We start from the raw sequence: 106,879 nt of genomic DNA, 5'->3' as shown, positions 1-106,879 counted from the left end.
GTTCCAGCCGGTAGGCGAGGCGTTTGGCTTCGGCCCGCAGCGCCCTGTTCCCGAGCCCGTGCAGCCGCTCCCGGTTCCCGGCCAGTTCCCGGTCCACCCGGGCGCGGTGCTGCGGGCTCAGGCAAACGGTTTCCTGGGCCAGGATCTCGGCCCGGTACTCGTTCAGGTGCCCCGCGGCCAGGGCGGCCAGGGTGTGCGGCATCTGCCCGACCAGGGTCCGGGACAGGTTCAGCAGGACCGCGGCCCGGTGCGGGGACTCGCGGCGGGCCAACCCGATCTGGGCGGAAACCCCGGCGCCCTGCCGGTCTTTGGGGATCCCGGCGGCGGCACGGCGGGCACGCACGGACTTCTCCAGCGCGACCTGTACCTTGGCCTGCGCGGCCGCGGCGGCAGCCTTCAGGCCCTCCAGCGCCGTGAGCTCTTCGACCAGTTCCGGGTCCGGCGCGTCCAGATCGATGCCCTCCAAGGCAACGGCGGCGGCATGAACGGCGGCAGACCCGACCGGACCCGCGGCCGGCCCGGCGTCCCGCCTCGAACTGCTGCCGGCAGCCGGTGCTGCGACAGCCGGTCCTGTGGCGGGCGACGCGGGCAGTAGCGGGGCAGACGATGATGCGGCAGGCGGCGCCGGGATAACCGCTGCCACCGCGGGAGGTGTGGATACTGCCGGATCAAACATCACAGCGTCTCTATCTTCAGCATGCGTACTGCATGGCCTCGAATACGAGCGGTCACGAACCCTGAAAGGATCCGCGGACGCCACCGGGAAACCCACACCCGGCGGCCAACGTTGGTGCTGAGCTGCTACTGAAAACAGACTATGCGCCGCCACTGACAGTTTCGGAGGATGCAGCTTTCGGTGCCGGTGCCAGCAGCACGGAAACCGCGGGGTTGCCCTGACCGTAAGCGGTCACGTCAAGGTGGACGTCCACCCTCAGCAGCTCCACCAGCTTGCAAAGCCGCCGTGGGAGCAACGCGGATCTAGCAGGTCTGTCCGTCCTGTCGGCGAGCTCCTGGCACTACTGCAAGGCAAATTCCTAGCCTTACTGAAAGGCATGGAACATTCGGCTCCGAGGACGTGGGAAGAAGAAATGAGTCGAGCGGCCGGGCGGGCGCTTCAGGAACGTGCTCAACCATCCTCCCGGCCAGCAGCCACCTACTACCGGCCACCAACTACCGGGACCGGCTCCGCCGTCGTTCCAACACTTCCTCGGCGGCGGCGACCAGTTGCTTGGCCGACTCGTTCCAGTCGTATGCCGCGGCTCGGCGGGTGCTGGCCTCCGACGCCGCGCGGAAGGCACCGGGCTGGTCCAGCGCTGCCACGGCCGCCGCGAAGTCGGCGGGTTCATCCGGGTCCACCAGCGTGACGGCGCCGCCACCGACCTCACGGAAGATAGGAATGTCGCTGGCGATCACCGGCGTGCCGGCGGCCATGGCCTCGATCAGCGGCAGGCCGAAGCCCTCGTCGCGGGAGAGGGTGACCAGCGCTGTGGCCCGTTGCAGCAGTTGCTGATATCCGGCGTCGGAAATCCCGTTGTGGAAGACCAGCCGGCGAGGGTCGACGGCCCGGGCCCCGAGTTCGGCCTGCCGGTCCGGACGCACCGGGCTGAGCAGATGGAGCTCGTAGTCGGGCAGCAGTGCCATGGCGTCAATGATGGTTTCCACGTTCTTGTACGGCATGTACGAGCCCATGTAGAGCAGGGTCTTGTCGCGGCCGCCGGCCGGATTGCGCGGCGCTCCGTGCTGTTGGGCGGCGTTGGAAACGATCCGGATCGGCCTGCGGGTGAGCCGGTGCCGCTCCATCAGCGCCTGCGTGGTGTGGCTGATGGTGGCCACCGTGTCCGCACGGTTTAGCAGGAGACGCTGCGGCCAGTAGGCCTTGTGGTAGAGCCGCCAGAGCCACTGCACCGGCTTGGGCAGGAAGCCCGGCGGCTTGGGGTGCGAGTAGTAGATCAGGTCATGCAGGGTCAGGATGAGCCCGTACGTGCGGCCGAAGCTGCCCATGGTCTGCATCGGGCAGACGACGACGTCGGCGCCCAGCTTGTTCACGCGGCGCGCCACGAAGAGTTCGGCGGGGGAGAGCGGACTGTTGATCTTGACCCAGGGCACGTCGGGCAGGAACTGCAGCTGCCGCTCGTCGCTGATCAGCATGCTCACGTCCGCCAGCCGGGAAGTGGCTTCGATGAGGCTGGCGCCGTAGCGGCTGATTCCGTCCAGCTGGTCGGTGCGGGTGAACCGGGCGTCAATCAGGAGTTTCATGCACTCATTCCGTCGATGAAGTCCCGGATGAAGGCGGCGGCCGCTGCCGGGGTTTCGTAATGGATCAAATGCCCAACGGCGGGGATCACTTCCAGCCGGGAGTCCGGGATCATCGCCGCGAGCCTGCGCTGGCTGGCCACGGAACCGATGTCGTCCCGTTCGCCGGCGATCAGGAGGACCGGCAGGTCAAGCAGGCCGGCGACCTGGGCGACATCGGCGGAGATGGACGCCCGGAAGGCCTCCAGCACCACCCGCCGGTTCGCGAAGGCGCTGAAGTAGGCGTCGTGCTGCCCGTGGATGTAGGCGCGCAGCTGCGGGTCGCGGGTCTTCGCCATCATGATGCTCATGCCCCGGACGATCAAGGGGTTGCGCAGTAGCCAGAGGCCCAACCGCTCGGGCAGCTTTGCCCCGGCGAAGTAGTAGAACCCGGCGAGCCGGGAGGGGATCGCTTTGGGTCCCTGCAGCGCGGGTTCGCTGATCGGGTTGACCAGGATGGCCGCCCGGAAACTGCCCGGATGCGCCGCCAAATAGTGGCTGACCACGATGGACCCGAAGGAGTGTCCCAAGACGCAGGTGTCCGGGCCCAGCTCCAGTGCGCCGGCCAGGCCATGCAAAAACCGGGTGTAGCCCTCGATTCCGTGCGTGCCGGCGGCCAGCGGCTCCGATTCGCCGAAGCCGGGCAGGTCAGGGGCGATCACCCGGTAACCGGGCAGCTGTCCCACCACCAGTTCCAACCCGTGGTGATCCCCGCGGAACCCGTGGATGACCAGCAGGGTGGGCGCACCGTCGTCGTCGGCGGGATATTCCCAGTAGCGCACGCGGGCGCCGTCGAGCAGAATTTCGCGGCGCACCGCGCGGTCGGCAACGGCGGTCACGCCAGGCTCCCTCCTGATTTCATGCCTTCGACTCTACCGACCCGCGGGCGCGTTGCCGCGCAGCGCGGCCCATGTTGCCCAGGCAGGGTCCAGCACCGGGTGCCGGCACCGGGGGACCGAACCGCGGGCCAGCACCGGGTGCCCGCACCGAGGTCCGGCACCGGGGCGGGCCACACGGCAGGTCGCCGGCAGCGGCCGCTCGATTGACGCTGCACTGTGCCGCCGGTTAGGTTCAACAGCAGCCGGGCACTGAAGCCCGGACCGGAGCGTGGAGGGCTGAGATGGCGGAGTTCGTGCTGGCGATCGATCAGGGGACCACCTCCACGCGCGCGATCATTTTCGACCACAAAGGCACACCCGTCTCTACCGGCCAGCGCGAGCACCGGCAGATTTTCCCGCGGCCGGGCTGGGTGGAACACGACCCGCTGGAAATCTGGGACAACACCCGCGAGGTGGTGGGCGCGGCACTGTCCCGGGCCAGCCTGACCCGGCACGACATCGCCGCCGTCGGCATCACCAACCAGCGCGAGACGACGGTGGTGTGGGAGAAGAGCACGGGCCGGCCGGTGTACAACGCGATCGTCTGGCAGGACGTGCGCACGCAGCAGATCTGCGACGAACTGGCGGCCGACGGCGGCGTGGACCGCTTCCGCGAACAGACCGGCCTGCCGCTGGCGCCCTACTTCGCCGGGACCAAGCTGGCCTGGATCCTGCGCAACGTGGACGGGGCGCGGGAACGGGCCGAGGCCGGCGAACTGCTGTTCGGCACCACCGACAGCTGGGTGCTGTGGAACCTGACCGGCGGGCCTGACGGCGGCACGCACGCCACCGACGTCACCAACGCCTCCCGCACCCTGTTCATGGACCTGCGCACGCTGCAGTGGGACCAGGAGATCCTGGACGCCTTCGGCGTGCCGGCCGCGATGCTGCCGGAGATCCGCTCATCGTCCGAGCCCTACGCGACCGTGCACGGCTCCCAACTGCTGCGGCACGTCCCGGTGGCGGGCATCCTCGGCGACCAGCAGGCGGCCGCGTTCGGGCAGGCGGCATTCAACCCCGGCGAGGCCAAGAACACGTACGGCACAGGGTGCTTCGTGCTGGTCAACACGGGCGAGGAGATCGTCCGGTCATCGCACGGACTGCTGACCTCCGTGGGCTACCAGCTGGGCAAAGCGGCGCCGCACTACGTGCTGGAGGGGTCGATCGCCGTCGCGGGGTCGCTGATCCAGTGGCTGCGCGACAACCTGGGCCTGGTGTCGTCCGCGCAGGAGGCCGAGCAACTGGCGGGCACGGTCGAGGACACCGGCGGCTGCTACTTCGTGCCCGCGTTCTCGGGCCTGTTCGCCCCGTACTGGCGGCAGGATGCCCGCGGCGCCCTGGTGGGCCTGACCCGGTTTGTGACCAAGGCGCACATCGCCCGCGCCGCGCTGGAGGCCACGGCCTTCCAGACCCGGGAAGTCCTGGACGCGGTCAACGCGGACGCCGCCGTGCCGCTGACCGGTTTAAAGGTCGACGGCGGGATGGTCGCCAATGATGCGCTGATGCAGTTCCAGGCGGACATCCTGGGCGTGCCCGTGATGCGCCCGCGGGTCACCGAGACCACGGCCCTGGGCGCGGCGTATGCGGCGGGCCTCGCCGTCGGATTCTGGGAGGGCACGGACCAGTTGGCCCGGAACTGGGTGCAGGAGGCGTGTTGGGAGCCGCAGATGCCGGCGGAAGAGCGGGAACGCAGGCTGCGATTGTGGAAGAAGGCTGTCACCCGGACCTTCGACTGGGTCGACGACGATGTCCTGTGAACGTGCGGTAAAGTGGTCCCATGTTCGCACTGCTCCTTAGCTAGCCGCTGCCGCGGGGCCCAGGCCCTGCTTCAGCGGCCCGCCCCTCCGATGCCGAGGGGCTTTTGTGTGTCTAGGGGAGTCAGGCCAGTGCGCAGTACAGACAAGAGGACGAGGCAAGCACAGTGAGTACGCAGCCGGGTACGGAACAGCACGAGTACAGTTTCTCCGCCATGGAGGCCAAATGGCCGGCCGTGTGGGAGGAACTTGATGTCTTCGCTCCCGCCGATGACGGTTCCCGCGAACGCCGTTACGTGCTGGACATGTTTCCCTACCCCTCCGGCGACCTGCACATGGGCCACGCCGAAGCGTTCGCCATGGGCGACGTGGTGGCGCGCTACTGGCGGCTGAAGGGCTACGACGTCCTGCACCCGATCGGCTGGGACTCCTTCGGCCTGCCGGCCGAGAACGCCGCGATCCAGCGCAACGCCCACCCCAGCGAGTGGACCTACGCCAACATCGACACCCAGGCCGCGTCCTTTAAGCGCTACGCGATCAGCGCCGACTGGTCGCGCCGGCTGCACACCTCCGACCCGGGGTACTACCGCTGGACCCAGTGGCTGTTCCTGCGGTTCTACGAGCGCGGCCTGGCCTACCGGAAGAACTCCCCGGTCAACTGGTGCCCGAAGGACCTGACCGTGCTGGCCAACGAACAGGTCGTCAACGGGGCGTGTGAACGCTGCGGCACCCCCGTGACCAAGAAGAGCCTGAACCAGTGGTACTTCAAGATCACCGATTACGCCGACCGCCTGCTGGACGACATGGACGAGCTCAGGGGCCACTGGCCGGAGCGGGTGCTGGCAATGCAGCGCAACTGGATCGGCCGCTCAGAGGGCGCGCACGTCCGCTTCACGGTGGAGGAAGCCGGCGGACGCCCGGCGCAGGACGTCACGGTCTTCACCACTCGCCCGGACACCCTGAACGGCGCGACCTTCTTCGTGGTCGCCGCCGACACGCACCTGGCGCTGGACCTGGTGGCCCCGGAACACCACGATGCGCTGATGGCCTACCGCGAGCAGATCAAGGCGCTCTCCGACATCGAACGCCAGTCCACCGAACGCGAGAAGACCGGCGTGTTCCTGGGCCGCTACGCGATCAACCCGCTCAACGGCGAAAAGCTGCCGGTCTGGGCCGCCGACTATGTGCTGGCCGACTACGGGACCGGCGCCATCATGGCCGTCCCGGCGCACGACCAGCGCGACCTTGACTTCGCGAAGGCATTCGACCTGCCCGTGCGCGCCGTCGTCGACACCGGGGAAGAAGACCCGGCCGAAACCGGGATCGCCACCAGCGGCGAAGGTACCCTGATCAATTCCGGCGAGCTCGACGGCCTGTCCAAGACCGAAGCCATCGCCCGCGCCATCGAATTGGTGGAGGCGGCCGGCACCGGCGAGAAGACCGTCAACTTCCGGCTGCGCGACTGGCTGCTCTCCCGCCAGCGCTTCTGGGGCGCACCGATCCCGATCGTCCACTGCGAGGAATGCGGCGAGGTCCCGGTTCCCGACGACCAGCTGCCCGTGCGGCTGCCCGACGACCTGCGCGGGGAAGCCTTGGCGCCCAAGGGCACCTCGCCGCTGGCCTCCGCCGCGGACTGGGTCAACACCGACTGCCCGAACTGCGGCAAGGCCGCCCGGCGCGACACCGACACCATGGACACCTTTGTGGATTCGTCCTGGTACTACCTGCGCTTCGCCTCCCCGGACTACACCGAGGGCCCGTTCGAGAAGGAGGCCGCGGCCCGCTGGCTGCCGGTGGACCAGTACGTGGGCGGCGTCGAGCACGCCATCCTGCACCTGCTCTACAGCCGGTTCTTCACCAAGGTGCTCAAGGACATGGGCCTGATCGATTTCGACGAGCCGTTCCGTGCGCTGCTGAACCAGGGCCAGGTGCTCAACGGCGGCAAGGCGATGAGCAAGTCGCTGGGCAACGGCGTGGATCTGGGCGAGCAGCTGGACAAGTTCGGCGTGGACGCCGTCCGCCTGACCATGATCTTTGCCTCGCCGCCCGAAGACGACGTGGACTGGGCCGACGTTTCGCCCTCCGGCTCCGCCAAGTTCCTGGCCCGCGCCTGGCGGCTGGGACAGGACGTCGCGTCCGCTCCGGGCACGGACTACGACGACGGCGACCGCGCCCTGCGCTCGGTCACCCACCGGACAGTCGCCGACGCGGCGGAACTGCTCGATGCCGGCAAGTTCAACGTGGTCATCGCCCGGCTGATGGAGCTGGTTAACGCCACCCGCAAGGCCATCGACGCCGGTCCGGGTGCCGCCGACCCGGCCGTCCGCGAGGCCACCGAGGCAGTGGCCGTCATCCTGAGCCTGTTTGCCCCCTACACCGCGGAGGACCTCTGGGCCCAGCTGGGCCACGAACCATCCGTGGTCAAGGCTTCCTGGCCGGCTGTGGACCAGTCCCTGCTGGTGCAGGACACCGTGACCGCGGTGGTGCAGGTAGCCGGCAAGGTGCGCGACCGGCTGGAGGTGGCGGCCGATGTCGACGAGGACGAGCTGGAGAAGCTCGCCTTGGCCTCGCCACAGGTCATCCGGACGCTTGACGGCCGCGGAGTGCGCAAGGTGATTGTGCGCGCCCCGAAGCTGGTCAACATCGTGCCGGCCTGACCGGCGGCCTGGCCCCGATGAATTGGCTCGAGCACCTCGTACAGCGGTCCAAGCAGCTGCTGCACCAGCAGGCGCCTGCCCGGCCGGGGCAGCCGCCGCGGCACCGGGTCGCCGTCGTCACGGATTCGGCCGCTTCGCTGCCCGTGGACTGGGTTAACCAGCCGGACACCGCGGACTGGCTGCGGGTGGTGCCGATGCCGGTCATGATCTCCGGACAGATATACGGGGAAGGCGTCGACGACGTCGCTTCCGCCCTGGCGGTCGGTCTCGCCGAGGGTCGCGACATCAAGACGTCGCGCCCGTCGCCGGGGCTTCTGGAGCGGACCTACCGGGAGCTCGAGGATCTGGGCTTCGATGCGATCGTCTCCATCCACCTCTCGGCCGAGCTCTCCGGCACGATCGAAGCGGCAGGCCTGGCGGCCGACGGCGTCGGCATCCCGGTGGAAGTGGTGGACACGCGCAGCGCCGCGCTGGGTGAAGGATTCGCCGTCATGGACGCCGTCATCGCAGCGCAAAGCGGGCTCGACCGGCAGGCCGTGACGGAGCGCGCCAAGGCGGCCGCCGTGTGTTCGGACGTCTTCTTCTACGTGCCCAGCCTGGACCAGCTGCGCCGCGGCGGCCGGATTTCCGCCGCCTCCGGACTGCTCGGCTCCCTGCTGGCGATCAAGCCGTTGCTGGCCATCCGCGACGGTGCCATCCTGCCGCTGGAGAAGGTGCGGACCGCCGCGCGTGCCCAGGCCCGGCTGCAGCAGCTGGTGGTGCGGCGGATCGAGGAACTCGACTACGAACCCCGGGTTGCGGTGCACTACTTCGGCAACGAATCCGAGAGCCGGGCAATCGCGGAAACCCTGCAGCAGTACCTGAGCGACGACGTGCTGCTGACCCCGGTGCCCTCGGTCCTGGCCGCCCACACGGGCCTGGGCGTCGTCGCGGTGGTCGTCGGCCCGCCGACGCCACCTCTGGGCTGAGCGTTCCTCTCCCGCACAGACCGCGCCGCGCGGGAGGTCTAAGGTTTCACCCCTTACTGGGTTCCGAGATTCTCAGCGAGGGCTTCAAGTGGCCTTCGATGGATCCTGACCCCGCTGTCCGCCGGGTAAGCCCATGAACCTTATCGTCGGAACATCGACGAAAGTGAAGCCTTCCTGCGGTATTCCTTTGCTCTCCTTGTGCATACGGGACCAAGCAGTGGCCGCACCATTGACATCCCTAAAGATGCAGAGACCAAAGAGGAAGATTGAGAGTCCGACGCCCCCGACGACCAGCAGCACCAACCATCCCGGACTCTTTTGCACCCCAACAACAAAGGAGAGAAGGAAGGGCCCCAGAGAGCACAGGAAGAAAGCCTTTGCAGGCTGGGGCATCTCTACGACTTGGCGCTTGATGAGACGGATGGTCCTGATGGCTCATCCTTCAGTTCAGGAAACCGGGACCAGAGCAACTTGCCCTCCCGAGTCTCACAAGTTTATCCATCCGGCAATATTCATACAGGACGGCGGCCCTTCATGCTCAACCTGTCTTGAGAACCTGTTGCTCAGCGACAACAGCTTCATGAGTGCCTTGGCTCGGGCCTGACTGCGACCGAGTGTCGACCGGCCCACCCTGCCATCAACAGCCCTGCCAGCACCGCCGCGCCTGCGAAGCCCTGCGGCGAAGCCCATCCGAACTCCGGCAGCGTCAGCGCCACGGCAACGACCGCGCAGGACAGCAGGAACTCGGCGGCGGCTCGCAGGGGCCGCTGCCTGTAAACAGGCGATGCGATGAAGTGTGCCAGCGGTACTCCCGGCACCATGGCGAGTAGAGCGGGACCGAGAATCGGGTAGAACCCGTAAACGACGAAGAACAGCGACGATGCGGCCAAAAGCACCACGAACAGTGCCAGCTTTGCCACGCGCTGCGTCCTGCTGTAACTGTCCCAGCGCAGGCAGATAATGGCCCAGGCCGGCAGGCCCAGCAGCCAGAGCCCACCCCAGTAGCCGGTGCCCAGCACCCACAGTGCCACCATCAACAAACCGGGCAGAACGAATGCCAGGATTCGGCCCCAGGTGGCATCCCTGATCCCAGGACCGTAGATGAACAACCCAACCGCCGCGTAAACGATCGCATACCCGGGCAACAGTTCAGCATCGGGCCGGGTCCCCAGCCCAAGGAGGAGCAACAGGATGCCGATTGCTGCGACAGCCACGGCGGCCACGGCCCAGGGGCGGCCTGGAGCCGCCACATCGTCAAGCCAATCGCGCCGATCCCTCAGGGTCTCCATGCCTGCAGTATTGCAGAGCAGGCGGTAGATGCCCGCCCGCACCTGCCCCTCATGCCTGCCCGACGATCACGGCAGAGTATAGGCATTCGCACCGGTTGATCACACGTAAGTGGGGGTGCCTTCGGATGCGTCAGGTACGTCGGTAGAAGTCTCGGACGTGGAAGACAGACTTGAGGTTCAACTGGCGCCGGGGCTGGCTTTCTTTGAGGTTGTCGATAAGGACCGATGCTCCAACCCACGTAGCGCCGATTTCGTGGATGAGACTTTGGAGCGCCAAGAGCTGACCGCCTGTATCGATTAAATCGTCCACGGCAAGGACGCGGTCTCCGGATCTGATGAGGCCTTTGGGAAGCCCAAGCTCAAGGTGGCGGTCCTTATAGTCGGGCGGGCTCGTGACTGTGACCCAGGGATCGCTGTCGAAGGTCGGGGCGGCGTCTTTTGGCACTGGACAGAACCCGACGCCCAGATTCGACGCAGTCAGCGCCCCTGTCAGGTACCCGCTGGCGGACGGGCCAATGACAACGGTGGGAGCGGCCGCGCGGAAAGGTTCGGCGAGCAGTTCGCCGATGCCGGCTAAAACCTCTGGCTCCCGCCACCAACTAAAAAGGTTGAAGTAGTTTTGGTTGATTGAGCGGGTCGTTTTCCACTCGAATATCTCCGCCATACGCTGTCGGAGTTCTCTAGGTTTCGCGGCCATGGGCTGAATCCTAATCTCCAAAACCTTTTTGCATGCATCCCTGAGCCCTAACCGGGACCATGCCGCCAGTTGGGACTAAGAAAGCGTTGAGCATAACCCGGCTGCTTGGCCTGCCTCTGCGGTCCCTTGGCGTCTCCGGAACAAATTCCTGGGTGTTATCCTCGTTCATCTCCCGCCTCCCGATTTTCGGTCCGTGCGGGGCGCAAATTAGCGCCGTAAACCCCTGAGCGGCGTAGGCGAGGCGGCTCGCTCTTCATAGTGCTCCCGGAGATCTTGCAGAAGCTTTTCGTATTCGGTCCGCTCAAAGGTAAAGGATTGGCCCGGGAAGATCCAAGGCTCATCGTCAGCGGCCTGCCAGCCGAAACTCTGCCACGTGATTGTCTGTGGCGTCTGCGACAGTTCCATGCTTACCGCGCCGCACCATAGATCGCCGCAGACCGGACAGAGCAGGAGCGCAATACGCCCGTCGTCGAAGTCACCGGGAATTTGTCCCAGCAGTCGGTCCAAGTACTCCATTGCGGCCTTCGGTGACCAATCGTCGCGCAGTGCCGTGGTTTCCTGTTCCGGCCGCGCCGCGTCTTCTGGAACTCTCAACAAGTCCTTCAGGGGCCGACCATCAACCAGAAAGCCCAGGAACTCCAGCGGGTTCTCTCTTCCCGAGGGAAAATCCGTGGAGTGGGAGGTAGCAGCTTCGACACTCAGGCGGCGGCGGTCATGTCCCATGCACTCAGTATCGCCGAAGGCAATTATCTGTCCATGCGGATTCCTGATCTCTGCCGACCAGACAAAAAGCGTCACGAGGTACGTCCCTGTCTCGTCGGTCAAACAAGAGGGAAGCAAAGACTGGCGGGCGGCGGTGTCAGGACATGCGTTGTCGTGGTGGTCGTCGGGCCGCCGAAGCCACCCTCGAGCTGAGCGTTCCTCTCCTCCACAGACGGCGCCGCCGGAGCCGCTGTCCACGAGTGCTTGCCGGCCGGCCGGGCAGCAGCGCCGCCGACCTAATCTTGCCGCATGGGCCGACACCGCTGGCTTCCGGCAACCGCCCGCGGCGGTATTGCGTCGCGGCCGAGGCGAACTCCGCGCTTCCGCATAGCCCTCGGGGCAGCGTTCGTGGTGGCGGGGCTGTGCCTGGGCTACGGACTTGTTTCGCTGGCCACGGCTGATGTGAGTCGCTCGGCTGCTCCCATCCTGGAGAGCATTCCGCTGGCATCCCGGGCTGTCGACCGGGCTCTCGACGAGGGAACCGAGGGGAAGCCCACAGCGGCTCCGTCTACTGCCGGCGGGGACGGTACGGAGACCGGGGATGATTCGGCAGGCGGCGGCCCCGGCATCATTGTCCATGTGGCCGGGGCTGTTGCCTCGCCGGGAATCGTGCGGCTGGCCGATGGCGCAAGGGTGTTCGAGGCCATTGACGCGGCCGGGGGTGCCACGAAGAAGGCGCAGCTCGAGGCGCTGAACCTGGCGGCGCCGTTGACCGATGGACAGCAGGTCTACGTGCCCACACCGGATGCGCCGGGTCCGCAACCGGAGGCCGCTTCGGAAGGCGGCGGTGGAGCCGGCGGAGGCTCTAGCGACGGCCCTCCCAGCGGCGGCGCGGAAGCCGGCGCGGGCGGGGCCACGGGCGGTCCGGCCGACAAAATCAACATCAATACGGCGACGGCCGAGGAGCTCCTCGAGTTGCCCCGTGTTGGACCCGTGCTTGCCGCCCGGATTGTCGAGTTCCGTGAGCAGCATGGCCCGTACGGGCAGCCGTCGGATCTCGATGCGGTGCCCGGCATCGGGCCGGTCATGCTGGAGGCGCTGGTGGAGCTGGTGTCGGTATGAGCCGGCCGCCGCGCTGGCAGCGGTACGCGGAAGCGGCCCGACGTCCAATTGACGCGACGCCGGACCAGGATGAGGGGCGGCAGCCGCCCAGACTGCGCAGCGATCTGGGCCGGCGGTTACTGCGCCACATCAAACCCGATCCCGCGGCGGCTGAGGCCGCTGCGGCAGAGGCCGAGAGCCGGCGCCTGGATCTTCGGTTGGGGCTGGCGGCGGCCGCGTGCTGGGCGTGTGCCCTCGTGTTCCCGCACGCGCCGCCGGGGGTGGCCCTGCTGTCCGCGGGCCTGCTGTTGGGAACCGCCGCTGCAGCGGCCGCCCGTTTGCTGTTGCCGGCGCGGCAGGTCCGGCTGCTGCCTCGGCCAAAGGGGTTGCCGGCACGCCTCCACCGGGCCCGGCCCCGGGGAAACCCGCCTCAGCCATGTGCCCCACGGCAGGGAAGCCGGCATCGTGCGTGGGCCCGGCAGCAGGGGATCCCGACCCAACCTCGCGCCCGGCCGCGGCGCGGCGCCCGCGGTGCGGGAGGCATCGCCGTCGTCGTTGTGCTGTGCAGTTGCACGGGGCTGCTGGCACTGACGGTGGGCCTGCAACAGGCGGAGCGGGTGGCGGGCCCGATCGGGCCGGCCATCACGGGTGAGCAGACCATCACGGCCCGCCTGGTGGTGACCGGTGACGCAGCGGAAGTCAAGGCACCGCGGCAGTTTGGCAGCGGCCCGCGTTTCCACCTGACGGCCACCATCATCGAGGCCACCGCCGACCGCGTGCGGTTCGAGGCCGACACCCCGGTGCTGGTCCTCGGCGGGCCGGAGTGGTCCCACGTGCGGTTCGGCGAGCGGCTGCGGACCTCCGGCAAGCTCGTCCGGGCGGACCCGGGCCAGGCCGTCGATGCCCTGCTGATAGCATCCGCCGCCCCGTCGGAGCGCTCGGCGCCACCCCTGGATGCGTGGATCTCGGGCCTGCGCGGCCAGTTCGTGGCGGCGTTGGCCGGATTGCCCCCCGACGCCCGCGGGCTCCTCCCCGGAATGGTGCTGGGGGACAAGGAACACCAGGGCGCGGACCTCGAGGAGGCCATGCGGCGTACCGGGCTGACGCACCTTCTCACGGTCAGCGGCGCCAATGTCTCGTACGTGCTGGCCTTCATCTACCTGCTCGGATCGGCGGTCCGGCTGCCCCGGTGGGCGAAAGCGGTGGCGGGCCTGACCGGTCTGGCCGGATTCGTGCTCCTGGTCCGGCCGGAGCCCAGCGTGCTGCGCGCGGCGGTGATGGGCTCGCTGGGGGTGGTCGCGGTGCTCAGCGGACGGCGCAGGGCTTCGCTGGCCTTCCTGGCCTTGGCGGTGCTGGTGCTGCTGATCGTGGATCCGTGGCTGGCGGCCAGCTACAGCTTCGTGCTGTCGGTGCTGGCGACCCTCTCCCTCGTACTGCTGGGGACCGTGTGTTCCCGATGGCTGCAGCGTTTCCTGCCGGTCCCGCTGGCCCATGCGGTGGCCATGCCGCTGGCCGCGCAGGTCTTCTGCGCCCCGGTTATTGTCCAGCTTCAGCCCGAACTGGCCCTGTACTCGATCCCCGCCAATGTGGCTGCGGGACCGCTGGTCCCGTTCATCACGGTCGCCGGCATGATCGGGACGGGACTGCTGCCGCTGTTCCCCGAACCGGGCGCGGCGGTGCTGCATGCCGCGGGCTGGATGACCTTGTGGATCGCAGGGGTCGCCCGTTGGTTTTCCGCACTGCCCATGGCCGCGCTGCCGTGGGCAGGTGGCCCGCTCGGCGCCGCTGGAGCGGCCGGCGCCGGCGTGGCGCTCCTCTGGGGACTGCGGGCCGCGGACAGGCGACGGGCTTCGCAGGAGCAGCGCCCTGGGTCCGACGACGACGGCGCGGCGGCGCTGCGGGGTGGCGGCTTCGATTCCGGCACGCGCGCGGCGTTCCTCAAGCTGGCCTGCTGGACGGTCCTGCCCGGGCTCGCGGGAGGAGCGCTGGCCGGGGTGCTGCTGCAGCGGGCGCCGGCGGGGGAGTGGGACGTGGCGGCCTGCGATGTCGGGCAGGGTGATGGCGTGGTGGTGCGGACAGGCGAGGGCAGCGCGATTGTGATGGATACCGGACCCGACCCGGAGGCGATGGACCGGTGCCTTGACGGACTCGGCGTGGAACGGATCGACCTGCTGGTGCTGACCCACATGCACCTGGACCACTATGGCGGACTCGACGGAGCCGTGGCGGGACGGGAGACGGCGCGGGTGCTGTACTCGAGCGCCGGGGCAGCACCGCCTGCTTCCGTGCGGGCCTCGCTTGAGGACCGGGGGCTGCAGGCAGAGCGCGCCTTTGCGGGCCTGTCCGGCTCGTCGGGAGCAGTTGGCTGGGCGGTGCACTGGCCGGTGGAGGGCAGCGGTGGCCTGTCCGAAAACGACGCGAGCCTCGTCGTCGACATCACCCTGCCCTCCCCGGCCGGGGGATCGTCGCGGATGCTGCTCACCGGCGACCTGGAGGAGGAGCAATTGCCGGCCCTGATGCGCCGGTTGGGCCCGGACTTCGCGGTCGACGTGCTCAAGGTCAGCCATCACGGCGCGCGGAACGGGGGAACCGCACTCATCACCGGGCTGCGGCCGGCGGCGGCCCTGATCTCCGTGGGCGCCGGCAATGAATATGGCCATCCGGCGGACGAAATCCTGGCGGCGCTCCAAGCGGCCGGCGTGCACGTCCTCAGAACGGACGAGCTGGGAACGGTCCTCGTGGACGTCGGCGACCGGGAATTGTCCGTCCGCACCAACAGCTAGCCGGGTAGTCGTGACCTGAGCCAGCCGGGTAGCAGGGGGCCTGAGCCAGGCGGCAGCGGGCAACTGCTTTGGGCAAAAGGGCCGGATCGTGAAACTCTTGACCTGAACTAGGAGGAACCTGCCGTGAACCCGCCACCCGGATCCCGCTCTTCGGCCGTGAAGAAGAGCGCCGTCACCGTCTCCTGGCGAGACGTCGAGCCGGCCGCCGTCGTGCTCGTCAGCGGTCCGGAAGAGTACTTGGCCCACCGGGCCAAGGAACGCATCCGGGGCCTCCTGCGTGGCCGGCAACCCGACCTCGAGCTGGTCCAGCTCGATGCCTCCGCCTACACCACCGGCGAGCTCACGATGCTGGCCAGTCCCAGCCTCTTTGGAGAAGCCAAACTCATTGAGGCGTCGTCCCTGGCGCAGATGACCGACGAGTTCCTCACGGACATGCTGGCCTATGTGGCGGCACCGGCCGAGGACGTCTGGCTCGTCCTGCACCACGGGGGCGGTACCCGCGGCAAGAAACTGCTAGACGCGGTCAAGGCTTCCGGGGCACCCGTGGTCGACTGCCAGGCCATGAAAAAGGACTCCGAAAAACTGGACTTCGTCAGGCAGGAGTTTAAGTCGGCCCGCCGGGCCATCGAACCCGCCGCGGCCCAGGCCCTGGTTGCCGCCGTCGGCTCGTCGCTCCCGGACCTGGCCGCCGCCTGCTCCCAGTTGATTTCCGACGCCGACAGCGCAGTCACCGAAGAGACGGTCGAGAAGTACTACGGCGGCCGGGTCGAGGCCACCGGGTTCAAAGTCGCGGATGCGGCCGTTTCCGGCCGCGGCGCCGTCGCGCTGTCGTCCCTCAGGCACGCCCTGGCCACGGGCGTGGATCCCGTGCCGATCGTTGCCGTGCTGGCCATGAAGCTGCGCCAGATTGCCAAGGTCAAGAGCGCGTCCGCGAATGCACGCGACCTGGGCATGGCGCCGTGGCAGTTCGACCAGGCCCGCAGGGACGCGCGGCTGTGGGAATCAGATGCCCTGGCCCGCTGCATCCAGGTCTTGGCCGAGACCGACGCCCAAGTCAAAGGCGAGGGCCGGGACCCGGAATACGCCGTGGAGCGGGCCGTCACCTTGATCGCCACCAGCGCGCACCGCTGAACGCCGGCGCCGACGGCGGGAACTCTCCGCCCTGCATTCGACGGCCGGACCCGCAGGGTTCCCGGCCTCAGGCGCCGCTGGCTCTTCCGCCGCGACCCCGGACCCGGCTGCCCATGTAGCCGCCGAGGAAACCCCCGGTAATCGCAACCGCTGAGCCGGCCCGGGCCAGGCCGATCCCCAGCCCATGGCGGCCCCTCCGGCGGGCCAGCCACGAGCCGGCGAACACCAGCGTGGCTGCCGTGGTCGCGGATGAATGCAAGACGCCGATGCGCCGCGTGGCCGGGTCCGCCGTGGTCCACTCGGCCAGGCCGGCCACTGCGGTGGGTACGGCGGCCAGCACGCCCAAACCGACCAAGCGGCGGGCAGCCCCGCGTTCTCCGCCGTCGTCGTCAAACAAGTCGAGGAACACGGCCATGAACCAGGCACCGAACGGCGCGTCGGTCAGGATCGCATGCGGCGGGATGGCTGTGTCCACCCCAGTGAAGAACCGCCTGAGAGCGGGCTTCCCGACCAGGGGAGCGCCCAGCCCGCCCAGCACCTTGACGGCTCCGTCCAAGGCCGGTGAACGCCCCATCCGGTCGACTAAACGCAAGTATGCATTCGCGCCGTTCATTTCCCCCGCCCCATCCCGCCCCAAGCTACCGGCCCGCTGGCCCCCAGCGACCCGCGGGACACAACCACCCCAGCGGGACACAACCACCCCAGCGGGACACAACCAAAGGTACCCTCCGGGCAGGCCGCAGTCTGCAGCAGACACAAAAAAGCCGGAGGCCGCCTCCCCGAACGGGTGGCGGCCTCCGGCCTTGGCTTGGTTCGGCCTGCCGGCCGGAACGCGCTGCCTAGAGCGCGTTAACCTTCTTGGCCAGCGAAGACTTGTGGTTCGCGGCGTTGTTCTTGTGGATGACACCCTTGCTGACGGCCTTGTCCAGCTTCCGGCTCGCGGCAACCAGGGCGGTGGCGGCGGCGTCCTGGTCAGCGGACTGGACGGCACCGGTCACGGCGCGGATGGCGGTCTTCAGCTCGGATCGAACCGAGATGTTGCGCTGGCGTGCCTTCTCGTTGGTGAGGATGCGCTTCTTCTGGGACTTGATATTGGCCACGAAATAACTCTCTTTGTTGAGGAACTTGGTCTTTTGAGGGCAGTCGGTCCGGTCATTGACTGAGCGGCGTGGGGTACCGTAATGGCAACCGGCCCGAGGTGCCCGTCGACCTGCGCGGACACACAGCTATAAATGTTAGCAGATCCGTGCTCCGGACGGCGGATCTGCGTGGCGCCGACACGCCGCTCCCTGGCCGCGGCTCAGGTCGCAGCGGCCCGCGACCCTCCGATCAGCTCCAGCCGCGGCGCCGCATGGCCCGGGCAACCTCGTCGAACGAGGCCCGCGGCAGCACCGCTCCTTCGCGCCGGACCCGATCCGGCTCCAGTTGCAGCACACGGTCGAGCTTGACTTCGCTCGGGCGGCCCCGGACGTCCCAGGCACCCGAGCCCAGGTCCAGGTAGGCGCCGTCGCGCCGGCCGTCGTTGTTCCGGTCCCGCGTGGTCAACATGAGCGCCAGCAAACGGCCGCGGTGGTAGCCGATGACCAGGACAGGCCGGTCCTTGCCCCGCTTGTAGTCCTCTTCGTAGGGCACCCACGTCCAGACGATCTCGCCCGGATCCGGCGCGCCGTCGGCTTCGGGGGAGTAGCTGATGGTCCCGGTGCCTCGGTAGTCGCCCGGATACGGCGAGCCCGCACCGGCTTCCGTGCCCCGGCGGCCGGCGGCACCTCCGGGAGCTTGCCCCTGCCTGCCGGCCACCGGGCCGCGCCGCCGCGTGGAACCTTCGGAGCGTCCGGAACCGGACAGGCCCTGGAACGCCCGGACGGCGGAGCGAAGGAGACGGTTGAGACCCCGCTGGGAAAAAGCCATGGACCTAGGCTACTGAACGGCGGCACGTGCGCGATCTTGGCTGTCTGTCGATTCGGCACGTGCGCGATATCGGCAGGTTCGCGATTCTCGGCGCGTGCGAACTCGGCAGGTACGGGTGCGGTGCGGGTGCGCGGATCCCGGGCCGGCGTGGGACACTATAGTTGAGCAAAATCAGCGTGCTGGTCGTACCGGCCGCATTGCCGTATCCCGCTTGTCTGAGAGTAAGGAACCATCTGTGTCACCGATGGCCCGCACCGCGCCGGTGCCTGCCGCCACCGATCCGGCGATCATCAGGAACTTTTGCATCATCGCCCACATCGACCACGGCAAGTCCACTCTTGCCGACCGGATGCTCCAGCTCACCGGCGTGGTCCAGCCGCGCGATATGAAGGCCCAGTACCTGGACCGGATGGACATCGAGCGGGAACGCGGCATCACCATCAAGTCCCAGGCCGTGCGCATGCCCTGGGAGCTGGACGACGTCAGCTACGCCCTGAACATGATCGACACCCCCGGCCACGTGGACTTCACCTATGAAGTTTCGCGGTCCCTGGCAGCCTGCGAAGGCGCGGTCCTGCTGGTGGACGCGGCCCAGGGCATCGAGGCCCAGACGCTGGCCAACCTCTACCTGGCGATGGAGAACGACCTCACCATCATCCCTGTGCTGAACAAGATCGACCTGCCGGCCGCGCAGCCGGAAAAGTATGCCGCCGAGCTGGCCAACCTGATCGGCGGCGATCCCGAAGACGTGCTCAAGGTCTCCGGCAAGACCGGCGTCGGCGTCGAAGCGCTGCTGGACAAGATCGTGCGCGACCTGCCGGCCCCCACGGGCGACGCGGACGCACCCGCCCGCGCCATGATCTTCGACTCGGTCTACGACACCTACCGCGGTGTGGTCACCTATGTCCGGGTGGTCGACGGAAAGCTCTCGCCGCGCGAACGCATCCAGATGATGTCCACCCGGGCCAGCCACGAACTGCTCGAAATCGGAGTCAGCTCGCCCGAGCCCACCCCGTCCAACGGCCTGGGCGTCGGGGAGGTCGGCTACCTGATCACCGGCGTCAAGGACGTCCGCCAATCCAAGGTGGGCGACACCGTCACCAACCTGGCCAAGCCGGCGGCCGAGTCCCTGGGCGGCTACGCAGACCCCAAGCCCATGGTCTTTTCCGGGCTCTACCCGATCGACGGCACGGACTACCCGGTACTGCGCGACGCGCTGGACAAGCTCAAGCTCAACGACGCGGCACTGATCTACGAGCCGGAGACCTCCGCTGCCCTCGGCTTCGGCTTCCGCGTCGGCTTCCTCGGCCTGCTGCACCTGGAAATCACCCGCGAACGGCTCGAGGCCGAGTTCGGGCTGGACCTGATCTCCACGGCGCCGAACGTGGTCTACGAAGTCACGCTGGAGGACAAGAGCGTCGCGACGGTAACCAACCCGAGCGAATACCCGGACGGAAAGGTCTCCGAGGTCCGCGAGCCGATGGTTTCGGCGACCATCCTCGCGCCCAACGAGTTCGTCGGCACCATCATGGAGCTCTGCCAGTCCCGCCGCGGGGAGATGAAGGGGATGGACTACCTCTCCGAGGACCGCGTGGAGCTGCGCTACCGGCTGCCGCTGGCCGAGATCGTTTTCGATTTCTTCGACAACCTCAAGTCGCGCACCCGCGGCTATGCCTCGCTGGACTGGAAGGCCGACGGCGAGCAGGTGGCCGACCTGGTCAAGGTGGACATCTTGCTGCAGGGCGAACAGGTTGACGCGTTCAGCGCCATCACGCACCGCGAGAAGGCCTACAGCTACGGCGTGATGATGACCTCCAAGCTGCGCGAACTCATCCCGCGCCAGCAGTTCGAAGTTCCCATCCAGGCCGCCATCGGATCCCGCATCATCGCGCGCGAAAACATCCGCGCCATCCGCAAGGACGTGCTCGCCAAGTGCTACGGCGGCGATATCTCCCGCAAGCGCAAGCTGCTGGAGAAGCAGAAGGAAGGCAAGAAGAGGATGAAGATGGTCGGCCGCGTGGAGGTCCCGCAGGAGGCCTTCATCGCCGCGCTGTCGTCGGATGACTCCAAGGACAAGGCAAAGAAGTAGTTCGGCAGTGCGTGTGACAACAACGACGGCGGAGGCCCGCCTCAGTGCCTAGCGTCCTGCCCCTTGGGGACCCGGCGCCGGCCGACGGTCTGCTGCCCGCCCAGGCGGCGGAAGGTGCGGAAGACCGCGCGTTCTGCCTGTATGTGCACATTCCGTTCTGCCGGGTGCGCTGCGGCTACTGCGATTTCAACACCTATACCGCCAAGGAGCTGGGTTCGGGGGCGTCGCAGGATGAGTACTCGGGCACGCTGAACACGGAGTTGGATCTGGCCGCGCGGGTACTGCGCGGTTCCGGTGTGCCGGACCGGCCGCTGTCCACTGTCTTCTTTGGGGGCGGCACGCCCACCCTGCTGCCGGCGGCGGACCTGGCGTCGATGCTGCGCCAGGCGGCGGGCCTGTGGGGTCTGGAGCCGGGCGCCGAAGTCACCACCGAAGCCAACCCGGACTCGGTCACCCCGCAGTCGCTGCAGATCCTGGCCGACGCCGGTTTCACCCGGGTGTCCTTCGGCATGCAGTCGGCCGTGCCGCACGTGCTGCAGGTGCTCGACCGGACGCACGACCCGGAACGGGTGCCGCAGGCCGTGCAGTGGGCACGCGACGCAGGGCTGAATGTCAGCCTTGACCTGATCTACGGCACGCCGGGCGAATCCATCGCGGACTGGGAAGCCAGCCTCGACTCCGCGATCAGCTGCACGCCGGACCATATCTCCGCGTACGCCCTGATCGTCGAGGAAGGCACCAAACTCGCCGCCCAGATCCGCCGCGGCGAAGTGCCCGGCATCGACGACGATGACCACGCCGCGAAGTATGAGATCGCCGACGCGCGCCTCGGCGCCGCAGGTTTCGAATGGTACGAGGTCAGCAATTGGGCCCGCACTCCCGGGGACCGCTGCCGGCACAACCTGGCCTACTGGCGCGGGGACGACTGGTGGGGAGCCGGTCCCGGCGCACATTCGCACATGGGTGGCGTCCGGTGGTGGAACGTGAAGCACCCCGCGGCGTACGCCCAGCGTTTGGCCACGGGGGTCTCTCCGGCAGCCGGCCGCGAGACGCTGGACACCGGCACCCGTCAGCTGGAACACGTAATGCTGCAGACCCGCATCATCGACGGGCTGCACACCCGGGATTTGGGGCCAAACGGGCGGAAGGCCGTGGCCGGACTGATCGCCGATGCCCTGGTCGACCCCGCCGCGGCCTTCGCCGGCACCATCCGGCTCACCCTCAAGGGCCGGCTGCTGGCCGACGCCGTGGTGCGGCGGTTGCTCGAGGACTGACCGCCCCGGCCTCCAGCGACCGGCCCACCCGGTGGAGGGCCGCCTCGTAGGCTGAGTCCCAGCTCCACCCCGCCGCGGGCGCGCCCGCCAGCTCCAGCGAGACGAGCCCGTGGACCTGGCCCCACACAACGCCGACCATGGACGCGACGTCGTCGTCCGATGCCCCGGGAAGGGCGGCGGCGACGGCGGCAAACAGCGGCGCGATCGCCGGTTCCGCGGCGCCGGGCGTTGGCCGGCACGGCACTTGGCTCGCCAATGAACCGCCGAACATGAGGCCGTACAGGACGGGATGCTCCAGGGCCCACGCCCGGTAGGCCCTGCCCAGCGCTTCCAGCCCACCGGGAGCGGCCCGCTGCTGGGCGGCCGCAAAGGAGGCAAAGCCGTCGTCGAGGACGGCGGTCAGCAATTCTGCCTTCCCGCCGAAGAGCGAGTACACCGCCATCGTCGACGTCCCGGTCGCCGCCGCGATCGCCCGGAGCGACACGGCGGCTGCGCCGTCGCGGGCTATCAGGGTGGCGGCGGTGTCGAGGAGCTTGCGGCGCACCGAATCATCGTGGACTATGGGTCTTGCCATGCCCCAAGTATTCCATAACAATGTTCTATAACAACGTTACGAGAGGAATCGGCTCATGTTCGAACACGTACACACAGGACGGTTCACGGCCGATCCGGGCAGCGAACGGGTCACCGTCTTCCTCATCGGGATGCGCGCCAACCGATGGTGGAAGGTCGGCAAGGTGGCACGCACCGCGTCGGCGATGCCTGCGATGCTGGCGCACCTGGCAGCGGCGCCGGACGCCGGCCTGCTCGGCTACCACCAGTGGCTCGGGCGCACCACGATCCTGGTCAGCTACTGGAAGAGCCCGGAACATTTGCAGCGGTTCGCGTCCGACCGCGCGGCGCCGCACCTGGAACCCTGGCGCCGTTTCATGCGGGAATCGGCCGGCAGCGGGGACGTCGGCGTGTGGCACGAAACCTACGAGACGGTGCCGGGAGGCCGCGAGAGTGTATACAGCGACATGCCGCGCTTCGGTTTGGCAGCCGCGACCGGCCACGTGCCGATCGCGGCGGGGATGAACACCGCGCGCCAGCGGTTGTCGCGGCAGGCAGGGTAGGAGGGCGGTGCCGCTACCCGAACAGGCGCAGGTTGTAGGCGTACCGGTACGGAACGCCGCGGTTGCACTTGACGCCGGCAATGACGGAATTGACCGTCAGGAAGACCCAGATGGCGGCCGCGATGACGGCGAAGAGTCCGCTGACCGCCGGAATGACGATCAGCAGGTTCGCAATGATGGCCACCACGGTGGGCGGCACGGTGAAGTTCAGGGCCTCTTTGGACTCCTGGGCGGTAAACGGTCCCCGGTCCTTGAAGATCAGGTAGATCGCCAGGGACGGGAAGCAGCCCAGAATGCCGCCGAAGTGCGCCATGGTGGCCCATTGCCGGTCCTCCGAAGGGGTCAGGGGCAAGGCGGACGCCGACGCGCTCTGGTACTGCTGGCGCGGAGCGGACTTGCGCTCCGGCTGCTGCTTACGAGCAGAGTTATCGGACACTGGACCTACCTTCGGAAAAATCTGCTGATGGCTCACTTCTGTTCCTAGCCTAGCCGTTCCACCCCGCTATCCGGTGCATTCCGCGGGCGCCGGCGCCGGCCCCAACCGGCTCAAACCGTCAGGAAATCGATGACTTCTTCCACCCGGCCCAGCAGGCTGGGCTCCAGATCGGCGTAGGTGTTGACGCTGCCCAGCAGCCTCTTCCAGCCGTCGGCGATGTCGATCTGCGTCCGGTGCGGCCAGCCGAGACCGGCGAGGATACCGGTCTTCCAATCGGTGCCGCGCGGCACCACCGGCCACTGGGCCCGTCCGATGACGGAGGGTTTGATGGCCTGCCACACATCGACATAGGGGTGGCCCACAATCAGTACGTTGCCCGAGGCGGCGGGCACGGCCATGGCGGCCTCGGCAATCCGCCACTCCTTGGAATTGGGGACCAGGTGGTCCACCAGGATGCCGAGCCTGCGCTGCGGCCCGGGGGAGAAGTCCGCCACTGCCGCCGCCAAATCGTCCACGCCGTGAAGGGGTTCCACCACGATCCCCTCCACCCGGAGGTCGTCTCCCCAGACCTTTTCGACGAGCTCCGCGTCATGCTTGCCTTCGACCCAGATCCGGCTGGCCCGCGCCACCCTGGCCCGCTGTCCCTCGACCTTGACCGAACCGGATGCCGTCCGTTGCCGGACGGGAGCCTTCGCGGCGGGCGCCGCCGGCACCACCTTCACCGGCTCGCCCTCGAACAGGAAGCCGAAGCCCAGCGGGAACGAGCGGACCTTGCCCCGCCGGTCTTCCAGCGAAACCAGATGCACACCCCCGGACTTCTCCACCCGAACCACGGCGCCGACCCAGCCGCTCTGTGCGTCCTCCAGCACCAGGCCCGGTTCGGCGCCGATTTCGCGCAGTGCCCGGACCTTGGGGGCGGTCAGATCCTGGGGGCCCCAGCCGTAGCTGCTCATAAGCTTTAAGTCCTCTGCTGGTTGTCGTCCTCACGGCACGGCCGCCCGACAATGCTAACAACGGCGGCGACGTATTAGACTTAGCACTTGGACGTGTTGAGTGCTAACAGTCTGTCCGCAGACGAGTTGGAGACAGGAGGAGTGCAGTGAGCGAGGTCCGGAGGCTGGAAGTGCTCCGCGCCATTGTCGAAGACTATGTGCACTCGCGCGAGCCGGTGGGCTCCAAGGCACTGGTCGACCGGCACAGCCTGGGCGTGTCGTCAGCCACCATCCGCAACGACATGGCGGCGCTGGAAGAAGACGGGTTGATCGTTGCCCCGCATACCAGTGCCGGCCGGATTCCCACGGACAAGGGCTACCGCCTGTTCGTGGACCGGATTTCGGACGTCAAGCCGCTCTCTGCCCCCGAGCGCCGCGCCATCCAGAAACTGCTGGACGGCGCCGACGACCTCGACGATGTCATGGAACGCACCGTGCGTTTGCTGTCCCAGCTGACCAACCAGGTGGCCGTGATCCAGTATCCGCAGCTGGGTGCCGCCAGGGTGCGGCACATCGAGTTCATCTTGCTGGGTCCGCGCAGGGTTTTAGTGGTGCTGATCGCAGACAACGGCAAGGTGGAACAGCATGTCGCCGCGCTGCCCGCGGACGTTACCGAGGATGCCCTGGCCACGCTGCGCGCCGCGTTCCTGTCCGCTCTGTCCGGAAAAGCGCTGGCGGCAGTGCCGGGCCTGCTGAAGACCTTCCCGGTGCCGGCGGAGGCCGCGCCCGCGGGCACGGCCGAGGCCCTGGCATCGCAGCTTGCACAGCTCGCCGCGGCCACGAACGAGGAGCGGATCCTGATGGCCGGCACGGCCAACCTGGCCCGTTCCACGGTCGACTTCCAGCTGAGCATCGGCCCCATCCTCGAGGCCCTCGAAGAACAGGTGGTGCTGCTGCAGTTGCTCTCCGAGCTGCACCAGGACGCCCGGGGCATGTCGGTGAGCATCGGCAGCGAAAACCCCTACGGTTCGCTGGCCGAAACCTCGGTGGTGGCCACCGGGTACGGCCCGGGCGCGACGGCCAAGGTCGGCATCCTCGGCCCCACCCGGATGGACTATCCCACCACCATGGCCGCAGTGCGCGCCGTCGCACGTTATTTGTCACGGATCCTCGCCGGCTAGCCACACGCCGCGCAGTGTCCCCACCGGCCGTCGTCGCCGGTGAACCGATCCCCAGGAAGTGAAGTACTACTAAGGTGAGTAACCACTACGACGCCCTCGGTGTCAGCCAGGATGCCTCGACCGAGGAAATCAAGAAGGCCTACCGCAAGCTGGCCCGCAAACTGCACCCGGACGTGAACCCCGGCCCGGAGGCGGCCGAACAGTTCAAGCAGGTCAGCCACGCCTACGAGGTGCTGTCGGACCCGCAGAAGCGGCGCATCTACGACACCACCGGCAACGAGAACGGCAACGACAACGGCTTTGGCGGCGGTTTCGGCGGCGGCTTCGCCTTCCAGGACATCTTCGAAAGCTTCTTCGGCGGCGCCGGAGCAGGCGGCGCGGGCCCGGCCTCCCGGACCCGCCGGGGCCAGGACGCCCTGATCAACGTGCGGATCGACCTCAAGGACGCGGTCTTCGGGGTCAACAAGAAGATCGAGGTGGACACCGCGGTCGTCTGCCCCACCTGCGACGGCAGCTGCTGTCGCCCCGGTACCAGCCCGCGCACATGCGACATCTGTGGCGGCTCCGGCCAGGTCCAGCGTGCGGTGCGGTCCATCCTCGGCCAGGTCATGACCACCGCCGCGTGCGGCAGCTGCCAGGGCTTCGGCACGATCATTCCCGACCCCTGCAACGAGTGCAACGGCGAGGGCCGCATCCGCAGCCGCCGTTCGCTGACCATCAAGCTCCCGGCGGGTGTCGGGACCGGGACGCGGATCCAGCTGGCAGGACAGGGCGAAGCCGGACCGGCGGGCGGACCGCAGGGTGACCTGTATGTGGAAATCCGGGTGAATCCGGACAAGAATTTCCTCCGCGAGGGCGACGACCTGCACGTCACTCTCTCGGTGCCGATGACCGCTGCCGCGCTGGGCACCGACCTCACCCTGGACACCTTCGACGGTGAACAGGAAATCAGCATCAAGCCCGGCACGCAGGCGGGCGAGACTCTCACCCTGCGCGGCCTGGGCGTGACCCACCTGCGCGGCTACGGTCGCGGCGACCTGCAGGTGCACGTGCATGTGGAGACCCCCAGCAAGCTGGATGCGGAGCAGGAGGACCTGCTGCGCCGGCTGGCCCGGGCCCGCGGCGAGGAATACACCGAGGGCAAGCTGGCGTCCTCCGGCACGGGCGTCTTCGCCCGCCTGCGGGACCGGCTCGGTAACCTTTAGGCGTGACCAGCCACCTGTTCTTCACCGCTCCCGGCGAGCTCGACGCCGTCGCCCCGGGCGACAGCTTCACCCTCGGCGGCGACGAGGCCCGGCATGCCGTCACGGTCAAGCGGATTGAACCCGGCGAAGCGGTCGATCTCGCCGACGGGCGGGGCCGCCGGCTGGTCGGCGAGGCTGTCGCCGGCACCTCCGGCCAGCTCACCGTCCGGGCGCTGCACGTCCTGCACGAGCCCAGGCCCGACCCGGAGTTGGTGCTGGTGCAGGCCCTTGCCAAGGGAAACCGCGACGAACTTGCCATCGAGGCAGCCACCGAACTGGGCGTCGATGCCGTGGTGCCGTGGCAGGCCGAACGCAGCATCGTGCGCTGGAAGGCGGACAAGGCGGCCAAGGGCGCGGCGAAATGGCAGCTGGCGGTCCGGGCGGCCGCCAAGCAGTCGCGGCGTGCGCGTGTTCCGGAAGTGGAGCCGCTGGTGGAACGGGCCGGACTCTGTGCCCTGATCCGGAACAGCCGGCTGTCGCTGCTGCTGCATGAGGACGCCGAGGGCAGCGTGGCCGACGCCCTGGACGGCGCCGGGTTGCGTGCGGGCCCATCCCCCGGGGAGCGCGGCGGAAACGACGACGGCGGTGCCTCACCCGAAGGGCGTACCGGCGGCGCTACGCGCGTGCTGATGATTGTGGGTCCGGAAGGCGGGATGAGCCGGGCCGAAGTGGACGCGATGCTCGACGCCGGGGCGGTGGCCGTTCGGCTGGGTCCGCACGTCCTGCGTTCCTCCACGGCCGGACCCGCCGCCTTGACCTTGCTCAGCGAGCTGCTGGGCCGGTGGCGCTGACCGGGCGGGCAGAACTGCCCTAGGTGATGGTGAAGACCTTGCTGTCCACATTCTGCCGTTCTTCGATCGGTCCGCCCTGGTCCTTTTGGAACACGTACAGCCGGTAGGTGCCCGGATCCAGCTTTTGGCTGAACCTGAACTCGCCGATCTGGCCGGCGTCTGCATCAACGCGGGCCGTGCCGTCCTTGACCAGCTCGCCTTCGGATGTGTCCGCGGAGTTGGCAATGCGGTAGATCTGCCAGCTCAGCTCCGATTCGAACGCGACACCGCGGCCGAACACCTCCACGCGTCCGGCGGAGGTGGCACCTTCGGTCGGATCGATGATCCACACCGGGGCCGCCAGGCTGCTGTTCCGGGCCATGGGCTGGCCCAGCGGCACATGGCCGAAGGCTTTATACCCGTGGTGCCCGTCCACGAGGATGACCACTTCCAGGGGATTGTCCGACGTGCTCAGCCCGGCGTTCGCCGCCGCGGCCGTGGCGGTGTAGACCAGTTGCTGCACGGCACGTTCGGCGATGCCGGCGTCCACGCGGCGGCTGAAGGCGTCCGAGGAGATGTCCAGCGTGATGACCGAACCGTTGGTGATGGAAGCGCCCACCTTGCTTGCCGGGCTGAGCGGATTGAAGTAGTCCGGATCAAGGGGCTGCAGCCGCGTCAGCGCGGCCACCGCCGTCGTAATGGGGTCACCCAGGTTTTCCGCCTGGCGGTACTCGCGGTACAGGAACACGTTCTCGGCGTTGGTGCCCAGCCAATAGATGGGGGAGAGCTCCGAGGAGCGCAGGGTCTCGACCGGCACGCTGGAGACCAGGGGGCTGCTGGCCGAAGCGGGATCGGTGGGATTGGGCATGGAGGTCTGTCCGCCGCCGCCACCGCCGGCGGCCTGCGGCGAGCATCCGAGCAGCACCAGCGACGAGGCAGTGACCAGGGCCAACCACGCACCGAAGCGGCGTGTTGGGACCGAGCCTGCAGGCTGCCGGAGCTGGTTGCTGGTGATACTTTCGATCCCTTCTGGCGTGCGGAATGACTGGGTGGAGGTGGGGCGGGAACGGGCGGCTGCCGCCCTTCCTGCCCCACTAGCTTGGCACACGGTAGGGGGGCTGATGGCTGCTTTAACCAGCGCTCAACCGGACTGATGCACGATTGATGCCGGATCGATACCAAGGCGTTTTTCGCCCCCGCAGAGGACTGCGCGGCGGCTCGTGCCGTAGCATGGACTTGTATCGTCAGCACCGGAACCCTTTCCGGCTTACCGCTAGCAAGCGCCCACCGAAGGAGCGATGAAAGGCCACCTCGGCCGGACTATGTCCCAATCACGCCTGGATGTCGATCCGCTGGGATCAAGCAGCCGTTCCGTCCATTTCGATTCGTCGGAACACATGGTCAGGGCACTCGGTGCCCACGACGAGGTGCTGCGGGTCATCGAGTCGGAGTTCAGCGATGTGGACCTGCATGTACGCGGCAACGAACTTTCCATCTCCGGCCCCGCCGACGCGGTGCAGCTAACGCTCAACGTGGTGGAAGAGATCCGCGCCCTGGCGGCGAAGGATACGAGGATCACCGCGCAGGTGGTCGCCCAGCTGCTGCGCATGCTCGGCGAACAGTCGGCGCAGCGGCCGGCCGAGGTCCTGACACTGAACATCCTCTCCTCGCGCGGCCGCAACATCAGGCCGAAGACCCTGAACCAGAAGAACTACGTCGAAGCCATCGACAACCACACCGTGGTGTTCGGCATCGGCCCGGCGGGTACCGGCAAGACCTACCTGGCGATGGCCAAGGCGGTGCAGGCCCTGCAGCACAAAGAGGTCAACCGCATCATCCTGACCCGTCCCGCCGTCGAGGCGGGGGAGCGGCTGGGCTTCCTGCCGGGCACGCTCAGCGACAAGATCGACCCGTACCTGCGCCCGCTCTACGACGCCCTGCACGACATGATGGACCCGGAGTCCATTCCGCGCCTGATGGCCGCGGGCACCATTGAGGTGGCGCCGCTGGCCTACATGCGCGGGCGCACGCTCAACGATGCGTTCATCATTTTGGACGAGGCGCAGAACACCACCCCGGAACAGATGAAGATGTTCCTCACCCGGCTCGGCTTCGGCTCCAAGATGGTGGTGACCGGCGACGTGACGCAGATCGATCTGCCCGGCGGCACCAGCTCGGGCCTGAAGATCGTCAGCGAAATACTCGACGGCGTCGACGATGTCCGCTTCTCCCGGCTGGACGCCACTGACGTGGTCCGCCACCGGCTGGTCAGCGACATTGTGACGGCGTACAGCCGCTGGGACGAGTCCCGCCGGGGCGATGGCGGCCGTGGTGACGCCGGCCGCGGCGACGCCAAACGTGGGCCGCACCGCGCGTCCGCGGCCAGGCGGAAGACGGAAGCGGAAGCCGGCCCGGAGGGTGGAGCATGAGCATCGAGGTCAACAACGAATCAGCCGTCCCCGCCAACGAGGAAGAGTTGGTGCGGCTGGCACGGTTCGTGCTGGATTCGCTTTACGTCCATCCGGAAGCGGAACTGTCCATCATCATGGTGGACACCGAAGCGATGGAACGGCTGCACATTGAGTGGATGGACGAGCCGGGCGCTACCGACGTGCTGTCCTTCCCGATGGACGAGCTGCGTCCCGGTACCGCGATGAAGCCGGGCCCGCCCGGCGTGCTGGGCGACATCGTGATCTGCCCGCAGGTAGCGCAGGAGCAGGCGCAGAACGCCGGGCACGGCCTGTTGGACGAAATGCTGCTGCTGACCACGCACGGCATCCTGCATCTGCTCGGCTTCGACCACGCCGAGCCGGCCGAGAAGGAAGAAATGTTCGGCCTGCAGCGCCAGCTGCTGTCGTCCTTCACGGGCAAGGCAGCGCCCACCGAAACCACCCTGTAGAGACCGGCGATGCTCTGGATACTGGCCGGCATGACGCTGGCTTTCACGCTCTTCGCCGGGGTGCTGACCGCCGCCGAGGCCGCCTTCACCTACCTGCCGCGGCACGACGCCGAACACCTGCTGCGTTCCGGGCGGAGCCGCAGCCTGCGCCTCATCCTGGCCTCGCCGGCGGCACACATGCACGGGCTGCGGTTCTGGCGCGTCTGGTTCGAGATGGCCGCCGCCGTCGCCATTGCGCTGCTGTTCCACGATCTGCTGGGCAACATCTGGCTGGCCGGCCTGCTGGCCACCGTCACGATGGCCGCCGTCGGGTTCGTGCTGGTCGGGGTGTCTCCGCGGCAACTGGGCCGGATGCACGCCAGCGCCGTCGTGCTTTCCACCGCACTGCCGGTCCGGCTGCTGTGCTCGGTGCTCGGTCCGGTGCCCCAATGGCTGGTCCGGTTGGGCAGCGCGGTGGCCCCGAACGCGCCGCGCGCCGACGCCGCCTTCTTCACCGAGGAGGAGTTCCGCGAGCTGGTGGACCGGGCCAACGAATCCGACATGATCGAGGACACCGAGGCGGAACTGATCCACTCGGTCTTCGAGCTGGGCGATACCAAGGTCCGGTCGGTGATGGTGCCGCGCACGGACATGCTCAGCATCGACTCCGGCTCCACGCTGCAGGAGGCCATGACGCTGTTCCTGCAGTCCGGCTATTCGCGGATCCCGGTGATCATGGACACCGCGGACCAGATCCGCGGCATCGTCTACCTGAAGGACGTGGCCGCCCGGATCCACGGCCGGGCCGACCACGGCGCCGGCATGCTGGTGGACCAGATCTGCCGCGAGGTCCGCTACGTTCCCGAGTCCAAGTCGGTCGGCGAGCTGCTGCAGGAGATGCAGCGCGAGTCCACGCACGTGGCCATCGTGATCGACGAATACGGCGGCACCGCCGGCCTGGTCACGCTGGAGGACCTCATCGAGGAGATTGTCGGCGAGATCGTCGACGAATACGACACCGAGCGCCCCGAAATCGAGGCGCTGCCGGACGGCCTGTACCGGGTCAGCGCCCGCACCGGCATCGACGACGTCGGCGAGCTGTTCAACCTGGAGCTGGACGACGAAGAGGTGGACACCGTCGGCGGGCTGCTGGCGAAGACCCTCGGCCGGGTGCCGATCGTCGGCAGCGAAGTAGTGCTGGACGGCCTGCATCTGCGTGCCGAACGGCTGGAGGGGCGGCGCAACCGCGTCAGCCACGTCCTGGCCTGGTATGAAGCGCCCGCCCGGGACCAGTACGTTAACGACGACGACGGCGCTGCCGCCGCCGATGACCCCGCCCGGATGCCCGGGACGGAGAGGGAACGATGACCAACCCCGAAAATGCCGAAAACAGCACCGACAAGGCCATGGCCATGCCCTCCAGCGGCTGGCCGGAGGACTACCGCGCCGGTTTCGTGTCGCTGGTCGGCCGCCCGAACGCGGGCAAGTCGACCCTGACCAACGCGCTGGTCGGGCAGAAGGTGGCCATCACCTCCGCCAAGCCGCAGACCACCCGGCACACCATCCGCGGCATCGTGCACCGGCCGGACGCCCAGCTGGTGCTAGTGGACACGCCGGGCCTGCACCGGCCCCGGACCCTGCTGGGGCAACGGCTGAACGACCTGGTGGCGGACACGCTTTCGGAAGTGGACGCGATCGGCTTCTGCCTGCCGGCCAACGAGAAGATCGGTCCCGGCGACCGCTTCATCGCCAACCAGCTGGCCGGCCTGTCCGGCAAGCCCGTGGTGGCGCTGGTGACCAAGACCGACCTGATGGACAAGCAGGCGCTGGCCGAGCAGCTGCTGGCGGTGGCGGCGCTGGGCGAGGAGATTTTCGGCCCGGATGGTTTCGCCGACATCGTGCCGGTTTCCGCCGCCAAGGGGGACCAGGTACAGACTGTCGCCGATGTGCTGGTCCAGCAGATGCCGATGTCGCCGCCGCTCTATCCCAACGGCGAACTCACGGACGAGCCGGAAGCCGTCATGGTGGCCGAGCTGGTCCGGGAAGCGGCGCTGGAGGGCGTACGCGACGAACTGCCCCACTCGTTGGCCGTGGTGGTCGAGGAGATCGTGCCGCGCGAAGGCCGCAGCGCCGACAACCCGCTGCTGGATGTCAGGGTGAACCTCTTCGTGGAACGTCCGTCGCAGAAGGCCATCATCATCGGCAAGGGTGGGGAGAGGCTCCGTGACGTCGGCACCCGTGCACGCAAGGGGATCGAGGGCCTGCTGGGCACCCGCGTCTACCTGGATTTGCACGTGAAAATCGCCAAGGACTGGCAACGCGACCCCAAGCAACTGGTGCGGCTCGGTTTCTGAGCCGCGGGGGCAGCAGGGAACTTTCCCCGGCTGCAACCCGTAGAATACTTAGCGGCCAGTGATTGGGCTGGCCGCGTCTTTTCATCTGACTTACAACCGTGCAGAGGGGTATCCCGTGGCTCATCGCGGCAGTTTCGGTGATGACCCGCAGACCCCGACGGGACAGCCGCCGGCCGGGCAGGCTCCCGCGGGGCAATCCCCGGCCGGTCCGGGCACGCCGCGACGCGGAGCGCCGCGGCGGCAACCGAACCCGAGGCACATGGGCCGGGGGCCCAGGTTGCTGTGGCTGAAGGTCGTGGCAGGCGCCCTGGCGCTTGCCCTGGCGGCGGGTGTCGGCGTCGTCGTGTTCAAAATCGTGGGCCTGCGCGACAGCATAGCCACCTCGCCGCTGAACCTGGGCAGCGGCACCCAAGGGCTTCCGGTGGACCTGAGCCGCGATCCCGTGCAGATCCTGATCCTGGGTACCGACACGCGCGCCGGCAGCGACGGCCGGTACGGCTCGGATGGCCCCTCCGCGGGCTTCGGCAAATCGGACGTGATGATGCTGATGAACATGTCCGCGGACCGGGAGCGGGTCACCGTGGTCAGCCTGCCGCGCGACCTGCTCACCACCATCCCCACCTGCACCGATCCGGAGACCGGCGAGGTCTATCCGGAGCAGCAGGATGCCCAGCTCAATGCCGCCCTGACCTATGGCGGCCCCGGCTGCACCGTGGCAGCCGTCAACGAGATGACCGGCCTGGAGATCGACCACTTCATGATGGCCGACTTCAACGCGGTCAAGGAGCTCTCCACGGTGATCGGCGGGGTGGAAGTCTGCGTCAACGAACCCATCAACGACAGTTACTCGAAGCTGCGGCTGCCGGCCGGCGTGAGCACGGTGCAGGGCGAGCAGGCGCTGGCGTTCCTGCGCACCCGGCACTCCTTCGGCGACGGCGGAGACCGCGGCCGGATCCGTGCGCAACAGAGCTTCCTGGCCTCCATGGCCCGCAAGGTCCAGTCCGAAGGCACGCTGACCAACGTGCCCCGCCTCTACTCCATCGCCGAGGCCGTGGTCAACAACCTCACGGTGGACGAAGGCCTGGCGGAGGTTCCCCGGCTGCTGGCCCTGGCGGACCGCGTCAAGGGCGTGGACCTGGGGAAGGTCGCGTTCGTCGCGCTGCCCACGCAGAGCGCCCCGATGGACGAAAACCGTCTGGTCCTGGACGAGGAGCCGGGCCAGGCCCTGTTCCAGATCCTGCGCGAGGACGGCGACGTCACCGCACCGGAGGTCAACGCCGCGGGGTCGCCGCCCGACCCGACGGCCACCGGAGAAGCCGGCGGGGAACCCACGGCCGCCGCCGGAGACGGCGGGACATCGTCCCCGAAGGAGACCGACGACGGCGGGGCGACGGCCGGCGCGACGACGGCGCCCGGGGAGGACCCGACCGCCGGCGTGCCGTCCTTCGACCCGGCCGAGCAGCCCGTCAAGGTGATCAACGCCTCCGGTGCGGCCGGCCGCGACGAGGAACTCTCCGAACAACTGCAGGCACTGGGCTACGTGCTGGCGGCCCCGGCCGATGCCGGATCCGAACGCACCACCACGCAGCTGTACTATTCGGCCGGCTTCGAGCACGTGGCCCTCGCCCTTGCGGAAGAGCTGAACGTCCCCCGGGCCAACGTCCTCGCCTCCGGCGACCACTACGGCGTCGCGCTTTCGGTCGGCCGGGACTTCGCCAGCGGCGCGCAGCTGGCGGAGACCGGCGGTGTGGCCGGCGGCTTCAAGGGCCAGACCGCCGACCAGGTCACCTGCCAGCAGCCCGGCGCCTTCTAGCGGCCGCTACCAGATCCTGACGCGCTCGGCCGGGGAGAGCCACAGCCCGTCGCCGGAAGCGGTGCCGAACGCCTCGTGGAACGCGTCCAGGTTGCGCACCACCTGGTTGCAGCGGAATTCGTTCGGGGCATGCGGGTCGACCGCCAGCCGGCGCGCCGCCTCCTCGGAACGGATCTTCTGGCGCCAGCATTCGGCCCAGGAGTAGAAGAACCGCTGGCTGCCACTGAGCCCGTCGACCACCGGGGCTTCCCGGCCCGCCAGGCTCAGCTGGTACGCACGGTACGCGATGGCCAGCCCGCCCAAGTCGCCGATGTTCTCGCCCAGGGTGAGTTCGCCGTTGACCGTGTTGCCGGGAGCCTCCGCGGGGCTGAGCGCGGCGTACTGGGCCACCAGTTGGCCGGTGAGCTGCTCGAAGGCGGCCCGGTCTTCGTCGGACCACCAGTTCCGCAGCGCACCGGTGCCGTCGTACTGCGATCCCTTGTCGTCGAAGCCGTGGCCGATCTCGTGGCCGATGACAGCCCCGATGGCGCCGTAATTGGCCGCGGCATCGGCGTCGGCGTCGAAGAAGGGCGGCTGCAGGATCGCTGCGGGGAAGACGATCTCGTTCATGGTCGGCATGTAGTAGGCGTTGACCGTCTGCGGCGTCATGTGCCACTCGGCCTCGTCGATGGGCCCGCCCAGCTTCGCGAGGTTGCGGCGGACCTCGAACTCGTTGGAGGCGAGGACGTTGGACCAGACATCGTTCCCGGGCACGAGGCTGGAGTAGTCGATCCACTTCTCCGGGTAGCCGATCTTGGTGCGGAACGCGGCCAGCTTCTCCAGGGCTTTCGCGATCGTGGCGCTGCTGAGCCAGGGCAGGGCGGAAATGCTTTCCCGGTAGGCGGCCAGCAGGTTGGCGACCAGTTCCTCCATCCGTTCCTTGTGCGCCGGCGGAAAGTGGCGCGCCACGTATTCCTGTCCGATGGCTTCCCCGAGGGCGCCCTCCACCAGGGCCACGCCGCGCTTCCACCGCTCCTTGAGTTCCGGGGTGCCGCTGAGCGTGCGGCCGTAGAAGCCGAAGTGGGTCTGGACCGCTTCGTCGTGAAGATAGGGCGCCGCCGTCGTCAGCACCTGGAGCCGCAGCCAGGCCTGCCAGGCCTCCAGCGGCTCGCTGTCCAGCAGGGCGTCCAGCGTGCTGAGGAACCCGGGCTGGCAGACCACCATCTCGGCCGCGCCGCCGGCTTCGGGACCCAGCGCCGCCAGCCAGTCCGGCATCCAGTCCGCCACGGTTGCCACCTGCCCGGCGGTGCGCAGGTTGTAGGTCTGCTGCGGATCGCGGCAGGAGACCTTGTCCAGGTGTCCGGCCGCCAGCTTGTGCTCGAGGTCCAGCGCGGCGTCCGCCTGCGCCGGGTCGAAGCCTGCCAGCCGCAGCATCTTCCCGGCGTATTCCCGGTAGGCCTCGCGGATGGGGCCGAAATCGGCTTCGCGGTAGTACGCCTCGTCCGGCAGGCCCAGCCCCGACTGGTACAGGTAGATCAAGTAGCGGGTGGGGTCGCCGGCGTCGTTGTTGACGAAGAACGCGAGCGGATACGCGGCGCCGCTGCGGCTGAAGGCTCCGATAACCTCGCGCAGCCCGTTCCGGTCGGCGATCTTCGCGATCGCGGCGAACTGCTCCGCCAGCGGCGAGAAGCCCTTGGCCTCGGCCACGTCGGTGTCCATGAAACCGGCGTAGAGCACGCCGATCTTTCCCGCCGGACTGGTGGGATCCGGGTGTGTGGCGGCGTCTTCGATGATGGCCCGAACGGATTCCTCGGAGGCGTCGCGCAGGGCGGTGAAGGAGCCTTCCAGCGCCCGGTCGTCGGGGATGGCGGTCTCCGCAAGCCACTTCCCGTTCACGTGCCGGAAGAGGTCGTCCTGCGGGCGGACGGCCGGGTCGACGTTGGACAACACGATGCCGGAGCGGCTCATGGGCGCCTCATTTCATAGTTGCATTCATCTTTTCCCTCACATCCTACGCACCGTGCTAGTGTGAAATTGTGCGCGCAGGAATGCTCCTTCTTAGCTGCCGCGGCGAGGCCACGCGAACTTCTGTTTGACAGGCCGAACCCTCGCTGCGGAGTTTGTGTTGCCCGGCCAAAATTTTTCGATTAGCTCTCATGAGAAAAGGCCACACACCAAAATGCGAAACGCACAAAAGTCCTCCGGAATGCCCATCCATAAGTACATTCCCTTCCAGGACCAGATCGCCGTAGAACTGCCCGACCGCACCTGGCCGGACAAAGTGATGACGAAGGCCCCGCGCTGGTGCGCCGTGGACCTGCGCGACGGCAACCAGGCGCTGATCGATCCAATGAGCCCGGAACGCAAGCACAAGATGTTCGACCTGCTGGTGAAAATGGGCTACAAGGAGATCGAAGTCGGTTTCCCGTCTGCATCGCAGACCGACTTCGACTTTGTCCGCCAGCTGATCGAGGGCGACCGGATCCCCGATGATGTGACGATCCAGGTCCTCACGCAGTCCCGCGAGCACCTGATCGAGCGCACCTACGAGTCCATCGCCGGCGCCGGCCGCGCCATCGTGCACCTGTACAACTCCACCTCCGTGCTGCAGCGGCGGGTGGTGTTCCGGGAGGACCAGGACGGCATCGTGGACATCGCCCTGCAGGGCGCCCGGTTGTGCCGAAAGTACGAAGAGGGCCTGAAGGGCACCGAGATCACCTACGAATACTCGCCCGAGTCGTACACCGGCACGGAGCTGGAATTCGCCGCCCGCATCTGCAACGCGGTCACCGACGTCTTCGAGATCTCCGCGGACCGGAACGTCATCTTGAACCTGCCGGCCACGGTCGAGATGGCCACCCCGAATGTCTACGCCGATTCCATCGAGTGGATGTCGCGGAACCTGAACAACCGTGAGAACGTGATCCTCTCGCTGCACCCGCACAACGACCGCGGCACCGGGGTGGCAGCGGCGGAACTGGGCTACCTGGCCGGCGCCGACCGGATCGAGGGTTGCCTGTTCGGCAACGGCGAGCGGACCGGCAACGTGGACCTTGTGACGCTGGGGCTGAACCTGTTCAGCCAGGGCATCGATCCGATGATCGATTTCTCCAACATCGACGAAGTGCGCCGCACCGTCGAATACTGCAACCAGCTGCCGGTGCCCGAACGCTCCCCGTACGGCGGCGACCTGGTTTTCACCGCGTTCTCCGGCTCCCACCAGGACGCCATCAAAAAGGGCTTCGAGGCCATGGAGGCCGACGCGGCCGCCCAGGGCAAGACGGTGGACGACCTGGTCTGGGCGGTGCCCTACCTGCCGGTCGATCCCAAGGACCTGGGCCGCAGCTACGAAGCCGTCATCCGGGTGAACTCGCAGTCCGGCAAGGGCGGCGTGGCCTACCTGCTCAAGCACGAGCACAACCTGGACCTGCCGCGCCGCGCCCAGATCGAGTTCTCGGGCGTCATCCAGCGCCGCACGGACACCGTGGGCGGCGAGGTCAGCCCGGCGCAGCTGTGGGAAACCTTCAACGACGAGTACCTGCCAACCCCGGACAACCGGTGGGGCCACTACACCCTGGGGTCGGTCAAGACCGACAGTGCCGACGACGGTTCGTTCCAGCTGACCGCCACCATGGGCGTGGACGGCGTCCAGAGCCGCCGCACGGCCGAAGGCAACGGCCCGATCGCCGCGCTGCTGGAGATCTTCCGGCAGGACGGCGTGGATGTCCGGGTTCTGGACTACACCGAGCACGCGCTCTCGGAGGGCGGCAACGCCCGGGCCGCGGCCTACGTCGAGTGCGCCGTGGGCGACCGGGTGCTGTGGGGCATAGGCATCGACACGAACACCACCATGGCCTCGCTGAAAGCCGTGGTGTCGGCGGTGAACCGCGCGATTCGCGACGAAGGCGCCAAGAGCGCCGGATCGCTCTAGGAAACCGGCCAGCGGGCTTCCCTGCCGTACCGCCGGAGGGAAGCCCGCTTTAGTGGGAGAATGGAACGGTGTCCAACAGATCCTTCGCCTCCCGCACGTACCGGGACCAGGGCGTCATCCTGCGGACCCACAAACTCGGCGAGGCCGACCGGATCATCACGCTGCTGACCAAACAGCACGGCCAGATCCGGGCGGTTGCCAAGGGCGTCCGCCGCACCAGCAGCAAGTTCGGCGCCGTGCTGGAACCCTTCATGGTCGCGGATCTGCAGCTGGTCTCCGGCCGGAGCCTGGACATCGTCACGCAGGCCCAGATGGTCGGGCCGTACGGCCGTGACATCGCCGCCGACTACACCAAGTACACCTCCGCCGCCGCCATCTGCGAGACGGCGGAAAAACTCACCGACGTCGACGGCGAATCAGCAGGAGCGCAGTACGGCCTGGTCATCGGCGCGCTCTCCGCGCTCAGCCGCAGCGTGCACGCGCCCGAGCTGATCCTTGATTCCTACCTGCTGCGGGCCCTGGCGACGGCGGGCTGGGCCCCCAGCTTCGACGAGTGCGCCCGGTGCGGTGCGCAGGGTCCGCATACCGCCTTCGCCGCCCCGCTGGGCGGCGCGGTGTGCCACGACTGCCGTCCGCCCGGATCGGCCTCGCCCGCACCGGAAACGATGCAGTTGCTGGCGGCCCTGCTCTCCGGCGACTGGCCGGCAGCGGACGCCTCCGCCGCCGGTCCGCGCCGCGAGGCCGCCGGCCTGGTGGCCAGTTACCTGCAGTGGCACCTTGAACGAACCCTGAAATCCCTCAAGCACGTGGAGCGAGTGTGACCCCTGATTCCCGGCATCCGCAGCAGCCATGGCCGCATCCCTCCGGCGCCAAACCGCCCGCGCTTCCGCCGGCGCTGGTCCCGGAACACGTGGCCATCGTGATGGATGGCAACGGCCGCTGGGCGAACCAGCGCGGGCTGCCGCGGACGGAGGGGCACCGTGCCGGGGAAGCGGCGCTGCTGGACGTGATGGCCGGTGCGATCGAGATCGGCGTCAAACACGTCAGCGTGTACGCCTTTTCCACCGAGAACTGGAAGCGGTCCCCGGAAGAGGTCCGCTTCCTGATGGGCTTCAGCCGGGATGTGCTGCGCCGCCAGCGCGACCAGCTGGACGCCTGGGGCGTGCGCATCCGCTGGTCCGGGCGCCGGCCCCGGCTGTGGAAGTCGGTGGTCAACGAGCTGGAGGTCGCCGAGCGCCAGACGGCCGGCAACGGCACCTGCACGCTGACAATGTGCGTGAACTACGGGGGGAGGGCGGAAATTGCCGACGCCGCCGCCGCCATTGCCGCCGACGTCGCCGCCGGCCGGCTGCGGGCGTCGTCGGTCTCGGAGAAGACCGTGCAGCGCTACCTTGACGAGCCGGACCTGCCCGACGTCGACCTGTTCCTGCGCACGTCGGGGGAGCAGCGCTTTTCCAACTTCATGCTTTGGCAGTCCGCGTACGCGGAGATGGTGTTCATGGATACCCTCTGGCCCGACGTGGACCGCCGCACGCTCTGGGAAGCCATCGACATCTATGCACGCCGCGACCGGCGGTACGGGGGCGCGGTGGACGCCGCGGCGGTTGGCGGGGCCTAGCCCTACGGTTACTGAGTGCCCGTGAGGTCCTCGCTCCGGTCGTCCTGCAACACGTAGGCCTGGGCCCAGCGCTGCAGCCGGGCGTAGGCGTCGCGGCGCACGTCGGCCCGGGACAGGAACACATCGTGCAGGGCGTCCTGCACCTGCTCGATGGAGACGCTGTATCCCAGCCGGACCGCCCGCTCGGTCATGGTGCGGATGTCCAGCACCACGTCCGTGCTCCTCATGTCCTCGTGCCAGACCGAGCCGTTCATGCTGCGCGTCGAAGACATCACCAGCACCGGGATCTCCAGCTTGAGGCCCTTGGCCACCTTCGACTGTCCATCCCAGATGGCGCTGAGCCACCCGGCGCGCACGGGGAAGGCCTCCGGCGGCCGCAGCTTCGGGTCCAGGTCCCATTCGCCTTCGGCGGTGCTGCTGATGCTGCGGTAGTAAAAGCCGCGGACCGGCAACTTGATCTCGGTTTCCGGCTTCAGCCGGGACAACGGTTCCAGCACCGCGCCCGCGGCGCGGCGGACCAGGGAGCTGCCGTGCATTTCCAGCCAGGGACTGTTCAGGACGAGGGCGCGCAGCTCGCCCGGGTGTTCCGCCGCCCACAGGGACGCCACCAGTCCGCCGGTGGAGTGTCCCATCAGCGTGACCTTCGTCTCCGACTGCCCCCGTTCGTCACGGATCAGGTCCAGCGCCAGCGAAATCTCGTCCTCGTACTGGCGCAGGTCGGTCACAAAGCCGGCCGGATCGCCCTCCTGCAGGCTGCGTCCGTGGTGGTGCAGGTCCAGCGCAAAGAACGCCACTCCCTGGCGGTGCCAGAACTCCGCCAGTTCCGTATTGAAGAAATAGTCGCTCCAACCGTGCACATACAGGACGGCGTGCCCGCCGGGGGAGCGCTGCGGGGAGTGGGGCAGGTAGCGGATCAGCGTCGCCCGCTGCTCCCGCCCGCCGGGGGCCGGCACCTGCAGGACCGTGGACTCGAACTCCGGACCGAGCATGTCTTCCTGCCAGTCGGCTGCCATCGCCACGGTGGTCCTTCCTCTCTGCCCGGTCGCTGCCCCCATGTTATCGCCGGGTGGACACGGTTTGGTGCGGCGGCCTCCGCACGGAAAACTAGGACCATGCGCCTCTACCCAGCCTTCTTCCGCGCCGCGTTCTCCTGGATGGACGCCGAGCGTGCACACCGAATCGGTTTCCAGCTCATCCGCGCCGCGCACAGGTGCGGGGCCGGGGCTGTGCTGCGCCGCGTCACCCGGCCGGATCCGTCGCTGGCCACCGAGGCGCTCGGCCTGACCTTTCCCTCGCCGTTCGGCCTGGCAGCCGGCTTCGACAAGGAAGGTCACGGCATCGAGGCGCTGGCCGACCTGGGCTTCGGCGCGGTGGAGGTCGGCACCATCACCGGGAGCGCGCAGCCGGGCAACGCGCAGCCCCGTCTGTTCCGGCTGATCGAGGACCGCGCCGTGATCAACCGGATGGGCTTCAATAACGACGGCGCGGCGGCCGTCGCGCCCCGGATCGCCGCGGCCCGGCGCGGCCTGGCCGCCAAATACGGCACGCTCCGGCCCGTCATCGGCGTCAACATCGGCAAGACCAAGGTGGTGGAACTGGACGACGCCACCGAGGATTACCTGAAGAGCACCCGGCTGTTGGCCCGGTCCGCGGACTACCTCGTGGTCAACGTGTCGTCGCCGAACACGCCCGGACTGCGGCTGCTGCAGAACGTGGACACGCTGCGTCCGCTGCTGCAGGCAGTGGGGGAGACCGCCGATTCCGTGGCCGGCCGCCACGTCCCGTTGCTGGTGAAGATCGCCCCGGACCTCAGCGACGAGGACATCGACGACGTCGCCCGGCTGGCGCTGGAACTGAACCTGGACGGCATCATCGCGACCAACACGACGGTTTCCCGCGACGGCCTGGTCTCGGACGAAACCAAGATCGCGGCCTGCGGTGAAGGCGGCCTCTCCGGCGCCCCGTTGAAGGAGCGCTCCCTCGACGTGCTGCGACGGTTGCGCAACGCGGTCGGGGACGACCTGGCGCTGGTATCGGTGGGCGGTGTCGAGACGGCCGACGATGTGCAGCGGCGGCTGGACGCCGGCGCCACCCTGGTGCAGGGCTACACGGCGTTCCTGTACGAGGGACCCTTTTGGGCCGGCCGCATCAACCGCGGCCTGGCCAAACGCCGGCATTGAACCGCCCGGCCCGGGCCCCAGGTGCAGCCCCGGCCGGGGCCGGGCGGCACGCAAAAGGGTCGGGAGCCGCGTTGCTCCCGACCCTTCGGACGGTCCGTCCCGGCGGAATCAGCCGGGGTATTCGCCGCGCTTGACCTGCGGCTTCGGCAGGCGCATCCGGCGCAGCTGCAGCCCGCGCATGACGCCGTACCAGACTGCCCCGCGCTCCACTTCGCCAAACTTGGCGGCCAGGCGCTTCTTGAGCTGCCGGCCGAGGATGAAGGCGTCGATGGCCACGAGCGCCAACAGCACCCAGAAGCCGACCAGGATGAAGGCCTGGACGTTGAGGTCGCGGACAAAGCTGAGGACCACGAAGATCAGGGCGAAGACAATCAGGAACTCGCCCAGCACCCAGCGGGCGTCCACGAAGTCGCGGACGAAGCGCTTCTGCGGGCCCTTGTCACGCACCGGCAAATAGCGCTCGTCGCCGGTGTTCATGGCCTCGCGCATCTTCAGCCGCTGCTCCGCCATGGCGGTGCGGTTGGCCTCCTTGGCGGCCTTGCGGTCGTTCGGGACCAGGGGGCGCTTGCGCGCGGCTTCCTGGTCCTTGCGCCGGGGCGTGGGCGCGCCCTTGCCGTACCGAGGCTGCTGGGCGTCGTTGGCCTGGTCGATGATTTCCTGGGGCGTGGGAGCCTCTTTTTTACGTCCGAACACCAGTCAAGAATACCGGACCGCGTACGGCCATTGTCCCCGTTGGACCCGCGCCGCCGGGGCATCCATCGGGGCATCGTCGCGGCGGAGCCCGGGCGATAGGGTGTCGACTATGACCAATGTGAACGTAGACGAACTTGCGGCCGCGGTAGACGTCGGCATGGGGCGCACCATCTCCTCGTTGGAACAGCTGGTTGCCATCCCGGGAATCGCCTGGCCGGCCTTTGATCCGGATGACCTGGCGCGCAGCGCGGATGCGGTTGCCGGCATGGTCCGGGAGCTGGGCCTGGAGGACGTGCAGATCCTTAGCGTGGCGAACGGCGAGGCCGCCGGGGGTCCCGCGGTCGTGGCGCGCCGCGCGGCCGCCGCCGGCAAACCGACCGTCCTGCTGTATGCCCACCACGACGTGCAGCCGCCGGGGGACCCGGCGCTCTGGCGGACGGAACCGTTCAAGGCCACGGAGATCGATGGCCGCCTCTATGGACGCGGCACCGCGGACGACAAGGCCGGGATCATGGTCCATCTGGCCTCGTTGCGGGCGTTGCTGGAGGTCGTCGGCGACGATTTCGGGGTCGGCATCACGCTGTTCATCGAGGGGGAGGAGGAGGCCGGTTCGCCGAGCTTCCGTCCGTTCCTCGAAACCCACCGCGAACTGCTGCGGGCAGACGCCATCATCGTCGCCGACTCCAGCAACTGGAAGGTCGGGATCCCGGCACTGACCACCAGCCTGCGGGGCCTGGTGGACGGCACCGTGGAGCTGCGCGTGCTGGAACATGCCGTCCATTCGGGCATGTTCGGCGGGCCGATGCTGGATGCCCCCACCCTGCTTTCCCGGCTGATCGCCACCTTCCATGACGACGACGGTGCCGTCGCCATCGAGGGCCTCGTTTCGGCTCCTGCTGCCGCAGTCGACTATCCGGAAGAGGACTTCCGCCGCGATTCGTCGGTGCTCGAGTCCGTGCAGCTTGCGGGCACCGGCAGCATTGCCGACCGGCTCTGGAACAAGCCGGCCCTGTCGGTGATCGGCTTCGACGCTCCCAGCGTTGAACTCGCGTCCAACACCCTGATCCCCGCCGCCCGCGCGAAGATCAGCCTGCGGCTGGCGCCGGGACAGGACCCGGACCAGGCGATGGAAGCGGTGGCCGCGCACGTGGCCGCCCACGCGCCCTTCGGCGCCGCCGCCACCTTCGTGCCGGGGGAACGCGGACACGCGTTCGCCACCGACACCTCCGCGCCGGCCGCCCAGGCGGCGTTGTGGGCACTGGAACAGGCCTGGGGCACGCGCCCGGTGGAGGCGGGCATGGGCGGGTCCATCCCGTTCATCGCCGACCTCACGGAAATCTATCCGGAGGCCCAGATCCTGATCACCGGCGTCGAAGACCCTGACTCTCGGGCGCATTCGGCCAATGAGTCGCTGCACCTGGGGGACTTCCGCAACGCGGTCCTGGCCCAGGCGCTGCTGCTGGCACGGTTGAACAACGAGGGCCTCTGAGGCTTGCTCGGGGCCAGGCCGGAGGCGGGGGAGAGTTATCCCATTTCGGCTGACCAGACGTACGATGGATGGGAAGCCCGACGCACCACTGAGTAATAGCAGCAGGTCACCGGACGGCCCGAAATAGATAAGGAAGTGCAATGAGCGCAACGACCAACTCATCCGCCCCCACCACGGCACCCGAAGCGGCAGAACTGCCCACGCATGAAGTGGCTTTGACCGACGTCGCCGCCGGAAAGGTCCGCAGCCTCCTGGAACAGGAAGGCCGAACCGATCTGCGCCTGCGCGTTGCCGTACAGCCGGGCGGATGCTCCGGCCTGATCTACCAGCTGTACTTTGACGAGCGGATGCTCGACGGGGACGCTGTCCGTGATTTCGACGGGGTCGAGGTCGTCGTCGACAAGATGAGCGTTCCTTACCTCTCGGGTGCCTCGATCGACTTCGAGGACACGATTTCCAAGCAGGGCTTCACCATCGACAACCCGAATGCCGGTGGCTCCTGCGCCTGTGGAGACTCCTTCCACTAAGGGCCTGCAGGGCGCTCTCCGGCCGCCGGAACGGCCGACGCACGGGGGAGCCTGTCACATGAAAGTCATGTGTGCGGGTAAGCTCTACAGTGAGTAGTAAAACTGGATATGCGGCCAGGCTCAGCTCTGCCATGGCCGCATCACTTGCACGAAACAAAGAGGAAGGGCCGTCTGTGAGTTCGCAGGTTCGAACCGGCAGTCGACGCGCCAGAATCGCCAAGGCTACAGGTCTGGGTGCACTCGGTGCGTTGTTGTTGACGGGATGTTCAGAAGAAGTCCGTTTGGGTTGGTTGCCCACCGAGCGGGACGTTACCAACCACACGCCCGAAATCATTGATTTGTGGGTTAACGGATGGATCGCCGCGCTGGCCGTCGGTGTCCTGACCTGGGGCTTGATCCTCTGGTGCATCATCGCCTACCGCCGCCGCAAGGGGGAGACGGGCTACCCGCGCCAGCTGAGCTACAACCTGCCGCTGGAGATCTTCTACACGGCGATTCCGGTCGTCATGGTCATGGTCTTCTTCTACTTCACGGACAAGACCACCTCCAACATCACCGAGCGGGTGGACAACCCCGACGTCGTCGTCGACGTGCGCGGCAAGCAGTGGGCCTGGGACTTCAACTACGTCAAGCAGGACAAGTACTTTGCCGGCGTGCAGGCCCACCTGACCGGCGAGACCGGCGTCCCGGAGACGCTGCCTACGCTGTACCTGCCGGTCAACCAGAGCGTGGAGCTGCAGATCAACTCCCGCGACGTCATCCACTCGTTCTGGGTCCCCGCCTTCCTGCAGAAGGTGGACATGATCCCGGGCAAGACCAACTTCCTGAACTTCACCCCCACCCGTGAGGGCATCTACGACGGCAAGTGCGCCGAGCTTTGTGGCGAGTACCACTCCGAAATGCTCTTCCGTGTCGCGGTGGTCTCCGAGGCTGAATTCGACGCTCAGATGGCGCGGCTCAAGGACGGCCAGCTCGGCGAAGAGTACGACCGCAACCCCTACGCTGAAGCGTCTGAGTAAAGGAGCGAGGGCCACAAGTGTCAACGTACGAATACACAGCTGACGACCGGGCTACCACGGTAGCTCCGCGCGTCGTGCCGGTGTCCAAGGGGCGCATCGTCGTCAACTGGATCACCTCCACGGACCACAAGACCATCGGGTACATGTACCTGATCGCGTCGTTCATCTTCTTCTGCCTCGGCGGCGTGATGGCCCTGGTCATCCGTGCCGAACTGTTCGAGCCCGGAATGCAGATCCTGCAGACCAAGGAACAGTACAACCAGCTGTTCACCATGCACGGCACGGTCATGCTGCTGATGTTCGCCACGCCGCTGTTCGCCGGCTTCGCAAACGTCATCATGCCGCTGCAGATCGGCGCACCCGACGTAGCGTTCCCGCGCCTGAATGCGCTGGCTTTCTGGTTCTTCCTGTTCGGCAGCATGATTGCCGTGGCCGGTTTCATCACCCCGCAGGGCGCAGCATCCTTCGGCTGGTTCGCCTATGCGCCGTTGTCCAACACGACCTTCTCCCCGGGAGTCGGCGGGGACCTGTGGGTCTTTGGCCTGGCGCTGTCCGGCTTTGGCACAATCCTCGGCTCGGTCAACTTCATCACCACGATCATCACCATGCGCGCTCCCGGCCTGACCATGTGGCGGATGCCCATCTTCACCTGGAACACGCTGGTCACCGCCATCCTCGTCATGATGGCTTTCCCGCCCCTGGCCGCCGCGCTGTTCGCCCTGGGTGCCGACCGGCGCTTCGGTGCGCACATCTTCAACCCGGAGAACGGCGGTGCCATCCTCTGGCAGCACCTGTTCTGGTTCTTCGGCCATCCCGAGGTCTACATCATTGCCCTGCCGTTCTTCGGCATCGTCTCCGAGATCTTCCCGGTGTTCAGCCGCAAGCCGATCTTCGGATACAAGGGCCTGGTCTACGCCACCATCGCCATCGCCGCGCTGTCCGTGACGGTGTGGGCCCACCACATGTACGTCACCGGCTCCGTGCTGCTGCCGTTCTTCGCCTTCATGACGATGCTCATCGCGGTGCCCACCGGCGTGAAGTTCTTCAACTGGATCGGCACCATGTGGCGCGGATCGATCACCTTCGAGACGCCAATGCTGTGGAGCCTGGGCTTCCTGGCCACCTTCCTGTTCGGCGGCCTGACCGGCATCATCCTGGCTTCGCCGCCGCTGGACTTCCACGTCTCGGACACCTACTTCGTGGTGGCGCACTTCCACTACGTGGTCTTCGGTACCGTCGTGTTCGCGATGTTCGCGGGCTTCTACTTCTGGTGGCCCAAGTGGACCGGCAAGATGCTCAACGAGCGCCTCGGCAAGATCCATTTCTGGATGCTGTTCCTGGGCTTCCACGGGACCTTCCTCATCCAGCACTGGCTCGGCGTCGAGGGCATGCCCCGCCGCTACGCCGACTACATGCCGGAAGACGGGTTCACCGCGATGAACCAGTTCTCCACCGTTGCATCCTTCGTGCTCGGCGCCTCGATGATCCCGTTCTTCTGGAACGTGTACATCACCTGGCGCAACGGCAAGAAGGTCGAGGTAGACGACCCCTGGGGCTTCGGCGGATCGCTTGAGTGGGCGACCTCCTGCCCGCCGCCGCGGCACAACTTCACCTCGCTGCCCCGCATCCGGTCCGAGCGCCCTGCGCTGGACCTGCACCACCCGGAGCTGGCACCGCGGCACACCCCGACGACTCCGGCGCCGGTGGCCCAGTTGGCCGGTCCCGCTGACCAGAAGGACGCATAACTGTGAAGATTGAAGCCTGGCTATTCATTGCGCTTGCGCCGTTCTTCGCCCTCGTCGCCACCGTCTACGGCTACATGGGCAACTGGGAAGAGCCCGTCGGCTGGCTGGCGCTGTATCTGACGGCCGGACTGTCCGTGATGATCGGCGGTTACCTCTGGTTTACGGCACGGCGCATCGGTCCCCGTCCTGAGGACCGGGTCGACGCGGAAATCCATGAGGGCGCCGGCGAGCAGGGCATGTTCAGCCCGTGGAGCTGGTGGCCGATCGTGCTGGGCCTCGGTGCCGCCACCGGCTTCATGGGCCTGGCGGTTGGCTGGTGGATCGTCTACATCGCAGCCGGCCTCACCACGGTGGCCATCATCGGATGGGTCTACGAGTACAGCCGCGGAGACCACGCGCACTAATTCCCGCAGCTGCACGCGAAAAGGGTCCGGAACCGCAATGGTTCCGGACCCTTTCGTGTCCCCGTGCGACGGCCGCGGGCCGGAGGCTGGTCTAGACCGGCTAGAATGGGAGGACTTCGACCGGCTGAGCAGGAGGCCGCATGTCCGTGAACGCCGCCGCCATCGAGGGGGAGCTCGATGGCTCCTCCCGGACCGCGAAACACGTCCAGTTGAGGGACATTTTGCGGAGGCACGCACAGGAGCGCTGCGAACCCGGCGCGGCTTTCCCCTCGGAGAGGGAACTGACGGAACGCTTCGGGGTGGCGAGGATGACCGTGCGCCAGGCGATCGACTCACTCGTCGCCGAGCAGGTGCTCGAACGCATCGTCGGCCTGGGAACGTTTGTGCGGCAGCCCAAGCTGGACCTGCAGGTCAAGCTCACCTCCTACAGCGAAGAGATGCAACGCCGCGGCATGGTTCCCGATGCCCGTGTCCTCAGCTTCGAGCAGATCGGCGCGACTCCGCTGGTGGCCCGCGAGCTGCAGATCGAGGAGGGGCAGCCGGTCGTGCGCTTCCGCCGCCTGCTGCTGGCGGACGCCGAACCGATGAGTGTGGACGAGAACTTCATTCCGGCGCAGCGGGTGCCAGGCATCCTCGACGAGGGGCCGCCGTCGTCGCTGTACAACGTCCTGAGCGAACGCTACGGACTGATCATGGAGTGGGGAGAGGACACCATCGAGGCAACCGCAGCCCAGCCCTCGATCGCGCGGCTCCTGAGTGTGGACATTGGATCGCCGCTGCTGAAGATCCAGCGGCATGCCTACGTCTCCAAGACCATGGTTGACTTCTCGATCTCTTATTACCGCGCGGACCGCTACAAGCTCTGGGTGCCCCTTCAGCGGCCTGGGGGACGCGTACCGCGTTCCTACAACGTCAAGCGCTTTTAGGGGCGACAAGCCGCCGCCGCAGGGCGCCTGGCCGCTATGGTGCCGCCAAGGCGCCGCAGGGCGCGGCTACGGCCCCGGGGCTGCCAATGTGCCCCGCCCGTGTTATGCCCACTGCGTGGCCGGGAAGCCACTCAGCGCAGCACCTGTGACGGCCGGTCCCTGCTGGAAGAGCTCGTTAACGCTCTTGTGCTGACTCGCCGGCATGCCCGGGGGGCGGAAAGCATTGCGCCTGCGCAGCTGCCCGTCCTTGCCGTGGCCCAGTCCGGGCAGGGGCCTCGCCGGCGGTCGGGGCAAAAAGAATGGCCCCGGAACGAGTCCGGGGCCATTCTTTTGGCAGTCGTTGCCTTAGCGGGCGCTGACTTCCGCCTTTTCGGCAGGTGCCTCAACCTCAGCGTGGTGGCTGTGCGCAGCCTCCAGCTCGGCCGGGGTAACCGGTGCCACACGGTCTTCGAAGAAGAACCGCGACAGGGCGCCACGCAGTTTCTCGGAGCGCTTGATGTGTCCGGCCCGATTCGGCTGCGCCGGGATCACTTCGGGCGACTCGTAGCTGACGAGCCGGTACTGCTTGTACTCGTTCAGCGGCTCGTGGACTTCGATGAACTCTCCATGCGGCAGGCGGACAATGCGTCCGGTCTCCCGGCCATGGAGGGCGATCTCGCGGTCCTTGCGCTGCAGCGCCAGGCAAATGCGGCGCGTGACCATGAAGCCGAGGATCGGGCCCAGGAAGAACAGCGCGCGCAGCCAGTACGTCACGTCATTGAGCGACACGTGGAAGTGCGTGGCGATCAAGTCGGAGCTGGCAGCTGCCCACATCACCGAGTAGAAGACGATGCCGGCGACGCCGGTGGCGGTGCGGAACGGAACGTTGCGCGGGCGGTCCAGGATGTGGTGCTCGCGGGTGTCCTTGGTGATCCAGCTCTCGATCCACGGCCATGCGAACATCACCGTGAACAGCAGGGCCGCCGGGCCGAGGGCCGGGAGGAGCACGTTGAGCGAAATGGTCCGGCCGAAGATCACGAACTCGCCGACACCAGGCATCAGGCGCAGCGCGCCGTCCACCCAGCCGATGTACCAGTCAGGCTGGGTACCGGCCGAGACGGGGGAGGGGTCGTAGGGTCCGTAGTCCCAGATCGCCAGGATCTGGAAGTTCGCCGCTATGACGGCCAGGATGCCGAAGACAACGAAGAAGAAGCCGCCTGCCTTGGCCGCGTAGACCGGGCCAATCGGGAAGCCGACGACGTTGGTCTCGGAACGGCCGGGGCCGGGGTACTGGGTGTGCTTGTGCACGACAACCATGAACAGGTGGATGGCGATCATCAGGAGGATCAAGGCCGGGACCAGCAGGATGTGAAGCACGTACAGGCGACCCACGATGTCCGTACCGGGGAACTCGCCGCCGAAGAGCAGCAGCGAAATGTAGGTACCGACCAGCGGGATTGCCTTGATCACGCCGTCGATGATGCGCAGTCCGTTGCCGGAAAGCAGGTCGTCCGGCAGGGAGTAGCCGGTGAAGCCGGCGGCCAGGGCCAGGATCAACAGGACACAGCCGACAACCCAGTTCAGCTCACGCGGGCGGCGGAACGCACCGGTGAAGAACACACGCAGCATGTGGAAGGACACCGAGGCGACGAACAGCAGCGCAGACCAGTGGTGCAGCTGGCGCATGAACAGGCCGCCGCGGACCTCGAAGGAGATCTCCAGGGTGGACTGGTAGGCGACGGACATCTCGACGCCCTTGAGCGGCACATACGGTCCGTCGTAGTGCGTATGAGCCATCGAAGGATCGAAGAAGAACGTCAGGAACGTTCCGGTGAGCAGCAGGATGACGAAGGAGTAAAGCGCCACTTCGCCGAACATGAAGGACCAGTGATCCGGGAAGATCTTCCGGCCGAATTCCTTGACGATCGACGATCCGCCGACGCGGGTATCGACGAAGTTGGTGATCCGTCCGGCCCGCGTCTTGGGTACGTAGGTATCAGTTGAAGCGCTCATGCTTAGCCACGCTCCCAGTAGCTCGGTCCGACAGGTTCATGGAAATCGCTCGTGGCGATCAAGTAGCCCTCGTCGTCGACGCTGATCGGGAGCTGGGGCAGGGCGTGCGCGGCGGGGCCGAACACAACCTTGCATTCCTGGGCCGCATCGAAGGTCGACTGGTGGCAAGGGCAGAGCAGGTGGTGCGTGTGCTGTTCGTACAGCGCCACCGGGCAGCCAACGTGGGTACAGATCTTGGAGTACGCAACAATGCCATTGTAGTTCCAGTCTTCACGGCCTGGGGAGACCTGGAGCACGTCGGGATTCAGGCGCATCAAGAGGACGACGGCCTTGGCCTTCTCCTCGAGCTTGTGCTCGGCCTCGTTGAGCCCCTCGGGGATGACGTGGAACGCCGAACCAATGGTGACATCCGAGGCCTTGATCGGGGTGCCGCTCGGGTCGCGGGTCAACCGGACGCCTGCGTCCCACATGGTGTGGCGCAGCACGTCCGGGTTGAGGTCCTTGGACAGGTCGCGGAAGATGCCGATGGCCGGCAGGATCGCCAGCACGCCGGCGCCGATCAGGGTGTTGCGGATCAACGGACGGCGGGAGATGCCGGACTCGTCCAAGACCTGGCCGATGATCTGCTCGGCGTCCTTGCGGTCTTCCTCGGTGCGGACCTCGTGGCGTTCTTCCACAATCTCGTGGTCCGGCATGAGGGTCTTGGCCCAGTGGACAATGCCCACGCCAATGCCCAGCATGGCAAAGGCGGTGCCCATGCCGAGGGTGAAGTTCTGCAATCGCAGCGTTGCGGTGGTGTCATCCAAGCGGATGCCAAAGTACCCGACGAAGAAAAGCACGGTGCCGATGATGGAGATTACGAAGAGTATCGCAACCTGGCGTTCGGCTCGCTTTTCCGCCCGGGGATCTTTGTCGGCACGGCGCGGGCGGTGCGGGGGGAGTCCAGGATCCTGAAACTTCTCCACGTCGCTCTGACCAGCCGTAGCAACGGTGCCCGAGGTGTTCGGACTGCCGTGACTATGGTCGCCCATGATCCCTCTCATCCTTCTCTAAATAGTTCAAAACTCATAATGACTGTTGGCGCTTCTCCGGCGGCCCGCTGGGGCCGCCGGAAGCGAAAGGTTAGGAAGACCGCTGGGTCAGCCAGATGGTGAACGCGATGACCACGCCCAACCCGAGCGTCCACATCAGCAGGCCCTCGGACACGGGGCCGAGCCCACCAAGCGCGAAGCCGCCGGGGGATGGCTGCTCTTCGATGGTCTTCAGGAAGGCGATGACGTCGCGCTTCTCCTCGGGGGAGATGTTCGCGTCGCTGAAAACGGGCATGTTCTGCGGGCCGGTGGCCATGGCCTCGTAGATGTGTGCTTCGCTGACGCCGCTCAGCGCCGGCGCGAACTTGCCGCGCGTCAGGGCCCCACCCGCTGCGGCAGCGTTGTGGCACATGGCGCAGTTGACCCGGAAGATCTCGCCGCCGGCGGCGGGATCACCCTGGGAGACGTCGAGGAATTCGTCCGCCGGAATCGCGGGACCGGCGCCGAGGGAGGCTACGTATGCCGCCAACTGCATGGTCTGCTCTTCGTTGAACTGGTTCGGCTTTTCCATTGCCTGGGGGCCGGACATCTGCATGGGCATGCGGCCGGTTCCTACCTGGAAGTCCACGGCGGCGGCGCCGACGCCAATCAGCGACGGACCGGCCTGGTTGCCGTGCGCACCCTCCGGGGCCCCGACAGCACCGATTCCGTGACAAGTTGCGCAGTTGGCCACGAAGAGCTTCTCGCCCTCTTCGATGTCCTGCGCGGAAAAGGTGGTGGTTTGGGCCTTGGCCTCGTTGACGTTCCCGGCAACGGCGTACAGTCCGCCGGTGACGAGCAGTCCCATGAGCAGCAGGGCAACGGCCGCCAGGGGATGTCGTCGCCTCTGGGAGAGTGCCTTCACTTGTTGGTTCCTAACTTTGCGGTGCGTGTGCGTAGATGTTCGGCCGGCTGGGTCCGCAGCCAGGCGCGGACCTTTCTGCCGTCTACTTGAGGAAGTAGATGATGATGAAGAGAGCGATCCACACGACGTCGACGAAGTGCCAGTAGTACGACGTGACGATGGCCGATGTGGCTTCGAAATGGCCGAACTTTTTGGCGACGTAAGCGCGGCCGATGATCAGCAGGAAAGCGATGAGGCCGCCTGTGACGTGGAGGCCGTGGAAGCCGGTGGTGATGTAGAACGCCGAACCGTAGGAGTTCGAGGACAGCGAGACGCCTTCGGAGACGAGCATCGCGTATTCGTAGGCCTGGACGGAGACGAAGATTGCGCCGAGGAGGAATGTCAGCAGGAACCATTCGACCATGCCCCACTTGGCGACATTGAAGAGCCCGCCGGAGCGGCGGGCCTGCAAGCGCTCTGCGGCGAAGACGCCGTACTGGCAGGTGAAGGAACTGGACACCAGGATGATGGTGTTGGCCAGCGCAAAAGGAACATTCAACTTCGCGGTTTCCATCGCCCACATGTCGCCTGAGGTGGCACGGAGCGTGAAGTACATAGCGAAAAGGCCGGCGAAGAACATCAGCTCGCTGGAGAGCCACACAACGGTTCCGACAGAAACCAGATTGGGGCGGTTCAGCGTTGGATGCGCCGGGGTACTGGGGGCATGGGTTGCAGTTGTCACAAGGCCATTATGTCTATAAATCTGCCCACTTCACCAATGCATTTGAACGCGTGGCGCCGCGTTTCGGTTCCTGAACCGCTGGATTCCGCGGAACGGCGCGGAAGTTAACAATCCGGAAGTTTCTACAAAACGTAGATAACCTAGTGAAGTGACGACCGAACCCAACGCTCAGAACACACCCACCTGGCCTGAACTGATCTCGGCCCTGATCTCGCGGCAGGACCTCACGACTGCCCAAACCCAGTGGGCGATGAACACCATCATGTCCGGCGGGGCCTCCGACGCGCAGATGGCCGGCTTCCTGGTCGCGCTGCGGGCCAAGGGGGAGACGGTCGATGAGCTGACCGGCTTGGTGGAGGCCATGGTCGGCAATGCCCGGCCGATCGACATTCCCGGGGAGAAGCTGGACATCGTCGGTACCGGCGGGGATCGGCAGAATACCGTGAACATCTCGTCCATGGCCGCCCTGGTTTGCGCGGGGGCCGGGGCCCGGATCGTCAAGCACGGAAACCGTGCCGCGTCGTCGTCGTCCGGTTCCGCCGATGTGATCGAAGCCCTCGGGGTGCGCCTTGACCTGCCGGTGGAACGGGTGGCCCAGACTGCCGTCGAAGCGGGAATCACGTTCTGTTTCGCCCAGGTGTTCCACCCGTCGATGCGCTATGCGGGCGCGGTGCGCGCGGAACTCGGTGTGGCCACCGCTTTCAATTTCATGGGTCCGATGACCAACCCGGCGAATCCCACGGCGGCCGCCATCGGCGTTGCCGATGCCCGGCTGGCACCGCTGATCGCCGGCGTGCTGGCTGCCCGGGGGATCCGCGCGCTCGTTTTCCGCGGCGGGGACGGCCTGGATGAGCTGACCACCACGGGCCCCTCGTCGGTCTGGGAGGTGCGTGGCGGCGGCGTGACGGAACACGAGCTGGACCCGCTGGACCTCGGCATCCCCCGGGCCACGCTGGATGACCTTCGCGGCGGCGACGCCACCGCGAATGCCGACGTCGTGCGCCGCGTGCTCGCGGGGGACAAGGGACCGGTGCGCGACGCCGTCGTCCTCAATGCAGCCGCCGCCCTGGTGGCCAACGACACAACAGCCGACGCGCCGCTGCTGGAACGGCTGGCCGTCGGTTTGGGACGGGCCGAGGAAGCCATCGACAGCGGTGCCGCCGCCGAGGCGCTGCAGCGCTGGGTCGACGCCACCCGCTGACTCCGGGCCCGCGTTCGGGCCGCGACAGCTTAACCAGGAGTGCCCCGGACGGGATGTCCGGGGCACTCCTGCGCGGTGGTGAAGCCTAGTGCTCGAATCCGAGCGAGAAGGCGGCGTCCAGGTCGTGCTTCGAATAGGCGCGGAAGGCGATGTGGGTCGTCGTTGCCTGCACGCCTTGGACCTTCGAGAGCCGGTCGGCAATGACATCGGCCAGCTCGTCGTGCTTGGCGACGCGGGCCACGGCGATCAAGTCCCATTCGCCGGTGACCGAATAGACCTCGCTGATGCCCTCGATCTCGGAGATCTCCTGGGCGCACTCCGGAATCCGGGTCGCATCGGTCCGGATGAGAACGAATGCTGTAGCCACTGCACTGCCTTTCTGCTGGAACTGGGTGTTCTTCCCTATAACCGAGGTTATTCCACCCGCCGGGCGAAACGTAGTTTGATGAACAGCGCGGCCGCCGCCCGCCAACCCAGCAGGAGGGCGCCGAGCACCAGGAGTGCGACGATCTGGAAGGACAGGGCCAGCCCGCCCCCGGCGAGGCCGCGCAGGGCGAGTCCCAGGACCACGGCGGCCAGCCATACGGCGACTCCGGTTGGCCAGAGGGCGGCCGGGCGGCGCCAGCCCCGCGAGGCCAGCCAGCCGACGAGGGCGCCGGCCAGGAACGGGCTCGCGGTGATCAGGATTCCGGCCAGGGCCAGTCCGTGTTCGTGCGTGTTTCGGCCCGCTGCCGCAAAAATGACAACGGCGACCAGGTCCAGCGATGCTGCCGCCAGCGGGAGGCCGGTGCGGAGCCGGGGCGATGTTTCAGTCACCCCTCCACACTATCGGGCGCTGGCGGGCGTACGATGCGAGGGACGAGCCGGTCTGGCTGGAACTCGTCGTAGTCGCGCAGGGGCCGCAGGCCGCGGCCGAGGGGGGAGGGACGGCAGTCATGAAGTTGGCACAGGTTGCGCTCGGCGTGCACGAGCTAGAGCGTGCAACCGCTTTTTACACCGACTTGCTCGGTTATCCGCCGGCAGGGGTGTTCGACCCGCCGGGCCTGGTGTTCTTCGATCTCGACGGCGTGCGCCTCTTGCTGGAAGTAGGCGCGCCGGCCGCCCTCTTGTACCTGCAGGTCGAGTCGGTCCGGGACCGGGTCGAGGAACTGCGCGGCGCTGGAACACCCATTGTCGAAGAACCACACATCATTTTCCGGCATGCCGATGATGCTTTGGGGCCGGCGGGCATGGACGAGTGGATGGCCTTCATTCGCGACCCCGAAGGCAACCTGCTGGGGCTGGTGAGCCACCACCGGGGGGACTAGCAAGGTTGTGTCGCGGACTACAAGCCTGCATACTTGTCACGGAAGCAACAAGGAAGCAGGTTTGTATGTTCGTGTTGACGGTCGACCAGCGGCGGTCCCGCCGCCAGCTGGACCTCGTCGAGGGCGCGCTCGGCACTTTGAATGATGACCCGGCCCGTCCGTTGGTGCGCGGTTTCGAGCGCACCGCCGGCGACGAGATGCAGGCAGTGGTCGCCGATGCCGCCGTGGCGGCGGATCTTGCCCTGGATCTGGCCGTCAGCAACCGCTGGAGTGTGGGAATTGGTGTGGGCGGAGTCGTCGGTCCGCTGCCGGAGTCTACGCGGGCGGGCTCCGGCGAGGCCTTCGAGCGTGCACGCGAAGCGGTGACCGCGGCCAAGACGTCGCCGGGCAACGTCGCCGTCTCCGGCGCCCGTCCGGAGGCCGGCCACGCCGAAGCGGTGCTGCAGTTGCTGGTATCCGTGGCACGGAAGCGCAGCACGCAGGCAACCGAAGCCGGGGTGCTCAGTGACGAAGGACTCACCCAGCAGCAAATCGCCGACCGGCTCGGCATCACCCAACAGGCTGTCTCAAGCAGGCTGCATAGTGGACTCTGGCAGGAGTGGCGCCGCGCGCGGCTGGCGGCGCAAGCGCTGCTGGAAGGAGCCGACCGATGAGCGTCATGGCACTGGTCGCGCTTTGCCTGGCGGCGGCGGTCGCGGCGCCCATGTACTTCGAGCGGTTCCAGGGCCGGGGCAACCGCTGGCTGTATGCAGCCAGCGCCGTGTCGCTGCTGCTCTTGGGCATCGCGGGATTGTTGGCGGTCTTGGGGCCGGGCGGTCTCGGCCCGGCAGCCTATGCGTTGGGCGTGGCAGCGGCTGCGATCGGCGGTGGCCCGGCCACCGTGACCATCCTGCGGTTGTCGTTCAATGCCTCGCACCCGGACAACACCACCGATCCCGAAGCATCCCCGGTACTCCGCGGAGGCGCCTGGATCGGGGTGCTCGAGCGGACTGCCATCGCGGCCACCCTGCTGGCCGCCTGGCCGGAAGGATTGGCCGTTGTCCTGGCGGTGAAAGGCTTGGGCCGGTATTCGGAGCTCGGCCAGTCCGGGGCAGCCGAGCGGTTTATCCTGGGCACGTTCGCGAGCGTGCTGTGGGCGGCGGCCGCCACCGGCATCGCGGTGCTCGTGCGTTGAGCGCAGGCGCGCCTCTCCATCCGGCGAAGCCAAGCGGCGCGGGCCGGCCAGCGGGGCGTGGTCCGTAATATGAAGCACCGGACCGCCCGGTGCCGCCGCCGCCCCGCCGTACCCGCGTTCCGTGGCGCGAAATATTCCACGGTGTCTGTTGCCCACGCCACATTCGTCCTTTTATGATGATCACCGGTCAAGGAGCGGCCATGGGGAACTCTTGAGGGGACAAAGTATGGATCCCAAACTGCGAGTGGTCGTCCGGCTGGATATCGACAGGGAATCCGCCAACATCGAAGTGCGCGGACACGTGACAATCCGAAACATTGTGGCGCTGTATTCGCTGGTCCGCCGCACCAGCGCTCTTGCGCCCGGGCGCGGTGTCACCATCAACCTCCAGCATGCTCGGATTGAAGCTGCGGCGCTTGAGGAGCTTCACCGCTGCAGTGAGAGCAAGCGGCTTCCCGGCTATGCGGCGCCCAAAGGGGAGGGGTGCCGCCTGCAGGTGATAGACCCGGATGACACGGACGCCACGGCCCTGGCGCTGGCGCTGGCCGCCGCGCGCTGAACAGGGAGGCCGGCGGGGCCTGGACTGCCGGCGGGCGCTCCGTGCACACACCCGTGGAGTGGCGCTGGTACGACTGACGCAGGGGAGGAGCCCAGCATGCAGAAGATCACACCGTGCCTGTGGTTCGACGGCGAGGCCGAAGAAGCAGCACAGTTCTACGTCCAGCTGTTCAACAACTCCAAGATCCTCGACGTGACGCACTATGGCGAGAGCGGTCCCGGATCGGAAGGTCAGGTGCTGACCGTAGAGTTCGAGTTGGACGGCCAGTCCTTCACTGCGCTGAACGGGGGAGCCCAGTTCACGTTCAATGAGGCGGTTTCCCTGCAGGTGGACTGTGACGACCAGGCGGAGGTCGACCGGCTGTGGGACGCGTTGACCGCCGACGGCGGTGCCGAGAGCCAATGCGGATGGCTCAAGGACAAGTACGGATTGTCCTGGCAAATCATTCCCTCCGTGTTGCCGCAGCTGATTGGCGGGCCGGATCCGCAGAAGGCCCAACGGGCCATGGAAGCCATGCTGCAGATGAAGAAGATCGACATCGGCGAACTGCAGCGCGCTTACGACGCCGGATAGCGCCGTCGGCTGCCCCTTCCAGGCGGGCGCTTCCGCCAGCCGGGAGCTCAGAGGATGCCGGCCGGAAGGTGCGTGTTCCTGACCGCATCGAAGACGACGTCGGTGAGCCTGTGCTGGCGCGCGAGGACTCCCCGCTGCCTTGCCGCGCCGGTCCCGTCCCGAAGGATTCCATCGACGACGGTCTGTATGGGTTCCAGATCGTCCGTTTCCGCTAACACGGGGCCGACGTGTTCGAGCAGGGCGCCGACGACGTTTCGGGCCGGGGTGCGGTCGCTCTTCAAGGGGTGGAGCAGTTCTTCTTCCAGTCCTGACCTGCTGGCCCGCCAGGAAGCAAGGCGCAGCAGCTCCGCCGGTACCGGAGGCGGCGGGCCGCCGTCGCTCCATTGGCGCGCCGCCGTCTCTACCAGCGCCCGGCACAAAGCGGCTACGGCGGCGGCATGTTCCGCTTGGAGGCAGACATCGGCCACGCGGATTTCGACCGTGGGATGCCGTTGACCCAGCCGCGCATCGAAATAAATCATCCCCTTATCCAGCAGCACGTCGCACTCGAGCAGCATCCCCAACAGTTGGTGGTAGGCATCGGGGGAGCCGAAGATGCCGGTCGGCCCGGCGGTGGGCCAACGTTTCCAGACCTGGTACCGGAAGCTCGCGTAGCCACTGTCCACGCCTTGCCAGAAGGGGGAGTTGGTGCTGAGCGCGAGCAGGACCGGCAGCCAGACGCGGATCCGGTCAAGCACGGCCACGGCTTCCTCATCGGAGGCAACGGAAACGTGTACGTGGAACCCGCACGTAAGTTGTTCACGCAGGGTCATCCCGAACCGGGATTCCATGGCTTGGTATCGCGGGCGCGGCACGATGCTGGTAATGGCAGGCAGGGGATAGGTGCCCAATGCTGCAGCCCTGGCGCCAAAACGCCGCGCCTGCCGGTCAGCCTCGGCCCGCCCGGCCCTAATGCCCGCGGCCAGGTCCTGCAGATCCTTGTACGGGGCCGACACTGCTTCGAGCTGTTCCTGCTTGACCTCCGACATCAGGCTGCCCTTGTAACCACTGTGGGAAGCCGTATCGCGGGGTGTATCCAGGGTCGCAGAGTCTCCCTGATCCCGGAGCAGTTGTTCCGAGACGGAGGCCAGGGCGCCGGTCTTGGCGTCCACCAGGAGCAGCTCTTCCTCCACGCCAAAGGTTCGCATGCTGTTTAGTGTTCACCACAGGCGGGCTTGGCGAAAGACCGTCGCGGCGTGCGGGGCGTTCCGTGGGGGCGGGCGCGGCACGTTTGCGGGAAGTCATCCCGGTTGATCAGGTTCGCCCGCTGGATGACTGCATTCAGGGGTCCCGCCGGGATGCAAAACGGGATACCGTTGCCGTCACGGAGACGCTTGCATCTCCGGGCCCGCAACCGATCAGAACCCTCGGCCTGATCCTCGGCAAGGCCGCGTGCAGCTCCCGGGTCTGTGCCGTTGTGAGTCGGCTTATATCGGCCTTCAACGTAGGAGCGTGCTGTGGAAATTGTCGAAACCATGCTCCCCGGCGTCGGCATGCGCTATGACCTCAAGACGAGGACCAACGTCAGTTTTTCCCTGGTGATCGATCGGAATGGCGGGGCAGACATCCTCACCTTTGACGAGGACGATCCGGACCGGGCAGTCAGCAAGCTCCAACTGGAACCGGAAGAAGCGTTACAGCTGGCCGAGCTTCTGGGCGCGCCCCGGATCATGCAGCGCTTTGCGGATCTTTCCAGGGAGGTCCCGGGACTGGAAACCAGCCGCTTCACCATTCGGCCAAACTCACCGTATGCCGGTCGGCCGCTGGGCGACAGCAAGGCCCGCAGCCGAACGGGGTGCTCAATCGTGGCGATCATCCGCGGAGATCGCGTGATCACGGGCCCCACTCCGCAGGAGCAGCTGCTGGCCGCCGATGACTTGATAGCCCTGGGGTCGGCCGATGGTCTTGCCGCACTTGAAGCTCTCATCAATGCGCCGACCGCCACCTGAACGTGACACACCTGTCGCTCCTCCTGATCGAACTGGGAGTGCTGTTCACCGTCCTATCCGGGCTCGGGCTTCTAGCACACAGGCTTGGCCTTTCACCGGTCCCGTTTTACCTCCTTTCCGGGTTGCCGTTCGGAGAGGACGGACTGCTGCCGGTGCATGCAGCGGGGCCCTTTGTGGAAACCGCGGGGGAGATCGGCATCGTCCTTTTGCTGCTCCTGCTGGGACTCGAGTTCTCCGCGGCAGAGCTGATGTACAGCCTCAAGCGGCATCGTGTCTCGGGCTTGATAGATTTCCTGCTGAACGCGGTCCCCGGGTTCCTGCTGGGACTGGTGCTGCAGCTGCCGTGGCAGGCGGCTTTGGCGCTTGGGGGAGTCACCTGGATTTCCTCGTCCGGCATCATCGCCAGGTTGCTGGATGACTTGGGCCGTTTGGGTAACCGGGAGACGCCGGCGGTGCTGTCGATATTGGTCCTGGAAGACATCGCCATGGCGTTGTTCCTTCCAATCCTGGTTGTGGTCCTTGCCGGCGGCGGAGCCTGGCAGGCAGCCGGGGGAGTAGCCCTGGCCGCAAGCGCAGTAACGCTCGCCCTGGTCGCGGCACGTAAGGCCGGGTTCCGGATGGGACGTCTGCTGTCTCATCCCCAGAATGAACAGGTCATGTTGCGCCTCCTCGGCATTACATTGGCCGTTGCCGGAGTGGCCGAGGGTATGGGCGCCAGCGCAGCAGTGGGCGCCTTCCTGGTGGGTATAGCGATTCCCCAGCACTTTGCCGACCGTGCCCGGAGCGTTTTGAGCCCGCTGCGCGATCTCTTTGCAGCAATCTTCTTCGTGACCTTTGGCCTGGCCATCGATCCTGCGGACATGTGGCCCATCCTGCCTGCAGCCCTGCTGTTGTCCGTCGTGACCGCTGCTACGAAACTGGGTACGGGCTGGTGGGCAGCAGGAAAAGAAGGCGTGCGGCAGCGTGGACGGCTCCGGGCGGGGGCCGCTCTGGTCACCCGGGGTGAGTTTTCTGTCGTCATTGCCGGTTTGGCGGTTGCGGCAGGCTACACAGTGGTGGGGCCCATCGCTGCAGCATATGTGATGATCCTGGCGGTCGCAGGCCCTCTTCTCGCCCGCTTCAGTGACGCCTGGATGCCTCCAGCGAACGGTAAGAATCTGCCGAAACCGGCTCCCAAGCCGAGGTGAAGGTCTTTCATGAAGCAAACCGTCACCAACTGTCAGGAGGCAGGGGACTGCGGCACATCCAGGCATCCAGCTCGGCGACCGGAAACCGGGGCGCGCGGGACTCCACCGCATCAGACGCCGAGGGATATCGCAGTGCAACACTAGGTCAGTGGCTGCTTTCACGATATCGACCGCCCTGCCAGTATCCGATGCAGAACTGCTTTCGCTCTATGAGTCTGTTGGTTGGGCGGCCTATACCAACAACCCGGATCTGCTCTATCGTGCGATAAGGAACTCGTCCTTCGTAGCAGCGGCTCGGACTCAGCACGGCAAGCTGATAGGCCTCGCTCGGACCATTTCGGACGATGCAACGATCTGTTATGTGCAAGACATCCTGGTGCACCCGGCGTTTCAGGGAACCGGCGTCGGACGCGCCCTTTTTGACCAGGTGAGAGAGCGGTACCAGCACGTTCGGCAAACGGTACTCATCACCGATGATGAACCTCGGCAACGCGCCTTTTACCAGTCCATGGGACTGACCGAGGGATCAGATTTTGAAGCAGGCCCGGTTCGTGTCTTCGCCCACTTCCGCTAAGCGCCTCCGTCCGGGAAGGCCACGCGAACCTCGGACGGGGAGGCGCACTGGTCCCGGGCCGGCTTCGCTCGTGGGGACCACAGCTCGAGACTACTTGACATAATGTGGATTATCGGCGTTATGAAATGGCCGAGCGGGGGCCGATTTGAGACTGTTCTGGTCCTGCCGCAGCGCAGTCCACTCGGGTCCTCGGCTGCGCACTGGATCAAACTGTCCATAAGCAACATGCGCAGCTTCCTGGGTCAATCTCCTTAGCTGGCTGACTGCGTTCGGCCGTTCGCGAATCCGTTCGCAGACTGACTGACTGGCTCACGACGGCACGTCGGCTGGGTGCAGGCAGCCGACGTGCCGTCCGGAGACGTACTAACGGGCGGCGGGTTGAAGGCTGGAGGAACCGTTGCGGCCGCGACCAAGCCCCCCGGGTCGTGGGCCCGGTCAACAGCGTTAGGTTGACATAACTCTGCACCCGCCCCTGCCGCCGGAGTCGGGACACCGGCGGCAACGTCCGCTCAGGCCCCGACGTACGCCGCGAGGTGCTTGCCGGTCAGAGTGGAACGATCGGCGACGAGCTCGGCCGGCGTCCCCTCGAAGACGATGCGGCCGCCGGCGTGCCCGGCTCCGGGGCCGATATCGATGATCCAGTCGGCATGCGCCATGACTGCCTGGTGGTGCTCGATCACAATGACCGACTTGCCGGAGTCAACGAGGCGGTCCAGCAGGCCGAGCAACTGCTCGACGTCGGCTAGATGCAGTCCCGTCGTTGGCTCATCGAGCACGTAGATGTCGCCCTTTTCGCCCATTTGGGTCGCCAGCTTGAGCCGCTGCCGCTCGCCGCCGGACAGCGTGGTGAGCGGTTGGCCGAGCGTCATGTAGCCCAGTCCCACGTCGGCGAGCCGCTCCAGGATCTTGTGGGCGGCGGGTGTGCGCGCGTCGCCTGTGCCGAAGAACTCCTCGGCCTCGTTGACCGGCATGGCCAGCACCTCGGCGATGTTCCGGCCGCCGAGCCTGTATTCCAGCACCGCCGCCTGGAACCGCTTTCCCTCGCATTCCTCGCAGGTGGACTCGACGGTCTCCATGATGCCCAGCTCCGTGTAGATGACGCCGGCGCCGTTGCAGACGGGACATGCGCCCTCGGAATTGGAGCTAAAAAGAGCCGGCTTGACGCCGTTTGCCTTGGCGAACGCCTTGCGGATCGGTTCAAGCAATCCGGTGTAGGTGGCCGGATTGCTGCGTCGTGACCCTTTGATCGCGCCCTGGTCTATCACCACGACCCCGGGGCGGCGGGCGACCGAGCCGTGGATCAGCGAGCTCTTGCCCGAACCTGCGACGCCGGTGATCACCGCAAGCACTCCGAGCGGGACGTCGACGTCCACGTCCTGCAGGTTGTGGGTCGAGGCGCCCCGGACCTCCAGGGCACCGGTGAACGGGCGGACCGACTCTTTGAGGGACGCCCGGTCGTCAAGATGGCGGCCGGTGGTGGTGTCGCTCCCCCGCAGTTCTTCCACGCTGCCTTCGAAGCAGATCGTCCCGCCTGTCGTGCCGGCGCCCGGCCCGAGATCCACGACGTGGTCGGCAATCGCGATCGTCTCGGGCTTGTGTTCCACCACCAGCACAGTGTTGCCCTTGTCCCGCAACTGGAGCAGCAGCTGGTTCATCCGCTCGATGTCATGGGGGTGCAAGCCGATGGTGGGTTCGTCAAAGACATAGGTGACGTCGGTGAGCGATGAGCCCAGGTGGCGGATCATCTTGGTGCGCTGTGCCTCTCCCCCGGACAGCGTCCCCGCCGGCCGGTCGAGCGACAGGTAACCCAACCCGATCTCCGCAAACGAGTCGAGCAGGTGCTGCAGGCCGGTAAGCAGCGGGGCGACCGACGGCTCGTCCAGATCGCGGAGCCAGTCGGCCAGGTCGCTGATCTGCATCTGGCAAAGGTCTGCAATGTTCTTACCGCGGATCTTCGACGACAGCGCCTCCTGGGCCAGTCGGGTTCCGTTGCACTCGGGACAGGTGGCGAAGGTGATCGCCCGGTCCACGAAGGCCCGAATGTGCGGCTGCATCGCCTCCCGGTCCTTGGAGAGCATCGACTTCTGGATCTTGGGAATCAAGCCCTCATAGGTGAGGTTGATCCCCTCCACCTTGATCTTGGTCGGCTCCGAATAGAGCAGCTGGTGGAGCTCCTTCTTCGTGAACTTCGCAATTGGCTTCTCCATGGGCAGGCCGGCGCCGCTGAAGATGCGGCCGTACCACCCGTCCATGCTGTAGCCGGGCACTGTCAGCGCGCCTTCGGAGAGCGACTTCGTGTCGTCGTAGAGCGCGGACAGGTCGAAATCGCTGACCGAGCCCATGCCCTCGCAACGGGGGCACATCCCGCCGAGCCGGTTGAAGGTCGCTTTCTCCGCCTTGGTCTTGCCGCCGCGCTCTACCGTGATGGCCCCGCTGGCCTTCACCGACGGGACGTTAAAGGAAAAGGCGTTGGGCGACCCGATGTACGGGTCGCCCAACCTGCTGAAGAGGATCCGCAGCATGGCGTTGGCGTCGGTGGCCGTGCCGACGGTGGAGCGCGGGTTGGCGCCCATCCGCTCCTGGTCCACGATAATGGCGGTCGTCAGGCCCGCGAGGAAGTCAACCTCGGGCCGGGCCAAGGTCGGCATGAAGCCTTGGACGAACGCACTGTAGGTCTCGTTGATCATGCGCTGCGACTCTGCGGCGATGGTGCCGAACACGAGCGAACTCTTGCCCGATCCCGAGACCCCGGTAAACACGGTGAGCCGCCGTTTCGGGATCTCGACATTGACGTCCCTGAGGTTGTTCACCCGTGCGCCCTGCACCCGGATCAGGTCATGGCTGTCCGCGGAAGGCAGCGACGGCGGCTGCAGGTCCTTGGTTGTGGCCGTGCTCATGGTGTCTCCATCTCTTGGGTGCCTCGCCGGCACCGCCGACCCTACCGGAACCGTCCGATCGGTGTCGGGGTGCCTGCCCTGCGGGCGCCCCTCGCCCCGCCGCGGCATCGATTACGTATTTACCTTAATGGACTTGCCCGAAACCCGCGCTGGAATTGTTGCCCACCGGCGGTTACTCTGCCGCCTCGCCAACCGCCTGGAGCGCTTGCAGGATGCGGCGGGACGGTCCGCCCAGGTTCATGTCCTTCGCGAGCTGTTCGAGCCGCTCTGCCTGTTCGGTGTCCAGCGGCCGGAGGCCGGCATCGAATGCGCCAAGATCCAGATCGCGGACGACGCCGACGACGGTCGGCGCGACGTTGAGGTAATCGGCGGCCTCCGTGATCTTCGCCCGCAACCGTGCCGCCATGGAAGCCGTCGGATCTGCTGCCGCAGCAACGATCCCGTCGAGGCTGCCGTAATCCTTCAGCAGCCCGGCCGCCGTTTTGTCGCCGATGCCGGCAACTCCGGGCAAGCCATCGGACGTGTCTCCGCGCAACGTGGCGAAGTCCGCGTACTGGCTGGGCAACACGCTGTACTTGCGCACCACCGCCACGTCGGTCATGACCTCGAGGTTGCTCATGCCCCGTGCCGTGTAGATCACCCGCACCCCGCGGTCGTCGTCCACCAGCTGGAACAGGTCCCGGTCGCCCGTGACGATGTCCACCGGCACGTCGGCCTGGGCCGCGAGACTGCCGATGACGTCGTCGGCCTCATGGTGGTCCGCTCCGATGACGGTGACATTGAGCGCGTCGAGCACCTGGCGGATCAGGGGCAGTTGGGCCACCAGGCCCGGCGGGGTCTCCTCGATATCGAGGCCGTCCGGTACCAGCCTGGCCACACGGTGGCTCTTGTAGGTGGGAATCAGGTCCACCCGCCAGGCAGGGCGCCAGTCGTTGTCCCAGCAGGCCACCAGCCGGGTCGGACGGTAGTCGGTGATCAGCCGGGCCATGATGTCGAGCAGCCCGCGCACGGCGTTCACGGGCGTGCCGTCCTTGGCCTTGATCGTGTCCGGCAGGGCGTGGAAGGCCCGGAAGTACAGCGACGCTGTGTCGAGGAGCATCAGTCGTTCGGCCACAAGTTGCCCTTTCGCCGCCGGTGAGGATCACGTCCACTGAAGTTGGTACTACCTTAGTGGCATGGCTCCCGGTCCCCTGCGCTACCGCAACGGCCCGGTGCTGCTGCTGATGTCGGCAGCCGTGCTGGCCGCATGTTCGCACGCTCCCGGGAGCCTCACGCCCGCCTCCCCGAGCGCCCGGGATTCGGTCTCTGCTGCCGTGGACCAGAGCCGTGCGGACTACACCGACCGAGTGGTCAACCTCATGATCACCAACACCTCCGAGGCGCCCTTGCTCGTCACGTCCGCGGCGCTGCAATCACCCCTTTACGACGGCGCCGCGGACTGGAAACCGACGCGCACCGGCGGGACCAGGATCGCTGCCGGTGCAACGGTGAGCCTGCCGGCGGACCTGCCGGCCGCCCGGTGTTCGGACGGTCGCCCCGCGGATGCCGCGGCGCATCGGATCACGGTAACCCTGGACGGCGAGGGGCCAGCGCCCGGTACGGTGGAAGTCCCCGCCGCCGATCCGCACGGTGTGCTCACCCGCAACTACTCCGGGGACTGCCTGGCGCAGGCAGCGGCTTCGGTGGCCGAGCTGCGGGTCAATCCCGGGCTGGAGGTGCTGGCCGGGAGCAACGCGGCCGTCGTCGAAATTGACGTGCAGCCGTCCGGCCGGAATGGGGCGCTGGTGATCGAATCCTTCGGGACCACCACCTTGCTCAACGAGGACGCCGACCACCCGTGGCCCAGGAACATCCACGTGGCCCGAACTGACCCGGCGTCGCGGCTGGCCCTGCATGTCGTGCCGACCCGCTGCGATCCCCATGCCCTGGCCGAAGACAAGGTGGGCACCAAGATTCCGGTGACCATCAGGACCACGGGCGGACACGGCGTACTCCGGCTGGACGGCGGACAGGATTTCACCCGGAAGGTGTACCGGTTTATCACCGAAGCGTGCTCCTCCGCGGACCGAGGCGGCTAGCGGCGCCGGAAGGGTCCGCGCGCCCTACACTGGCAGCTGTGACTGACTACTCTGCAGAACACCTGCGCGATCTGGTCCATTCGCTGGCCGCCGCCGGCGGCCCTGCCCCGATCCTGCAGGTGGGCGAGCCCGTGCTGAGGCAGCCCGCCGCGACGTTCGACGGGCAATTGGACGACACGGAGCTGAACGCCCTGCTGGCGCTCCTGCGCCGGACCATGCACGCAGCGCCCGGCGTCGGACTGGCGGCGCCGCAGATCGGCATCCCCCTGCGCATAGCGGTCCTCGAGGATACGTTCGAAGCGGCGCCCGAGGTGGCCGCAACCCGGGAACGGGCCCCGCTCCCCTACTTCGCCATCATCAATCCGTCCTACCGTGCCCGCGGCGACGAGACAGCCGCGTTCTATGAGGGGTGCCTGTCCTTCGCGGGCTACCAGGCAGTGGTGGAGCGTCCCCGCAGCGTCGACCTTGACTTCGAACGGCCCGACGGCGACCGGGCACGCGAAACGTTTTCAGGTTGGCAGGCCAGAATCGTGCAGCACGAAACCGACCACCTCTCCGGCACGATCTATGTGGACAAGATGCATCCCCGGTCCCTGTGCGGCAATGACGAGTACACCCGGTACTGGGCGCAGCCGACCATTGACCGGGCACGCGCCGGCCTGGCCTTTTAGGCCGACACCGGGCCGGCAGCCGGACTACGTCCGGGCTGCGGCGTCCGGCGCTGCGGCTGCGACGGGTTCGCCGTCGTGGTTCCGTGCCGTGGGAAGGTGGGCCGCCCACCAGCGCAGGATCTCGTCGAAGCGCTGCTTCCGGTGCCACGGCGTGCCGGTGCGGGACAGCTCATGGTTCTCCCCGGGGAAGATCAGCAATTGCGTGGGGACGCCGCGCTGCTTGAGGCCCACGTAGTAGCGCTGGGCCTGTTCCAGCGGGCAGCGAAGGTCGTCTTCGGAATGGACGACGAACACCGGCGTGCGGACGGAATCCAGCTGGGCGAACGGGTTCTGGCCGCGGACCTGCTCCGGATCCGTGCCGGTGTATTCGTCGGAGAAGAACCAGCCGATGTCCGAGGAGCCGACGAAGGACGGCGGATCGAGGTAGCCCCGCTCCACGATCGCCGCCGTGAACCGGTGGTCCCGGGACACCGTCCAGGCGGTCAGGTAGCCGCCGTAGGATCCGCCCATGATGCCCTGCCGCTCACCGTCCAGCTGGGGGTATTTGTCGATGGAACCCTCCAGGAACGCCAGGACATCGGCCATGGCGAGGGTTCCCATGGCGCCCTTGACGGCGCGGCCATGGGCCTGCCCGTAGCCGGCGGAACCCCGCGGGTTGCACATGACGACGGCGTAGCCGGCCTCGGCATAGACCTGTGCCTCGTCGAATAGCTCCCAGCCGTACTGCGCGAACGGCCCGCCGTGGATGTTCAGCAGCACGGGATGCGGCCCCTGGCCTTCAGGCAGCAGCACCCAGCCGTGCACCGGGTACCCGTCCGCCGAAGCGAACGTCTCTTCCCGCGGCTGGATGATGCCGGAGTCCCGCAGCGCCGCGGAGAAGTCCGTGAGGCGGGTAAGTCCGCCGCCGGCCACGAGCCCCAGGTCGCCGGCGGTCGACGCGTCGGAGAAACTGAGAACGGTGCGGTCCGCCGCCCGGGCGGCCGCCGATGCGTTCAGCGGCCCGTCGACCAGGACCGCCATGCTGCCGGTTGCCGAGACCTCCACCAGTTGCACGGCGCCGCGGTGCCGGTTCAGGGCCAGCACCGCATCCGGACCGGCGGTCACCAGCTTGCCGTCGGCCAGGTCCATCGCCTCCGGATCGGTCAGGCGGCGCGCCTCGTGGGGGGCGGAGACCGGAGCCGCGTACAGCGCGGCATTTTGGGCGACGAAGTCCCTCCCGCCGCCGATCAGGCTGCCCAGATAGAACAGCCAGCTGCCGTCGGCGCTGGGCTGCGGCGACGCGGCGGCCAGGAGCGGGCCCGAAAGGTTGGACATCAGCCGCGGGCCGCCGGCGGCGGCGTCGGGCTCCAGCGCGTACACATCCCGGCGCAGGTCCTCGTCGGCTCCCTCGTGGAGGGCGGCGGTGAAGTAGAGCGTGACGCCGTCCGGGCTGAAAGCCGGGCTGTCATGGTCGGCGTCCGCGAACGTCAGCCGGCGCGCTTCGGGCACGGCAGAAAAGGCGGCTTCGGCTTCCCGGCCCGCCTTGTGGGCGGCGCGGCCCACCGGGGCGACCGGCGGTTCGGCCTGCAGATCCGGTGCGTCCACCACGAACAGCTGGGCCCGCTTGTCGCCGGTGTAGCCGACTCCGTTCAGGCGGTACTTGTAGCCGCTGACCAGCCGGGCGTCCTCGGCACCGGGACCGACGCCGTCCGTCGTGCCGTAGCGCCCGTCGGCGGGGACCCGGGCCGCGAAGACCAGGCGGCGTGAGTCCGGGGACCAGACGAAGGAGGAGACACCCAGTTTTTGGTCGGTGACGGCGACCGGCTCCCCGCCCCGGCTGTCCACCACCATCAGTTGCGCCCGTTCCCCGGGCCCGACGGCCCGCAGGAACGCCAGGGAGAGCCCGTCGGGCGAGTAGGCGGGCGCGGTGTCCCTGAAACCGCGCGTGAGGCGGCGCGGCGCGGCGCCGCCGTCGTCCAGCGGGACCTCCCACAGTTGCCCCACGTAGCTGTCCGACGAAAAGTCGGGATGCGTGGCCGATACCGCGGCGCGGCCGCCGTCCGGATGGAGCGTGGGGGCGGACACGGAATTTAATAAAGCAATGTCTTCAGATCGCACGCCTGTGAGCCTAGTCTCACCAGCAGGCCGGAGCCAATCGGTCGAGCGCGGCACGGCTCTGCCTAGGATGGAACATGCCCTCCGCCCCGCACTTCCTGGACCTGATTCCGCTGCTCCTCTGCCCGGTCTGCGGGGAACGCCTGGTGGCCGCGGGGCAGTCCCCTGCCGAGGGGCTCCGCTGCACGGAAGGCCACCAGTACGACGGCGCCCGGCAGGGTTACGTCAATATGCTCACCGGGCGCGGCACCCGGTTCATTCCGGACAGTGCCGAGATGGTCGCCGCGCGGGATGCGTTCCTGGGCGCCGGCCACTACGCCCCCTTGGCGGAGCAGCTGTCCCGGACGGTCCGCGCCCTCCAGCCCGGCTCCCCCGGCTCCCCCGGCTCCCCCGGTCCCGTGGTGCTGGATGCCGGCGCCGGTACCGGATACTACCTCGGAGCCGCCCTGACGGGACTGGCCGACGGGCGGGCCGTGGCGCTGGACCTGTCCAAGTTCGCCCTCCGGCGCGCGGCCCGGCTGCTGCCGGATGCCTTGTGCCTGGTCTGGGACCTCTGGAAGCCGCTGCCGCTGGCGGCCGGGACCGTGGACCTGATCCTCAACGTCTTTGCCCCCCGCAACCCGGCCGAATTCGCCCGGGTGCTGAAGCCGAACGGACATCTGGTGGTCGCCACCGCCGCCCCGGGGCACCTGGACGAGCTGCGCGAGGTGGTCCCGCTGCTGGCCGTCGATACCGACAAGGCGGACCGGCTGGGTGCGGCGTTGGGCGACGAATTCGAGGAGCTGGCGGCCGATCCGCTGCAGGTGCCGCTTCGGTTGGGCACGGAGGACATCGTGCGGCTGGTCATGATGGGGCCCAACGCCCACCACACCGATGCCGACGCCGTGCGCGCGGCCGTGGGGGATGCCGGGGGCCCGCTCCGGGTCACCGCGCGTTTCACCGTGGGCACGTACCGGCGCCGCGGCCGCGGCGGGCAGCCCGTGCGCCCCGCCCGCTAGCCGTGCGGGGTGGCCGGCGTTTGCTTGCGCACGGCCGGATTCAGGTCGACGAACATCCACTTCAGGAACAGCTGGATCAAGGGTCCGATGGCCAGGACGAACACCAGCGTGCCCAGACCCACGACGCCGCCGAGCAGCCACCCGGCCAGGGTCGCACCTGCTTCGATCCCGGTGCGGACAATCCAGACCTGCCAACCGGTGGCCGCATGCAGGCCGGTCATCAAGCCGTCCCGGGGGCCGGGACCGAGGCCTGCCCCGATATACAACGCGCTGGCCGCCGCCAGCAGGACCAGGCCGGCACCGAAGGAGAGAACCTGCGCGGCCAGGTGATCCCAGAGCGGAATGAGCAGCAGCCCGAAGTCCGCGAAAAAGCCGACGAGGATGGCGTTCGCGATCGTTCCCGCGCCCGGCTTTTGCCGCAGCGGGATCCACAACAGCAGCACGGCCGCGCTGATCGCCACCGTGGCCCAGCCGAAGCTGATGCCCGTGGCCCTGGCGATGCCCTGGCTCAGCACATCCCACGGGGCGGAGCCAAGATTGGCCCTGACCATGAGCGCGATGGCGATCCCGTAGGCGAAGAGGCCGGCAAACAGCCGCAGCGTCCGCAGGGAGAGCCGATCGCTGGTCAGCAGGGTTCGCATGTCCGGTTCCAGGGGGCGCGGCGGGGCGCGGTGTTCAGCACTGGATCATCCTATCCAGCAATGCCCCGGGGCCCGCCGGAGGACCTTTCTGGTCACAACTTGGCCACGAAACGCTCCCGACCGCCCGGAAGTGGCGGATTTCACTCCGCCACGCGCCGTCGTCGGGCATGATGGAGGTATTAAGGGCACCAGCAGCCCGCGGTTTGATGCATGCGTGCACGAGGCAGGCTCGGGAGACGGCGGCTGCTCCAACATCAGGGGGTACTGATGATCGAATGGCTCGTCGCCAACAGCTGGGTACTCTGGCTGGCCGTGTTCCTGATCCTGGCCATCGTCGAGATGATGACGCTGGACCTGTTCTTCATCATGATGTCCTCCGGTGCACTCGTGGCCCTGTTCGGGGCACTGCTCGGCCTGCCGTTCTGGATGCAGGTGGTCATCTTCTGCGTGGTCGCGCTGCTGATGGTGCTTTTCGTCCGACCGGTAGCGCTGCGGCATCTCCGCAGCGGACCGCGGGACCTGGCCACCAACGTGGACCGGCTGATCGGCGAATCGGCAATGACCCTCGAATCCGTCACCGACCATTCCGGCGTGGTGAAGATCGGCGGCGACACCTGGTCCGCCCGTTCGGCGGATGGGTCGGCCATCCCGGCCGGCCAGCGCGTTTCGGTGGCCCGGATCGAGGGTGCAACCGCCGTCGTGACCCCGCAGCGCGCAGACGGGCCGCTGCCGGCCCAGTAAGACCCGGGCCGGGAACCGTGCCGGCACCGTGAGCCACCGACACCACTCTTAGAGGGGAACTATGGATAGCAATATCGGAATCTGGATCGTGCTGCTGGTCCTGATCATCTTCGTCGTGATCGTGCTGGTCCGCGCCGTGCGGATCATCCCACAGGCACGGGCAGGCGTCGTGGAACGGCTGGGCAAGTACCAGCGCACGCTGAACCCCGGGTTGACCATCCTGATCCCCTTCGTGGACCGGTTGCTGCCGCTGCTGGATCTGCGCGAACAGGTCGTGTCCTTTCCGCCGCAGCCGGTCATCACCGAGGACAACCTGGTGGTTTCCATCGACACCGTCGTCTACTTCCAGGTGACCGATGCCCGCGCCGCGACCTATGAGATCGCCAACTACATCCAGGCGGTCGAGCAATTGACCACCACCACGCTGCGCAACGTGGTGGGCGGCCTGAACCTGGAAGAGGCGCTGACCTCACGCGACCAGATCAACGGCCAGCTCCGCGGCGTCCTCGACGAAGCAACCGGACGCTGGGGCATTCGCGTCTCCCGCGTGGAGCTCAAGGCGATCGATCCGCCCCATTCCATCCAGGACTCGATGGAAAAGCAGATGCGGGCCGAGCGTGACCGCCGGGCGGCGATCCTGACCGCCGAAGGCACCAAACAGTCCCAAATCCTGACCGCAGAAGGCCAGCGCCAGGCGGCCATCCTCGCGGCCGAAGGCGACGCCAAGGCGGCGATCCTGCGTGCCGACGGCGAGGCCCAGGCAATCCAGAAGGTGTTCGACGCCATCCACAAGGGCAACCCCACGCAGAAGCTGCTGGCCTACCAGTACCTGCAGACGCTGCCCAAGATCGCCGAGGGCGAGTCGAACAAGCTCTGGATCATCCCCAGCGAGGTCGGCGAAGCGCTCAAGAGCATTGGCAGCGTGCTGGGAACGGCTACGCCGGACAGCGAGACCGCGCCGGTCTCAACTACCGTCGGCGAACCCCGCGGCTGAGGCCGCAGCGGCAAGCACGGGCCGGGAGTCCGAAGCGTCCGCCCATTGTGGATGCTACGCGCTCCCGGCTTCGGTTTACCCGGAACCGCGGCCCGGACTATAATAGGTGGTTTGCCGGGAAGTTGCCGCCTACAACCATCCTTGACGCTGGCAGGATTGGCGTTATCATCACGGCCGGGAACAGACGGCCGCCCGCCGACGTTGAGAATGTTAGCGAGCCATTGCGGACGCGGTCGATCCGCCGGTCCGCCACAAGACAAGAGGGAGAGATCATGAGCGATCGTAGCCTGCGGGGTATGCGCCTCGGAGCGCAGAGCATGGAGACTGAATCCGGCGTCGAGCCGGCTCCGCGCCAGCGCGTTGAATACCGTTGCGAGGACGGCGAGCAGGTGTTCGTGACCTTTGCCGCAGAAGCAGAGATCCCCCCGGTATGGGTTTCGAAGTCGGGCAAGGAAGCACTCCTGGTCAACGGGGAAAGGCCCGTAGACCCGAACGCCAAGCCGGTGCGCACCCACTGGGACATGCTGCTGGAACGCCGCAGCGTTGAGGAGCTCGAACAGATCCTCGAGGACCGCCTGACCAAGCTGCGCGAACGCCGCGGCGAACGGCGCACGGCCTAGAGTCCGACTGTATCCGTAAAGAGAGGGAGCGCACCCGCCAGGGCGCGCTCCCTCTCTTTGTGCGGTAGGGCCTGTGTGCGGTCGGGCCGGTCAGCGTTTCCGGGCGCGGAGTTTCCGCCACTTGTCGGCGATCCCCCACTTGGTGACCAGCGCGATGGACTCCAGCACGATGCCGCCGCTCATTTTCGAGTCGCCGTATTCGCGTTCGACGAAGGTGATCGGCACTTCGCGGACCGCCAGTCCTGCCTTCAGGGTCTGCCACGTGAGGTCGATCTGGAAGCAGTAGCCGACCGATTCCACGCTGTCCAGGTCGATGGTGCGCAGGGTCCCGGCCTTGAAGGCGTTGAAACCGCCGGTGATGTCCCGGATGGCCACGCCGAGCATGAGGCGGGAGTACAGGCTGCCGCCCAAGGAAATGGCCTTGCGGTGGAGGGGCCAGTTGACCACTTTCCCGCCGGGAATCCAGCGCGAGCCCTTGACCATATCCGCGCCCTCATTGAGTGCGCCCAGTAACCGGGTCAGTTCCTCAGGCTGGTGGGAGCCATCGGCGTCCATCTCCACCAGGACGTCGTACCCGGCGTCAAGCCCCCAGCGGAAGCCGGCGATGTAGGCGGCGCCCAGACCCGCTTTCCCCTCGCGGTGGAGGACGTGGATGGCGGAGTCGTCGGCCGCCATTCGGTCGGCCAAGGTTCCGGTGCCGTCCGGGGAATTGTCGTCGACAACCAGGATGTCCGAGCCGGGTACGGCGGAGCGGAGGCGGGCTACTGTCTTCGGGAGGGACTCAATCTCGTTATACGTCGGGATGATGGTGACGACCCGCACTCAGTGGCCTTTCGAACGTTGTGCTGCAAACCGCAGATTTCCTCGTGCAGGAGATACCCCGGGGGCTTCCGCATCGACGGTCCAGTATAGGCCATGAGTTTGAACGGGCGGCCGGCGGGCAAACCCTGCCGCGCGGCGTCAGGTGAAAGGAAGGGTAGGTCCGCACGCCTTCGGGCCACGAAAGCAAACCTGTGGGGGAACGCAGACATGTTTTCTACTGACGTGCGGACCTACCCTGGAAGTGCCGGTTCGTCAAGGGACAACGGGCGCAACTGCACTCAGGCAGGTGCCGCCTGCAGCCTCTCTCCCCGGCACGGACCGGAATCCGCGAAGAAATACCGGCCCATTGAGAGTTCAGCCTACTGGCTCTGAGGGATGTGTCAATACCGCTCTGACCTGCGGTTTTGTCCATACCTGCACGTCAGAGCGGGGCTCGCGGCGGCCGAAAGTTGCCGAAATCAAGCAATTCGTTCAGATTTTTGGGCCTCCGCCCGGACGGGGCCGGCCTCAGAACGCATTAAAAATGGTTATTCCATTTATCACCGTGCGGACACACTCCGGCAACCTGTCGCTGTTGAGGGAAGGAAGCATGGGCGTTCCGGCACGTGCGTCGGTGCTCCAGGCCGACACCCGCGAGTCGGGGGTCTGGATGGAGAGTTCGTCCGCGTCCCAGACGGCGAACGTCGCGGGAGTTCCCGGAGCCAACTGGCCCTCCATGGGATTCCGTTCCCCTGCGGCCCGCCAACCGGCCCTGGTGTGCGCCAGGAACGCTGCCCGGGCGGAGATCTGCTCAGACCGGTTGTGGTGCTCCAGGCACGCTTTCACGGCGGCCCACGGGCTTTGTTCCGTAACCGGGGAGTCGGAGCCGATCGCGACCGGAACGCCCGCAGTCTGCAATGTTCCCACTGCGTTCATGGCGAGTGCGGCCTCGGCGCCGAGCCGGGTGGCGTACATGCCTTCCGCTCCGCCCCAATAGGCGTCGAAGAGGGGTTGCATGCTGGCGGTGACCCCGTGTTGAAGCAGCCGCTCCAGTGCCCCCTCCGGCACCATCTCCACATGTTCGAGGCGCGGGCGGGCCGAACGCACCGCGGCATGCCCGATCCGTTCGGCGGCCAGGTCCAGGGCGTCGAGCGCCCGCAGCAGCCCTGCGTCGCCAATCACGTGGAAGCCCGCCTGGATGCCCTGCTCCGCTGTCACTTCCACATGCCGCGCGGCAGCCTCGGTGTCGAGATAGAGCGTCCCGTGTGCCCCGGGGAGGTCGGCATAGCCGGCGCTGATGGCCGCCGAATGCGATCCGATGGACCCGTCCATGGTCAGGTCCCCGGCCAGCCCCCGCAGGCGTCCGGAGAAGAAGTGCACCGTTTCCCTGACCTGTTCGGCGGAGGTCATCAGCTCGCCCCAGTACGGCAGGATCCTGGGTCCAGGCTCGGCATCGCCGAGCGCCAGCAGCCCCAGCAGGTCATCGGCGGGCCCCAGTTGCGGGGAGGCCATTTCCGCCAGGGCGACGTAACCGCGGGACGCTGCGTGCTGCAGGGCCAGGCGCTGGAGGTCTTCACGCCGGCCGGCCGCAGGGGTCTGCACCGCTGCCCGGACCCGTTCGAGGGCCGGCCCGCTGGCCGTTCCGGAGCCCGACCAGCCCGGCAACTCCGAGAGCGACAGACGGGACGCCAGAGCAGCCGAGACGGCCGCGGAATGGACATCCACCCGCGTCAGGAAGACATCCGCTCCGCCCGTCGCGCGGTCCAGTTCGGCGGCGGAGGGAGCGCGGTTCTCGGGCCAGCGGGTTTCGTCCCAGCCGTGACCGACGACGGGGCCGCCGTCCTGCCGTGCGGCGGCGGCAACGGCGTCGAGCAGTTCCACCAGCGATGCGCAGCCGGTCAGGTTGAGCGAGGACAGCGCGAGCCCCGTCTGCGTCACGTGGGCGTGCGAGTCCACGAAGCCGGGCGCCACCAGGCGGCCATCGAGGTCGACGACCTGCATGCTGCTGTCGGCGATCGACGTGGCGGCATGCTCCGAGCCGATCCAGGCCACGGTGCCGCCGTCGACGAGCATTGCCGTGGCGTACGGGTCGGCCGCGCTGTAGATGCTGCCATTGCGGTACAGCGTGAGGCCCGTGGCGGCGGGCAGGACAGAGTCGCTCATGGAAATCCTTTCAACATGGTGGTGCGCGGGACCGCGCTATTCGGCCACGGCCGCGTAGGCGACGACGCCGCGGCGGACCAAGCCGATGGCTTGCCTGCCGCGGGCCGCGAGCTGGGGATCGAGGCCGGGTACTTTGATCAGCTGGTCGAGCAGGTCGATCACCTGCTTGGCCCATCGGACAAAGTCGCCGGCCGCCAGGTCCGTGCCCTTGAGGGCGGTTTGCAGGGACCGGCCGCTGGCCCACTTGTACATCGGCCAGGCGAGTCCCAGTTCCGGCTCGCCGGTGAGCGGCAGCCGGTGCTGTTCCTCAAGATCGGTCAGCTGTGACCACTCACGGACGGCGATCATGACTGACGCTTCCATGGCGGACGAGGGCATCTTGGGCCGGATGCCGGCCTCTTCCCGCTTGGCCTGGTACACGAGGCAGGACACGAAGGCCGCCAGTTCCGCGGCGGTCAGCCCATCGAAGGCGTCCTGCTCCAGGCACAGCGCCACCAGCAGGTCGCGGTCGCCGTAGATCCGCCGGAGCCGTTCGCCGGCGGGGCTGATGGCGACGCCGTCGCCGCCGGTCTCCAGGTAGCCATAGCTGTCGAGCACCTGGCAGACCCGGTCGAAGGTCTTGGCTATGGTGTTCGTGCGGCCCTGGATCTGCGTCACCAGCTGGTCGGTTTCCTTGCGGAGGTTCCACCAGCGCTCGGCCCAGCGGGCATGGTCTTCCCGGTCGCTGCAGCCGTGGCAGGGGTGGGCCTTGAGTTTGCGGCGCAGGTCGTTGATCTGCCGCTCGGCCTGTGTCCCGCCCGGGACGATGAAGTCACGGTGCTCGCTCCCCCGCCGCGGCGGACGCTTGTCGTGCAGGGCATTGCGCAGCGAGGACGCCAGGTCGCGGCGTTCCTTGGGGCTGCGCGCGTTGAACGTCTTGGGGATCCGGATGGTCGAGAGTACCTCCACCGGGCCCTGGAAGTCGTCCACGGAGATGCGGCGGATGTGCTTTTCCTGGGTCAGCACAGTGGGGCGGGGCTCGCGGGCGGATTCGTCCCGGTCCAGCACCACGGCATAGCCGAGGTTCCGGCCGGCCGAGATATCAATGATGTCGCCGCGGCGCAGGCGGTCCAGGGACGATGCCGCCGCCGAGCGAAGGTGCCGGGACTGGGTGCGGGAGGCGCGTTTCTCGGCCTCGTTCAGGTCCCGGCGCAGGCGCGCGTATTCGTTGAAGTCGCCCAGATGGCAGCTCATGGCCTTCTCGTAGCCGGCCAGCGATTCTTCCCGGTTGCGCACCTGCTTGGCCAGGCCCACGACGGAGCGGTCGGCCTGGAACTGGGCGAACGAGGTTTCCAAAATCTCGCGGGCCGGGCCGCGGCCGAACTGAGCGATCAGGTTGATGCTCATGTTGTAGGTGGGCCGGAAACTGGAGTTCAGCGGATACGTCCGCCGCGACGCCAGGCCCGCGACGGCCCCCGGGTCGGTACCGGGCTGCCAGAGCACCACGGCGTGGCCTTCGACGTCGATGCCCCGCCTGCCCGCGCGGCCGGTGAGCTGCGTGTACTCCCCCGCCGTGATGTCGACGTGTGCCTCGCCGTTGAACTTGTCCAGTTTCTCCAGCACCACGGACCGCGCCGGCATGTTGACGCCGAGCGCCAGCGTCTCCGTGGCGAAAACGGCGCGGACCAGGTTGTCGGCGAAGAGCTTTTCGACCACTTCCTTGAACGTCGGCAGCATGCCGGCGTGGTGGGCCGAAAACCCGCGGGACAGGCCTTCGCGCCAGGTCCAAAAGCCAAGGACGTCCAGGTCCTCTTCGGCAATGTCCTGCACTGCCTCGTCCACGCGGCGGACGATGACGGCGCGTTCCTTCTCCGTGGTGAGCAGCAACCCGGATTCCAGGCACTGCTTGACGGCGGCATCGCAGCCGTTGCGGGAGAAGATGAACGTGATGGCCGGCAGCAGTCCCTCGCTGTCGAGCTTGGCGATGACCTGCGGCCGGCTGGCACGCCGGATCCGGGTCAGTGCCTGCCGCGGGGGTTCGGGTGCGCGCCGCCCGCGCCGGCCGCCCGAACGCCCCCAATTGGCGCTGCGGTTAAGGCGGTGCTCGGCCGATGCCAGCTTCAACAGCTCGGGGTTCACTTCGTAGGCGCGGCTGCTGCCGGTGCCGGATTCCTGCGCGGTTTCATCGAAGGCGACGTCGCCGGCGAAAAGGTCGAACAGGTCCGAGCCGACCATGACGTGCTGCCACAGCGGAACGGGACGGTGTTCGGACACCACCACGTCGGTGTCGCCGCGGACGGTATCGAGCCAGGCGCCGAACTCCTCCGCATTGGAGACGGTCGCAGACAGCGAGACCAGCTGCACGTCGTCGGGCAGGTGGATGATGACCTCTTCCCACACGGCACCGCGGAACCGGTCGGCCAGGTAGTGGACTTCGTCCATCACCACATAGGCCAGGTCCAGCAGGGTGTCGGAATTGGCGTACAGCATGTTCCGCAAGACCTCGGTGGTCATCACCACCACGTCCGCGTGCGGGTTGACCGAGGTGTCGCCGGTCAGCAGTCCCACCCGCTCGGCGCCATAGGTTGCCACCAGCTCGTTGTACTTCTGGTTGCTCAGGGCCTTGATCGGCGTCGTGTAGAACGCTTTCAGTCCCCGCTGCAGGGCCATGTAGACGGCGAACTCGCCGACGACGGTCTTGCCGGCGCCGGTGGGTGCGGCCACCAGGACGCCGCGGCCGCGCTCCAAGGCCTCGCACGCCTCGCGCTGGAAGGGGTCGAGTTCGAATCCGAGCGTCTGGCTGAACGAGTACAACCTGGTCTTGGAGAAGGCCACCCGTTCGGCGGCCGCCAGGTAGCGTTCGGAGGGGGAACTCATATCAAAAGCCTATCCGCTTAAACCCGCCCGCCCGATGGGTGCCGCCGACCCGGACCGGCCGCGGCCTATTTGGCCCCGTCCTGCTCTCCGTCGTCGGCCTTGAGCTGTTCGAGCGGGGTGGCCTGGTCGACGCCTGCGGCGACGTCCGCTTCGCGGATCTTGCGCCGCTTTTCCCGCCGCTTGTCGTTGAGCAGGCTGATGCCGGTTGCCACGAAGAACAACGCCAGCAAGGGGGCAGCCAGGAGGAACATGGACATGGCATCCGGGCCGGGGGCGGCCATCGCAGCCACCAGGCAGACCACGAACACCACGATCCGCCAGCTCTTAATGACCCGCCGGCCGGACAGCAGGCCGGCGAAATTCAAACCCACCAGCACCACGGGGAGCAGGAACGCGATGCCGAGCGAGAGGAACATCCGCATCACGAACGTCAGGTAGTCGGTGGCCAGGATCTGGTTCACGCCGCCTTCGGGCGTGAACATGGTCAGGACCTTGACGATCTCCGGGAGCACGATCCAGCCGAAGTAGATACCGAGCAGGAACAGCGGCACCGCGGCGAACATGAAGCCGAGCGTGTAACGGCGTTCTTTGGTCTTCAGGCCGGGCGTGATGAAGGCCCACACCTGGTAAATCCACACCGGGGAACTGACCAGCAGCCCCAGGAAGATGGAGACCTGGATCTTCAGGTCGAACGGTGAGCCGACACTGCCGTAGTTGATTTCGGCGCGCCGGCCCTCTTCCGCCGAGATCTCCATCAGCGGCGCCTGGACCGCGACCATCACGGGGTCGTACAGGAACCAGCCGGCGACTGCGCCGAGCAGGACGGCAATGCCGGAAACGATGAGCCGGTTGCGGAGTTCTTTCAGATGGGCCTTGAGCGGCATCCGCCCCTCAGGGTTGGCCTTACGGCCTTTCTTACCGGCCACGGCCCTTACTGCTGGTGCGGCGATGGGGATCCGCCGTTCGCATTCGGCTGCTGTCCGCGGTTGTCAGTATTGTTCCGTGGCGGGTTGACCACGCGGCCCTCGACGGGTTCCGATTCCGGGCCGGCAGCGGACGTGTCGTCGTCCTTCATCTGCTTCACCTCGGACTTGAAGATCCGCATGGACTGGCCCAGGCTCCGGGCAAGGCCCGGCAGCTTCGGTGCGCCAAAGAGCAGCAGCACAATGATGACCAGAATAATGATGGTCCAGGGGTTATCGAAGAGTCGTCCCATGCGTGGTTCCTTTCGTCTAGTCCATCCTATGCCATCTGCGGGTCAGGACAGCCGCAGATCCCGGAGGGACTGCCGCTGTCCGCGGGCCGCGCGCCGGGCAAACCTGCGTTGCCGCCGCTCCTCGCGCCGCCGCTCCTTGCCCAGGGAGTATTCCTCCTTGAGTACCGCGGGATCGGCAAAGAGGGCCAGCCGGGGGCTGTGCGGTTCGGCGGGCTGCTGTTCCGTCTGGAGTCCGGCGCCCAGCCGATCGGCCGCCGCCTCGAATTCACGCAAAGTTCGCACGAACTGGCGGAAAATCCGCCAGCCGAGCAGGGCGATGAACACCAGGGCCAGCGCGCAGAGGGCAACCCAGAGCAGGATCCAGAACCAGAGGGGCATGCTCTCCACTCTAGCTTCCGGCGGAAGCCAGCGCCGCGCGGTAGGCCTCGAGCGCCTGCTGCAGCCATTCCCGGGTCTGGCCTGCCGCCTCCGCCGGTTCCAGCACGGCGACCTCGCCACCGTGGCGTGCCACCAGGCCCGGCAGCACCGCCGTCGTGGACAACCGGATTTCGGCTGCCAGCGAACCGTCTTCCAGGACCGCGCGGCGCCGCGCGTTGTACCGGTCGGCGAGTTCGGCCAGGCGCTCGGAGATCCGAAGCACCACTACCTGGTCCGTCTCCTGCGGGGTGAACAGGCTGTCGGGGAATTCGCTGCTCCGCTCGGCCGGCGGCTCAAAGTGCTCGCCGGTGGCGGCCAGGGAGCGCATGCGGTCCACCCGGAACTGCCGCACGGCCTGCTGGCGGTGGCACCAGGCTTCGGTGTACCAGTGACCGTCCACGGCGAAGACCCGGAGCGGATCGATCCGACGGTTCGTCATCTCATCCCGCGACGGCACGAGGTAGTCGATGTCCACGCTCTGCCGGGAGGCCGCGGCTTCCTGCAGGGCGAGCACCTCGGGCGTGCTGTCCTCCGCCGCCAGATCCGCGGCGATCGCCGTATGGCGGGCGGCAACACCGCCGGCCGCCGCCAGCAGCTTGCTGAGCGCGCTGCGCACGGCGGGCTGCTCCCCCACCCCGGGCACGGTCTCGAGGGCCTGCAGGCCAACCACCAGCGACAGCGCCTCGTCCAGGCTCAGGCGTACCGGCTTGTCGATCTCGTCGGCGTTGTTGATGGAGATGGTGCCGTCTTCCCAGAAGGCTTCGATGAGTTGGTCGGGGCCGTAGCCGGGAGTCCCGCAGACGAACAGCAGGTTCAGGTCCTTGATCAGCTGGTTCTTGCTGATCTTGAACTTCTCGGCGGTAGCGTCCAGCGGCACGCCCGGGTTCGCCGTGACGTAGGAGACAAGGTCCAGCAGCCGCGGCAGATGGTCCAGGGACCCCGTCTTCCGTGACGGCCGTGAGCCGTCCTCCAGCAGGGAGTACGACGGCGGTGCTTGGGTTGCGGCCGCCAGGGCGGCTTCCAGCCGGCGCACCACGGCGCCGCGCAGCTCGTCCGGACCCTGTACCAGGGCGTTGGCGCCGTGCGAGGCAATTTCCTCGGCCAGCACCTCCGCGTCGCCGTAGCCAAGTGCCACCGCGTCCCAGCCCGCCGGGGGCCGGACGCCGTCGGCGGCGGCCGCGGCCGCACGAAGCGAGTTGGCTTTGTCCTGCCGGAGCAGGAGCACAGCCGTCCCCGTGTCCTCCGGCGCCTGCAGCCCGTCCAGCACCGTACGTATGGCGAAGCCTTCCGGGATGCCGTACGTCCCGGGCAGCTTCCTGACCGTGGAGGTGACCCTGGAGAGCCGGAAGGTGCGCTGGGCGTCCCGGTCCAGGTCCCGCCCGGCCAGGTACCAGTGGCCGTAACGGTTGCCCAGCCCCCAGGGCTCGACCCGCCGCGGCTGCGGCCGGCCGTCCTTGGGCGACCGGTAGTCGAAGGAGACGGGCGTGTGGTCCAGCACCGCCTTGAGCAGCGGTTCGAAGGCCGGCTCCGAGGTGCGGATGCGCGGTTCCACCCCGATCAGTGGATCGCCCTCGGCCAGGGCTCCCTGTACGTCCAGCCGGCGCACGGCCCGGGCGGCTGCGGACCCCAGCGAGGCCTGCTGCCACAAGCGCGAGGCCAGCGAGAGCACGGCGCTCTCCCGAGCGCTGAAGTTGAGTTCCGGCAGCCGGTACTTGTGCCGGTCAATCCGGTACCGCAGCCCGCTGTTGTCGTTTTCGTAGAGCGTGTCGTCCGGGAACGTCTCCACCGGGATGCCCATCTCCCGCAGGTCCTCTTTGTCCCGCTCGAACAGGCGGTTGAAGGCGTCGTCGGAGTTCGCCTCCCGGTACGGCGGGATCAACGCGCGCAGCTCTTCCTTGCTGTAGCCGCGGCGACGTTCCAGGAGCGCGATCAGCAGGTTGAGGAGTCGTTCGGTCTTGGAGGCGGACATAGTTGAAACGTTACTGGCTCCGGGCTTTCGGGGTGAAGTCAACACCGAAGGGCGGAGTAACGATGAACTAACGTTCTCCGTCGCTCCGCCCTTGGCATTTCGGTTTCTTAGGCTCAGCGGACGCCGAGCAGGTCCACCACGAAGATCAGCGATTCGCCCGGCGCGATGGCGGACCCCGCGCCGCGGTCGCCGTATGCGAGGTGGGCCGGGATCTCCAGCCGGCGGCGGCCGCCCACCTTCATGCCCAGCAGGCCCTGGTCCCAGCCCTGGATGACCTGGCCGACACCGACGCGGAAGTCCAGCGGTGCGCCCCGGTTCCAGGATGCGTCGAACTCTTCGCCGGTGGACCAGGCAACGCCTACGTAGTGGGTGGACACGGTGTCGCCGGCCTTGGCCTCGGCGCCGTCTCCCACGATGATGTCTTCGATCACCAGGTCCTGCGGGGTTTCGGTCCCGGGGAAGTCGATCTCAGGTTTGGTGCGGTCGTATTCGCGCTTGCCAAAAGACATGCTGAACCTCTCTTGCTTGACGTGTATCTGGTGCTGCCGTCGGCTACGTTACCGTACCGCGCGGGGGCATCCCTTACCGGACTTCCGTCAGCTCCACATAGAAGATGAGGTCACCCACAGCATCTCCCTGGCCCTGGACGTAGGCCAGTTCGGTGGGGATGGACAGCATGACCTTCGAGCCTTCCTTCAGGCCGGCCAGGCCCTTGGTCCAGCCTTCGATGACGCCGTCGAGCGGGAATTCGGTCGCTTCTCCGCGGGAGAAGCTGGAATCGAATTCGGTGCCCGCAGCCCAGTTCCACCCCGCGTAGTTCGCCTTCACGGTGCTGGATTCGGTGGCTTCCTTGCCGTCGCCTTCTTCGATGACCTTGACGATGAGGTTGTCCGGTGCGTCGTTGCCCTCCGGAATCTTGACCGAGGGGACGCCGCCGTCGTCGAGCGTGATCTCCGGCAGTTTGCCGGCCTTCTCCAGTTCGGCGACCTCGGCCGCATCGGCCTTGACGCCCTTGTCCTTGACGTCCTGCACCGTCAGGAAGAGCAGCTGCGGGTTCTGGGCGGGCGCGGAAGCACCGGCGTCTGCCGGCGGCTGGACGTAGTAGGCGATCTCGCTGCCCGGGGCGGAGCCGAGCAGCGCCTCGTACAGGGCCGGGTCGGCGGTTTCGAAGCCCTCGCTCAGTTCCACCGTCTGGTCGGCCAGGCCGGAGTAGGTTTCGCCCAGTTGTTCACCGGTGACCGCGTCCTTGGCCAGCAGCCGGTAGCGGATCCACTGGCCCGCGGCAGCACCCTCCCCCTCGCCTTCGGTAATGACTTCGGCCCGGGATTCGGGCAGCTCCAGCGGCGCGGAGAAGTCGACGGTGGGGGCGGCGCCCTCGGCGCCGGAGGTCACGGAGATGTCATCCAGGCTGTCCGAGCCCGAAGCGTCGTTACCGCCGCACGCGGTGAGCAGCAAGGCGGCCGGCAGAAGGATGGAGAGTATTTTGCGCACAATCGACTTTCTTATCGCGGAACTTGCGGGCACGGGACATTCTCGCAGAGAAATCTGGTGGTCCGCTTGGAATATGCGGTGGCGGTCACAAGGTGGCGAGCAGTGCCTCGACCCGTGGGTCTTCGCTCCTGAACGGGTCCTTGCAGAGGATGGTCTGCTGGGAGCGGTCGTTGAGCTTCAGGTGCACCCAGTCGACGGTGAAGTCGCGGCCGTTTTCCCGTGCCGCGCGGACAAAGTCGCCGCGCAGCTTGGCGCGGGTGGTCTGCGGCGGCCGGTCCACGGCGTCCTTGACGTCCTGTTCCTCCACCACCCGTGCCACCTCCCCGCGGGCCTGCAGCAGGTGGTAGAGGCCGCGCCGGCTGGAGATGTCGTGGTAGGTCAGATCCACCTGGGCGATGCGCGGCGAATCCAGATCGATGGACTGGCGGTCCATGATCCGGTTGATCAGCCGCTTCTTGATGGCCCAGTCGATCTCCCGCTCAATGCCGCGGTGGTCGCCGGATTCGACCGCCGCCAGGGTCCGTTCCCACAGGTCGAGGATGCGTTCCACATGCGGGTTGTGTGCCCCGTTGGCCTCGACGAAGCCGCGGGCTTTGGACAGGTATTCCTGCTGCATGGCCAGCGCGGACATCTCACGCCCGCTGGCCAGTTTCAGCGGCCTGCGGCCGGTCAGGTCATGCGAGATGTCCCGGATGCTGCGGATCGGGTTTTCCAGCCGGAGATCGCGCATGATGACCCCGGCTTCGATCATCCGCAGGAGCAGGTCCACCGTCCCGACCTTGAGCATGGTGGTGGCCTCGGACATGTTCGAGTCGCCGTTGATGACGTGCAGGCGCCGGTAGTACTCCGCATCTGCGTGCGGTTCGTCCCTCGTGTTGATGATCGGTCGTGAACGGGTGGTGGCGGACGAGACGCCCTCCCAAATGTGGTCGGCGCGCTGGGAGAAGGCGTAGATGGACCCGTTTTGCGTCTTGAGCACCTTGCCGGCCCCGACCAGGATCTGCCGCGTCACCAAGAACGGAATCATGATGTCGGCGAGCCGGGAGAATTCGAGTTTGCGCGGGATCAGGTAGTTTTCGTGGCTGCCGTAGGAATTCCCGGCAGAGTCGGTGTTGTTCTTGAACAGGTAGACGCTGCCGCCGAAGCCCTCCCGCGCCAGGCGCTCCTGGGCTTCGTTCATTAAGTCTTCGAGGATCAGTTCACCCGCCCGGTCCTGCGCCACCAGTTGGGCGACGTCGTCGCATTCCGCGGTCGCGTACTCCGGGTGGGAGCCGACGTCCAGATAGAGCCGTGACCCGTTGGTCAGGAACACGTTGGATGACCTGCCCCACGTGACCACCTTGCGGAAGAGGTAGCGGGCCACCTCTTCGGGCGAGAGCGGGCGCGAATCCGGCGCCGAATAGGAGATGCCGAATTCGGTCTCGATCCCGAAGATGCGTCGATCCATGGCTAGCCGTCCGTTTCCTCGCCTAAAATTCGGGTCAGCTCAGCGGTTGGCAACCGGCGGAAGGCACGCCGGCTCCCCCGGTTGGACAGCGGGTCGCGGTCCAAAACGGCGACTTCCAGTCCCTCGGGACGCAGTTCCCTGCCCTGCCCGGCGTCCTGCTCGCCGGTCCCGCCCGACAGGGCGGCCACCGCTGCGCGGACCGCGCCGGAAAAGTCCCGCTCGCTGGCCCAGTTGCCGCGCAGCCTCTCGCCCACCGCCTCGGCCGAGCCGCCCATCACCACGAAGCCGCGTTCGTCGGCGATGGACCCGTCGAAGGTCAGCCGGAACAGCCGGTCTTCGGCGGGGGTATCGCCGACCTCGGCGACGGCGAGCTCCACCTCGAACGGCTTGCTGTCGGCGGTGAAGACGGCGCCGAGGCTTTGGGCGTAGACGCTGGCGAGGCCGCGGCCGGTGACGTCGTCCCGGTCATAGGAGTAGCCGCGCACGTCGGCGTAGCGGACACCGGCCTGGCGCAGGCTTTCGAATTCGTTGTATTTGCCGACCGCAGCGAAGGCGATCCGGTCGTAGATTTCCCCGATCTTGTGCAGCGCCGGCGAGGGGTTTTCGGCGACCAGCGCGATCCCCTCGGAGCAGCTGAGCACGACCACCGAACGGCCCCGGGCGATGCCTTTCCGGGCGAAGTCCGCCCGGTCCTTCATCAGTTGTTCGGGCGAGACATAGAACTGCTGCGTCATGCTCAGGCCTCCCGTCCGGCCACGGCGCGCGCCCCGATGACGGCCTCGGACGTGGTGGCCAGCTCCCGCTCCGAAATCCGGCGGGCGCCGGCGGCGTTGACCGTGTAGATCACGGGCCACACCTGCCGGACGGCATCCGGTCCCCCGGTCGCCGAGTCGTCGTCGGCGGCGTCGTACAGGGCTTCGATGGCCACGCGGACCGCTGCCGCCTCCTCCAGGTTCGGCTGCCAGAGCTTCTTCAGCGCCCCGCGGGCAAAGACGGATCCGGACCCCACGCTGTGGTGCTCCTGCTCCTCATAGCGTCCGCCCGTTACGTCGTAGGAGAACAGCCGGCCCACCCGGCGCTCGGCATCGAAACCGGCGAACAGCGGAATGACGGCGAGGCCCTGCATCGCCATCGGCAGGTTCGACCGGATCATCGCGCCCAGTCGGTTCGCCTTGCCGTCCAGGCTGAGCAGCGTGCCTTCGATCTTCTCGTAGTGCTCAAGTTCCACCTGGAAGAGCCGCGTGATGTCGAGGGCGATGCCGGCAGTGCCGGCTATGCCCAGCAGCGAATGGGAATCGGCCGGAAAGACCTTTTCGATGTGCCGGCTGGCGATCAGGTTGCCCATCGTTGCCCGTCGGTCGCCGGCCATGAGCACGCCGCCGGCGAACGTCATCGAGACGATGGTGGTGGCGTGCGGCACCATCGGTGCCGCCCCCGCAGGCAGCTGCTGGGCTCCGCGGGCGCCCGGCAGCAGGTCGGGGGCGGTGCGCGCCAGGTACTCGCTGAAGGAGGCGGTGGATGAATGGGAAATCTGGGCGAAAACGGAGCCCGGACCGCCGGCCGGCATGTCCATCAACTACTGCCCGCCCTTCTGCACGAAACCGCGCACGAATTCTTCCGCGTTCTGTTCCAGCACGCCGTCGATCTCGTCCAGCAGATCATCGGTGCCTTCGGTCTCGGCCTGCGCGGCAGGTGCGGCGGCAGGCTCGGGCGTGGGCTCGTCGTCGTACTCTTCGTCGTCGCGGCGCGAGTCCACGTTCTTGCGGTCCTGGGTTGCCATGATGGCCTCCTTCTGGTGGGACGATCGACTCGGTCCTAGTGCCTATGTTGCCACGTGGGGCTCGTTCGCGGGGCCCAGCAACGCCGTGATGAAGTCCTCCGCGGACGAAGCTTCCTCGAAGAGCCTGCCGGTGAGTTCGCGGTTGCCGCGCAACGGCTCGCGGGTGGGGATGCGCTGCAGCCGGCGCCGGTCGGGAAGATCGAAAATCACCGAGTCCCAGCTTGCCCCGACCACCTCCTGGGGGAAGTGCTGGATGCACTTTCCGCGGAAGTAGGCCCGGGTGTCCTCCGGCGGCTCGCCCACCGCGGCTTCGATCTGGGCGTCCGAGAGCAACCGCCGGATCCGGCCGCGTGCGGCCAGGCGGTGGTAGAGGCCCTTCTCGGGCCGGACGTCGGCATATTGCAGGTCGATCAGGCCCAGGCGCGGGTCGCCCCATTCCATGCTGTCCCGGTCCCGGTACGCCTGCAGCAGCTTGAGCTTGGCCACCCAGTCCAGTTGGTCGGCGGCGTCCATCGGGTCGCGGCGCAGTGTGTCCAGCACCTCAGCCCAGCGCCGAAGCACGTCCGCGGTCTGTCCGCTGTCGGTGTCGTGGCGGCGGCAGTGCTCCACCGCCGCCTGCAGGTAGATCTCCTGCAGGTCCAGGCCGGTGACCATGCTGCCGTCCTTGAGCGGGACCTTCTGCTGCAGGGAAGGATCGTGGCTGATCGCCTGCAGGGCCTGCACCGGGTCTGCCAGCTGGAGGTCCGGCACTTCCCCGTGTTCGATCATGGACAGCACCAGGGCGGTGGTGCCCATCTTCAGGAAAATCGACACCTCGCTCAGGTTCGCGTCGCCGATGATCACGTGCAGCCGCCGGTACTTGTCCGCGACCGCATGCGGTTCGTCACGGGTGTTGATGATGGGCCGTCGGATGGTGGTCTCCAACCCCACTTCGGCCTCGAAGAAGTCCGCACGCTGGCTGACCTGGTAGCCCGGCGTGCGGCCGTTGCTGCCCAGCCCCACCCGCCCGGCACCGCACACGACCTGCCGGGACACGAAAAACGGAATCAAACCCGTGACGATCCGGTTGAACGGCACGCTGCGCGGCATCAGGTAGTTCTCATGCGCGCCATAGGAGACCGATTTGTTGTCGGTGTTGTTCTTGTACAGGTTCACGGGTGAGAACCCCGGCGCTGCGGCAATCCTGCGCATCGCTGTCAGCACGACGGCGTCGCCCGCCTTGTCCCAGCGCACCGCATCCAGCGGGTTGGTCACCTCGGGCGAGGAGTATTCCGGGTGGGCGTGGTCCACGTACAGCCGGGCCCCGTTGCCGAGCACCATGTTCATGAGCACGCCGGAGGCTTCGTCCGTGTAGAACTCGTTGCCGGCCGCGCGGCCGCCGGCCAGTGCTATCTGCTCGGCGTCGAGGATCGGCGGGACATCGGTCAGTTGTGACGGGTCCGCCTGGTCGCGCGAAAGGTCGAATCCACGGGCATCGTGCAGCGGCTCCTCGTCGGTGTAATCCCAACGGGTGCCGGCCAGGTTCCCCAGGCCCTTCCGCATGGTCGCCGCATACGCGTTGATCACCTGCGAGGAGAGGACTGTGGAGTTGGCCAGGGGTTCGCCGGGAGCATGGATGCCATACTCCGTCTCCGAACCCATCACGCGATAGACGCTCACAAGTACTGCCCCGTGTTCGACATTGTTTCGATGGCCTTGCCGGCCTCCTGCCCGGCCTTGCCCTGCACGATAGTGCGGATGTAGGTGATCCGTTCGCCCTTCTTGCCGGATATCCGCGCCCAGTCGTCCGGATTGGTGGTGTTGGGAAGGTCCTCGTGCTCGCGGAATTCGTCCACCACGGCGCTCAACAGGTGTTCGATCCGCAGGCCCTTCTGCTGGTTGGTCAGCAGGTCCTTGATGGCGTTCTTCTTGGCCCGGTCCACCACGTTCTGGATGACGGCGCCGGAATTGAAGTCCTTGAAGTAGAGCATCTCCGTGTCGCCGCTGGCGTAGGTGACTTCCAGGTACTCGTTCGACTTGTCCGTGGAGTACATCTCCTCAACGGTGCGCTGGATCATCGCGTCGATGGTGGCCTTGCGGTCCTGCCCGTGCTCGGCGAGGTCCTCGGCGTGGATGGGGAGATTGGTGGTGAGGTACTTGGCGAAGATGTCCGCGGCCGCCTCGGCGTCCGGCCGGTGGATCTTGATCTTCACGTCCAGCCGCCCGGGGCGCAGGATGGCCGGGTCGATCATGTCCTCGCGGTTGGAGGCGCCGATGACGATCACGTTCTCCAGCTTCTCCACGCCGTCGATCTCGGACAGCAGCTGCGGCACGATGGTCGTTTCGACGTCGGAGGAGACACCGGTGCCGCGGGTACGGAACAGCGAATCCATTTCGTCGAAGAAGACCACCACCGGGCTTCCGTCGGACGCCTTCTCGCGTGCCCGGGCGAAAATCAGCCGGATGTGCCGCTCGGTCTCGCCCACGTACTTGTCCAGCAGTTCCGGTCCCTTGATGTTCAGGAAGTAGCTGCGGGTGTCGGTGCCGTTGCGCTCGATGGCCTTGGCGGCCAGGGAGTTGGCCACGGCCTTGGCGATCAGCGTCTTGCCGCAACCGGGAGGGCCGTAGAGCAGGATGCCTTTGGGGGCCTTCAGCCCGTGCTCGCGGTAGAGGTCGGGATGCAGGAAGGGAAGCTCGACGGCGTCGCGGATCTGGTCGATCTGCGGACCCAGGCCGCCGATGTCCTCGTAGGAGATGTCCGGCACCTCCTCGAGGATGAGGTTTTCCACCTCGCTGCGCGGGATCTTTTCCAGGGCGTAACCGCTGCGGGCGTCGATGGACACGGCGTCCCCGACCCGGAGCCGTTCGGTCCGCAGGGCGCCGGACAGCTTGACGACCCGTTCCTCGTCGGCCCGTCCGACCACCAGCACACGGTCGCCGTCGAGCATTTCCTTGATGGTGACCAACTCGCCGGAGCGCTCGAAGCCGAGCGCGGCGATCACCGTCAGCGATTCATTGAGCAGGACTTCCTGGCCGGGAGCGAGGTGGTCCATCTTGACCAAGGGACTGACCGCAACGCGCAGCTTGCGCCCGGACTGCACTATGTCCACGCTCTCCTGCACCATGGCAGCGTTGCTCGTGCCCGGCCGCGGCCTTTGCGCCTTGTTGACCTGGGTGATGGTCGCGAAGCTGAAGGGGGTTTCGCCGTCGCGTTCGAGGGCGGATTTGAGCCGAACGATCTCGGTCTTTGCGGTCTCGAGGGTGGAGACCAGCCGGGAATTGTTTTGCGTGGCTGCTGCCAGTTGCTTGTCCAAATGGCGCAGTTTGTCGCGCAGTACGTTGATCTGGCGCTGGGCGACCGTCAACGCGTCGCGCTGGTCGTCCTGCCGTTCAGCCGGTGCCGGTTGGTTGTTCTGGTTCTGGTGGTCGTTCATCACCGCGACCTGCTTCCGTGATCGGTTCCTTCCCTAGACACTAACCGGCACCCGAGCCGGCTGCACCTGTATACGAAAGAAAACGCCAAACCGAGACATGTTGTTCCAATGTCCTCACCGAAGCGGCCCGCGTCAGGCCTCAGTCGGTTTCGGGATTGAGGTCCTTGAACGCTCCGCGCTGCACGGTGGATGCTGCATCCTTGGCGACACGGCGAAGCCGGCGGTCGGACACGGTCCGCTCCCCCAGTGCCTCGGCATTCCAGTCGTCCTCGTCGCCGGTCCATACCTGCACGTCCTCGGCCGCGAAGCCGGTCTTGGACGGACGGCGCTTGGGCGTCAAGCCGGTCACGCCGCCGGCCAGCCGGCGGGCCGTGAGCAGGAAGCCGGTGTGCGCCACCATGCGGTGGTCGGGCCGGACGGCCAGGCCCTCCAGGTGCCAGCCGCGCACCATCGATTCCCAGCCGTCAGGTTCGGTGAACCGGCCGTCGGCGCGGATCGCCTCGGCGGTACGTGACAATTGTGTAACGGTGGCCACGTAGTTGATCCACACGCCGCCGGGCGCCAACACCGTCGCCACCGCGTCGAGGCATTCCCACGGTGCCAGCATGTCCAGCACCACCCGGTCCACGCTGCCGGGTTCCTCGGCTTTGATGACTTCGTCCTGGAAATCACCCAGCGAGATCTGCCAAGCGGGGTGCGGTCCGCCGAAGAAAGTCTCCACGTTGCCGCGCGCAACGTCGGCAAATTCCTCGCGGCGCTCGAACGAGTGCAGCCGTCCGCCGTCGCCCACCGCGCGCAGCAGCGAAATGCTCAGGGCACCCGAGCCGACGCCCGCCTCCACCACCCGGGCACCCGGGAAGATGTCCGCCATGGTCACTATCTGGGCCGCATCCTTGGGGTAGACGACGGCGGCACCGCGCGGCATGGAGAGCACGAAGTCCGAAAGCAGCGGGCGCAGGGCCTGGTACCGGTGGCCCACCGTGTTTGCCACGACGGTGCCCTCTTGCCGGCCGATCACCTCGTCATGGGGAAGGAAGCCCTTGTGCGTATGGAATGCGCCACCGGGCGTCAGGGTGATGGTGTTCATCCGGCCCTTTTCGTCCGTGAGCTGGACCCGTTCCCCGGGCCGGAACGGCCCGCGTCGCTGGTCGGCGCCGTGCGCGCTGGTGGAGGAGCTCATGCGTGGATCACTTCCGGTCGTTGTTGGTGCGGCCGCGGCAGTGCGTGCCGGGCCGGTTCGTCGATTGTATTCCGGCCGCCGGTCAAGTACCCGGCGTCAGCGGTTGCCGGGCTCAGAGCCTGCCGGCCTTGCCGGTGATGGCCCGGACCACCGTGCTTTGCTGGAGCACCCCGGTCACGCGGCCTTCGCCGTCGATCACGGCATACTCGCTGCCGGCCAGCCGGGCCAGGTACTGCACCAGTTCCTGGCCGGCGGCCGCCTCCGGGACGTACGCCCCCGGCGCCAAGGCCCGGGAGACGGCCGCGGCCGGCGTGCGGGCGGCGGCCGGCGGCGGCACCTGGCCCAGCGCGTCGCGGTCCACTATTGCTTCGGGTTGGCCGGTCGCGGCGGTGAGCACCACGGAGAGCCCCGGGTGCCCCTGGATCAGCTGCTGCACCTGGTCCACCGTGGCGGTGGCGGGCAGCGACGCGGCCGGAAGCTTGAGCTGACCGGCGCTGACGGACGGCAGGCGCAGCCGCATCCGGGCGTGCGAGATGGCCGAACTGGCGCCCATCCAGAGGAAACCGCACACCAGCACCATGAGCACCACCATCTGGAGGTCCGGCGTTGTGCCCCGCAGCAGCGGGACGCCAATCACGCCGATCACCAGCAGCACCACGATGATGCGGCCGGCCCAGCCCGCCGCCACGGTTCCCTTTTCCTGGCTGCCGGTCGCTTTCCAGACGGCGGTCTCCACCAGCCGTCCGCCGTCCAACGGGAGCCCCGGCAGGATATTGAAAACGGCCACCAGGAAGTTGGCCCAGATGAAGATGTCGGTCAGCAGGAACGGAATCGGTTCGTCGCGGAACAGCGGCAAGACCAGCATGCCGAGGCCGGCCAGCGCGAAGTTGGCCACGGGCCCGGACAACGCCACCAGCAGGGACTTGCCCGGCGTGGCGTTGAAGTTGTCGAATTGCGTATGGCCGCCCCAGAGGTTGAGCACGATTTTGGCCGACGGCCACCGGAAGGTCCGGGCCGTCAGGGCGTGGGCGAGTTCGTGCACCAGCACGGAGAACAGCAGCAGCAGCGCGTATCCGAGGGCCACGGCGTAGGCTCCCACGCCGATTTCCGGCATCAGGCGCTGCACCTGGGGGCCGAAGATCAGCACGATGAAGGCGGCGATCACGAACCAGGACCAGGCCAGCACCACCGGGACACCGAACATGCGTCCCAGGGGAATCCCTTCGCTGCGTTCTTTTTCCTCGGGCGGGCGGGGTGTCTGCGTGCTCATACTCCTGCTTCCTGGGCGGCGCGCACCAGGACGCGCTCCAAGTCCCTCAGGCCCTTCCCGGACAGGCTCTCCCAGTGCGGGCGCCCCGGTGCCGGCGGAACGGGCACGACGTGCGGAATGGCCACGGTCACGAGGCCGGCGGCTTCGGCGGACGCAACCCCCGGGACCGAGTCTTCCAGCGCCACGACGTTCTGCTTGTCGGCGCCGGGCAGCTGGCTGCTGAGCCAGTCGAAGGCCTGCTGGTACGGTTCGGGGTCCGGCTTGCCGCGCGTGACCATGTCACCGGTGACAAGGTGCCGGAAGCTGCCCTCAGGCAGGGCACGGACCACCTCGGCGGCCAGCTTGGTCTCGCTCATGGTCACCAGGACCGCCGGAATGCGTTCCTCGGCCAACTCCGCGAGCAACTCCCGTGCGCCGGGGCGCCACGGGATGCGGCCGAGGACACGTTCGGTCACGGCGTCGATCAGCCGGTCGACAATTTCGCGGATACCCAGGTCGACGCCGGCCTGCTGCAGCACGGCGGCCGAGGTCTCCAGCGCGTTGCCCACCAGCTTCTTGCCCAGCTCTTCGTTCCACACCCCGCCGAACGAAGCGACCAATTCGGATTCGGCTTCGATCCAGTATGGCTCGGTGTCGACGAGCGTTCCGTCCATGTCCCAGAAAACGGCCTGCAGGCCGGACGACGGATGGCTGGACGCAGCGGGGGAAGGGTCAATTACGGGCATGCATCCAGTCTACGGGCCCTTCCTGCCCGGCCCCGGCATGGCCGCCGGCACGGGCCCCGGCATGGGCTACGGCACCGGAATCGGGCGGCTATGCTTTGCGCGAATCGAATGTTGGCTCACTGACAAGCCGTGCCGGGAGGATTAGGGTGAAACCGTGAGTACTCAGGACAGTGGCGACCTGCCCACGGAAGGCGACGGCGAGCAGCGCGGTTTGCACTTGCTGTTTCCGCAGACGAAGCCCGGCGAGAAACCGCGGCGTTATACCGTGATGCTGGCTGCATTCGAGGGCTGGAACGATGCCGGCGAAGCCGCCACGGACGCCGTCAAATACCTGAGCCGGCTGTGGGACAGCCACAAGGTGGCCACGGTGGACCCGGACCTTTACTACGATTTCCAGTTCACCCGGCCCGTGGTGCACCGCACCGGCTCCGGGGAACGCCGGATCAAATGGCCGACGACGAAACTGACCCGCAGCAGCATCCCGGACACGCGGCTCGACATCATCTTTGTCCACGGCGTGGAGCCGTCCTACCGCTGGCGTGCCTACACCGCGGAGCTGTTGGCCCACGCCGAAGAGCTGGGCGTGGACTGCATCATCCTGGTGGGCGCCCTCCTGGCCGATGTGCCGCACACGCGCCCCATTCCCGTCACGGTCACCAGCGACGACGACGACGTCCGCCGCGCCCTGAATACCGAATCCAGCCAATACGAAGGCCCCACCGGCATCGTCGGGGTGTTGTCCGATGTCGCCTCGCTGGCCGGCATACCCACGATGTCTGTCTGGGCCGCGGTGCCGCACTACGTGGGACAGTCGCCCTCGCCCAAGGCGGAGCTGGCGTTGCTGCACCGGCTGGAGGACATCCTGCAGGTCCCGCTGGAAGTGTCGGTCCTGAGTGAAGAAGCCGAAGCCTGGGAGCGCGGCGTGGACGAACTGGCCACCGAGGATCCGGAAGTCGCCGCCTATGTGCGTCAGCTGGAGGAAGCCAAGGACACGGCCGAGCTGCCGGAAGCGACCGGGGAATCCATCGCCCGCGAATTCGAGCGCTACCTGAAGAAGCGCGGGAAAGAGTAACGGCCGGGCAGGAACGGCACAGCGCTCGGCGGTCGGGGCGGCATTCCCGTGCCGACCTCGTCGCCGCTGAGGGTCGCTGCCCGCCCCGCCGGCCTGGCTGTTCCTGCTCCGGCTGCGGAACTAGAGCCGGATGCCCAGCAGCGCGTCGAGCAGCGCCGCGAACTGTTCGGCGCCGTCCCGGGCCTGCCCCGCGGCCTGCTGGCGGGAGTGCTCGGCGAAGCCGTCGATTTCGGCCAGGGCCGCGGGTGCGTTGAGGTCATTGGAGAGCGCCCGGCGGATTTGCTGCGCAAGCTCGGGTACCTGTTCGGCCTGCACGCAGGGGGCCGCGTCGCGCCAGGCTGAAAGCCGTGCCTGCGCCTGGCGGAGCAGATCCTCGGTCCAGAACCAGTCGCTGCGGTAATGCTGGCCCAGCAGCACGGTGCGGATCGCGGCCGGTTCCACGCCTGCCTCCCGCAGGGCCGAGACGAGCACGAGGTTGCCCTTGGACTTGCTCATCTTTTCGCCGTCGAGGCCGACCATCCCGGCATGCACGAAGTGCTTGGCCAGCGGCTTGCCGGTCATCGCGTAGGCGTGCCCGGCGCTCATTTCGTGATGCGGGAAGCTCAGGTCCGAGCCGCCGGCCTGGACGTCAAAGGTTTCCGGCAGGAATTTGCGCGCGATCACCGAACACTCGATGTGCCAGCCGGGGCGGCCGGCGCCGAGGGAGGCGCCGGGCCACTCGGGTTCCCCGTCGCGGGCAACGCGCCACAACAGTGCGTCCAACGGGTGCTTCTTGCCCGGGCGCTCCGGATCGCCGCCGCGCTCGGCGAAGAGCGGCAGCATCTGACCTTCGGTCAGCCTGGACGTGGCGCCGTTGTGCCAGCCCGGTCCTGCGGCGGCAACGGAGTCGAAGTAGACGTCGCCGTCGGGCTCGCCGCCGGCACCGGGGACGCGGTAGGCGAGGCCGCGGGCCAGCAGGTCTTCCACCACCGGAACGATCCACTCGATCGATTCCACGGCTCCCACGTACTCCTCGGGCGGGATGACGTTGAGTTCTTCCATGTCCGAGCGGAACAGCTCGGTCTGGTCCTTCGCCAGCAGCTGCCAGTCCATGCCGGTGGCCTCGGCGCGTTCCAGCAGTGGATCGTCGATGTCCGTGACATTCTGCACGTACTTGACGGTGCGGCCGGCGTCGCGCCAATAGCGGTTGAGCAGGTCGAAGGCCACGTAGGTGGCGGCATGGCCCATGTGGGTGGCGTCGTACGGGGTGATACCGCAGACGTACAGGCTTCCCGTGGAGGACGGCTCAAGCCGTACCAGCGACCCCACGGAGGTGTCGTGGATGGTCAGTTCGTCTTTGCCGCCCGGGATTTTGGGTACGGCACGGGCATTCCAACCAAGCACTCTTGAGTTTCCTTCCGATGAGGCGAACGGACGCAGATGGCGGGCGGGCCGCCGTCGTAAATTACGCTCCTAACATTCAAGGATGCAGGAGCCGGATAAATTCCCGGGCGTCAGGCGTTGATGACTCCGAAGCCCAGCAGCACGAACAACAGCGCGCCCAGGGCGATCCGGTACCAGACGAAGAGCCGGTAGCTGCGGGTGGACACGTACTTCAAGAACCAGCCGATGATCACGAAGCCCACGCCGAAGGCCACCACCGTGGCCAGCGCGGTCTCCCCCAGCCCGTAGGGCCCGGGTTCGCCGAAGCTCTTGGCCAGCTGGTACAGGCCCGAGGCGAAGACCGCCGGGATCGCCAGCAGGAATGAATACCGGGCGGCGGCCTCGCGGGTGTAGCCCATCAACAGGCCGGCGGTGATGGTGCCGCCGGAGCGCGAGACGCCCGGGACCAGGGCCAGCGCCTGGGCCAGCCCGTAGAGGATGCCGTGCTTGTAGGTGAGCTTGTCCAGCGTGCGCGTCTGGCGGCCGATGGAGTCGGCGATGGCCAGGAACACGCCGAAGACAATCAACATGGTGGCCACGATCCACAGGCTGCGGAAGGTGGATTCGATCTGGTCCTGGAACAGCAGCCCGAGCACGCCGATGGGGATCGAGCCGATGATCACCAGCCAGCCCATCCGGGCGTCCGGGTCGTTCCGCGGCACCTTGCCGGTGAGCGAGCCGAACCAGGCCTTGATGATGTTGACGATATCGCGCCAAAAATAGACGACGACGGCGGTCTCCGTGCCCAGCTGGGTGATGGCGGTAAAAGCAGCCCCGGGATCGGCGGCACCGGGCAGGATCTCTCCGACGATGCGCAGGTGGGCGCTGGACGAGATCGGGAGGAACTCGGTCAGGCCCTGCACGAGCCCCAGGATGATTGCTTCTAGCCAATTCACATCCTCGACCTTATGGCACGCAGGCCCGCGGAACGGAAACGGACACAGCCGCGGCGGCGAAGATCCGACCATGGTATGAGGACGGCGGGCCGCTGCCAAGGGCACGGCGCCGCAGGCCATAAGCTGGCTTTATGGAGCACAATCGCTTGGGTCACAGCGGGCTGAAGGTCCCGCAGCTGTCGCTGGGAACGATGACGTGGGGAGAGGAAACGGACGAGGAGGCCGCGGGCACCATGCTGCGCGCCTACCTGGACGCCGGCGGCACGCTGCTGGACACCGCCGCGCCCTACGCCGAAGGCCGCAGCGAGGCCATGCTCGGTGCGTTTTTGGGCGAACTGGTCCCCCGGCAGGAAGTGCTGGTGGTCTCCAAGGCGGGGGTGACGCGCAGCGAGGGCCGGCGCGAGGTGGACACGTCGCGCGGCGCCATGCTGCGCAGCCTGGACGCCAGCCTGGCCCGGCTGGGCACGGACTACCTGGACCTGTGGCTGGTCCATCTCTGGGACGACGGCGGCGCGCCGCTGGAAGAAACCCTGTCGGCCCTCGAATATGCGGTGTCGTCGGGCCGTACCCGCTACGTGGGAGTGTCCAACTACTCGGGCTGGCAGTTGGCCCGCGCGGTCTCGACCAGCCCGGTTCCGCTGGTAGCGGTGCAGAACGAATATTCGCTGCTGCACCGCCGGCCCGAACACGAGGTCATCCCGGCTGCCCGCGCCCTCGGGCCGGGTTTGATGGCCTGGTCGCCGCTGGGGCGCGGCGTCCTGACCGGCAAGTACCGTACCGGCATACCTGCCGATTCCCGGGCCGCCTCGGAGCAGCACGCCCGCTACGTGGAACCGTACCTGAGCGGCCGGCCGGCCCGGATCGTGGATGCGCTGGCCACCGCTGCGCGCGGCCTGGACGTCCGGCCGCTGGACCTGGCGCTGAGCTGGGTGCTGCAGCGGCCCGCCGTCGGCACGGCAGTGGTGGGGCCCCGCACCCCCGCCCAGCTGGAAGACATCCTGAGGGCTCCGCTGGACGCCCTGCCAGCCGCGATCGCCCAAGCGCTGGACGAGATTTCCACGCCGTAACTCCCGCACCAAACGGGTGCTCTGTGCGCTGAACCAGTGGGAATTCCGCGCACGGAACACGTGGAACTCGGGCGCGGCGGCGCCGGCGCCAAAAACGCTTGATCAGGTCCGGGCGGCCCCGGGGCGTGCTACTTTTCTTCGATCTCCAGATCGTCGTCGAACGGGTCCACCACGTCGTCGGGTTCGTCCATGCCCTCGTCGTCCGACTCGTCGTAAATGACCAGCGGCGTCACTTCGCCGTAAGCATCGTAGAGCGCGTCCTCGTAGGTCTCGAACGATTCCATGATGGACGAGAACGCTGCTTCCACGGCAGGATCGTCATCACCCCGGCGGCTGGATGCGGCGGCCAGATGCTCCTGGAGGGCGGAAACCAATGACTCGAGTGCGACGCGCGGATCAATGCTCATGCTGTAGACGTTAGCCGCAATGTGGAGAATAAGTGAAGAGAACAGGAGGGCAATGAGAGAACAATTTCTGGGTGCCGCCGTCACCCGCGAACGCGACTACGCCCGGGAGTACGAATACCTGGTCCTGACCGTGAATAAAGACGAATCCGTCGGCGAAGCCCGCCGCGCGCTGACCGAGCACGCCGAGTACGGCAAGTGGGATCTGGTCCGCACCCGGCTGTACCTGGGCGGCAGCCGCAAGTACTGGCTCCGCCGCAGGGTGCTCAAGGTCGAACGCACCGCCTGACCCCGCGGCAGGCGGTGCGCGCGGCCCGCGTCAGTCTTCCAACGGCCCCAGCCAGGCCGTTGCCACGGTGCTGTGCGCGGACTCGTCGTCCGAGGGGTGGTACAGCCCGGCCAGCACGTCGCGGTACAGCCGCTCCAGTTCCCGGCCGCGGAAGTAGCCGCCGCCGCCGGAGACGCGTACCGCCTTCTCCACCACGTCCTTGGCGGTTTCGGTGGCCCTGATCTTGATGCCGGACAGTTTGGCGAACCAGAACTTGCCGTGGTCGGCCAAAGTGTCCACGTCGCGGGCAATGGACGCCAGCTGCGGATACAGCCCGTCCATGGCCAGGGCGGCATCGGCCACCCGCCAGCGGATGTCCGGATCCTGCGCGTAGCTCTTGCCTGTTTTCAGCGAACGACGGCGGTGCACGGCTTCCACCGCAAGGTCCAGGGCGCGCGTGCCGATCCCCGCGTAGACCGACGAGAGCAGGATTTCGAAGCACGCGAAGATGCCGAAGATCAACGGATCCGGATGGGGTCCCACCGGCAGTTTCCGGAAGACCCTGTCCGGTGCGGCAACCGCGCCTTCCAGCACCGTGGTGTTGGACTGGCTGGCGCGCATGCCCAGGGTGTTCCAGTCGTCCTTGATCCGGTAGCCGGGCTTGTCCCGGTCGATGAACCCCCACACCAACTGCGGTTCGGTGCCGGAATCGTCGCGGCCAAAGACCCCGAGCCGCGTCCAGGCGGGCGAGAGGCTGGTGAACACCTTCGTACCGGTGAACTCATAACCGCCGTCCCCGCGGGGTGCGGCGACGGTGCGCGAATCGAAGAGGACCTGGTCGTTGCCGGCCTCGGAGACCCCGAACCCGAAGACTTCGCCGCGGCCGGCCTCGGCCAGGACGTAGTCCATGGAGTCGTCGCCGCGGGCCTTGAGGACCCGTGCGACGCCGGTCCAGACCAGGTGCATGTTGACCGCCAGCGCCGTGGCCGGCGCTGCCGTGGCCAGCCGCATCTGCGCCCTGGCCGCCTCTTCCAGCGTGTAGCCCAGGCCCCCGTCTTCCTCCGGGACGAACATTTTCAGGTAGCCCGCCTCGACGAGGTCGGCGAAGTCTTCGTGGAAGAAGCTGTTCGCTTCGTCGTAGCCTGCGGCCCGGCCCCTGATGGTCTCGAGCAGGTGGTCCGGGAGCAGTTCTTCAACACTGGCGGGCATGCCGGTGGTCCTTTCGTCGTCGTGAAAAGAAGTCAGTAGGTGGTGAGCAGGCGCTGCAGGACGCGGGTGCCGAACTTCAGCGACTCCACCGGAACCCGTTCGTCCACACCGTGGAACATCCCGGTGAAATCCAGGTCGTCGGGCAGCCGCAGAGGAGCGAAGCCGTAGCCGGTGATGCCGAGCCGGGCCAGCGCCTTGTTGTCCGTCCCGCCGGAGAGCGTGTACGGCAGCACCACGGCGTCGGGATCCTCATGTGCGAGCGAGTCGATCATGGCGTCCACCAGGTTGCCGGCGAACGGCACCTCCAGCGACCTGTCCTGGTGCACGTAACTGACCTGAACATCGGGGCCGGCCAGTTCACGGATGGTGGCCAGCACCAGCTCTTCCTGTCCGGGCAGCGTCCGCGCGTCAATCCGCGCCTCGGCCAGGCCGGGAATCACGTTGTCTTTGTAGCCGGCCTTTAACACCGTCGGGTTGGACGTGTTCTGCAGGGTGGCGCCCACAAAGCGGGCCAGGGTGCCCAGTTCCTTGAGCAGGATGTCGGGATTGTCCGGATCGAATTCGACGCCGGTCAGCTCGGTCACGCCGTCGAGGAATTGGCGGGTGGTGTCCGTCAGTTCGATCGGCCACTGGTGGGCTCCGATCCGGGCAACGGCGGCCGCCAGCGTGGTCACCGCGTTGTCAGTGTTGATCTGGGAACCGTGCCCGGCCCGGCCGGCGACTGCGAGCCGCAGCCACGCGATCCCCTTCTCCGCGGTCTGGAGCAGGTACGCGCGGCGGCCGCCAATGGTGGCCGAGAAGCCGCCCACTTCCGAGATGGCTTCGGTGGCGCCGTCGAAGAGCTCGGGACGGTTCTCCACCGCCCAGCGCGCCCCGTACGTGCCGCCGGCCTCTTCGTCGGCGAAGAACGCGAAGACAATGTCCCGGCGCGGCTGGATGCCGCTGCGGGCCATGTGCCGCGCCACCGAGAGGATCATCGCGTCCATGTCCTTCATGTCCACGGCGCCCCGGCCCCAGATGAGGCCGTCCCGCTCCTCGCCGCTGAACGGATCCACCTGCCAGTCATCGGCCTGTGCCGGCACCACGTCAAGGTGGCCGTGTACCACCAGCGCGGGAGCCGAGGGGTCCGTGCCGGCCATCCTCGTGACGACGGACGCCCGGCCCGGCGCGGACTCGAACACTTCGGTCGCCAGTCCAACCTCTTCCAGCAGCCCGGCCGCATACTCGGCGGCCGGCCTCTCCCCCGGCCCCTCGTTGCTGCCGTAGTTGGAGGTGTCGATCCGGATCAGTTGCCGGCAGATCTCGACCACTTCTTCGTGCGGGCTCGGTACAGTCATGAAGGCTCCTCGAAATCGATGTCTGTCCCCAGCCTAACGAGCAGGAGCGGCCGAAGGCAGCAGCTGTTCCGCCGGGGCGCCGCGGCAGGGCGCGCGGACGGATCCGTGCCCGGCGCCGGCGCCGTCGGGCCGACGCCGGGCACGATTCAACAGTTCGGGCAAAACATGTTAGAGTTTTTCTCGCTGCTTTCGACGGAATCGGTGCGCCTGAGGGCCTCCGGAGATCCTGCGAAAGTCCACCTGCGCGGGTGGCGGAATGGTAGACGCGCTAGCTTGAGGTGCTAGTCCTCTTATTGAGGGTGAGGGTTCGAGTCCCTTCCTGCGCACAGAGAAAGCCCCGGACGTCCGGGGCTTTTTTGTGCCCCGGCGGCGCGGAAGGCCGGGCCGTCTCTGCCGCGGCGTCCCTACGGAGACGGCATCCACTCCTGACCGATCGCGGCCGATTCGGCGCGCACCACGGTGACCGCCTCCCGGACAATGCCGCTGTCGTCGTCCTCCGCCGCACGGGCCCGGCGGATAAAACCGCCGGCGTCCCCCCGGCCGGCACGCACCGCCCGCAAGGGTGCCAGGAGGGCAGCCCGGCGCAGCCACGGGTTCTCTTCTTCCGCCCAGCGGTCGAGGATCGCTTCGCCGCGCGCGCGGGGCTGGCCGGTCAGCCCCTGAATCAAGGGGCCGACGACGTCAACGGCGAGCGGGTCCGCCAAGGCCGCCGTGCGCGCGTCCCGCAGGAAACCTTCCAGCCGCGTCAGGTCCGAGCTCCGCAAGAGGCGTTGGTTCGACTGCAGCAGTACCACGGCGGCCAGGCGCCGCTCAAAGACCGGCGGGGCCCACAGTTCGGAGCTGAGCGCGGTCACGTCGTCGTGCGAGAGCGGCCGGAACTTCCGCCCGGCGTCCCGGACCGTGCCCCTGACCGCGCCCACCGACGCACCGTAATAGCGCAATCCTTCGCCGGCCGCATTCTGCGCTTCCGCCCGTTCCCAGGAGGCTTCCCGCTGCAGAGTGACGTCGATGAATTCTGCCGCCGCACTCATCCCTCGATTCTTTCATTTACTCGGTATCCCGGCCGGACTCCCCCTGCCCGGGTCCCGGGTCGTTACTGGCTTCTTCCTGTTCGGTGTAGGTGCGCAAGAGGTCCTTCGCGCCGTCGGCCGCCGGGCCTTCCTGATCCAGTGACCGCTGCATGGTTTCGGCGTTTTCCCGGCCGGCGGGGAACGGCGGGAGCAGCGGAACATCGGGATCGGTGAGCACCTCGATCAGACACGGCCGGTCGGCGGCCAGTGCCTCTTCCCATGCGGCGCCGAGCTGCTCGGGGTCCTCGACCCGCTTCCCGTGCAGTCCCAGCAGGCGTGCATAGCCCGCGTAGTCGACATCGGGCAGGGCCTGGCTGTCCGCGAAACGCGGCTCGGCCTCCATCTCCCGCTGTTCCCAGGTCACCTCGGCGAGTTCCCGGTTGTTCAGCACGCAGACCACAAAACGCGGGTCCATCCACTGCTGCCAGAGCCGGCCGACGGTGATCAGTTCGGCGAGGCCGCTCATCTGCATGGCCCCGTCTCCGGTGAGGGCGACAACAACCCGTTCCGGGGAGGCCAGCTTGGCGGCAATGCCGTACGGCAAGGAACAGCCCATGCTCGCCAGCGTGCTGGAGAGGTGCGCCTGGGCGCGGGCCGGCAGCCGCAGCTGCCGGGCATACCAGTAGACGGAACTGCCTACATCGACGGCGAGCAGGCCGTCCGGAGGAAATCTTTCGCTGAGCTCAAAGACCACCCGTTCGGGGTTGACGGGTTGCGCCGGCGTCATCGCCCGCTGCCGCGACAGCTCGCGCGACTGCCGGACCCAGCCCTCCACCTGCGCCCGCCACGGGCCCGCCGTGCGGTCCTCAAGCAGCGGCAGCAGCGCCTCCAAGGTGGTCGCGGCGTCGCCGGTGAGCGCCGCCTCGACCGGATACCGGTTGCCGATGGCACCGGAATCGTTGTCCACCTGCACGGCCCGGGCGGCGCCGGGCGGCGGGTAGAACTCTGTCCAGGGATCGTTGGAGCCAACGATCAGCAAGGTGTCGCAGTTTGCCAGCAGTTGGCCGCTGGCGGCGGTGCCAAGATGCCCCATTGTTCCGGCCGCGAAGGGCAGCGACTCGTCCACATAGGGTTTGCCCAACAGGCTGGTGGCAATGCCTGCCCCCAGCTTCTCTGCCACCGCCACCACCTGCCCGCGGGCGTCCCGCGCTCCCTGTCCCACCAGCAGGGCAATCCGCTGCCCGGCGTTGAGCACGGCCGCGGCTGCGCGCAGGTCGTCCGGGTCCGGGACCACGTGCGCGGGGCGCCAGATCGGCGCGGTGGCCACTACGCCGTGGGCGTGCTCGAGTTCGGGAGCGGGCAGTTTCTGGATGTCGTGCGGAATGATCACCACGGCCGGGCCGCGGGCGGACAGGGCCGCCTTGAAGGCCCGGTCCAGCACCAGCGGAACCTGCTCCGGGGTGCTGACCTGCTGCCCGAAGGTGGCGACGTCCTTGGTGAGGTTGGCCAGATCCACTTCCTGCATGTACCCGGAGCCGAGCGCGGTGCGCGACTGCTGCCCGACGATGGCCACGACCGGAACGCTGTCCAGTTTGGCGTCGTACAGGCCGTTGAGCAGGTGCACGGCGCCGGGGCCCTGGGTGGCAGTGACCACCCCCACCCCGCCCGTGTACTTGGCGTGCCCCACAGCCATGAAGGCGGCATTTTCCTCGTGCCGGGCCTGGATGAATTCGATCGTCCCCGCGCGCCGCAACGCGCCCATGAACGTGTTGATGCCGTCCCCGCTGTAGCCGAAGATCCGCGGGACTTGCCAGGCGCTAAGCCGATCGACGATAAGGTCTGCCACGAGCCGCTGGGCCATGTCCACTCCACTCGCAATAGTCAGGGTGCTTACTGTCTATCATCCCTATCATCCGCTGCCGGCGTTTTGAACCCTTCCCGGAGCGTACCGCCACCCTGCGGCCGGCATGCAAGGATGGCGGCATGGAACTGGACGGAGAACTGGTGGCCCATCCCATCCAGCAGGGTGCGGCGGTCCAGCGGGACATCGACCTGTACCGCACGCTGAGCGCCGACATTGCTGCCGGTGTGGCGGTGGTGTCGACACGATGGCGGAACCGGGACTACGCGGCGACCGTCAGCGGTTATCTTTCGGTGTCCTACGATCCGCCCACCATGCTCGTCAGCCTCTTCGAGGAGTCGAGGATTTGCGACGCCGTGGCCAGCTCGGGGACGTGGGCCCTGAGCCTGCTGGCATCGCAGCACCAGGGCACGGCGAACTGGTTGGCGAGCCCGGGCAATCCGGTGGAAGGCCTGCTCAACCAGGTGCCGTACCGGCGCGGCCCTGCCACCGGTGCCGCGGTGATCGGCGGAGCCCCGGCGTGGTTTGAGCTGAGGACAACGGCGGTGCACCCGGCGGCCACCCACCTGCTGATCGTGGGCGAGGTGCTGGCCATGGGCCGGGACGCTGCCGGTTCGGAAAGCGCCGATCCGCTCATCCACTTCGCCTCCTCCTACCAGCGCCTGGGCCGGTAGGAGGAGGCCGACCCCGTGAGAGCGGGAGCGGGTCAGGCCAGAGCCACGGCCGCGGCCGCGCCGGGCTAGGGCAGCGCCGGGGGCTCGGAATAGGCGCTTTCCCAGACGGCCCGCGATCCGGATTCGCCGGTCAGCACCACCGCCACCGTGGCGCCGGCACACACGGCCAGCACGGCAACGGCAACCACCGCCGCGATGATGCGGTACCCGGCGCCCAGCTTGCGCCGGAAGGAGGCGTCCGCCGTCGTTCCGTAGCGGAACCACAGCCAAAGCCCCAGCGCCGCGGCGAAAAGGCCGGCCACCCAGGGCAGCATCATGTCGCCCAACCGCATGTGTTCGACGGCCTGCGGCGTCTGGTCGATCCTCAGGAACAACCAATGGCCGGCTTGCTGGGTGACCGGCACCAGTACCAGGGCCAGCAGGGCGATCAGCGGGGTGGCAACCCCCAGGCGGCGCCGCGCCGCCGGCCAGAGCAGGGTGAGCGCAACGCACAGCGCGGCGAGCGGAACGAACACGACGGTGGCGTGGACCAGGAGCACGTGCAGCGGCAGGGAATTGATTTCGTACTCCACCGGGATCCGCTCCTTGTGTTCCAGGCATGGCCCATCAACCGGTAAGACGCGTCCGCCCGACGTTGCGGTTCAGCCGGGAGTCCGGCCGCCGGTCCATTGTCTTACCCAGCTGCCTGCTCTATGAATGGACTATGACGGTCACGCTGAGGTCCCTCGAAACCGCTGTTCCGGATACCATCCTGATCCAGTCGGAGGCGCGGGACGTGTTTTCCACGCAGCCGGGCTTGACGCGCCTGGGGCAGCGCCTGGTGACCACATCGTTCGACCAGTCGGGCATCGACACCCGGTACACCGCCGTCGACGAACTCACGATGGCCAGGCGGGCGGACAACCCGGTGTTCTTCGACGCCGATTCCCGGCGGCTGCTCTCTCCGAGCACCAAGGTGCGGAACGACGTTTTCGCGGACAAGGCTACCCCGCTGTTCATCGAGGCCGCCGGCAAGGCGCTCGCCTCCTGCGAGGGGATCGGCGCGGCGGACATCACGCACCTCATCACCGTCTCCTGCACCGGCTTCTTTAACCCCGGCCCGGACTACAAGATCGTGCGCGCACTCGGGCTCAATCCTGCCGTCCAGCGCTACCACCTTGGCTTCATGGGCTGCTACGCGGCGTTCCCGGCCCTGCGCGCGGCCAAGTCGTTCTGCGACGCGGATCCGG

Annotated in this window: 99 protein-coding genes, 1 tRNA gene and 1 pseudogene (1 of these 101 only partly in view); 48 read left to right on the top strand and 53 right to left on the bottom strand. The window is 67.4% G+C overall.

Annotated features, from left to right (window positions below):
• From AC5RVD_RS12735 to AC5RVD_RS12725, 3 genes and pseudogenes are all read right to left on the bottom strand, one after another.
• Window positions 1–466 (bottom strand): annotated as a pseudogene (locus AC5RVD_RS12735) (HNH endonuclease); the annotation flags it as partial.
• 704 nt (window positions 467–1,170) lie between these two features.
• Window positions 1,171–2,256 (bottom strand): glycosyltransferase family 4 protein, encoded by a 1,086-nt coding sequence (locus AC5RVD_RS12730; RefSeq protein WP_494127099.1) that lies wholly within the window; start codon window positions 2,254–2,256, stop codon window positions 1,171–1,173.
• On the bottom strand, window positions 2,253–3,131 hold the full coding sequence (locus AC5RVD_RS12725; protein ID WP_494111221.1) for an alpha/beta fold hydrolase: 879 nt from the start codon (window positions 3,129–3,131) through the stop codon (window positions 2,253–2,255). Before AC5RVD_RS12725 ends, AC5RVD_RS12730 begins: the two co-directional genes overlap by 4 nt.
• Window positions 3,132–3,412: 281 nt before the next feature.
• Here AC5RVD_RS12725 and glpK point away from each other — a divergent pair, with 281 nt between their 5' ends.
• The 3 genes from glpK to AC5RVD_RS12710 all read left to right on the top strand — a co-directional run bounded on the left by glpK (window position 3,413) and on the right by AC5RVD_RS12710 (window position 8,549).
• Window positions 3,413–4,927: a glycerol kinase GlpK gene (gene glpK / locus AC5RVD_RS12720; RefSeq protein WP_494127098.1), complete on the top strand. Its 1,515-nt coding sequence runs from the start codon at window positions 3,413–3,415 to the stop codon at window positions 4,925–4,927.
• 164 nt (window positions 4,928–5,091) lie between these two features.
• Window positions 5,092–7,581 (top strand): leucine--tRNA ligase, encoded by a 2,490-nt coding sequence (gene leuS, locus AC5RVD_RS12715; RefSeq protein ID WP_494127097.1) that lies wholly within the window; start codon window positions 5,092–5,094, stop codon window positions 7,579–7,581.
• 17 nt (window positions 7,582–7,598) lie between these two features.
• A complete protein-coding gene (locus AC5RVD_RS12710) occupies window positions 7,599–8,549 on the top strand; it encodes a DegV family protein (RefSeq protein WP_494111218.1) in 951 nt (316 codons plus the stop codon).
• Window positions 8,550–9,127: 578 nt separating this feature from the next.
• On the opposite strand, the gene AC5RVD_RS12705 is transcribed toward AC5RVD_RS12710, so the two are convergent.
• The 3 genes from AC5RVD_RS12705 to AC5RVD_RS12695 form a co-directional block, all read right to left on the bottom strand.
• Window positions 9,128–9,838: a hypothetical protein gene (locus tag AC5RVD_RS12705; RefSeq protein WP_494127096.1), complete on the bottom strand. Its 711-nt coding sequence runs from the start codon at window positions 9,836–9,838 to the stop codon at window positions 9,128–9,130.
• 130 nt (window positions 9,839–9,968) lie between these two features.
• A complete protein-coding gene (locus tag AC5RVD_RS12700) occupies window positions 9,969–10,535 on the bottom strand; it encodes a phosphoribosyltransferase family protein (RefSeq protein WP_494127095.1) in 567 nt (188 codons plus the stop codon).
• Between the two features lie 207 nt (window positions 10,536–10,742).
• Entirely contained in the window at window positions 10,743–11,333 is a 591-nt protein-coding gene (locus AC5RVD_RS12695) for a hypothetical protein (RefSeq protein ID WP_494127094.1), read from the bottom strand.
• A 213-nt stretch (window positions 11,334–11,546) separates the two neighbouring features.
• On the opposite strand from AC5RVD_RS12695, the gene AC5RVD_RS12690 reads away from it, so the two are divergent.
• The 3 genes from AC5RVD_RS12690 to holA all read left to right on the top strand — a co-directional run bounded on the left by AC5RVD_RS12690 (window position 11,547) and on the right by holA (window position 16,252).
• A complete protein-coding gene (locus AC5RVD_RS12690) occupies window positions 11,547–12,359 on the top strand; it encodes a ComEA family DNA-binding protein (RefSeq protein ID WP_494127093.1) in 813 nt (270 codons plus the stop codon).
• A gap of 572 nt (window positions 12,360–12,931) precedes the next feature.
• Window positions 12,932–15,121, top strand: a complete 2,190-nt coding sequence (locus tag AC5RVD_RS12685) for a ComEC/Rec2 family competence protein (protein WP_494127092.1) — start codon at window positions 12,932–12,934, stop codon at window positions 15,119–15,121.
• A gap of 123 nt (window positions 15,122–15,244) precedes the next feature.
• Complete coding sequence (holA, locus tag AC5RVD_RS12680; protein WP_494127091.1) at window positions 15,245–16,252, top strand: DNA polymerase III subunit delta; 1,008 nt, start codon at window positions 15,245–15,247, stop codon at window positions 16,250–16,252.
• A 67-nt stretch (window positions 16,253–16,319) separates the two neighbouring features.
• Here the strand turns inward: holA and AC5RVD_RS12675 are convergent, their stop codons facing one another.
• The 3 genes from AC5RVD_RS12675 to AC5RVD_RS12665 all read right to left on the bottom strand — a co-directional run bounded on the left by AC5RVD_RS12675 (window position 16,320) and on the right by AC5RVD_RS12665 (window position 18,160).
• The gene (locus tag AC5RVD_RS12675) at window positions 16,320–16,826 is read right to left on the bottom strand and encodes a DUF2231 domain-containing protein (RefSeq protein ID WP_494127090.1); all 507 of its coding nucleotides are present in this window, start codon (window positions 16,824–16,826) and stop codon (window positions 16,320–16,322) included.
• A 265-nt stretch (window positions 16,827–17,091) separates the two neighbouring features.
• Window positions 17,092–17,352 carry a 30S ribosomal protein S20 gene (rpsT, locus tag AC5RVD_RS12670; RefSeq protein ID WP_493978395.1) on the bottom strand — a complete coding sequence of 87 codons (261 nt, stop codon included), beginning with the start codon at window positions 17,350–17,352 and terminating at the stop codon, window positions 17,092–17,094.
• A 229-nt stretch (window positions 17,353–17,581) separates the two neighbouring features.
• Window positions 17,582–18,160, bottom strand: a complete 579-nt coding sequence (locus AC5RVD_RS12665) for a type II toxin-antitoxin system PemK/MazF family toxin (protein WP_494127089.1) — start codon at window positions 18,158–18,160, stop codon at window positions 17,582–17,584.
• A 235-nt stretch (window positions 18,161–18,395) separates the two neighbouring features.
• On the opposite strand from AC5RVD_RS12665, the gene lepA reads away from it, so the two are divergent.
• Both lepA and hemW read left to right on the top strand, forming a co-directional pair.
• Complete coding sequence (gene lepA, locus AC5RVD_RS12660; protein ID WP_494127088.1) at window positions 18,396–20,249, top strand: translation elongation factor 4; 1,854 nt, start codon at window positions 18,396–18,398, stop codon at window positions 20,247–20,249.
• 44 nt (window positions 20,250–20,293) lie between these two features.
• Complete coding sequence (gene hemW / locus AC5RVD_RS12655; RefSeq protein ID WP_494111207.1) at window positions 20,294–21,523, top strand: radical SAM family heme chaperone HemW; 1,230 nt, start codon at window positions 20,294–20,296, stop codon at window positions 21,521–21,523.
• On the opposite strand, the gene AC5RVD_RS12650 is transcribed toward hemW, so the two are convergent.
• Window positions 21,471–22,097: a TetR/AcrR family transcriptional regulator gene (locus AC5RVD_RS12650; protein ID WP_494127087.1), complete on the bottom strand. Its 627-nt coding sequence runs from the start codon at window positions 22,095–22,097 to the stop codon at window positions 21,471–21,473. The two genes, hemW and AC5RVD_RS12650, sit on opposite strands and share 53 nt — an antisense overlap.
• Before the next feature lie 55 nt (window positions 22,098–22,152).
• Between AC5RVD_RS12650 and AC5RVD_RS12645 the strand changes: the two genes are divergently transcribed.
• Window positions 22,153–22,638 carry a DUF4188 domain-containing protein gene (locus AC5RVD_RS12645; protein ID WP_494127086.1) on the top strand — a complete coding sequence of 162 codons (486 nt, stop codon included), beginning with the start codon at window positions 22,153–22,155 and terminating at the stop codon, window positions 22,636–22,638.
• 13 nt (window positions 22,639–22,651) lie between these two features.
• Here AC5RVD_RS12645 and AC5RVD_RS12640 read toward each other — a convergent pair whose 3' ends face one another.
• Together AC5RVD_RS12640 and AC5RVD_RS12635 are read right to left on the bottom strand one after the other, a co-directional pair.
• Window positions 22,652–23,074, bottom strand: a complete 423-nt coding sequence (locus AC5RVD_RS12640; protein WP_494120713.1) for a DUF4870 domain-containing protein — start codon at window positions 23,072–23,074, stop codon at window positions 22,652–22,654.
• 110 nt (window positions 23,075–23,184) lie between these two features.
• On the bottom strand, window positions 23,185–24,027 hold the full coding sequence (locus AC5RVD_RS12635; RefSeq protein WP_494127085.1) for a DUF3097 family protein: 843 nt from the start codon (window positions 24,025–24,027) through the stop codon (window positions 23,185–23,187).
• A gap of 146 nt (window positions 24,028–24,173) precedes the next feature.
• On the opposite strand from AC5RVD_RS12635, the gene hrcA reads away from it, so the two are divergent.
• The 3 genes from hrcA (at window position 24,174) to AC5RVD_RS12620 (ending at window position 27,222) form a co-directional block, all read left to right on the top strand.
• Entirely contained in the window at window positions 24,174–25,187 is a 1,014-nt protein-coding gene (gene hrcA / locus AC5RVD_RS12630) for a heat-inducible transcriptional repressor HrcA (protein WP_494111202.1), read from the top strand.
• Window positions 25,188–25,261: 74 nt separating this feature from the next.
• Window positions 25,262–26,392, top strand: coding sequence for a molecular chaperone DnaJ (gene dnaJ / locus AC5RVD_RS12625; protein ID WP_494111201.1), 1,131 nt, complete (start codon window positions 25,262–25,264; stop codon window positions 26,390–26,392).
• 2 nt (window positions 26,393–26,394) lie between these two features.
• The gene (locus tag AC5RVD_RS12620) at window positions 26,395–27,222 is read left to right on the top strand and encodes a 16S rRNA (uracil(1498)-N(3))-methyltransferase (RefSeq protein ID WP_494127084.1); all 828 of its coding nucleotides are present in this window, start codon (window positions 26,395–26,397) and stop codon (window positions 27,220–27,222) included.
• A gap of 19 nt (window positions 27,223–27,241) precedes the next feature.
• On the opposite strand, the gene AC5RVD_RS12615 is transcribed toward AC5RVD_RS12620, so the two are convergent.
• Complete coding sequence (locus AC5RVD_RS12615; RefSeq protein WP_494127083.1) at window positions 27,242–28,153, bottom strand: GerMN domain-containing protein; 912 nt, start codon at window positions 28,151–28,153, stop codon at window positions 27,242–27,244.
• Between the two features lie 370 nt (window positions 28,154–28,523).
• On the opposite strand from AC5RVD_RS12615, the gene AC5RVD_RS12610 reads away from it, so the two are divergent.
• The 5 genes from AC5RVD_RS12610 (at window position 28,524) to AC5RVD_RS12590 (ending at window position 34,246) form a co-directional block, all read left to right on the top strand.
• Entirely contained in the window at window positions 28,524–29,630 is a 1,107-nt protein-coding gene (locus AC5RVD_RS12610) for a PhoH family protein (protein WP_494127105.1), read from the top strand.
• The gene (gene ybeY / locus AC5RVD_RS12605; protein WP_494111198.1) at window positions 29,627–30,100 is read left to right on the top strand and encodes an rRNA maturation RNase YbeY; all 474 of its coding nucleotides are present in this window, start codon (window positions 29,627–29,629) and stop codon (window positions 30,098–30,100) included. The genes AC5RVD_RS12610 and ybeY overlap by 4 nt, the downstream gene beginning before the upstream one ends.
• A 9-nt stretch (window positions 30,101–30,109) precedes the next feature.
• The gene (locus AC5RVD_RS12600; RefSeq protein WP_494127082.1) at window positions 30,110–31,447 is read left to right on the top strand and encodes a hemolysin family protein; all 1,338 of its coding nucleotides are present in this window, start codon (window positions 30,110–30,112) and stop codon (window positions 31,445–31,447) included.
• 38 nt (window positions 31,448–31,485) lie between these two features.
• Window positions 31,486–32,433, top strand: a complete 948-nt coding sequence (gene era / locus AC5RVD_RS12595) for a GTPase Era (protein ID WP_494127104.1) — start codon at window positions 31,486–31,488, stop codon at window positions 32,431–32,433.
• 295 nt (window positions 32,434–32,728) lie between these two features.
• Window positions 32,729–34,246, top strand: a complete 1,518-nt coding sequence (locus tag AC5RVD_RS12590; RefSeq protein ID WP_494127081.1) for an LCP family protein — start codon at window positions 32,729–32,731, stop codon at window positions 34,244–34,246.
• A 6-nt stretch (window positions 34,247–34,252) separates the two neighbouring features.
• Here the strand turns inward: AC5RVD_RS12590 and AC5RVD_RS12585 are convergent, their stop codons facing one another.
• Window positions 34,253–36,193 carry a M13 family metallopeptidase gene (locus AC5RVD_RS12585; RefSeq protein WP_494127080.1) on the bottom strand — a complete coding sequence of 647 codons (1,941 nt, stop codon included), beginning with the start codon at window positions 36,191–36,193 and terminating at the stop codon, window positions 34,253–34,255.
• Window positions 36,194–36,404: 211 nt separating this feature from the next.
• On the opposite strand from AC5RVD_RS12585, the gene leuA reads away from it, so the two are divergent.
• The 3 genes from leuA to AC5RVD_RS12570 all read left to right on the top strand — a co-directional run bounded on the left by leuA (window position 36,405) and on the right by AC5RVD_RS12570 (window position 39,774).
• The gene (leuA, locus tag AC5RVD_RS12580) at window positions 36,405–38,156 is read left to right on the top strand and encodes a 2-isopropylmalate synthase (RefSeq protein ID WP_494111194.1); all 1,752 of its coding nucleotides are present in this window, start codon (window positions 36,405–36,407) and stop codon (window positions 38,154–38,156) included.
• Window positions 38,157–38,224: 68 nt separating this feature from the next.
• Window positions 38,225–38,977, top strand: a complete 753-nt coding sequence (gene recO / locus AC5RVD_RS12575) for a DNA repair protein RecO (protein WP_494111193.1) — start codon at window positions 38,225–38,227, stop codon at window positions 38,975–38,977.
• Window positions 38,974–39,774, top strand: a complete 801-nt coding sequence (locus tag AC5RVD_RS12570) for an isoprenyl transferase (protein ID WP_494111192.1) — start codon at window positions 38,974–38,976, stop codon at window positions 39,772–39,774. The genes recO and AC5RVD_RS12570 overlap by 4 nt, the downstream gene beginning before the upstream one ends.
• Window positions 39,775–39,782: 8 nt before the next feature.
• Here AC5RVD_RS12570 and AC5RVD_RS12565 read toward each other — a convergent pair whose 3' ends face one another.
• On the bottom strand, window positions 39,783–40,787 hold the full coding sequence (locus AC5RVD_RS12565; RefSeq protein ID WP_494111347.1) for an alpha/beta hydrolase: 1,005 nt from the start codon (window positions 40,785–40,787) through the stop codon (window positions 39,783–39,785).
• 99 nt (window positions 40,788–40,886) lie between these two features.
• On the opposite strand from AC5RVD_RS12565, the gene AC5RVD_RS12560 reads away from it, so the two are divergent.
• On the top strand, window positions 40,887–41,954 hold the full coding sequence (locus AC5RVD_RS12560) for a quinone-dependent dihydroorotate dehydrogenase (protein ID WP_494127079.1): 1,068 nt from the start codon (window positions 40,887–40,889) through the stop codon (window positions 41,952–41,954).
• Between the two features lie 108 nt (window positions 41,955–42,062).
• On the opposite strand, the gene AC5RVD_RS12555 is transcribed toward AC5RVD_RS12560, so the two are convergent.
• Window positions 42,063–42,647, bottom strand: coding sequence for a DUF3043 domain-containing protein (locus AC5RVD_RS12555; protein ID WP_494127078.1), 585 nt, complete (start codon window positions 42,645–42,647; stop codon window positions 42,063–42,065).
• Window positions 42,648–42,756: 109 nt separating this feature from the next.
• On the opposite strand from AC5RVD_RS12555, the gene AC5RVD_RS12550 reads away from it, so the two are divergent.
• The 6 genes from AC5RVD_RS12550 to AC5RVD_RS12525 all read left to right on the top strand — a co-directional run bounded on the left by AC5RVD_RS12550 (window position 42,757) and on the right by AC5RVD_RS12525 (window position 48,757).
• Complete coding sequence (locus AC5RVD_RS12550; protein WP_494127077.1) at window positions 42,757–44,136, top strand: M20/M25/M40 family metallo-hydrolase; 1,380 nt, start codon at window positions 42,757–42,759, stop codon at window positions 44,134–44,136.
• A 140-nt stretch (window positions 44,137–44,276) separates the two neighbouring features.
• Complete coding sequence (locus AC5RVD_RS12545) at window positions 44,277–44,663, top strand: HesB/IscA family protein (RefSeq protein WP_493978415.1); 387 nt, start codon at window positions 44,277–44,279, stop codon at window positions 44,661–44,663.
• A 173-nt stretch (window positions 44,664–44,836) separates the two neighbouring features.
• Entirely contained in the window at window positions 44,837–45,682 is an 846-nt protein-coding gene (gene ctaC, locus AC5RVD_RS12540) for an aa3-type cytochrome oxidase subunit II (protein ID WP_493987176.1), read from the top strand.
• A gap of 17 nt (window positions 45,683–45,699) precedes the next feature.
• A complete protein-coding gene (ctaD, locus tag AC5RVD_RS12535; RefSeq protein WP_494111188.1) occupies window positions 45,700–47,427 on the top strand; it encodes an aa3-type cytochrome oxidase subunit I in 1,728 nt (575 codons plus the stop codon).
• A gap of 2 nt (window positions 47,428–47,429) precedes the next feature.
• Window positions 47,430–47,831 (top strand): cytochrome c oxidase subunit 4, encoded by a 402-nt coding sequence (locus AC5RVD_RS12530; protein ID WP_494111187.1) that lies wholly within the window; start codon window positions 47,430–47,432, stop codon window positions 47,829–47,831.
• A 140-nt stretch (window positions 47,832–47,971) separates the two neighbouring features.
• Window positions 47,972–48,757, top strand: coding sequence for a GntR family transcriptional regulator (locus AC5RVD_RS12525; protein ID WP_493987179.1), 786 nt, complete (start codon window positions 47,972–47,974; stop codon window positions 48,755–48,757).
• Between the two features lie 345 nt (window positions 48,758–49,102).
• Here the strand turns inward: AC5RVD_RS12525 and qcrB are convergent, their stop codons facing one another.
• From qcrB to ctaE, 4 genes are all read right to left on the bottom strand, one after another.
• Window positions 49,103–50,749 carry a cytochrome bc1 complex cytochrome b subunit gene (gene qcrB / locus AC5RVD_RS12520; protein ID WP_494127076.1) on the bottom strand — a complete coding sequence of 549 codons (1,647 nt, stop codon included), beginning with the start codon at window positions 50,747–50,749 and terminating at the stop codon, window positions 49,103–49,105.
• Between the two features lie 2 nt (window positions 50,750–50,751).
• The gene (gene qcrA, locus AC5RVD_RS12515) at window positions 50,752–51,780 is read right to left on the bottom strand and encodes a cytochrome bc1 complex Rieske iron-sulfur subunit (RefSeq protein ID WP_494127075.1); all 1,029 of its coding nucleotides are present in this window, start codon (window positions 51,778–51,780) and stop codon (window positions 50,752–50,754) included.
• A gap of 91 nt (window positions 51,781–51,871) precedes the next feature.
• On the bottom strand, window positions 51,872–52,684 hold the full coding sequence (gene qcrC / locus AC5RVD_RS12510; protein ID WP_493987182.1) for a cytochrome bc1 complex diheme cytochrome c subunit: 813 nt from the start codon (window positions 52,682–52,684) through the stop codon (window positions 51,872–51,874).
• 82 nt (window positions 52,685–52,766) lie between these two features.
• Window positions 52,767–53,405, bottom strand: a complete 639-nt coding sequence (gene ctaE, locus AC5RVD_RS12505) for an aa3-type cytochrome oxidase subunit III (RefSeq protein WP_494127074.1) — start codon at window positions 53,403–53,405, stop codon at window positions 52,767–52,769.
• Between the two features lie 148 nt (window positions 53,406–53,553).
• Between ctaE and trpD the strand changes: the two genes are divergently transcribed.
• A complete protein-coding gene (trpD, locus tag AC5RVD_RS12500) occupies window positions 53,554–54,606 on the top strand; it encodes an anthranilate phosphoribosyltransferase (protein WP_494111182.1) in 1,053 nt (350 codons plus the stop codon).
• A gap of 85 nt (window positions 54,607–54,691) precedes the next feature.
• On the opposite strand, the gene AC5RVD_RS12495 is transcribed toward trpD, so the two are convergent.
• The gene (locus AC5RVD_RS12495; RefSeq protein ID WP_493978425.1) at window positions 54,692–54,973 is read right to left on the bottom strand and encodes an Lrp/AsnC family transcriptional regulator; all 282 of its coding nucleotides are present in this window, start codon (window positions 54,971–54,973) and stop codon (window positions 54,692–54,694) included.
• A 47-nt stretch (window positions 54,974–55,020) separates the two neighbouring features.
• Window positions 55,021–55,422, bottom strand: a complete 402-nt coding sequence (locus AC5RVD_RS12490; protein WP_494127073.1) for a DUF3054 domain-containing protein — start codon at window positions 55,420–55,422, stop codon at window positions 55,021–55,023.
• On the opposite strand from AC5RVD_RS12490, the gene AC5RVD_RS12485 reads away from it, so the two are divergent.
• The 5 genes from AC5RVD_RS12485 to AC5RVD_RS12465 all read left to right on the top strand — a co-directional run bounded on the left by AC5RVD_RS12485 (window position 55,410) and on the right by AC5RVD_RS12465 (window position 58,219).
• A complete protein-coding gene (locus AC5RVD_RS12485; protein WP_494127072.1) occupies window positions 55,410–55,913 on the top strand; it encodes a VOC family protein in 504 nt (167 codons plus the stop codon). The genes AC5RVD_RS12490 and AC5RVD_RS12485 overlap by 13 nt on opposite strands.
• Window positions 55,914–55,978: 65 nt before the next feature.
• Complete coding sequence (locus AC5RVD_RS12480) at window positions 55,979–56,566, top strand: sigma factor-like helix-turn-helix DNA-binding protein (protein WP_494127071.1); 588 nt, start codon at window positions 55,979–55,981, stop codon at window positions 56,564–56,566.
• The gene (locus tag AC5RVD_RS12475) at window positions 56,563–57,087 is read left to right on the top strand and encodes a hypothetical protein (RefSeq protein WP_494127070.1); all 525 of its coding nucleotides are present in this window, start codon (window positions 56,563–56,565) and stop codon (window positions 57,085–57,087) included. Before AC5RVD_RS12480 ends, AC5RVD_RS12475 begins: the two co-directional genes overlap by 4 nt.
• A 226-nt stretch (window positions 57,088–57,313) precedes the next feature.
• Window positions 57,314–57,646 (top strand): hypothetical protein, encoded by a 333-nt coding sequence (locus AC5RVD_RS12470; protein ID WP_494127069.1) that lies wholly within the window; start codon window positions 57,314–57,316, stop codon window positions 57,644–57,646.
• 96 nt (window positions 57,647–57,742) lie between these two features.
• On the top strand, window positions 57,743–58,219 hold the full coding sequence (locus AC5RVD_RS12465; protein WP_494120698.1) for a VOC family protein: 477 nt from the start codon (window positions 57,743–57,745) through the stop codon (window positions 58,217–58,219).
• Window positions 58,220–58,266: 47 nt separating this feature from the next.
• Here AC5RVD_RS12465 and AC5RVD_RS12460 read toward each other — a convergent pair whose 3' ends face one another.
• Complete coding sequence (locus tag AC5RVD_RS12460) at window positions 58,267–59,406, bottom strand: glutamate--cysteine ligase (RefSeq protein ID WP_494111175.1); 1,140 nt, start codon at window positions 59,404–59,406, stop codon at window positions 58,267–58,269.
• A gap of 309 nt (window positions 59,407–59,715) precedes the next feature.
• Between AC5RVD_RS12460 and AC5RVD_RS12455 the strand changes: the two genes are divergently transcribed.
• The 3 genes from AC5RVD_RS12455 (at window position 59,716) to AC5RVD_RS12445 (ending at window position 61,968) form a co-directional block, all read left to right on the top strand.
• Entirely contained in the window at window positions 59,716–60,207 is a 492-nt protein-coding gene (locus tag AC5RVD_RS12455; RefSeq protein ID WP_494127068.1) for a cation:proton antiporter regulatory subunit, read from the top strand.
• Window positions 60,208–60,209: 2 nt separating this feature from the next.
• Entirely contained in the window at window positions 60,210–61,394 is a 1,185-nt protein-coding gene (locus tag AC5RVD_RS12450) for a cation:proton antiporter (protein WP_494120695.1), read from the top strand.
• Window positions 61,395–61,542: 148 nt separating this feature from the next.
• Entirely contained in the window at window positions 61,543–61,968 is a 426-nt protein-coding gene (locus tag AC5RVD_RS12445) for a GNAT family N-acetyltransferase (RefSeq protein WP_494127067.1), read from the top strand.
• A 509-nt stretch (window positions 61,969–62,477) separates the two neighbouring features.
• On the opposite strand, the gene AC5RVD_RS12440 is transcribed toward AC5RVD_RS12445, so the two are convergent.
• Together AC5RVD_RS12440 and AC5RVD_RS12435 are read right to left on the bottom strand one after the other, a co-directional pair.
• Window positions 62,478–64,865, bottom strand: a complete 2,388-nt coding sequence (locus AC5RVD_RS12440) for an ATP-binding cassette domain-containing protein (RefSeq protein ID WP_494111171.1) — start codon at window positions 64,863–64,865, stop codon at window positions 62,478–62,480.
• A gap of 172 nt (window positions 64,866–65,037) precedes the next feature.
• Window positions 65,038–65,979: a 5'-3' exonuclease gene (locus tag AC5RVD_RS12435; RefSeq protein WP_494127066.1), complete on the bottom strand. Its 942-nt coding sequence runs from the start codon at window positions 65,977–65,979 to the stop codon at window positions 65,038–65,040.
• 61 nt (window positions 65,980–66,040) lie between these two features.
• Here AC5RVD_RS12435 and AC5RVD_RS12430 point away from each other — a divergent pair, with 61 nt between their 5' ends.
• A complete protein-coding gene (locus AC5RVD_RS12430) occupies window positions 66,041–66,943 on the top strand; it encodes a hypothetical protein (RefSeq protein ID WP_494127065.1) in 903 nt (300 codons plus the stop codon).
• Between the two features lie 38 nt (window positions 66,944–66,981).
• Window positions 66,982–67,614 carry a peptide deformylase gene (locus AC5RVD_RS12425; protein ID WP_494127064.1) on the top strand — a complete coding sequence of 211 codons (633 nt, stop codon included), beginning with the start codon at window positions 66,982–66,984 and terminating at the stop codon, window positions 67,612–67,614.
• 24 nt (window positions 67,615–67,638) lie between these two features.
• On the opposite strand, the gene AC5RVD_RS12420 is transcribed toward AC5RVD_RS12425, so the two are convergent.
• Window positions 67,639–69,711 (bottom strand): S9 family peptidase, encoded by a 2,073-nt coding sequence (locus AC5RVD_RS12420; protein ID WP_494127063.1) that lies wholly within the window; start codon window positions 69,709–69,711, stop codon window positions 67,639–67,641.
• A gap of 74 nt (window positions 69,712–69,785) precedes the next feature.
• Between AC5RVD_RS12420 and AC5RVD_RS12415 the strand changes: the two genes are divergently transcribed.
• A complete protein-coding gene (locus tag AC5RVD_RS12415; protein ID WP_494127062.1) occupies window positions 69,786–70,706 on the top strand; it encodes a putative RNA methyltransferase in 921 nt (306 codons plus the stop codon).
• On the opposite strand, the gene yczE is transcribed toward AC5RVD_RS12415, so the two are convergent.
• Window positions 70,703–71,347 carry a membrane protein YczE gene (yczE, locus tag AC5RVD_RS12410; RefSeq protein ID WP_493987202.1) on the bottom strand — a complete coding sequence of 215 codons (645 nt, stop codon included), beginning with the start codon at window positions 71,345–71,347 and terminating at the stop codon, window positions 70,703–70,705. The two genes, AC5RVD_RS12415 and yczE, sit on opposite strands and share 4 nt — an antisense overlap.
• A gap of 267 nt (window positions 71,348–71,614) precedes the next feature.
• Here yczE and AC5RVD_RS12405 point away from each other — a divergent pair, with 267 nt between their 5' ends.
• The 3 genes from AC5RVD_RS12405 (at window position 71,615) to AC5RVD_RS12395 (ending at window position 73,702) form a co-directional block, all read left to right on the top strand.
• Complete coding sequence (locus AC5RVD_RS12405; RefSeq protein ID WP_493987203.1) at window positions 71,615–72,088, top strand: NfeD family protein; 474 nt, start codon at window positions 71,615–71,617, stop codon at window positions 72,086–72,088.
• A gap of 61 nt (window positions 72,089–72,149) precedes the next feature.
• Complete coding sequence (locus AC5RVD_RS12400) at window positions 72,150–73,082, top strand: SPFH domain-containing protein (RefSeq protein WP_494111165.1); 933 nt, start codon at window positions 72,150–72,152, stop codon at window positions 73,080–73,082.
• A gap of 272 nt (window positions 73,083–73,354) precedes the next feature.
• The gene (locus AC5RVD_RS12395; RefSeq protein ID WP_493987205.1) at window positions 73,355–73,702 is read left to right on the top strand and encodes an RNA polymerase-binding protein RbpA; all 348 of its coding nucleotides are present in this window, start codon (window positions 73,355–73,357) and stop codon (window positions 73,700–73,702) included.
• A gap of 90 nt (window positions 73,703–73,792) precedes the next feature.
• Here the strand turns inward: AC5RVD_RS12395 and AC5RVD_RS12390 are convergent, their stop codons facing one another.
• The 18 genes from AC5RVD_RS12390 to AC5RVD_RS12305 all read right to left on the bottom strand — a co-directional run bounded on the left by AC5RVD_RS12390 (window position 73,793) and on the right by AC5RVD_RS12305 (window position 94,430).
• A complete protein-coding gene (locus AC5RVD_RS12390) occupies window positions 73,793–74,524 on the bottom strand; it encodes a polyprenol monophosphomannose synthase (RefSeq protein WP_494127061.1) in 732 nt (243 codons plus the stop codon).
• 507 nt (window positions 74,525–75,031) lie between these two features.
• Entirely contained in the window at window positions 75,032–76,666 is a 1,635-nt protein-coding gene (locus tag AC5RVD_RS12385; protein WP_494127060.1) for an amidohydrolase, read from the bottom strand.
• A 36-nt stretch (window positions 76,667–76,702) separates the two neighbouring features.
• Entirely contained in the window at window positions 76,703–79,522 is a 2,820-nt protein-coding gene (locus AC5RVD_RS12380) for a DEAD/DEAH box helicase (RefSeq protein WP_494127059.1), read from the bottom strand.
• Between the two features lie 65 nt (window positions 79,523–79,587).
• On the bottom strand, window positions 79,588–80,406 hold the full coding sequence (tatC, locus tag AC5RVD_RS12375; protein ID WP_494121009.1) for a twin-arginine translocase subunit TatC: 819 nt from the start codon (window positions 80,404–80,406) through the stop codon (window positions 79,588–79,590).
• Between the two features lie 47 nt (window positions 80,407–80,453).
• Complete coding sequence (gene tatA, locus AC5RVD_RS12370) at window positions 80,454–80,738, bottom strand: Sec-independent protein translocase subunit TatA (protein WP_494111161.1); 285 nt, start codon at window positions 80,736–80,738, stop codon at window positions 80,454–80,456.
• A 42-nt stretch (window positions 80,739–80,780) separates the two neighbouring features.
• The gene (locus AC5RVD_RS12365; RefSeq protein ID WP_494111160.1) at window positions 80,781–81,116 is read right to left on the bottom strand and encodes a hypothetical protein; all 336 of its coding nucleotides are present in this window, start codon (window positions 81,114–81,116) and stop codon (window positions 80,781–80,783) included.
• 10 nt (window positions 81,117–81,126) lie between these two features.
• Window positions 81,127–83,124 (bottom strand): helix-turn-helix transcriptional regulator, encoded by a 1,998-nt coding sequence (locus tag AC5RVD_RS12360; RefSeq protein WP_494127058.1) that lies wholly within the window; start codon window positions 83,122–83,124, stop codon window positions 81,127–81,129.
• A 113-nt stretch (window positions 83,125–83,237) separates the two neighbouring features.
• Window positions 83,238–83,633 carry an FKBP-type peptidyl-prolyl cis-trans isomerase gene (locus tag AC5RVD_RS12355; RefSeq protein WP_493978452.1) on the bottom strand — a complete coding sequence of 132 codons (396 nt, stop codon included), beginning with the start codon at window positions 83,631–83,633 and terminating at the stop codon, window positions 83,238–83,240.
• Between the two features lie 73 nt (window positions 83,634–83,706).
• Window positions 83,707–84,648, bottom strand: a complete 942-nt coding sequence (locus tag AC5RVD_RS12350) for an FKBP-type peptidyl-prolyl cis-trans isomerase (protein ID WP_494127057.1) — start codon at window positions 84,646–84,648, stop codon at window positions 83,707–83,709.
• 52 nt (window positions 84,649–84,700) lie between these two features.
• On the bottom strand, window positions 84,701–86,062 hold the full coding sequence (pafA, locus tag AC5RVD_RS12345; protein WP_494127056.1) for a Pup--protein ligase: 1,362 nt from the start codon (window positions 86,060–86,062) through the stop codon (window positions 84,701–84,703).
• A 2-nt stretch (window positions 86,063–86,064) separates the two neighbouring features.
• Window positions 86,065–86,796 carry a proteasome subunit alpha gene (gene prcA / locus AC5RVD_RS12340; RefSeq protein WP_494111156.1) on the bottom strand — a complete coding sequence of 244 codons (732 nt, stop codon included), beginning with the start codon at window positions 86,794–86,796 and terminating at the stop codon, window positions 86,065–86,067.
• Window positions 86,797–86,798: 2 nt separating this feature from the next.
• On the bottom strand, window positions 86,799–87,635 hold the full coding sequence (gene prcB / locus AC5RVD_RS12335; protein WP_494111155.1) for a proteasome subunit beta: 837 nt from the start codon (window positions 87,633–87,635) through the stop codon (window positions 86,799–86,801).
• A gap of 3 nt (window positions 87,636–87,638) precedes the next feature.
• Window positions 87,639–87,842, bottom strand: coding sequence for a ubiquitin-like protein Pup (locus tag AC5RVD_RS12330; protein ID WP_493978456.1), 204 nt, complete (start codon window positions 87,840–87,842; stop codon window positions 87,639–87,641).
• Window positions 87,843–87,884: 42 nt separating this feature from the next.
• Window positions 87,885–89,483 carry a depupylase/deamidase Dop gene (gene dop, locus AC5RVD_RS12325; protein WP_494111345.1) on the bottom strand — a complete coding sequence of 533 codons (1,599 nt, stop codon included), beginning with the start codon at window positions 89,481–89,483 and terminating at the stop codon, window positions 87,885–87,887.
• 14 nt (window positions 89,484–89,497) lie between these two features.
• On the bottom strand, window positions 89,498–91,186 hold the full coding sequence (gene arc, locus AC5RVD_RS12320) for a proteasome ATPase (protein WP_493987534.1): 1,689 nt from the start codon (window positions 91,184–91,186) through the stop codon (window positions 89,498–89,500).
• A 208-nt stretch (window positions 91,187–91,394) separates the two neighbouring features.
• A complete protein-coding gene (locus tag AC5RVD_RS12315) occupies window positions 91,395–92,435 on the bottom strand; it encodes a tRNA (adenine-N1)-methyltransferase (protein ID WP_494111154.1) in 1,041 nt (346 codons plus the stop codon).
• 112 nt (window positions 92,436–92,547) lie between these two features.
• The gene (locus AC5RVD_RS12310) at window positions 92,548–93,705 is read right to left on the bottom strand and encodes a site-2 protease family protein (RefSeq protein WP_494127055.1); all 1,158 of its coding nucleotides are present in this window, start codon (window positions 93,703–93,705) and stop codon (window positions 92,548–92,550) included.
• The gene (locus tag AC5RVD_RS12305; protein ID WP_494127054.1) at window positions 93,702–94,430 is read right to left on the bottom strand and encodes an HAD family hydrolase; all 729 of its coding nucleotides are present in this window, start codon (window positions 94,428–94,430) and stop codon (window positions 93,702–93,704) included. Before AC5RVD_RS12305 ends, AC5RVD_RS12310 begins: the two co-directional genes overlap by 4 nt.
• A 211-nt stretch (window positions 94,431–94,641) precedes the next feature.
• On the opposite strand from AC5RVD_RS12305, the gene AC5RVD_RS12300 reads away from it, so the two are divergent.
• Entirely contained in the window at window positions 94,642–95,502 is an 861-nt protein-coding gene (locus AC5RVD_RS12300; RefSeq protein WP_494111344.1) for a PAC2 family protein, read from the top strand.
• 120 nt (window positions 95,503–95,622) lie between these two features.
• Here AC5RVD_RS12300 and mshC read toward each other — a convergent pair whose 3' ends face one another.
• Together mshC and AC5RVD_RS12290 are read right to left on the bottom strand one after the other, a co-directional pair.
• The gene (mshC, locus tag AC5RVD_RS12295; protein WP_494127053.1) at window positions 95,623–96,885 is read right to left on the bottom strand and encodes a cysteine--1-D-myo-inosityl 2-amino-2-deoxy-alpha-D-glucopyranoside ligase; all 1,263 of its coding nucleotides are present in this window, start codon (window positions 96,883–96,885) and stop codon (window positions 95,623–95,625) included.
• A gap of 110 nt (window positions 96,886–96,995) precedes the next feature.
• Window positions 96,996–97,820, bottom strand: a complete 825-nt coding sequence (locus AC5RVD_RS12290) for an undecaprenyl-diphosphate phosphatase (RefSeq protein WP_494111150.1) — start codon at window positions 97,818–97,820, stop codon at window positions 96,996–96,998.
• Window positions 97,821–97,951: 131 nt separating this feature from the next.
• Here AC5RVD_RS12290 and AC5RVD_RS12285 point away from each other — a divergent pair, with 131 nt between their 5' ends.
• A complete protein-coding gene (locus AC5RVD_RS12285; RefSeq protein WP_494127052.1) occupies window positions 97,952–98,887 on the top strand; it encodes an aldo/keto reductase in 936 nt (311 codons plus the stop codon).
• 128 nt (window positions 98,888–99,015) lie between these two features.
• Here AC5RVD_RS12285 and AC5RVD_RS12280 read toward each other — a convergent pair whose 3' ends face one another.
• Complete coding sequence (locus tag AC5RVD_RS12280; RefSeq protein WP_493978463.1) at window positions 99,016–99,294, bottom strand: hypothetical protein; 279 nt, start codon at window positions 99,292–99,294, stop codon at window positions 99,016–99,018.
• A gap of 52 nt (window positions 99,295–99,346) precedes the next feature.
• On the opposite strand from AC5RVD_RS12280, the gene AC5RVD_RS12275 reads away from it, so the two are divergent.
• Window positions 99,347–99,580 (top strand): DUF5703 family protein, encoded by a 234-nt coding sequence (locus AC5RVD_RS12275; protein WP_494127051.1) that lies wholly within the window; start codon window positions 99,347–99,349, stop codon window positions 99,578–99,580.
• A 30-nt stretch (window positions 99,581–99,610) separates the two neighbouring features.
• Here AC5RVD_RS12275 and AC5RVD_RS12270 read toward each other — a convergent pair whose 3' ends face one another.
• Window positions 99,611–100,768, bottom strand: coding sequence for an acyl-CoA dehydrogenase family protein (locus AC5RVD_RS12270; protein ID WP_494111149.1), 1,158 nt, complete (start codon window positions 100,766–100,768; stop codon window positions 99,611–99,613).
• 32 nt (window positions 100,769–100,800) lie between these two features.
• On the bottom strand, window positions 100,801–102,105 hold the full coding sequence (locus tag AC5RVD_RS12265) for a M20/M25/M40 family metallo-hydrolase (protein WP_494127050.1): 1,305 nt from the start codon (window positions 102,103–102,105) through the stop codon (window positions 100,801–100,803).
• Between the two features lie 242 nt (window positions 102,106–102,347).
• Here AC5RVD_RS12265 and AC5RVD_RS12260 point away from each other — a divergent pair.
• Window positions 102,348–102,431, top strand: a tRNA-Leu gene (locus AC5RVD_RS12260).
• Between the two features lie 78 nt (window positions 102,432–102,509).
• Here the strand turns inward: AC5RVD_RS12260 and AC5RVD_RS12255 are convergent.
• On the bottom strand, window positions 102,510–103,136 hold the full coding sequence (locus AC5RVD_RS12255; protein WP_494127049.1) for a DNA alkylation repair protein: 627 nt from the start codon (window positions 103,134–103,136) through the stop codon (window positions 102,510–102,512).
• A gap of 16 nt (window positions 103,137–103,152) precedes the next feature.
• On the bottom strand, window positions 103,153–104,976 hold the full coding sequence (locus AC5RVD_RS12250; RefSeq protein WP_494127048.1) for a thiamine pyrophosphate-requiring protein: 1,824 nt from the start codon (window positions 104,974–104,976) through the stop codon (window positions 103,153–103,155).
• A gap of 122 nt (window positions 104,977–105,098) precedes the next feature.
• Here AC5RVD_RS12250 and AC5RVD_RS12245 point away from each other — a divergent pair, with 122 nt between their 5' ends.
• Window positions 105,099–105,650 (top strand): flavin reductase family protein, encoded by a 552-nt coding sequence (locus tag AC5RVD_RS12245; RefSeq protein ID WP_494127047.1) that lies wholly within the window; start codon window positions 105,099–105,101, stop codon window positions 105,648–105,650.
• 65 nt (window positions 105,651–105,715) lie between these two features.
• Here the strand turns inward: AC5RVD_RS12245 and AC5RVD_RS12240 are convergent, their stop codons facing one another.
• Window positions 105,716–106,222, bottom strand: coding sequence for a hypothetical protein (locus AC5RVD_RS12240; protein WP_494127046.1), 507 nt, complete (start codon window positions 106,220–106,222; stop codon window positions 105,716–105,718).
• A gap of 131 nt (window positions 106,223–106,353) precedes the next feature.
• Here AC5RVD_RS12240 and AC5RVD_RS12235 point away from each other — a divergent pair, with 131 nt between their 5' ends.
• Window positions 106,354–106,879, top strand: the beginning of a protein-coding gene (locus AC5RVD_RS12235) for a type III polyketide synthase (protein ID WP_494127045.1). Its footprint extends 650 nt past the window's final position; only the first 526 of its 1,176 coding nucleotides appear in the window; its start codon is at window positions 106,354–106,356; its stop codon lies off the right edge, out of view.

This window comes from Arthrobacter sp. THG-b23 (assembly GCF_059091265.1).
Note: the sequence above shows the minus strand (reverse complement) of the source record. Positions and strands in the feature narration are given on the sequence as shown.

What these genes read in the sequence shown, in the direction of transcription:
- AC5RVD_RS12730 (WP_494127099.1), bottom strand. Translation starts at nt 2,256, where the DNA reads ATGAAACTCCTGATTGACGCCCGGTTCACCCGCACCGACCAGCTGGAC.
- glpK (WP_494127098.1), top strand. Translation starts at nt 3,413, where the DNA reads ATGGCGGAGTTCGTGCTGGCGATCGATCAGGGGACCACCTCCACGCGC.
- AC5RVD_RS12710 (WP_494111218.1), top strand. Translation starts at nt 7,599, where the DNA reads ATGAATTGGCTCGAGCACCTCGTACAGCGGTCCAAGCAGCTGCTGCAC.
- AC5RVD_RS12705 (WP_494127096.1), bottom strand. Translation starts at nt 9,838, where the DNA reads ATGGAGACCCTGAGGGATCGGCGCGATTGGCTTGACGATGTGGCGGCT.
- AC5RVD_RS12700 (WP_494127095.1), bottom strand. Translation starts at nt 10,535, where the DNA reads ATGGCCGCGAAACCTAGAGAACTCCGACAGCGTATGGCGGAGATATTC.
- AC5RVD_RS12690 (WP_494127093.1), top strand. Translation starts at nt 11,547, where the DNA reads ATGGGCCGACACCGCTGGCTTCCGGCAACCGCCCGCGGCGGTATTGCG.
- AC5RVD_RS12675 (WP_494127090.1), bottom strand. Translation starts at nt 16,826, where the DNA reads ATGGGGCGTTCACCGGCCTTGGACGGAGCCGTCAAGGTGCTGGGCGGG.
- AC5RVD_RS12665 (WP_494127089.1), bottom strand. Translation starts at nt 18,160, where the DNA reads ATGGCTTTTTCCCAGCGGGGTCTCAACCGTCTCCTTCGCTCCGCCGTC.
- AC5RVD_RS12650 (WP_494127087.1), bottom strand. Translation starts at nt 22,097, where the DNA reads ATGGCAAGACCCATAGTCCACGATGATTCGGTGCGCCGCAAGCTCCTC.
- AC5RVD_RS12645 (WP_494127086.1), top strand. Translation starts at nt 22,153, where the DNA reads ATGTTCGAACACGTACACACAGGACGGTTCACGGCCGATCCGGGCAGC.
- AC5RVD_RS12635 (WP_494127085.1), bottom strand. Translation starts at nt 24,027, where the DNA reads ATGAGCAGCTACGGCTGGGGCCCCCAGGATCTGACCGCCCCCAAGGTC.
- AC5RVD_RS12610 (WP_494127105.1), top strand. Translation starts at nt 28,524, where the DNA reads ATGTCCCAATCACGCCTGGATGTCGATCCGCTGGGATCAAGCAGCCGT.
- ybeY (WP_494111198.1), top strand. Translation starts at nt 29,627, where the DNA reads ATGAGCATCGAGGTCAACAACGAATCAGCCGTCCCCGCCAACGAGGAA.
- AC5RVD_RS12600 (WP_494127082.1), top strand. Translation starts at nt 30,110, where the DNA reads ATGCTCTGGATACTGGCCGGCATGACGCTGGCTTTCACGCTCTTCGCC.
- era (WP_494127104.1), top strand. Translation starts at nt 31,486, where the DNA reads ATGGCCATGCCCTCCAGCGGCTGGCCGGAGGACTACCGCGCCGGTTTC.
- AC5RVD_RS12585 (WP_494127080.1), bottom strand. Translation starts at nt 36,193, where the DNA reads ATGAGCCGCTCCGGCATCGTGTTGTCCAACGTCGACCCGGCCGTCCGC.
- leuA (WP_494111194.1), top strand. Translation starts at nt 36,405, where the DNA reads ATGCGAAACGCACAAAAGTCCTCCGGAATGCCCATCCATAAGTACATT.
- AC5RVD_RS12565 (WP_494111347.1), bottom strand. Translation starts at nt 40,787, where the DNA reads ATGGCAGCCGACTGGCAGGAAGACATGCTCGGTCCGGAGTTCGAGTCC.
- AC5RVD_RS12560 (WP_494127079.1), top strand. Translation starts at nt 40,887, where the DNA reads ATGCGCCTCTACCCAGCCTTCTTCCGCGCCGCGTTCTCCTGGATGGAC.
- AC5RVD_RS12550 (WP_494127077.1), top strand. Translation starts at nt 42,757, where the DNA reads ATGACCAATGTGAACGTAGACGAACTTGCGGCCGCGGTAGACGTCGGC.
- AC5RVD_RS12545 (WP_493978415.1), top strand. Translation starts at nt 44,277, where the DNA reads ATGAGCGCAACGACCAACTCATCCGCCCCCACCACGGCACCCGAAGCG.
- AC5RVD_RS12525 (WP_493987179.1), top strand. Translation starts at nt 47,972, where the DNA reads ATGTCCGTGAACGCCGCCGCCATCGAGGGGGAGCTCGATGGCTCCTCC.
- qcrB (WP_494127076.1), bottom strand. Translation starts at nt 50,749, where the DNA reads ATGAGCGCTTCAACTGATACCTACGTACCCAAGACGCGGGCCGGACGG.
- qcrA (WP_494127075.1), bottom strand. Translation starts at nt 51,780, where the DNA reads ATGGGCGACCATAGTCACGGCAGTCCGAACACCTCGGGCACCGTTGCT.
- AC5RVD_RS12485 (WP_494127072.1), top strand. Translation starts at nt 55,410, where the DNA reads ATGTTTCAGTCACCCCTCCACACTATCGGGCGCTGGCGGGCGTACGAT.
- AC5RVD_RS12480 (WP_494127071.1), top strand. Translation starts at nt 55,979, where the DNA reads ATGTTCGTGTTGACGGTCGACCAGCGGCGGTCCCGCCGCCAGCTGGAC.
- AC5RVD_RS12475 (WP_494127070.1), top strand. Translation starts at nt 56,563, where the DNA reads ATGAGCGTCATGGCACTGGTCGCGCTTTGCCTGGCGGCGGCGGTCGCG.
- AC5RVD_RS12470 (WP_494127069.1), top strand. Translation starts at nt 57,314, where the DNA reads ATGGATCCCAAACTGCGAGTGGTCGTCCGGCTGGATATCGACAGGGAA.
- AC5RVD_RS12465 (WP_494120698.1), top strand. Translation starts at nt 57,743, where the DNA reads ATGCAGAAGATCACACCGTGCCTGTGGTTCGACGGCGAGGCCGAAGAA.
- AC5RVD_RS12460 (WP_494111175.1), bottom strand. Translation starts at nt 59,406, where the DNA reads ATGCGAACCTTTGGCGTGGAGGAAGAGCTGCTCCTGGTGGACGCCAAG.
- AC5RVD_RS12440 (WP_494111171.1), bottom strand. Translation starts at nt 64,865, where the DNA reads ATGAGCACGGCCACAACCAAGGACCTGCAGCCGCCGTCGCTGCCTTCC.
- AC5RVD_RS12430 (WP_494127065.1), top strand. Translation starts at nt 66,041, where the DNA reads ATGGCTCCCGGTCCCCTGCGCTACCGCAACGGCCCGGTGCTGCTGCTG.
- AC5RVD_RS12415 (WP_494127062.1), top strand. Translation starts at nt 69,786, where the DNA reads ATGCCCTCCGCCCCGCACTTCCTGGACCTGATTCCGCTGCTCCTCTGC.
- yczE (WP_493987202.1), bottom strand. Translation starts at nt 71,347, where the DNA reads ATGCGAACCCTGCTGACCAGCGATCGGCTCTCCCTGCGGACGCTGCGG.
- AC5RVD_RS12405 (WP_493987203.1), top strand. Translation starts at nt 71,615, where the DNA reads ATGATCGAATGGCTCGTCGCCAACAGCTGGGTACTCTGGCTGGCCGTG.
- AC5RVD_RS12400 (WP_494111165.1), top strand. Translation starts at nt 72,150, where the DNA reads ATGGATAGCAATATCGGAATCTGGATCGTGCTGCTGGTCCTGATCATC.
- AC5RVD_RS12395 (WP_493987205.1), top strand. Translation starts at nt 73,355, where the DNA reads ATGAGCGATCGTAGCCTGCGGGGTATGCGCCTCGGAGCGCAGAGCATG.
- AC5RVD_RS12385 (WP_494127060.1), bottom strand. Translation starts at nt 76,666, where the DNA reads ATGAGCGACTCTGTCCTGCCCGCCGCCACGGGCCTCACGCTGTACCGC.
- AC5RVD_RS12380 (WP_494127059.1), bottom strand. Translation starts at nt 79,522, where the DNA reads ATGAGTTCCCCCTCCGAACGCTACCTGGCGGCCGCCGAACGGGTGGCC.
- tatC (WP_494121009.1), bottom strand. Translation starts at nt 80,406, where the DNA reads ATGCCGCTCAAGGCCCATCTGAAAGAACTCCGCAACCGGCTCATCGTT.
- tatA (WP_494111161.1), bottom strand. Translation starts at nt 80,738, where the DNA reads ATGGGACGACTCTTCGATAACCCCTGGACCATCATTATTCTGGTCATC.
- AC5RVD_RS12365 (WP_494111160.1), bottom strand. Translation starts at nt 81,116, where the DNA reads ATGCCCCTCTGGTTCTGGATCCTGCTCTGGGTTGCCCTCTGCGCGCTG.
- AC5RVD_RS12360 (WP_494127058.1), bottom strand. Translation starts at nt 83,124, where the DNA reads ATGTCCGCCTCCAAGACCGAACGACTCCTCAACCTGCTGATCGCGCTC.
- AC5RVD_RS12355 (WP_493978452.1), bottom strand. Translation starts at nt 83,633, where the DNA reads ATGTCTTTTGGCAAGCGCGAATACGACCGCACCAAACCTGAGATCGAC.
- pafA (WP_494127056.1), bottom strand. Translation starts at nt 86,062, where the DNA reads ATGGATCGACGCATCTTCGGGATCGAGACCGAATTCGGCATCTCCTAT.
- prcA (WP_494111156.1), bottom strand. Translation starts at nt 86,796, where the DNA reads ATGACGCAGCAGTTCTATGTCTCGCCCGAACAACTGATGAAGGACCGG.
- prcB (WP_494111155.1), bottom strand. Translation starts at nt 87,635, where the DNA reads ATGGACATGCCGGCCGGCGGTCCGGGCTCCGTTTTCGCCCAGATTTCC.
- AC5RVD_RS12330 (WP_493978456.1), bottom strand. Translation starts at nt 87,842, where the DNA reads ATGGCAACCCAGGACCGCAAGAACGTGGACTCGCGCCGCGACGACGAA.
- dop (WP_494111345.1), bottom strand. Translation starts at nt 89,483, where the DNA reads ATGGGTTCGGAGACGGAGTATGGCATCCATGCTCCCGGCGAACCCCTG.
- AC5RVD_RS12315 (WP_494111154.1), bottom strand. Translation starts at nt 92,435, where the DNA reads ATGAGCTCCTCCACCAGCGCGCACGGCGCCGACCAGCGACGCGGGCCG.
- AC5RVD_RS12310 (WP_494127055.1), bottom strand. Translation starts at nt 93,705, where the DNA reads ATGAGCACGCAGACACCCCGCCCGCCCGAGGAAAAAGAACGCAGCGAA.
- AC5RVD_RS12305 (WP_494127054.1), bottom strand. Translation starts at nt 94,430, where the DNA reads ATGCCCGTAATTGACCCTTCCCCCGCTGCGTCCAGCCATCCGTCGTCC.
- AC5RVD_RS12285 (WP_494127052.1), top strand. Translation starts at nt 97,952, where the DNA reads ATGGAGCACAATCGCTTGGGTCACAGCGGGCTGAAGGTCCCGCAGCTG.
- AC5RVD_RS12280 (WP_493978463.1), bottom strand. Translation starts at nt 99,294, where the DNA reads ATGAGCATTGATCCGCGCGTCGCACTCGAGTCATTGGTTTCCGCCCTC.
- AC5RVD_RS12275 (WP_494127051.1), top strand. Translation starts at nt 99,347, where the DNA reads ATGAGAGAACAATTTCTGGGTGCCGCCGTCACCCGCGAACGCGACTAC.
- AC5RVD_RS12270 (WP_494111149.1), bottom strand. Translation starts at nt 100,768, where the DNA reads ATGCCCGCCAGTGTTGAAGAACTGCTCCCGGACCACCTGCTCGAGACC.
- AC5RVD_RS12265 (WP_494127050.1), bottom strand. Translation starts at nt 102,105, where the DNA reads ATGACTGTACCGAGCCCGCACGAAGAAGTGGTCGAGATCTGCCGGCAA.
- AC5RVD_RS12255 (WP_494127049.1), bottom strand. Translation starts at nt 103,136, where the DNA reads ATGAGTGCGGCGGCAGAATTCATCGACGTCACTCTGCAGCGGGAAGCC.
- AC5RVD_RS12250 (WP_494127048.1), bottom strand. Translation starts at nt 104,976, where the DNA reads ATGGCCCAGCGGCTCGTGGCAGACCTTATCGTCGATCGGCTTAGCGCC.
- AC5RVD_RS12245 (WP_494127047.1), top strand. Translation starts at nt 105,099, where the DNA reads ATGGAACTGGACGGAGAACTGGTGGCCCATCCCATCCAGCAGGGTGCG.